Origin of the sequence: Sphingobacterium sp. JB170 (genome assembly GCF_900163865.1) — a bacterium.
Lineage (GTDB): Bacteria > Bacteroidota > Bacteroidia > Sphingobacteriales > Sphingobacteriaceae > Sphingobacterium.
In genome coordinates, this window is the sequence record NZ_FUKU01000057.1 from 115,344 (window position 1) to 230,686 (window position 115,343).

General features: G+C 44.4%; 83 protein-coding genes (2 of these 83 cut by a window edge). 31 read left to right on the forward strand and 52 right to left on the reverse strand.

Features of this window, described 5'->3' with window-relative positions:
• From FM107_RS14810 to FM107_RS14835, 6 genes are all read right to left on the reverse strand, one after another.
• Nucleotides 1-1,349: the 5' portion of a TonB-dependent receptor gene (locus tag FM107_RS14810; RefSeq protein WP_256959562.1), read on the reverse strand. 1,846 nt of this gene lie to the left of the window's left edge; 1,349 of the gene's 3,195 nt are visible here — the first part of the coding sequence; the start codon lies at nt 1,347-1,349; its stop codon lies beyond the left edge, outside the window.
• Nucleotides 1,350-1,728: 379 nt separating this feature from the next.
• Complete coding sequence (bioA, locus tag FM107_RS14815) at nt 1,729-3,003, reverse strand: adenosylmethionine--8-amino-7-oxononanoate transaminase (protein WP_086949259.1); 1,275 nt, start codon at nt 3,001-3,003, stop codon at nt 1,729-1,731.
• The gene (gene bioB, locus FM107_RS14820; protein WP_086949260.1) at nt 2,985-3,989 is read right to left on the reverse strand and encodes a biotin synthase BioB; all 1,005 of its coding nucleotides are present in this window, start codon (nt 3,987-3,989) and stop codon (nt 2,985-2,987) included. The genes bioA and bioB overlap by 19 nt, the downstream gene beginning before the upstream one ends.
• Nucleotides 3,990-3,993: 4 nt before the next feature.
• The gene (bioD, locus tag FM107_RS14825) at nt 3,994-4,611 is read right to left on the reverse strand and encodes a dethiobiotin synthase (protein ID WP_086949261.1); all 618 of its coding nucleotides are present in this window, start codon (nt 4,609-4,611) and stop codon (nt 3,994-3,996) included.
• Nucleotides 4,604-5,719, reverse strand: coding sequence for a pyridoxal phosphate-dependent aminotransferase family protein (locus FM107_RS14830; protein WP_086949262.1), 1,116 nt, complete (start codon nt 5,717-5,719; stop codon nt 4,604-4,606). Before FM107_RS14830 ends, bioD begins: the two co-directional genes overlap by 8 nt.
• On the reverse strand, nt 5,691-6,323 hold the full coding sequence (locus FM107_RS14835) for a hypothetical protein (RefSeq protein WP_086949263.1): 633 nt from the start codon (nt 6,321-6,323) through the stop codon (nt 5,691-5,693). Before FM107_RS14835 ends, FM107_RS14830 begins: the two co-directional genes overlap by 29 nt.
• A gap of 65 nt (nt 6,324-6,388) precedes the next feature.
• On the opposite strand from FM107_RS14835, the gene FM107_RS14840 reads away from it, so the two are divergent.
• Nucleotides 6,389-7,876, forward strand: a complete 1,488-nt coding sequence (locus tag FM107_RS14840) for a PLP-dependent aminotransferase family protein (RefSeq protein ID WP_086949264.1) — start codon at nt 6,389-6,391, stop codon at nt 7,874-7,876.
• 49 nt (nt 7,877-7,925) lie between these two features.
• Here FM107_RS14840 and FM107_RS14845 read toward each other — a convergent pair whose 3' ends face one another.
• The 4 genes from FM107_RS14845 to FM107_RS14860 form a co-directional block, all read right to left on the reverse strand.
• Complete coding sequence (locus FM107_RS14845) at nt 7,926-8,837, reverse strand: EamA family transporter (RefSeq protein ID WP_086949265.1); 912 nt, start codon at nt 8,835-8,837, stop codon at nt 7,926-7,928.
• Between the two features lie 75 nt (nt 8,838-8,912).
• Nucleotides 8,913-9,446 (reverse strand): isopentenyl-diphosphate Delta-isomerase, encoded by a 534-nt coding sequence (gene idi, locus FM107_RS14850; RefSeq protein ID WP_086949266.1) that lies wholly within the window; start codon nt 9,444-9,446, stop codon nt 8,913-8,915.
• 344 nt (nt 9,447-9,790) lie between these two features.
• Nucleotides 9,791-11,161 carry a RagB/SusD family nutrient uptake outer membrane protein gene (locus tag FM107_RS14855; protein WP_086949267.1) on the reverse strand — a complete coding sequence of 457 codons (1,371 nt, stop codon included), beginning with the start codon at nt 11,159-11,161 and terminating at the stop codon, nt 9,791-9,793.
• 18 nt (nt 11,162-11,179) lie between these two features.
• On the reverse strand, nt 11,180-14,692 hold the full coding sequence (locus FM107_RS14860) for a SusC/RagA family TonB-linked outer membrane protein (RefSeq protein ID WP_256959563.1): 3,513 nt from the start codon (nt 14,690-14,692) through the stop codon (nt 11,180-11,182).
• 1,005 nt (nt 14,693-15,697) lie between these two features.
• On the opposite strand from FM107_RS14860, the gene FM107_RS14865 reads away from it, so the two are divergent.
• Nucleotides 15,698-16,720 (forward strand): LacI family DNA-binding transcriptional regulator, encoded by a 1,023-nt coding sequence (locus FM107_RS14865; RefSeq protein WP_086949268.1) that lies wholly within the window; start codon nt 15,698-15,700, stop codon nt 16,718-16,720.
• Here FM107_RS14865 and nagA read toward each other — a convergent pair.
• Genes nagA through FM107_RS14900 form a run of 7 tightly spaced genes read right to left on the reverse strand, consistent with a single transcriptional unit; the run spans nt 16,705 to nt 27,991 of the window.
• Nucleotides 16,705-17,886 (reverse strand): N-acetylglucosamine-6-phosphate deacetylase, encoded by a 1,182-nt coding sequence (nagA, locus tag FM107_RS14870; RefSeq protein WP_086949269.1) that lies wholly within the window; start codon nt 17,884-17,886, stop codon nt 16,705-16,707. The two genes, FM107_RS14865 and nagA, sit on opposite strands and share 16 nt — an antisense overlap.
• Nucleotides 17,887-17,892: 6 nt before the next feature.
• The gene (locus FM107_RS14875; protein ID WP_086949270.1) at nt 17,893-19,200 is read right to left on the reverse strand and encodes a sugar MFS transporter; all 1,308 of its coding nucleotides are present in this window, start codon (nt 19,198-19,200) and stop codon (nt 17,893-17,895) included.
• A gap of 6 nt (nt 19,201-19,206) precedes the next feature.
• Nucleotides 19,207-19,938: a glucosamine-6-phosphate deaminase gene (locus FM107_RS14880; protein WP_086949271.1), complete on the reverse strand. Its 732-nt coding sequence runs from the start codon at nt 19,936-19,938 to the stop codon at nt 19,207-19,209.
• 23 nt (nt 19,939-19,961) lie between these two features.
• Nucleotides 19,962-21,395: a Gfo/Idh/MocA family protein gene (locus FM107_RS14885; RefSeq protein WP_086949272.1), complete on the reverse strand. Its 1,434-nt coding sequence runs from the start codon at nt 21,393-21,395 to the stop codon at nt 19,962-19,964.
• A 26-nt stretch (nt 21,396-21,421) separates the two neighbouring features.
• Nucleotides 21,422-23,326 (reverse strand): S9 family peptidase, encoded by a 1,905-nt coding sequence (locus tag FM107_RS14890; protein WP_086949273.1) that lies wholly within the window; start codon nt 23,324-23,326, stop codon nt 21,422-21,424.
• A 19-nt stretch (nt 23,327-23,345) separates the two neighbouring features.
• Nucleotides 23,346-24,893 (reverse strand): SusD/RagB family nutrient-binding outer membrane lipoprotein, encoded by a 1,548-nt coding sequence (locus FM107_RS14895; protein ID WP_086949274.1) that lies wholly within the window; start codon nt 24,891-24,893, stop codon nt 23,346-23,348.
• 11 nt (nt 24,894-24,904) lie between these two features.
• Nucleotides 24,905-27,991: a SusC/RagA family TonB-linked outer membrane protein gene (locus FM107_RS14900; RefSeq protein ID WP_086949275.1), complete on the reverse strand. Its 3,087-nt coding sequence runs from the start codon at nt 27,989-27,991 to the stop codon at nt 24,905-24,907.
• 1,093 nt (nt 27,992-29,084) lie between these two features.
• Between FM107_RS14900 and FM107_RS14905 the strand changes: the two genes are divergently transcribed.
• Nucleotides 29,085-29,333, forward strand: coding sequence for a hypothetical protein (locus FM107_RS14905; protein ID WP_086949276.1), 249 nt, complete (start codon nt 29,085-29,087; stop codon nt 29,331-29,333).
• 147 nt (nt 29,334-29,480) lie between these two features.
• On the opposite strand, the gene FM107_RS14910 is transcribed toward FM107_RS14905, so the two are convergent.
• The 4 genes from FM107_RS14910 to FM107_RS14925 form a co-directional block, all read right to left on the reverse strand.
• Complete coding sequence (locus tag FM107_RS14910) at nt 29,481-30,425, reverse strand: glycerophosphodiester phosphodiesterase family protein (protein ID WP_086949277.1); 945 nt, start codon at nt 30,423-30,425, stop codon at nt 29,481-29,483.
• A gap of 80 nt (nt 30,426-30,505) precedes the next feature.
• A complete protein-coding gene (locus FM107_RS14915) occupies nt 30,506-31,621 on the reverse strand; it encodes a metallophosphoesterase (protein ID WP_086949278.1) in 1,116 nt (371 codons plus the stop codon).
• A gap of 76 nt (nt 31,622-31,697) precedes the next feature.
• Nucleotides 31,698-33,398 carry a RagB/SusD family nutrient uptake outer membrane protein gene (locus FM107_RS14920; RefSeq protein WP_086949279.1) on the reverse strand — a complete coding sequence of 567 codons (1,701 nt, stop codon included), beginning with the start codon at nt 33,396-33,398 and terminating at the stop codon, nt 31,698-31,700.
• Nucleotides 33,399-33,404: 6 nt separating this feature from the next.
• A complete protein-coding gene (locus FM107_RS14925) occupies nt 33,405-36,446 on the reverse strand; it encodes a TonB-dependent receptor (protein ID WP_086949280.1) in 3,042 nt (1,013 codons plus the stop codon).
• Nucleotides 36,447-36,754: 308 nt separating this feature from the next.
• On the opposite strand from FM107_RS14925, the gene FM107_RS14930 reads away from it, so the two are divergent.
• The 4 genes from FM107_RS14930 (at nt 36,755) to FM107_RS14945 (ending at nt 41,034) form a co-directional block, all read left to right on the forward strand.
• Nucleotides 36,755-37,942, forward strand: coding sequence for an MFS transporter (locus tag FM107_RS14930; RefSeq protein ID WP_086949281.1), 1,188 nt, complete (start codon nt 36,755-36,757; stop codon nt 37,940-37,942).
• 266 nt (nt 37,943-38,208) lie between these two features.
• Nucleotides 38,209-39,066, forward strand: a complete 858-nt coding sequence (locus FM107_RS14935) for an AraC family transcriptional regulator (protein WP_086949282.1) — start codon at nt 38,209-38,211, stop codon at nt 39,064-39,066.
• Between the two features lie 117 nt (nt 39,067-39,183).
• Nucleotides 39,184-40,518, forward strand: a complete 1,335-nt coding sequence (locus FM107_RS14940; RefSeq protein ID WP_086949283.1) for an amidohydrolase — start codon at nt 39,184-39,186, stop codon at nt 40,516-40,518.
• Between the two features lie 78 nt (nt 40,519-40,596).
• Nucleotides 40,597-41,034: a carboxymuconolactone decarboxylase family protein gene (locus FM107_RS14945; RefSeq protein ID WP_086949284.1), complete on the forward strand. Its 438-nt coding sequence runs from the start codon at nt 40,597-40,599 to the stop codon at nt 41,032-41,034.
• A gap of 28 nt (nt 41,035-41,062) precedes the next feature.
• Here the strand turns inward: FM107_RS14945 and FM107_RS14950 are convergent, their stop codons facing one another.
• The 8 genes from FM107_RS14950 to FM107_RS14985 all read right to left on the reverse strand — a co-directional run bounded on the left by FM107_RS14950 (nt 41,063) and on the right by FM107_RS14985 (nt 51,186).
• Entirely contained in the window at nt 41,063-44,161 is a 3,099-nt protein-coding gene (locus FM107_RS14950; protein WP_086949285.1) for an efflux RND transporter permease subunit, read from the reverse strand.
• 5 nt (nt 44,162-44,166) lie between these two features.
• Complete coding sequence (locus FM107_RS14955; protein WP_086949286.1) at nt 44,167-45,291, reverse strand: efflux RND transporter periplasmic adaptor subunit; 1,125 nt, start codon at nt 45,289-45,291, stop codon at nt 44,167-44,169.
• Nucleotides 45,281-46,540 carry a TolC family protein gene (locus tag FM107_RS14960; protein ID WP_086949287.1) on the reverse strand — a complete coding sequence of 420 codons (1,260 nt, stop codon included), beginning with the start codon at nt 46,538-46,540 and terminating at the stop codon, nt 45,281-45,283. The genes FM107_RS14955 and FM107_RS14960 overlap by 11 nt, the downstream gene beginning before the upstream one ends.
• Before the next feature lie 69 nt (nt 46,541-46,609).
• Nucleotides 46,610-47,944 (reverse strand): HAMP domain-containing sensor histidine kinase, encoded by a 1,335-nt coding sequence (locus FM107_RS14965; protein ID WP_179204506.1) that lies wholly within the window; start codon nt 47,942-47,944, stop codon nt 46,610-46,612.
• A gap of 2 nt (nt 47,945-47,946) precedes the next feature.
• Nucleotides 47,947-48,627, reverse strand: a complete 681-nt coding sequence (locus FM107_RS14970; protein ID WP_086949288.1) for a response regulator transcription factor — start codon at nt 48,625-48,627, stop codon at nt 47,947-47,949.
• A 167-nt stretch (nt 48,628-48,794) separates the two neighbouring features.
• A complete protein-coding gene (locus tag FM107_RS14975; protein WP_143559505.1) occupies nt 48,795-49,493 on the reverse strand; it encodes a hypothetical protein in 699 nt (232 codons plus the stop codon).
• A 116-nt stretch (nt 49,494-49,609) separates the two neighbouring features.
• On the reverse strand, nt 49,610-50,395 hold the full coding sequence (locus tag FM107_RS14980; protein ID WP_086949290.1) for a ZIP family metal transporter: 786 nt from the start codon (nt 50,393-50,395) through the stop codon (nt 49,610-49,612).
• Nucleotides 50,396-50,472: 77 nt separating this feature from the next.
• Complete coding sequence (locus FM107_RS14985) at nt 50,473-51,186, reverse strand: hypothetical protein (protein WP_086949291.1); 714 nt, start codon at nt 51,184-51,186, stop codon at nt 50,473-50,475.
• 866 nt (nt 51,187-52,052) lie between these two features.
• On the opposite strand from FM107_RS14985, the gene FM107_RS14990 reads away from it, so the two are divergent.
• Nucleotides 52,053-53,408, forward strand: a complete 1,356-nt coding sequence (locus tag FM107_RS14990) for a Gfo/Idh/MocA family protein (RefSeq protein ID WP_179204507.1) — start codon at nt 52,053-52,055, stop codon at nt 53,406-53,408.
• A 34-nt stretch (nt 53,409-53,442) separates the two neighbouring features.
• Nucleotides 53,443-54,510 (forward strand): PmoA family protein, encoded by a 1,068-nt coding sequence (locus FM107_RS14995; RefSeq protein ID WP_256959565.1) that lies wholly within the window; start codon nt 53,443-53,445, stop codon nt 54,508-54,510.
• Nucleotides 54,511-54,626: 116 nt separating this feature from the next.
• Here the strand turns inward: FM107_RS14995 and FM107_RS15000 are convergent, their stop codons facing one another.
• Entirely contained in the window at nt 54,627-54,815 is a 189-nt protein-coding gene (locus tag FM107_RS15000) for a hypothetical protein (protein ID WP_086949292.1), read from the reverse strand.
• A 368-nt stretch (nt 54,816-55,183) separates the two neighbouring features.
• Between FM107_RS15000 and FM107_RS15005 the strand changes: the two genes are divergently transcribed.
• Both FM107_RS15005 and FM107_RS15010 read left to right on the forward strand, forming a co-directional pair.
• Complete coding sequence (locus tag FM107_RS15005) at nt 55,184-55,441, forward strand: DUF1456 family protein (protein ID WP_086949293.1); 258 nt, start codon at nt 55,184-55,186, stop codon at nt 55,439-55,441.
• A 66-nt stretch (nt 55,442-55,507) separates the two neighbouring features.
• Nucleotides 55,508-55,972, forward strand: coding sequence for an OsmC family protein (locus tag FM107_RS15010; RefSeq protein ID WP_086949294.1), 465 nt, complete (start codon nt 55,508-55,510; stop codon nt 55,970-55,972).
• 5 nt (nt 55,973-55,977) lie between these two features.
• On the opposite strand, the gene FM107_RS15015 is transcribed toward FM107_RS15010, so the two are convergent.
• From FM107_RS15015 to FM107_RS15025, 3 genes are all read right to left on the reverse strand, one after another.
• The gene (locus FM107_RS15015; RefSeq protein ID WP_086949295.1) at nt 55,978-57,840 is read right to left on the reverse strand and encodes an acyltransferase family protein; all 1,863 of its coding nucleotides are present in this window, start codon (nt 57,838-57,840) and stop codon (nt 55,978-55,980) included.
• A 252-nt stretch (nt 57,841-58,092) separates the two neighbouring features.
• Complete coding sequence (locus FM107_RS15020; RefSeq protein ID WP_086949296.1) at nt 58,093-59,208, reverse strand: aldo/keto reductase; 1,116 nt, start codon at nt 59,206-59,208, stop codon at nt 58,093-58,095.
• 136 nt (nt 59,209-59,344) lie between these two features.
• Nucleotides 59,345-60,463, reverse strand: a complete 1,119-nt coding sequence (locus FM107_RS15025) for an acyltransferase family protein (protein ID WP_218779012.1) — start codon at nt 60,461-60,463, stop codon at nt 59,345-59,347.
• Nucleotides 60,464-60,744: 281 nt separating this feature from the next.
• Between FM107_RS15025 and FM107_RS15030 the strand changes: the two genes are divergently transcribed.
• From FM107_RS15030 to FM107_RS15070, 9 genes are all read left to right on the forward strand, one after another.
• Complete coding sequence (locus FM107_RS15030) at nt 60,745-62,052, forward strand: acetylxylan esterase (protein WP_086949297.1); 1,308 nt, start codon at nt 60,745-60,747, stop codon at nt 62,050-62,052.
• Nucleotides 62,053-62,302: 250 nt separating this feature from the next.
• Entirely contained in the window at nt 62,303-62,803 is a 501-nt protein-coding gene (locus FM107_RS15035; protein ID WP_086949298.1) for a DUF1016 N-terminal domain-containing protein, read from the forward strand.
• 176 nt (nt 62,804-62,979) lie between these two features.
• A complete protein-coding gene (locus FM107_RS20275) occupies nt 62,980-63,309 on the forward strand; it encodes a PDDEXK nuclease domain-containing protein (RefSeq protein ID WP_086949299.1) in 330 nt (109 codons plus the stop codon).
• The gene (locus FM107_RS15045; protein ID WP_143559506.1) at nt 63,197-63,508 is read left to right on the forward strand and encodes a hypothetical protein; all 312 of its coding nucleotides are present in this window, start codon (nt 63,197-63,199) and stop codon (nt 63,506-63,508) included. The genes FM107_RS20275 and FM107_RS15045 overlap by 113 nt, the downstream gene beginning before the upstream one ends.
• A 36-nt stretch (nt 63,509-63,544) precedes the next feature.
• Nucleotides 63,545-64,024: a hypothetical protein gene (locus tag FM107_RS15050; RefSeq protein WP_086949301.1), complete on the forward strand. Its 480-nt coding sequence runs from the start codon at nt 63,545-63,547 to the stop codon at nt 64,022-64,024.
• 534 nt (nt 64,025-64,558) lie between these two features.
• A complete protein-coding gene (locus tag FM107_RS15055; protein WP_086949302.1) occupies nt 64,559-64,972 on the forward strand; it encodes a DUF2721 domain-containing protein in 414 nt (137 codons plus the stop codon).
• Between the two features lie 651 nt (nt 64,973-65,623).
• Entirely contained in the window at nt 65,624-67,756 is a 2,133-nt protein-coding gene (locus FM107_RS15060) for a TonB-dependent receptor (protein ID WP_179204509.1), read from the forward strand.
• A 23-nt stretch (nt 67,757-67,779) separates the two neighbouring features.
• Complete coding sequence (locus FM107_RS15065; RefSeq protein ID WP_086949304.1) at nt 67,780-69,015, forward strand: DUF4374 domain-containing protein; 1,236 nt, start codon at nt 67,780-67,782, stop codon at nt 69,013-69,015.
• 66 nt (nt 69,016-69,081) lie between these two features.
• A complete protein-coding gene (locus tag FM107_RS15070) occupies nt 69,082-70,260 on the forward strand; it encodes a PepSY domain-containing protein (RefSeq protein WP_086949305.1) in 1,179 nt (392 codons plus the stop codon).
• Nucleotides 70,261-70,427: 167 nt separating this feature from the next.
• Here FM107_RS15070 and FM107_RS15075 read toward each other — a convergent pair whose 3' ends face one another.
• The 4 genes from FM107_RS15075 to FM107_RS15090 form a co-directional block, all read right to left on the reverse strand.
• Nucleotides 70,428-71,858, reverse strand: coding sequence for an arylsulfatase (locus FM107_RS15075; RefSeq protein WP_086949306.1), 1,431 nt, complete (start codon nt 71,856-71,858; stop codon nt 70,428-70,430).
• 716 nt (nt 71,859-72,574) lie between these two features.
• The gene (locus FM107_RS15080) at nt 72,575-74,008 is read right to left on the reverse strand and encodes an arabinose isomerase (protein WP_086949307.1); all 1,434 of its coding nucleotides are present in this window, start codon (nt 74,006-74,008) and stop codon (nt 72,575-72,577) included.
• A 106-nt stretch (nt 74,009-74,114) separates the two neighbouring features.
• Nucleotides 74,115-75,014: an AraC family transcriptional regulator gene (locus tag FM107_RS15085; RefSeq protein WP_086949308.1), complete on the reverse strand. Its 900-nt coding sequence runs from the start codon at nt 75,012-75,014 to the stop codon at nt 74,115-74,117.
• Nucleotides 75,015-75,047: 33 nt separating this feature from the next.
• Nucleotides 75,048-77,198, reverse strand: coding sequence for a glycosyl hydrolase (locus FM107_RS15090; RefSeq protein ID WP_086949309.1), 2,151 nt, complete (start codon nt 77,196-77,198; stop codon nt 75,048-75,050).
• Between the two features lie 363 nt (nt 77,199-77,561).
• On the opposite strand from FM107_RS15090, the gene FM107_RS15095 reads away from it, so the two are divergent.
• The 3 genes from FM107_RS15095 to FM107_RS15105 all read left to right on the forward strand — a co-directional run bounded on the left by FM107_RS15095 (nt 77,562) and on the right by FM107_RS15105 (nt 81,884).
• Nucleotides 77,562-77,747 carry a hypothetical protein gene (locus FM107_RS15095; protein WP_086949310.1) on the forward strand — a complete coding sequence of 62 codons (186 nt, stop codon included), beginning with the start codon at nt 77,562-77,564 and terminating at the stop codon, nt 77,745-77,747.
• Nucleotides 77,748-78,030: 283 nt separating this feature from the next.
• Nucleotides 78,031-80,817: a TonB-dependent receptor gene (locus FM107_RS15100; RefSeq protein ID WP_086949311.1), complete on the forward strand. Its 2,787-nt coding sequence runs from the start codon at nt 78,031-78,033 to the stop codon at nt 80,815-80,817.
• A gap of 11 nt (nt 80,818-80,828) precedes the next feature.
• Nucleotides 80,829-81,884: a phytase gene (locus FM107_RS15105; protein ID WP_086949312.1), complete on the forward strand. Its 1,056-nt coding sequence runs from the start codon at nt 80,829-80,831 to the stop codon at nt 81,882-81,884.
• A gap of 250 nt (nt 81,885-82,134) precedes the next feature.
• Here the strand turns inward: FM107_RS15105 and FM107_RS15110 are convergent, their stop codons facing one another.
• Nucleotides 82,135-82,326, reverse strand: coding sequence for a cold-shock protein (locus tag FM107_RS15110; RefSeq protein ID WP_086949313.1), 192 nt, complete (start codon nt 82,324-82,326; stop codon nt 82,135-82,137).
• 281 nt (nt 82,327-82,607) lie between these two features.
• On the reverse strand, nt 82,608-83,552 hold the full coding sequence (locus FM107_RS15115) for an acyl-CoA desaturase (protein ID WP_256959568.1): 945 nt from the start codon (nt 83,550-83,552) through the stop codon (nt 82,608-82,610).
• 482 nt (nt 83,553-84,034) lie between these two features.
• On the opposite strand from FM107_RS15115, the gene FM107_RS19560 reads away from it, so the two are divergent.
• The 4 genes from FM107_RS19560 to FM107_RS15130 all read left to right on the forward strand — a co-directional run bounded on the left by FM107_RS19560 (nt 84,035) and on the right by FM107_RS15130 (nt 88,290).
• Nucleotides 84,035-84,205, forward strand: coding sequence for a hypothetical protein (locus FM107_RS19560; RefSeq protein WP_179204510.1), 171 nt, complete (start codon nt 84,035-84,037; stop codon nt 84,203-84,205).
• A 379-nt stretch (nt 84,206-84,584) separates the two neighbouring features.
• Entirely contained in the window at nt 84,585-86,840 is a 2,256-nt protein-coding gene (locus FM107_RS15120; protein WP_086949315.1) for an alpha-N-acetylglucosaminidase, read from the forward strand.
• Between the two features lie 608 nt (nt 86,841-87,448).
• Nucleotides 87,449-87,607, forward strand: a complete 159-nt coding sequence (locus FM107_RS19565; RefSeq protein WP_179204511.1) for a hypothetical protein — start codon at nt 87,449-87,451, stop codon at nt 87,605-87,607.
• Between the two features lie 29 nt (nt 87,608-87,636).
• Nucleotides 87,637-88,290: a hydrolase gene (locus FM107_RS15130; protein ID WP_086949317.1), complete on the forward strand. Its 654-nt coding sequence runs from the start codon at nt 87,637-87,639 to the stop codon at nt 88,288-88,290.
• Nucleotides 88,291-88,342: 52 nt separating this feature from the next.
• Here the strand turns inward: FM107_RS15130 and FM107_RS19570 are convergent, their stop codons facing one another.
• From FM107_RS19570 to FM107_RS15160, 7 genes are all read right to left on the reverse strand, one after another.
• Nucleotides 88,343-88,483: a hypothetical protein gene (locus tag FM107_RS19570; protein ID WP_179204512.1), complete on the reverse strand. Its 141-nt coding sequence runs from the start codon at nt 88,481-88,483 to the stop codon at nt 88,343-88,345.
• A 120-nt stretch (nt 88,484-88,603) separates the two neighbouring features.
• Entirely contained in the window at nt 88,604-89,545 is a 942-nt protein-coding gene (locus FM107_RS15135; protein WP_086949318.1) for a DUF4625 domain-containing protein, read from the reverse strand.
• Nucleotides 89,546-89,610: 65 nt separating this feature from the next.
• Complete coding sequence (locus FM107_RS15140) at nt 89,611-90,084, reverse strand: DUF4625 domain-containing protein (protein WP_086949319.1); 474 nt, start codon at nt 90,082-90,084, stop codon at nt 89,611-89,613.
• Nucleotides 90,085-90,224: 140 nt separating this feature from the next.
• Nucleotides 90,225-91,193, reverse strand: a complete 969-nt coding sequence (locus FM107_RS15145) for a DUF4625 domain-containing protein (protein ID WP_086949320.1) — start codon at nt 91,191-91,193, stop codon at nt 90,225-90,227.
• A gap of 4 nt (nt 91,194-91,197) precedes the next feature.
• Nucleotides 91,198-93,570, reverse strand: coding sequence for a TonB-dependent receptor (locus tag FM107_RS15150; protein ID WP_086949406.1), 2,373 nt, complete (start codon nt 93,568-93,570; stop codon nt 91,198-91,200).
• Nucleotides 93,571-93,726: 156 nt separating this feature from the next.
• On the reverse strand, nt 93,727-94,080 hold the full coding sequence (locus FM107_RS15155; protein ID WP_086949321.1) for a hypothetical protein: 354 nt from the start codon (nt 94,078-94,080) through the stop codon (nt 93,727-93,729).
• A 437-nt stretch (nt 94,081-94,517) separates the two neighbouring features.
• The gene (locus FM107_RS15160) at nt 94,518-95,126 is read right to left on the reverse strand and encodes a hypothetical protein (RefSeq protein WP_086949322.1); all 609 of its coding nucleotides are present in this window, start codon (nt 95,124-95,126) and stop codon (nt 94,518-94,520) included.
• A gap of 311 nt (nt 95,127-95,437) precedes the next feature.
• Between FM107_RS15160 and FM107_RS15165 the strand changes: the two genes are divergently transcribed.
• The 3 genes from FM107_RS15165 (at nt 95,438) to FM107_RS15175 (ending at nt 98,546) form a co-directional block, all read left to right on the forward strand.
• Complete coding sequence (locus FM107_RS15165) at nt 95,438-96,019, forward strand: Crp/Fnr family transcriptional regulator (protein ID WP_086949323.1); 582 nt, start codon at nt 95,438-95,440, stop codon at nt 96,017-96,019.
• Between the two features lie 99 nt (nt 96,020-96,118).
• Nucleotides 96,119-97,186 (forward strand): SDR family oxidoreductase, encoded by a 1,068-nt coding sequence (locus FM107_RS15170; RefSeq protein ID WP_086949324.1) that lies wholly within the window; start codon nt 96,119-96,121, stop codon nt 97,184-97,186.
• A 469-nt stretch (nt 97,187-97,655) separates the two neighbouring features.
• Complete coding sequence (locus FM107_RS15175) at nt 97,656-98,546, forward strand: hypothetical protein (protein ID WP_086949325.1); 891 nt, start codon at nt 97,656-97,658, stop codon at nt 98,544-98,546.
• A 403-nt stretch (nt 98,547-98,949) separates the two neighbouring features.
• Here FM107_RS15175 and FM107_RS15180 read toward each other — a convergent pair whose 3' ends face one another.
• A complete protein-coding gene (locus FM107_RS15180) occupies nt 98,950-100,485 on the reverse strand; it encodes a SulP family inorganic anion transporter (protein ID WP_086949326.1) in 1,536 nt (511 codons plus the stop codon).
• A 1,247-nt stretch (nt 100,486-101,732) separates the two neighbouring features.
• Nucleotides 101,733-102,806: an endonuclease/exonuclease/phosphatase family protein gene (locus tag FM107_RS15185; RefSeq protein ID WP_086949327.1), complete on the reverse strand. Its 1,074-nt coding sequence runs from the start codon at nt 102,804-102,806 to the stop codon at nt 101,733-101,735.
• A gap of 441 nt (nt 102,807-103,247) precedes the next feature.
• Here FM107_RS15185 and FM107_RS15190 point away from each other — a divergent pair, with 441 nt between their 5' ends.
• Entirely contained in the window at nt 103,248-107,252 is a 4,005-nt protein-coding gene (locus FM107_RS15190) for a hybrid sensor histidine kinase/response regulator transcription factor (RefSeq protein WP_179204513.1), read from the forward strand.
• Between the two features lie 54 nt (nt 107,253-107,306).
• On the opposite strand, the gene FM107_RS15195 is transcribed toward FM107_RS15190, so the two are convergent.
• The 4 genes in view from FM107_RS15195 to FM107_RS15210 are tightly spaced (at most 24 nt apart) and all read right to left on the reverse strand, a layout consistent with a single transcriptional unit that may run on beyond the window.
• Nucleotides 107,307-108,554 carry a glycoside hydrolase family 88 protein gene (locus tag FM107_RS15195; RefSeq protein WP_256959569.1) on the reverse strand — a complete coding sequence of 416 codons (1,248 nt, stop codon included), beginning with the start codon at nt 108,552-108,554 and terminating at the stop codon, nt 107,307-107,309.
• Nucleotides 108,555-108,578: 24 nt separating this feature from the next.
• Nucleotides 108,579-110,501, reverse strand: coding sequence for a heparinase II/III-family protein (locus FM107_RS15200; protein ID WP_218779014.1), 1,923 nt, complete (start codon nt 110,499-110,501; stop codon nt 108,579-108,581).
• Complete coding sequence (locus FM107_RS15205) at nt 110,495-112,201, reverse strand: RagB/SusD family nutrient uptake outer membrane protein (RefSeq protein WP_086949409.1); 1,707 nt, start codon at nt 112,199-112,201, stop codon at nt 110,495-110,497. Before FM107_RS15205 ends, FM107_RS15200 begins: the two co-directional genes overlap by 7 nt.
• Before the next feature lie 24 nt (nt 112,202-112,225).
• On the reverse strand, nt 112,226-115,343 hold the 3' portion of the coding sequence (locus FM107_RS15210; RefSeq protein WP_086949329.1) for a TonB-dependent receptor. The gene runs 92 nt beyond the window's last position; the window shows 3,118 of its 3,210 coding nt (coding positions 93-3,210); its start codon lies off the right edge, out of view — the gene reads right to left on this strand; it ends in the stop codon at nt 112,226-112,228.

Genomic DNA, 115,343 nt, shown 5'->3' on the forward strand with positions numbered 1-115,343 from the left:
AGCGGGTTTTCAGGATTCTGAATACCGTAGTTATTTGCACTTAAATCACCCATCAAATATTGCGCATAAGAACCATCTGGATTGTATGCAGGAAGGGTAGGTAGATAGATCAGCGCTGACATCGAGGGGCTACGATCGTAGCGTCCGGTGGTCACCTCATCGTTGACATTGTAGGTGTACGAGACATTGGCGCCGAATGTCAACCAGTCGGTCACTTTAGAGTCTATGTTGGAACGGAAGTTAAATACCTGCTGCCCAGTACCGCGCATAATTCCTTGTTGATCTTGGTACGATCCGCTCACAAAATAACGGTTCTTTTCATTACCGCCCGAGACGGAAAGGTTGTGGCGTTGAAATGGCGCATTACGGTACAATTCGTCCTGCCAGTCTGTATCATATTGAGCGGCTTTGGCCTTTCCCGTTGCGAAGTCGTAGTAATCTTCGGGGATCGTTACGGAGCCTGCATTTCCGACTTTGGCAACACGATCGCCGTTGGAATCCAGGCGCATATCATCTGTCCAGGTTTCGCCCTTTCCGGTCACCAGGTCCCTGTAGGAGTTGTTACGGCCATCGATCAATAGATCGATAAACTCTTCGGAATTTAAAAGGTCGACTTTTTTAGAAAGCTGACCAAATCCGGCAAGCACTTCGTAATCGATATTATTCTTTCCTTGCTTACCACGTTTTGTGGTGATCAGCACGACACCTCCGGCTGCGCGTGAACCGTAGATTGCTGCCGATGCAGCATCTTTTAGTACGTCGATCGACTCGATATCATTCGGGTTGATGTTTAGGTTGTTTCCTGCTGGATAACCATCGATAACGTAAAGCGGATCGGAACCCGCATTCACCGAACCCATACCACGTACGCGAATTTTCGTTCCATCGTACGGAGCGCCACTAGTCTGTGAAATTTGCACACCAGCTACTTTACCTACTAGCGCTTGAGAAAGTTTAGGCGAGGTGATATTCAGTTCGTCCGCCTTCACACTGGCGATAGCGCCGGTAAGGTCAGATTTACGAATCTTCTGATACCCAATAGAAATCTGTATCTCTTCAATTGCATTTTGCAGCCCGGAGAGGGTAATAAGATTTCCCGAGTCATTGGTGATGCGCTGGGTTTGGGTTTCAAAACCTACGTAGCTAATCTGCAACTGATTGCCAATCACGGCGGCAATTTTGAAATTTCCATACTCGTCGGTTTGAACGGCAGCGTTACTGCTGAGATTGGTGACTGATGCACCCGCGACGGGGTTGCCATCGAGATCGACGACGCGGCCCGTTACCTCGGTTTGATTCATCTGCTCTGTTGGAATAGGGGCAGTTTTAGCGCTCGCTTGACCCAACATTGGGGTTACTGTTAAAGCACTAAGAAGCCAAAAAAGCTTCGTAAAGTTCGGTTGCATATATTTTTCCTTTTATTGAGACGTGAAAAACTAATGCGCAATATTAGCAGTATAGTGTTACGTTAATATTAAGGAAGTGTTATCAAAAAACAATCTACCGAACAATGATGCAAAATCTAAAAATCTAATAATTAGATACATATATAATAAAAATGAAATAACTATTGTTATTTATCTGCGAACTCTTGCTTAGATACGCAAAAACATGCAGGCAGTTAGTGGGCTAAACAACTAGCTACGAACGCCCTATAAATTAAGTGAATTAATTTTCTGACCTCCGGAAATCAGCAATCCGAACGTCAGAAAAATCAACAGCATTTTATTAAAGGTTACCTGTATCGAGTAACTCCAAAATCGTTTCATAGGTATACTGTAAGTCGGCTTGTTCCACGCAGTATGGCGGGAGGATATACAGCACGTTACCCAGGGGTCGAAGGATAATTCCCTTTTCTAAAAAAGCCTGATAAAGCTTGCTTTGTATCTGATTAAAATAATCCGCGCCGCCGCCGGTATCCCAGTCAAAAGCGATTATTGTTCCGTGCTGACGCACATTCCGCACTCCTTTTCGGCCAGTCAGTGCGCGCGCAAACTCCTGATGGCTGCGCGAAATCTGTTGAATCTTATTGCGGGTGAGAGGATCAAGCAGCAGATCCAAACTCGCCAGTGAGGCGGCGCATGCGATGGGGCTCGCGGTGAAGGAGTGCCCGTGGAACAAGGCCCTTGTTTTATCCTCCGAGTAGAACATCTGATAAACCGAATCACTACAGCTGGTCATCCCCATCGGCATCGTCCCGCCGGTGAGCCCTTTGGAAAAACACATCAAATCGGGCTGGGCATCCAGTTGATCGGCCGCAAAAAGAGTCCCCGTCCTTCCGAAGCCGACAAATACTTCATCTTGAATCAACAGTATACCCTGGGCGCTGCAGTAGTCCATAAGCTGGGATAGGTGCTGCGGCTCATGCATCAGCATTCCGCCCGCTCCCTGTACGAGCGGCTCGTAGATAAAGCATGCGAGCTCATCGGCGTGCTGGACTATCTGTTGCTTGAGCGCGGGTAGATTCTGGGCCGTCGGCGGATCAATAAATAACACCTCAAAAAGCATATCGGCGAATGGCGCCGTCCACTGACCGCGCTCACTTACCGACATCGCGCCGAAAGTATCACCGTGGTACCCGCCGGTAAACGCCATGATCTTGGTTTTCTTTTTCCCTTTATTTACCCAGTACTGAATACACATTTTCAGAGCCACTTCGACCGCCGTAGAACCGTTATCGGTATAAAACATTTTATTTTGATTATCCGGCAGCAGCGCAAGCAGCCTCTCGGACAAAGTTATCGCCGGCTCATGGGTAAACCCGGCGAATATCACTTGTTCTAGGCAAAGCAGCTGCTCGTATACTTTTTCAGCGATATAAGTGTTTGCATGTCCGTGCAAAGTCACCCACCAGGAGCTCACCATATCCAGGTAAGCCTTGCCGTCAGTATCGTATAAATAGGCGTCCTTGCCTCTAGCAATCGGCAGGTGAAAGCTGGTTTTCATTTGTGAATATGGATGCCAGTTGACCGCTACATCGCGCTTTACCCATTGCTCGCGCATGCGGTCTCCTTTCTTTGCGTCATGGGCTTGAGCCCTAGGTTTTGCAGCATCTGCATATCTTCATCCACCCCCGGATTGGGTGTGACCAAAAGCGTCTGCTGCTCGCCAGTGAACAGCGAGTTCGCCCCCGCCATAAAGCACCATGCCTGTTCTTGCTCAGTCATTTCAATCCGCCCTGCGCTGAGCCGCACCATGGAACTGGGCATCGTTATGCGCGCGGTGGCAATCGTTCGAACCATGTCCCAAACCGCCACTTTGGGCATGTCCGCTAGTGGCGTTCCCGCCACGCGTGCTAGGGCATTGATCGGCACCGACTCTGGGTGTATGGGCATATTTGCAAGCGTTGCGAGCATGGAAATGCGGTCTGAAACAGTCTCCCCGAGCCCGATGATTCCGCCCGAGCAGACCGTGATACCGGCTTTACGTACATGCTCGATGGTCTGTATACGGTTATCGAATTTCCGGGTCGAAATGATCTCATCATAAAACTCCTCGGAAGTATCTAGGTTATGGTTATAAGCGTATAAACCTGCCTCTTGCAGACGCTCCGCCTGCTCTTTGCTGAGCATGCCGAGCGTGCAGCATACCTCTAGCCCCATTGCATTAACACCTTTTACCATATCGATAATCCGATCAAAGTCGCTGTTGTTTCTCACCTCGCGCCATGCTGCCGCCATACAAAACCGTGTCGAGCCGCTCTCCTTGGCTTTGCTAGCGTGTGCCAGCACCGTCTGGGTTGGCAGCAGCGACTGCACTTTAATATCTGTGTGGTACCGCGCAGCCTGCCCGCAGTACGAGCAATCTTCAGGACATCCGCCGGTTTTCACCGACAATAGCGTCGAGATCTGCACCTGATCGGCGTCGTGCCATTCACGGTGTACGCTCGCCGCTTGATATACGAGCTCGAGCAGCGGCTGATTGTAAATATCTAGCAGCTGCTGCTTGGTCCAGTCGTGTCTTGTTGTTTGTTTTTTTGTCTGTTCCATTATTTTACTGTTCAATTTTTAGTTCTTCTAGGGCCTTTTCAAGCCCCTGTTGGTTTATGGCTGCTAATTTTGGAAGCGTTATAATTTTGCTTTCTACGGGTTTATTCTCGCGCAGTATAGCGCGCGTGGATGCATTAGCTTCTCCGTTAAGTAGCAGGTAGGCTACAGGGATCCCTCGCGCTTTTAAGCTCTCGATGCTCAAAAGGCTATGATTGATACTGCCTAAGTAATCCGAGCAGACAAGTATCACGGCAAGCCCGAGGTGTGCGATTAAATCAATGATAAACTCCCTTTCATTAATCGGTACCAACAGCCCGCCTGCTCCCTCGACGATTAAATCTCCATTCGTTTGGGGTAACTGGAAGTCCGCTAAGGTTATGGCTACCCCTTCTAGACGGGCGGAATAATGTGGCGAGGCAGGCACGCTGAACCGGTGCACCTCGGGGTAGATATGTACCCCGGGGCCTGCCAGCTCAGCGACCAGCATGCTGTCAGAGCTATCCAGGTCGCCAGACTGGATAGGCTTCCAGTAATTAGCGCCCCAATACTTGGCTAGCGCCGCGGCCGCTATGGTCTTACCTACACCCGTGCCGATACCTGTAAGAAAATACTGTTTATCCATAAATATGTTTTTTTAATATTGTACTGAGCGCCATTGTTTCTTTGCGGAGGTTGAATGCGTGCAAGGATATCCGCAAGCAGACCCGCCCCGAGGGAACGGTCGGTGGCCGCACGCCGTAGCAGACGATATCCTGCTGCTTGAGATCTCTGCTGGCGCGCTCCATGGCAGCCACATCGCTAAAGAGAATCGGCTTAATAGGACTTTCTGGCGCAGCCAGGCAGGGTAGATCTAACGTATTAAAGTGATCGGTGATCGCTTTGAGCTCTGCCCTGCTATTTTTACCCTCTTGATCCAAAAACCGGTATGCCTGCTCGATGGCTAGGGCATGGAAGTCCGGTATGCCCGTGCTATAGATCAGCGGTCCTGCGTAATTAATCAGGTAATTCGCTAGCGTGCGGGATCCTAAAATAGTGGCGCCCCACAGCCCCATAGCCTTGCCGTAGGTGACCACGCTCGCAAACACGCGTTCTTGCAAATTTTGTTCATCAAGCAGCCCTAATCCAAATACGCCGATGGCATGCGCCTCATCGACAATTAGCGCCGCACCGTACTTTTCGGCGAGCGCCACTAGCCCTTCGAGCGGCGCAAAATCGCCATCCATCGAATACAGGCTCTCCACGCCGATCCATACCTGCCCGCTGCTACGAGCAAGCAGATCGCTCAGGTGCTGAAGATCGTTGTGGGCGAATTTCCAGCGCTTGGCATGTGAAAGGCGGCAGCCCTGGTACACCGAATGGTGCACCCGTTCATCAAGAATAATCGTGTCGCCGCGCTGGGGAAGCGTGCTAAAGAGCGATAGGTTCGCTGCGAAGCCCGAGGGCAGCAGCAGCGCGCGCTGCACGCGGTGCTGATGGGCGATAAATTCTTCGACTTGGGTAATTATGGGCGAGTCACCGGCAATCAACCGGGCCCCTCCGGCGCCCATCAAATGTGAACATTCCTCTACCCGAGTTGCCAACTGCCCTGCCAATGCGGTACTACGCGCAAACCCCAAATAATCGTTGGAATAGAAATCAATACCGGTCGTTTGGTCGTGCAGCTCCCGAAGGTTACCCCTTTGCGCCCGAAGGTGCAGCTTACTAGTTAACCGCTGGTGTATGTGCTTCATCGCTGGCGAGCTGTTTTTCTATTGCTTTTTCCCACTGCACGTACAAGTCCTTTTCTAACGTAATTATCTTTTCACTATGCGTTTCCCAGTCGGCGCTAAACTGCTTAAGGGCGGTAATCATCTCCTGCAGGTGACCTTCTTCTTCGAGGATGATTGACTTCACGCTCACCTTGGCGTCCCATTTGGTCAATAGCTCTTGGTATATTGGGTAGAGCACATCGGCGCGCATCTCGATGGCGTAGGTCACAAAAAGATACGCAGCATACCGAAGCGCGCCGCCCGACAAGCCAAAGTGCGTCTTCAGATACCGGCAACTCAGAACGTCAAGCCGGTGTAAATATTGCATAGAAGCACTACCGCCAAGCATCGACTGGGGGTCATAAAATTCAAAATTATGCTGGCCGAGCTTAGCAAGTTGCTTTTTTAAATAATAGGCATGGCGGTGCTCCTCAGCAGCATGCTTAAGTTGCATGATCCCCGTTTTAGTGATATCCTCACAAGCCGAAATCTTGCGTGCACCGGCATTTTCCATAAACGAAAGGGTATTCAACCATTTGCCATGCAACAGGTCATTTTGCACAATTTTATCTAAAATAGATTTCATATTTGTATTAATTTATCCAAAAGTACTATCTTACCGGACGGTACGATGGTGCCAGTTTGAAGAATATGAATAGTCCGGATAACATTCCATACAAAACTTATGTAGCAATAGATCGTCAACTTTCCGTTCCGATCTATTTGCAAATCGCCAACCAGCTTATCGGCGCTATCGCAAAGGGGTGGCTCCCGGCAGGTATCAGGCTCCCCGGAAGCCGGCGCTTGAGCGCGCTGCTCGAGGTTCACCGCAACACCATTACGGCCGCTTATGACGAACTTTACACGCAGGGCTGGATAGAAATCTTCGCCAACAGGGGCGCATTTGTGGCCTCCATCCTGCCCCAGATGAGCACGAAGGATTCCAGTAAAATCCCCTACGTACAGCGCTCGGGCTTTGAATTCAACAGGTCTATTTTACTTGACAACCCCTTCGAGCGGACCAGCTGCACTTACATACTTAATGATGGAAGCCCCGATATTCGCCTCACGCAGATTGAGGACTTTTCGAAAATCTATAGCGCCAACATGAAGCGAAAAAGCAACCGCTCGAAGATGGACTACTACAATCAAGAGGGAAGTGAATATTTTAAAGAGCAACTAGCTGCTTACCTTCAAAGTTCACGTGGCTTACAAATTGGCACCGGCAACCTGCTTATCACGCGCAGCATTGAGATGAGCCTATTTATCATTTCGGAAATCCTCCTACAGCCGGGCGATATTGTTGCCGTGGGTGAGCTATCCTACTTTTCAGCAAATATGATCTTTCAGAAATCGGGCAGCACGATATGCACCCTTCCCGTGCAGGACGACGGGATCGACATCGATGCCCTTGAGCAGCTTTGTGAAACTCAAAAGGTACGGATGATCTACGTCAGTGCCCAGCATCATTACCCCACCACAGTGAGCCTAAGCGTGCTCAAGCGCATGAAACTCCTGCAGTTGGCGCGCCACTACGGAATGATTATCGTCGAGGAAGACCATGATTACGATTTCCAGTACGACAACAAACCGTTGCTGCCGCTTGCCAGCAATGATCAACACGGCATGGTGATCTATGTCGGGTCGTTTGGAAAAGCCCTCGCTCCAGGATTCAGAGCGGGCTTCGTCGTAGCACCGCAAGACCTGATGGTCGAGATGCGTAAATACCTGGGTATTATTGACCGGCAGGGCGACGTACTAATGGAGCATGCGCTCGGAGAAATGATCGAAGAAGGCGCTATACATAGGCATCTCAAAAAGTCACTCAAGGTATACCGCGAGCGGCGCGATCATATGGCATTCCTACTCAGCAGCGAATTGGGGCACTTGGTAGATTTTGAAATCCCTACCGGCGGACTTGCTTACTGGGTGAAGTGGAAAAACCGGACCAACTTGCTAAAGTTGAGTCAGCAGGCCCAGAAAAACAACCTGTTTATCCCCAGAACCTTACTCTATGAGCACAAACACGTGAACGCGATGCGGATCGGATTTGGCAACTTAGACATGCAGGAAATGACCCTAGCCATTATTACCTTAAAACGATCCGTCCAGGAGATTCAAGAACACAGCTCCGATTAAATATTAAATCTGAAATAAAGACACCAAGCCTCAAAAGCACGAATGCCTTTCAGGCATCCGGATGGGTATAAATTCTTACGCTATTTCTCCGTTTACCAAACAGATAAGCAACGTTAAAAATCACTACGGCTATAAAAACAAGTCCGAAACCGGCAATCTGGAATATGTTAATAGGCTCTTTGTAATAGCACACAGCGAGCAAAAAACTTATAATCGGATTCAGATTCAGCAAAGTCGCCACGATAGACGAATCAAGACCTTTTAACGCGTAAATATTAAGAAACAACGGAACAATCGTATACCCCACGGCAATCACCGCTACCAAAACGTAAAATGTATTTGTTCGCGGAAGGGCCGGGTCAATAACAGCCAGTATGGGTAACAGCAGCAAGGTACTGACAACAATATGAATGGTTAAGGCAAAGAACCCATCGATCTTAAAACTGTTTTTCTGCAGCACCAAATAAATAGCATAGGTTAAGGCAATCGTCATGCTGTATATTAAATCCAGGAAATGTCCATAGGCGAGTATCACGCAGCTCACCCCACTTAATACAACAGCGGTCCACTGCCCTTTATTGAGCTTTTCGTGCAAAAAAACACGGGCAAGTACGGTTGTTAAAATTGGACAAATAAGATATGCTAATGAGGTAGCATTAACACTGACAGCATTCATAACGTATATAAATATATACCAGTTAAGCCCGAGCATCACAGCGCTCAACAATAAATTTACCAGCAATCTCCACCTCTGCTCTCGGGTAGCGTTTCTTATATAATCGATACTCGCAAGGGTCTGCCGCTTTCGGAAAATAAAGCACGCAAATACAATGCTTACCGAAGCAATAATCACCCGGTGAATCAGTATATCGAGCGCCGGGTAGCCGGCCAAAGGCCTTAAAACAAGAGCAAATGTTCCCCAGATCGTAAATCCGATTAAGGCAGATAAATAGTGTTTCATTTTTTAGTATCGCTAACTAAGCACTTACCGCTCCTTACAATCTGTAAATGTATACAAATCTTCGTTCTCAATACGCTATAAATTATCGCCGCCCTCCTTAAGGTCTGCAATCACCAGAGGTAATGCAACTTTAAACCAGTAGGTGTAAATATCTGGTTTTTTACGAATATCCAGTAGAAGCTCATCGATAGGCATCCATTTAAAATCCTGAACTTCCATGGGATTAATCACAGGGTCTTCATTGGCATCTCCTACATACACGTAATCATACTCGTTCTCAATTAAGCCATTCTCGACAGGTGTTTGATAGATAAATGAATGTGAAAATTTCAATTCACAACACATCCCCATCTCGTACTTCAATCTCTCGAGCGCACTGAGCGCAACGTCTTCTCCCCATTGCGGATGTGAACAACATGTATTCGTCCACAATCCTGCACCATGATATTTATGATCGGCACGCTGCTGCAACAGTAACCTACCTCTGTTATCAAAAACAAAAACGGAAAATGCCCTATGAAGCTGTCCCTGTTGATGCGCAAGCAATTTTTCCATCTCGCCGAGCGGGTTATCGTTATTATCTACAAGTACAACTTTTGTTCTGTCCATTTATTTCCAATTCGAGCGTTATTTGAAGACCTGTATTTTGTGGCGCTATGTATCAATTCCCTCGCCTTTAACCAGCCGTCCCGGAAGACCACGTATGAAGTTTTGCATTCATAATTTTCAATCGAAGGTCTTCATCCAAAAATGGCAAAATTTTATTGATTTTTGAAACAAAGTCATCGAATAGGTTGATGATGCATGTTCGACACATGAGAGTCATTTGAGCCCAACCAGCGTATAACGAAATCAGCGGCGTTCTCGTAATTGAAAACACCGCTGATTTTGCTCTATTAATCGGGCACCGCAATCTTGTATTTTAAAGCACTGCGGCGCTGCAACTCCTGTTATCAGTAGCCTGGATTCTGGGTAAGGCCTGTTCCTAAATCTATCTGACCCGAAGGTATCGGATATAGTAGGAAATTCTCATCTGTCAAGTTATCATATTTTTTTAATGCAAGACCCGTACGCTTGAAGTCAAACCAAGTCTCTCCCTCGAACATCAATTCGCGTTCCTTTTCTTCCTGGACGGCAGTGATAAATGTTTCGAGATCACTATATTCTGCTATCGGAGCGGTAGTTCCAGCCCTGTCTTGCACAGTCTTCAAAGAGCTATATGCTGCTTGGCTCACTCCGTTATCAACCCGCGCCTGTGCTTCGGCATGTATGAGGAGAAGCTCCGCTAAGCGAATGACCGTCAAATTTTGACTTGCGGGAGAAAAGTTCGGAAATTTGCCCATAAAATAGTTACCGTTACTCCCTTTGGCCACGGTGAAGTCCTTACGCTTATCTTGCTCCTGATAAAGATCAAGTATCGTCGAATCTTTAGCAAAAAACAAAACGCTGGAATTGTCATTAGCAACTCCGGCAAGCGGGTTGGTTGCCTGATCGTCAAACTGCAGTTCGAAAATTGCTTCATTTGTATTTTGTGTTGTCCAGATCGTGCTATAGTCCGATACCAAAGCATACTGGCCACTGGATATGACTTCGCTTGCTAAGTCCGCCACTTTGTTATAATCCCCCGTCATTTCGGCTTGATACAATAAAACCTTTGCGAGCAGCGCCTTCGCTGCCCAGTGTGATGCGCGTCCCCTGGAAGCGTCTCCCGTATTCGGATTTTCTTCCGGAAGGCCCGCGATTGCTTCTGTCAAATCCTTTACGATTTGCGCATAGAGTTCCTCCTTGCTCGATTCAGGGACATCGATATCGTCACCTTCTTTGGTATAATTAAGCTTTAAGGGAGCCTTATTAAATGCCCTTACTAGAAAAAAGTAATTTAACGCGCGTATAAACTTAGCCTCTCCAACAAAGCTGTTCTTCTTTTCTTCAGGTATCAACGTTTCATCCATTAAGGGCACTTCTTCTATTACTTGATTTGCTGCATTTACCGTGGTGTAGATAGCCTGCCACATATTGGAAATCCAAGGATTAACGGCCTGAATTTTATGCGTTGTAAAGTTTTCGTATTCGGGAAAAACGGCTGAATGCCGCACATGCATAGCGGAAAACTCGGGTACAATGACCAGCGATTGCCCAAATGAGTAAGAATTCATCATCGTTCTGTATATGCCGATGACCGCAGCGTTGGCGTTGGTTTCCGAATTAAAAAATTCATCTTGGGCAATTTGACCTAAAGGGTCCTTTTCCAAGAATTTCTCACACGAGCTAGTGAGTAGTGAAACGATTGTAAGGACGTATAAGATATATAGTTTATTTTTCATTATAATAAGCTTAAGAAATTAGAGAGTCAAATTAATTCCGGTGGTGAAAATTCGTGGTTGCGGGTAACTTCCGTAATCGTAACCGTAAATAAGCCCGGTATTTGCTCCACCATGGCTGGAGCTTACTTCCGGATCGTACCCTCTATATCCAGTAAACACATACGCATTTTGGACCGATACGTACCATCGTAGTTTTTGTATTTTAATTCGGTCAGTAATTGCCTCTGGCAACGTGTATCCCAGGGTGATGTTTCGCAATCTAAAAAATGAGCCGTCTTGAATAAACCTCGATGAAACCGCTCCATTGCTGAGGTCACCCGGCGCTGGCCGTGGCATGTCGGCAATGTCACCTGGCTTTTTCCACCGGTCTACAAAGTCAACGAATGGATTCGAACTAGGGTTGAACCCTTCTAGACCAGAAGCTAGGTTATAGTTAAATATTTCGTTGCCATAAGTAAATTGCCCGGCCACGCTCAAATCAAAATTCTTGTATGCGAAAGTATTGGTAATGCCTCCAAAAAAATCAGGATTCGGATCGCCAATCTGATGATGGTCTTTATAGTCTGTTGGCGTCACGGCTGATCCATCGGCCCCTAGGTAATCAATCATACCTGTCTGTGGGTTAACACCCATCGCTTGCCAGCCATAGAAAACACCAAGGGGCTGCCCTTCGATCGCACGGTTCAAATCGCCGACACCACCACGCATATCCATCAAGCCCTCGGGTAGTGCGAGCACCTTATTTCTGTTAAAGGTCATGTTCAATGATGTTGTCCACTTGAATTCGCCGACTAGGTTTCGAGTCGTTAGTTCAAATTCAAAACCTTTGTTCTCGATATCGCCGGAATTCGTGAATCGATTCATATACCCCGAGCTCGTCAGGATCGGTAGCCCGATCAACAAGTCACTTGTCTTCTTATGGTAGTAATCGGCTAATACTGAAATCCGGTCATCGAAGAATCCGGCATCAAATCCGATATTCCATTGGCGTGTTGTTTCCCATTTTAAACCCTTATCGCCTAAAACGTTGGGTACAAACCCAGCTACACCCATGTAATTATTCCCACCGGAGTACAGGGAGCGACTGGCGTAGTTTCCAATATTCTGATTCCCTGTTACTCCCCAGCTAGCTCGTAGCTTCAAGTCACTTACGAACTTTGAATCTTGAAGGAAGTCCTCTTGAGACAGTCGCCACGCACCTGCTAATGATGGAAATACCGCCCAGCGATTATCTGCTCCAAACCGCGAAGAACCATCGCTACGAATATTTCCATTTATAATATACTTATCCTTATATACATAGGTCGCACGCGCAAACCCGGAAGCTATCGCCCACTCCTCGGGATAAGAATTTGCACCGGTTATGACACCTCCAGCGGAAATATATGGAATATCGTTATTTGGGAAATTCGACCGCTGTGCATGCACGAACTCTAACTGAGATTCTTGAACGGAGAAACCCGCAAGGGCGTTAAAACTGTGGTCTCCAAATGTTTTATCGTAGGTAAGTGTTGTCTCATTGATCCAAAGTTGATCCCGTGTATTACGGCGGGCACCTATACCACCCCTCGCTGCGTACGAACGGAGCCCGTTAGGCGGCATAAAGAAGGTCTCATCAATGAAACTAATATCAGTTCCGAAGCTAGTTTTCAAAAGTAGTTCGGGCATGATATTATATTCGGCGCTTGCATTTGCTAGAATACGAAATGTTTCCGCTTCATTCGTTGGAAGCTCGAGCATCGCGACCGGATTTTCGCGCGTTGCCCGGACCTGATCGTACACGTAGTTTCCGTTGGCATCATAAACGGTCAAATTCGGTGGAGAGAATATCCCGCTCTTGGTAGCTCCTTCTTTCGAGTTTTCTTCTTGAACCCGATGATTGATTGCCCGGGTAAGGTTTATCGAGGTGGAGAACCGTAGTTTATCACTATGTTGATGATCTAAATTCAAGCGGCCACTGATTCTACTGTAATCCGACCCCCGCAGCACCCCTCCTTGTTTCATATATCCTACAGAGGTATAGTACTGTGTTTTCTCGCCTCCACCACTTGCCGAGAGCTCATAATTTCTAGTTGCTGCATTCCTAAAAATAGCGTCCTGCCAATCGGTATTCACGTTAGGATTTGCAAAAATCTGTTCGGGTACCGTCGCATTGGGATCTTGCTGTTGAACGATCGCATAATAATCCTTCATATAGTCTTGGTATTGCTCGGTATTCATAAAATCATAATACCTTTCACGAGGAACCTGCGAAAAACCTTCATACATATTGAAATTAAATTTACTTTCGCCGGCAGTACCTTTTTTTGTTGTAATTAGGACTACGCCGTTAGCCGCGCGAGATCCATAAATGGAGGACGAAGCAGCATCTTTCAACACTTCCACCGACTGCACGTCGGATGGGTTTATCGAAGAAAGCACGTTAATACCCTGCGTACCACCTCCGAAATCGAATGTCGAACCACCTGTAAAATTTGTCGTACTATTTACCGGAATTCCATCCACCACATATAAGGGGTCTGAACTGGCATTGATCGACGTTGTCCCGCGCACGCGAATACTGATCCCTCCACCTGGCGAGCCTGATTTCTGCGTAACCTGCACCCCGCCAGCTTTTCCCTGTATCGCTTGGGTGATACTCGGTAAGACTTCATCTTCAATCTCACTTGCCCCAATGCTGGAGACGGCTGTGGGCAGTGTCGCCCGGTTCATTGTGCCATATCCAACGGCCACTACCTGTACCGACTCAATAGTCTTCGACTCGGGCGCAAGAACTGCCTGTACGTCAGTCCGATTGCCTACCTTTTGCGTAACGGTCGTATACCCTACAGATGAAAAGCTTAACGTATTATTGGCGCCCGCCGCAATTTGAAATTTACCGGCCGCATCCGTGCTTACCGATTCGTTGGTTTCCAGCACGGTTACGGTCACTTGCGACAATGGCCCAGAAGGACCACTCACCACGCCAGATATCGCATTTTGCTCCTGTGTATTACCGGCGGTGCTGTCCTGAGTGACATTCGTACCTATGGAATCTGTTACCGCTGGAGCTGGTATCGAGTCAGTAGTATTTGCCGTTATAGATGAATCGGGCACAGCTGCACTGCTACCGGGAACGGCCACTGTCTCTTGGGTACTCACCTGCACGCTGTCTGAGGCTACGGGGAGACTTAAGGCGACTTCCATTGTTTTTTGGTTGTTTATCGGCACTTCTTTCTCTGCAAAATCAGATTTTAAGAAGACCAGCACCCCGTTTGGATCGGCTGAAATTTTAAATGTGCCATCCTGCTCGGATAAAACGCCATTTGTTGTCCCCTTCTCAGTGATCACGACGCCTTGAATCGCCGCTCCCTGCGGACCGACAACCTTTCCACTGATCGCGATGGAGTCAATTTGCGTTAAGGAACGTGCTGCGGGATTTAAAATAAAAGGGGGATGTGTTTTATATTCTGTTTCGTTGGCTTTAGCAGGCTCGTAGGAAAGGCTAAGCGTCAAGAGTAATGAAATTGGCAAAAAATAATCGTGCTTCATAGATCAAGTTATTAAGAATCATGCTGAAAAAATCGACTTGTTAAGACACATTAGTGTAGGTTGTTTTCATTCAACAAATCTTTTATATCATTTTTGTTACATAGTGATATCTAATAAGAACGAGATCATTGTAAAATTGTTGTGATAATTATGTTTTTTTTTAAAACTAAGTAAGAATTTGAAAACACAAAAGAAGAAAATAAGAGAAAAAGATAAATAGCGATTGTCTGACAATATGTTATCTGCGGATAAGCAAGAAAACAAACGCTTCACTAATCATTAAAACGTTGTCCTCCTAAATCATAGAATTGTTAAAGTATCTTCCCACGTATTAAATTGAATACCTCCTTTGAGGTGGAGTCATTAACTGTAATTGCAAAAAACAATCAAGAATTACCTGGTTATTCCAAGTTAAAATTTCATAGTAAAATGTGTGTTTTCAAAACGACGCACGTTACGCAGTAGAAGTGGAAGAAAGTTTAGGAAGGGCACGCGTGAAAACTGCTTTCCACTTTCAAAAATGGACAAGAATCGTTTTCTAGCATACACTCCCCTCATAAGTAAACGCTGAGAGGGTTTTGTTCGGGAATTGAGGCGCCATATATACCGATAAACGCTTACCAATTCACAGGCAACGAACATACTATCTAAGTATATTTCAACAACATTTGTTAAACATTACGTTCAATTTTTACAAAACAAAATAAAGCGGACAGATGTTGTTATAGCGAAGTAATTTCTGCCAAGACAAAATAATGGTCGCTAGGAAGTGTGCCCTTGATAGACCACAGCTACGGAGTATATAATGCCCGATCCGAATCTTCCAAAAATAGCAAGAGAAACATCTTATGTTCCTTGAAAAACCGTTGTCCAAAAAATGGGTAATAAGACAATCGGAGTCGTAGTAGATTCCCCATATAAAATAACATCGGGTGCAGGAAAAGGTTAAGAATGTTCGTTTAACACTAACCTTTTTTTGTTAAACTTGTAGATAGACCAACGATAATGAGAAAGCAATTTGGGATCAAGGATATTGCAAAACAGTTAGGGCTTTCAGTTTCTACGGTATCGCGGGCCCTGCGAGACGCACATGATGTGAGTCAGGAAACAAGAAAAAAGGTACTCACATTAACCGATAAACTGAAGTTTAAACGTAATTCGAATGCTGCCGCTCTTGCGTCCGGATCGACCAAAAACATTGGTGTCATACTCCCATTTATAACCAATTATTATTTTTCCACCGTTATATCTGGCATTCAAGAAGAAGCATACGAGCAGGGGTATACTGCAATTATATATATCACAAACGACGACGTGGAAAGGGAACGAAAACTTCTCGAGAGTATTTCGGCAACCAACATCGATGGATTGTTAATTTCCATTTCCTCCAATTCTAGTATTAATGATCACTTCCAAAATCTAATCGACGAGGGATTGCCGATTGTTTTCTTTGACCGCGTCCCACACGATATTACCGCTTCAAAAGTTATGCAAAGCGACTATGACGGCGCATACTTAGCAACAAAACATCTTCTAAATCAAGGATACAATAGAATTGCACATATTGCAGGACCAAAGGAACTTACCTTTACCCAAGAACGCCTTAGAGGATATATTGCGGCATTAAAAGATCATAAAATTGATCCTGAGGAGACTCATATCATCTTTTCAGGATTCGATCAGATACACGGGCTTCATGACACCGAAAAATTACTCGAGCTGTCGAACTCGCCGAATGCAATATTTGCTGTCAATGACCGTAAAGCCGTTGGTGCTATCCAGGCAATAAAAAATGCAGGAATCAAGGTTGGAAAACAAATTGGTGTAATAGGTTTTACCAATGACCCGATATCGACCGTGATCGAACCCAATTTAACAACGGTGGAAGAACCTGCTTTCGAGATCGGGCGTCAGAGTTGCAAATTGCTTATTCGACATATCAAAAATGAAGATTTTGAGACACAAGAGCTATTATTGCCCTGTAAGCTTATACTACGCGAATCAGCTTTAAATTACAATGTCGAGTAGACAGTCCGACCGGCGACTATCGTCTGTTTGATATTAATAGCATCATCGAATAGTAGTAAATCCGCACGCATACCTTGAGCGATAATACCACGTTCATGTTCTAGGCTTAACAGACGCGCCGGGTTCAATGTGAGCATCCGTACGGCATCCATTAAGGTCTGGCCAGCAACATTCATCATAACACGAACTAATTGATCGGCAGTGGCCACACTACCAGCGAACGAGCTACGATCTGGTAACTTTGCTACTCCATTTTCAATAATCACTTCAAGACCATCGTCTTTACTTCCTAATATACTTTTCCCTTCTGGCATTCCAGCTCCTCGCATAGCATCGGTGATCAAGATGACACGCTCTATACCCTTTGTTTTACAAATGAGTTTCAAAAATGGTTCCGGTAAATGAACGCCATCAGCAATAATTTCTGCATCAATTTCATCGAGCAGTAAACAGGACTCAATCGCGCCAGCATATCGATACGCATTTTTTCTTGTCATTCCTGACATGCCCGAATATAGGTGTGTCGCAAGCCGAAAACCGCTTTCGACACCTTTCAAAATATCTTCATAAACCGCATCAGTATGGGCTAATGCAGCAAGAATTCCTCGCGAGCGGAGCTCTCTCCCAAATTCCAGTGCACCGGGAAGCTCAGGAGCGGCGCTCCAACGACGAATAAGATGACCGTATCTATCCAACAAGGGAATATATTCTTCTGGATTTGGGTTTCGAATGAACCGAGGATCCTGCGCGCCTCGTTGATTCATGGCAAAGTACGGACCTTCAAGATGCAATCCCAAAAAGTCTGCTCCGCTATAGTCCAAGCTTAACGCTTCTTGGTATACTGCGAATACCTCCAATAACTTCGCCGGTTCACCTGTTAATGTCGTTGGCAACATCGCTGTCGTGCCAAACTTAGCATGGGTTTGGGCAATCTGCACAAAGCCCTCAAGTTCATTATCCATAAAATCAGCACCTCCTCCACCGTGAATATGTATATCGATAAACCCCGGCGAAAGGTATAATCCTTGCGCATCTATAACTTCACCATTAAGTTTCGAACTCGAGGTGTCACGCACCTGTGTTATTCGCCCTCCCTCTAGCGTGAGGGACCCTCCTGGGATGATACGCATCGGCGTAATGATATTCGCGTTTATTATCGTTAGCATGTTAAGTTATTTTATTTTCCATGACCTTAGTTTCGATCCCCAAAAAGCATAGTACACGATATACAAAAAGCAAGGTACCATTATCCAATACGCGGTCTTTTCGTCGGAAACATCAGCAATCCAACCATAAATTAGTGGAATAATTGCATTTCCACAAAGCCCCATTATCAACAATGCAGACCCTTGTTTGGAATAATCTCCTAGCCCTGCAAGTGCTAAAGGCCAAATTCCAGCCCAAATTAGCGCATTTGGAAGTCCTATGAAGATTAAAAACCAAATGGAGATATCCAGATGCCTGCTCATCCAGGTCACCTCTCCGTAAGCTAAACAAACCAGCAACGACAGTATGAGCCCAATCAGCGAACAAATGCGTAACATGTATGTTTGCTTAAGCACTCTTGGTATCAATATTATCCCTAAAATATAACCGACAATAGTAGCCGTAAGGGTATAGGAGGGTAAATTCTTTGCTTCAAGAAGTGTAAGCCCCATCGTACCTGCGTAACCGATGACCGTATCAATCGCTACAACCTGCGTTCCTACGTGAAGAAATATCGCTATTGCACCTAACACCAGGTGTGGATAGTGTAACAAACCACCCCGTTTCAATGGCTGCCTACCGGCAGACCGGTGAACGGTAATCTCTACAAGTGGAGAGAACTTAATCGCAAGACCTATAAAAAAAAGCACTAATCCAAGAACTGCATATGGGTGAACAACACGCAGTATCAATTCATCCAGTATCAACGCACGTTCAATATCCCCAAGGGAGGGTAACTTCAGAAACAGGTCTTGATCTGTTGGTCGAAGGACTGCCCAGGAGAACGCAATAGGAGCAAGAATTCCAGCCCCCTTATTACAGATCCCCATCATACTAATACGTTGTGCCGCCCTCTCCTTATCACCAATCAAAGTAATATATAAATTGGCGACCGTCTGAAGTATTGCCAGGCCGGTACCCAGGGTAAAAAGACCTATCAGAAATATGCCATACGTTCGCCCATATGCCGCGGGTATGAAAATCAAAGCACCTAATGCCAGAATCCAAAAACCGATAACAATACCGTTTTTATACCCGACCTTATTAAGTAAATATGAGGATGGCATAGACATTACCAAATACGAAATATAAAAGGCGAACGCGACTAAATAGGACTGAAAATTAGTTAATTCACACGCTATTTTAAAGTAAGGAATCAAAATAGCATTGACCCAAGAGATGAAACCAAAAGTGAAAAACATCAAACCCAATATAATGATCGAGATGATTGTAGATCTTGATTGCTGTTTAGGCGCGGGTTTGATGTTTTCCATATAACTTTACAATAATTGTGCAGATTCGTTATCTAAAAAAAAGTAACAAGCGGCATGTTCTTGTAAAATACTGGCAGGGTATAAATTCGTTACTTCACCCGTCAAGCAGTCCTTCACGGCTTGTGCCTTTCTACGATCGGGGACCGAACAGATAATTACTTTTGATTTCATAATTTGCTTAATAGACATAGATATAGCTTGAGGCGGCACTTCGTCTAGGGTATTAAACCAACCTTCGCCGAGTTGTTGCATCCGACATTGCTTATCCAGATTTACAACGACATAAGGATCTTCATTTTCAAAATCTGCAGGAGGGTCATTGAATGCTAAGTGTCCATTCTCGCCAATTCCAACAAGAGCCACGTCGATCGGAAACTGCCTGATCTTACGGCCAATACGCTCGCACTCTTCTTCAGGATCGTTCTCGCCATTAATAAGAACGACATCGAGTAAGGGATCAATTTTATCTACAAAGCGTTCGTTCAAATATTTACGGAAGCTCGCTTTATGCTTGATGGACAAACCTATATATTCATCAAGATGAAACATGCGCACCTTAGACCAATCAATTTCTTTATCGGCAATTAACGCGTCAATAGTTTCAAATTGGCTTGACCCGGTTGCTAAAATGATATTAGCTTCACCTTTTTCTGAAATTGTATCCTTAATTTGTTGACGCGCTAATTTGGCCGCCGCCTTACCGAGTTCTAATCTTGTTTCGCTTTTTTGAATTTCCACAGTTATAATGTTTTTTGTTTATACTAATTGTTAATTATGTTCGTATTCCCGCCAGTTTGTAGGTTAATATCGTGCACTTTATTTTCTTGCCATCTTCCCATCGTAAAGTCTGGCACCTGTATTGGTTTGGAACCATTCGCTACGGACCATTCGCTTAAGGGGCCAATTACGCTCCAACTTGCCGCATCGTAAACGTCCATATCCACTGGCAGACCATTGCGCAAGCAGTCGATCAAACGCCAGTCCATCATCATATCCATGCCACCATGACCTCCGATACGCTTCGCGATTTCTCCTATTTTTTTAACGATTTCAGGCGTATACTTTTCCTCCAGTTCTTTTAGCTGACTCTCGCTGAGGAAGTCCTCGTGGCCAACAGCAATTCGTCCGGGTAGCGGATATTTTTGTGCAAAAGCTTTTGTGCCACTGACCAGGTGAATCCTCGAGTACGGGCGCGGCGTACTAACATCATGTTGCAACATGATCGTGCTGCCACTAGCGGTGTAGATGCTTGAGGTATTCATATTGCCTCTAAATTTCTTACTGTCATATGTTTTGAATCGGTCATCGGTCTTCGCAAGTTCGTTCGCTTTTGGTCCTAATGAGAAATCTTTCGAAGCCATCGAGGTAAGATGCTCTAGACGGTTTCCGCGATTGATATTGAGAATCTGACAAATAGGTCCCAAACCATGCGTAGGATATAGATTACCGTTTCGAACCGCATTTTCCTTTAAACGCCAGAAATCAAAACGTGCATCTTGTTCAAAAAAACTATCTAAAATATCATGTAAATAAGCCCCCTCGCAGTGTACAATTTCCCCAAAATAGCCTTGCCTTGCTAGGTTTAAGGTTAATAGTTCAAAAAAATCGTAGCAGCAGTTCTCTAAAATAACACAATGCTTTTTTGTCTTTTCGGAAGTCATCACTAGTTGCCAACAGTCTTCTACGGTCGTTGCCGCAGGGATCTCAAGAGCCACGTGTTTACCATGTTCCATCGCGTATACAGCAATCTCAGCATGTAGTGCCCAGTGTGTCGCCACGTATACGAGGTCAATGTCATCTCGTTCGCAAAGTTCTTTCCACGCATCAGGTTCATCGGCATAAATCTTCGCTTGGTGTCCTTTGGAGACAATTCTCGCTTTTGCTGCATCGGCTTTCTCCCTGCGCACATCACAAACAGCTTGTATTTTCACCCCTTCTATCCTACTCATACGCTCCACTGCGGCACTTCCTCGATTTCCTGTTCCCACAAATGCAATTCGAACCTCCGCTAAGGCGGGCGCAGCATACCCTGACATGTTAAAGACCGGTTCATATTTCGTATTGGCCTGCTCTAAAATCTCACTTAAAGCAGACTCTTCTTCAGGCGCGCTCTGACTTTTGCAGGCAGCCGGCGCTACCATGCCCAGTCCTGCAAGTGCAGAAAGCTTCAAGAAGGATCTTCTATTTGTATCCATAAACTATGTTTTAAATTATTAACTAATTACTTGACAATCCTTTTACGCAATACTTGGATTTGCCGATTAAATGTCTTTATTGCTGTATCATCCATTTTACCCCCTCCTATATCCACGGGGGCGATGTAATCGACGGGAATATCAGCAAGCGCACCGACGAGTACTAATGTTCCCCATTCTAAGATCCCTGGGACATGTATAGCCATACTTTGGGACGGTGTACAATCCAAATCCATCGGCAGGTAGTGGCTCAAAACAACTGCATTTAGCACCAACTGTTGTACATCACTATAGAGTGAGCCGTAAAATAAAGCAACGAGTGCGAGATCGCGATGCCCAATTATTGTGATTTGGCCGGGCTGGAAATTTTTTCTCACGAAAACAACAACCGCCCGCAGTTCCGACACCCATCGCCCCATTAAACTTTCTCCAAGCCACATAAAGCTTCTTGTCAGTGTATGAAACTGAGGGAGTCCGATATCTTGCCGGTCAATTGTATCGATGCCTCGCTCACCAACGCCTAATAAGTCGACATATATCGTATCGGTCAGGTGATCGCTCCGTTCCGCTGCGTCCATGGTTAAGGATATGGTGATTTTTTCTTTCGCACTCGCAGAAAGATTATATCGGAGCGGTATTGTTTGCCCGTCGTTTGTTTTTAACCTGCTCGTTTGCCAGCTTGAATCTATGGTTAGCGGATGACTACTTTCTACGCGAATTCCTTCGTTTGTTTTCAACAGGTTTTTAAGCGCCTTTCGACGCTCCGATTTCGATATTTCGTTTCTTAAATTCAACTTTACTACAGCCTCATTTTCGCGCTGCTTAAACAGGTCTCGCGTTGTCATCAAGCGCGTTGGTCCTTGATTTGGGCCGCCAACTCTTAACTTGTCCACTTCCAGTGGTGTAAATTCGTGTTCCGTTATTGCTTGCTCTGCGGGAATCGTCTGTTTAAAAAAGCGAAGCACGGACTGCTGCATTTCTATGGTGAAGTCGTGAGCCGATTCAAAAATCTCAAAGCTAATTTTCTCGGCTACGTCCAAATCGTTAAAATGGGGTACCGCATCACGATATGCTTTACGCATGCGATCAACCTTAAACGCAGCAATTTGTTCCTCTGCTGCGGAGATAATTTTAACAGCTCGTGGGGCGATAGCCCCAATCACATCGCATGCTTCGATTTGCTGTAGACCTGCAGGTAACAACTCACACATACAGTTGCTCTGCAATAAATATCCCGAAAATGTACCCACGCTTACCACCAAAGCAGCCGCCCTTATACGTTGGTCAAACGCGCTGATCCACATCGTTTGATTCCCTCCCCCACTAGCTCCCACAGCCCCAATTCTCGCACTATCCACAAAATCTAGCGCACACAACAGGTTGATGCTTTGCAAATTATCGAGTAACTGCAAGCCAAGTAAAGTCTCACTCGCCTGCAACAATGCACCTGCTAAGTGACCACCGTGATATTCGTGGTTGTTACCGGTTCCCCGCTCTCCGCTACCCCAAGCATCAATACACAAAACGACGTAACCGGCGCTGACCAAAAGGTTCGCCGTCTGCTGTACTATGGCGCCGCCTTTACCGCCTTCCCAATGGCCATGGCTATTTAAAATAGCAGGGAATGGGCCGATACCTTCGGGGACGTACAAGTTCGCGGAAATATCAACACCATGCTGGGACTGAAATAATATTTTATGTAATGTGTATCCTTTAAATTCAAGAATATCGAGGGTACGCATATTTAATTGACCAAGCTTCTGTGGATCTACGCCTGCCAGTCGTGCGATGACAGCAGACACAGCGACCGAACCCGACGCAGCTTCGCGCACTGACGCTGCTTGTTCCAATTTCGATTTCATCCAATTCTGGAGCTCAATCTGGCTTGAAAAATCACCTATCATTTGAGATTCTTGATTGTTAGCATTCATGAATTAACTCAAAATAAGATTAATCAACATCCCACCATACGCGGGTTGCAGCGTTGTCGGGTCCCCCTAACAATGCACGCCCCTTCTCAAGTTGTTCAAAATTACTGGTCTCCTCGGTCAGTGGATATGGCATCCTATTTATGAAAGAACCGCTAGGAAGATCCGGGTTTTCTGAAACGAGCACGTTGTACATGATCGGATATCCCGATCTACGGTACTCCGTCCATGCCTCCATGCCATCAGGAAAAATCGCCAGCCACTTTTGTACGCCAATCTGCTCACGTTGCATGTTTTCGTTTGGGCCCCAAGCAACCGGTGTAGAGGCCACTGCCGCCGATTTATGATAATCCTGAGGAGCAGCAGGGGTATTCGTTGCTGCAATATACTGAGCGATCTGTTCCGTATTATCGACACCCCATTGCTCCATGCTTGTCTGTATCCCTTGGTTATATAATTCCTCCGCAGTTGCCCCCATATTCCATCCGTTCAACGCGCCTTCGGCACGTAAAAAGTAAGATTCTGCCGCCCCCATAATATGGGCGCGGTTCGTCAGGTTTCCTTCAATTGTATTCCCGTTATAATTTACCCAATAAGCACCGACGTTCGAGTTTGCTGGTGATTGATTGCGCACAACACCCAGATCCGTAGCACTCATACCATTACGCACGCTATTAAATTCACCTGTCGCGATGCTCGGTTGGAAATAAATATTGAGCCGAGGGTCGTCGTAACCCTTTAGATAAGACGCTATGGTTGAGCTCATCGCAAACTCATTCCAAACAGCAACCTGAGACAACCCGTTGGTGTCGTTTCCATCCAACGATTTCTCTAAAGAGGCGTTCTGCGCATTGCTTTCCATTACACCCTCTGCTACGGCAGACTCGCCTTCGGTCTTTGCTTTTGCAGGATCGATATTAGAGATGCGCAGCGCTAGTCGCAGACGGAGGGAATTGGCAAATGCTATCCAGTTTTGCGTATCACCGTTGTACATTAAGTCATAACCATCATACACCTTGGTTCCCGCAGGCTGTGCTTTTAGAATCTCAACAGCGCTTTCCAAGCGTATAAAAAAGTCTGCATATATTTCGTCTACTGGATCATACGGAATAACTTCATTCGCTGTTGCTGCTTCAAAATAAGGTATAGGTCCAAATTGATCCACCAATCGGTGAAATGCGTAAACCCAAAGGATATTAGCTAAAGCAGCCTCAGGGGATGTGTCTTCAACATTTTCCAAAATACTTTTTAACTGAGGCGCGGTGTCGACATAGATAACGCTCCAAAACCGGCGCTGCCAGTCTGGAGTTAGCATATACCGGTCGGTACGAAACGAGGTTGTAGTCAATGCAAAATACTGGGCATAAATATCCGGTCCTAGGTTTTGTACCGTCTGATAGAATGAACGATTCATCGCCGAGGAAGACTGTGCCTTGGCGAACATAAACGGACGCTCGCGTGCACCGACCTCGGTTAAATTATTTGGGTCTGTGTTATATTCTTCGAAATCCTTTGTACACGAGACGAGGGACAGGCCCATTATTGCGGTATATAGAAATATCTTTTTCATGGCTTTTTGGTTTAAAATGATAGTTTTACGTTCAACCCGTAGGTACGTACCGCTGGAGGAAGACCTACCTCCACGCCTTGATAGTTTCCTGCACCTAATGCCCCTTCGGGGTCAATTGGGTTATCAATTTTCCCCAGACCGGGTATATCTAACTTTGATTTTCCTCGATAAAAGAAAAACAAATTCCGCGCAGTTAAAGAAACCTGAGCACCTTTTATTGCATGCTGCTCGGGAAGATTGAATTTATAACTAAGGGCGAGTTCGCGCAGGCGAACGTTAGTCATATCGTAAGTAAAAAATTCGCCCCAGGCGTCTCTTCCATTTTGGGAGACTTTAGTCCATAACTGCTGTGCGGTAATTTCTGTCGTATTACTTTGCCCGTCCGCCGTAACCGCGTCCAAAACAAGTCCTCCCTCACGGTATTGTTCGGTAAAATCTGCTACTCCGAATGCGGCCTGGTATGCGGCTGTTCCAGATACTATCTCGCCACCAATTCTTGCATCGATCAAAGCGCGAAGACTAAAGTTTTTGTACTCAAACGAGTTACTCCAACCAAGCAGTGCGTTTGGATTAAAATTACCTAACTTTTTATTCGCCTCCACCACAGGAAGTCCTTCAGCATCGACGATGAATTTTCCCGTTGTCTGATCCTTCATCCATTTGTGCCCGTACAAATCACCGTACTTTTCACCTTCGTTGACTACTACCGTCGCATACTTAGTATTATCACTGATATTTGCGCGTTTTGTACTCTCGTGCAACTCAATAATCTTATTGGTATTCGTCGAGAAGTTGACCGCTGTCGACCAATGAAAATTTTCCTTTTGTATTGGACTAGCAGAAAGCTGGATTTCAAAGCCTCTGTTCTCTACGTTACCCGCGTTGATGTATTCTCTGTTAAAGCCGCTAGCTATAGGCAGGGACAAAAAAAGCAACTGATTAATGGTATTGCTTTTGTAGTAGGTTGCATCGAACGACAGTCGATCTCCAAAAAATTTCATATCCAGACCTGCTTCAAATGATTTGGTTTTCTCTGGTTTTAAATCTGGAATGGCTTTAGTGGGGTTTCGAGAAACAAACCCACTACCGGCTCCCAGACCAAACTGATAAAGTTGATTTAATAGATAAGGTTGTGGATCGTTACCAACCTGTGTGTACGACCCTCTAATCTTCCCAAACTGAATCCAATCGGGCATGTTTAGCCATTCATGAAATACCACGGATAAGCCCGCCGAAGGGTAAAAATAGCTGTGGGGCGCTTCGAGCGTGGAGGACCAATCATTTCGTGCGGTAAGGTCTAAAAAGATGTTTTCATAAAAACCTAACTGCGCACTAGCGTATACCGAATTTAGTTGTCTGGTATAACTATTCACGAGCAAAAACTCGGGCGTTGTCGCCATCATTAATGAAAACTGATTAGGAATTGACAGCCCGTTGGCCATATTCTGAAACGTTTCATAATTGCGCTTTAGAAAACTTGTACCGACATTATAATTGAGCTGTATGTCATCGCTAAGTTTATTCTCACCGGTGATTAAAAAATCTAAATTATGCTCCCAATAGCGCGTATGTGTCTGATAATACATCCCTCCCGGCCTCACGCTACCCAGCGATACTGTGCCATCATAAAATGATCCGTCCACCTTGTCCATATACTTGTCAAAACTATAACGTCCCATGATACTGAGCCCATCCATCAACTCGTAACTCACGCTACCTAAAGCTGTAATGCGGTCACGAACTTCATTAACTTCAGTACGGTTTAAACTCCACAATGGATTGTCGTAGATGGAGGATCCTGACCAATATTTCCGTTGCGGCTCCCCATTGGTTGAATTAATCTCTTCAAAATCGTCGAGTTCCGCCAAACTCAAATCGCGTGGCATTATATAAGCCTCAATTGGAATTCCCATATCACCTAAACGCGGACGATCATTCACTTTCTGGTTCATATAATTGAGTTTCACGTCGGTTTTCAGTTTCGGAATAATTTCCGTGTTCACGCGCAAGTTCAGGCTATTGCGATCCAACTTATTCCCCGGAAAAATACCGCCTATATTGTTATTGGAGTAGGACATATAGCCTTGTACCTTTTCGGTTCCTCCATATGTACTGATACTGTTGTTAACGGTTGCGGCATTTTGAAATACACTTTCAACGTTCCCCGGTACCGTTTCACCTTTTGCTCCCCAACTTTCGGCGACATTAGCACCGGTTTCACCACCATTTCCTCGTCCATAGCTATTTTGAAACTCTCCTAAGATGTTAACTTGATCGAGCGAAACGCCTCCGTTATAATCTATCTGGTATCGACCATCATGACCTTGTTTAGTCGTAATAACAATCGCTCCATTTGCAGCTCTGCTACCATATAGTGCCGCAGCAGATGGGCCTTTCAAAACATTTATCGATTCGATATCATCTGGGTTTATATTCGCCGCGCCATCACTCGTTCCATAGTTTGGCGTTGTACCGGATGCCTGCGGACCTGCAGAATTATCATACGGTACGCCATCGACTACAACTAATGCGTTATTATTGCCCGAGATAGATTTGTTCCCACGAAGTACCACCCGAACTGCCGCTCCAGGGCCTGAAGATGATGTAGTCACAACCGCTCCGGCAACTTTACCAGTCAAACCACTCATGATATTACCACTATTGTCTCGAACATCATTCACGGCATCTCCAGATAATTGTTGTGTTGCAAAGGTTAAACCTCTTGTTTCACGCTTTATTCCTAGGGCTGTCACCACGACTTCGCTTATAGCCTCACGTGTAGGATTAAGCTGGACATTAAGTGAAGCGGTTGCCGCTAATACTACTCGCTGATCGAAACCAAGCATCGTAACTTGTAAAGAATCACCGTCCGATGCTTCAATTTTCACAACACCATTTGCGGCACTACTCCCGGAAGATTTGGAATTAAGATTGGTGACGGTTGCTCCCGCCAGTGGTGCCTGAGTCGACTTGTCGACTACCGTCACTGTTCGGGGTGAGCTTTGGGCTTGGGCGTGTAGATAACCGGAATAAGTTATAAACAGTAGACTCAAAAGCCCAATCAATCCGAACTGCTTGTTTAAACATTTTCGTATCATAATCGTATCGGTTTATTTTATTTTGACCTATGAGTATCAAAATTGATATACCCAAAGAAAAAATATAAACACCATAGTTCCAACGAAATGACCGATAAAAGTAGCGGTAGCGTTATCGGAAAAAACACGTCATATACATTTATTTTTCAGCCCGATGGCCGAACTAATTTCACGTTGCATATAACGAGAAATAGTCCGCTTTACGGAAATAAACAGGTTTAACGTTAATTCAGCATAGTGTTGAAATTCAATATAAAAATAATCCCTTTCCAATATATTCGTATTAATTTTCATAATCTACGGTCACGGGAACTAGCGACTTTTAGTTGCCAACAACGACTTGGTCGACGTACAAATTTCTCGTTATGCATACCCCAGCTAGCAAAATTGCTCGTCCATGGGACAAAATAGCCATAAACACACCTACGGAAACGGCAATGATATTTTAAATTCGAGTCATAACTCTTCTTTTTGGTTTTCAACACAAAAACAGCCCTTTTGATTTTAGAGGAATTTACCAGAACAGAAATTTGGTATGTGGGATTCGAATAGGCTGTGAAGAATACGGTCTAGAAAAAAGATTTGTGATACGTATAACTTTTGTTATTTTTTTCTGACGTTATAGGTAGAGAAATCCCACAAAATTATATAAACCAACAGACAGGCGGAAGAGAATTTGGGTCCTTAAAAAAACAAAAAATAATTACCTAAAAATAACGGTAAAAATAGATTCTTTTTGAGGGGCATATGACCAATGGAATTAAGGCGACAGAATATCACATTTTCTGACAACTTCTGGGCGAAAAAAGTCGAGTAAAAGGCGGGCAAATAGCACCTTTTCGTATCTATTCAATTTCGTAAAAACCATCCGTTTTTCTGATTATCTCTTTACAATCGAAAAAAAAGTGACACTTTTTTAACGCAGTCAATTAAAACCCTTACAAAATAGACATAACTAAATGTATATCAATAATTTGAACCACAAAAACCACATCTTCAAGAGATAACTATTAGTTAAAATTCAATGCAATATTAACCATTCATTAATACTAAAATCAGTTTGTTTACATTTTTTTTGTATTTTAGTATCACTATGATATTTGTAGAGATAACAAAAGACAAGCTCATATCTGCGAAAGCAAATGGCTTTAATGCAATTGTGACGTCTTTAAATTCAGACCCAATTAACCCTATTTGGTTTTTTGAAAAAGTACCAACTGGGAAGTTCCAAAAGTATCAAGATGAGATAGCGAATAGATATCAGATTTGCTACCCACTTTCGGAAGCTATTGAAACGATTGACGAATTACCTTTCATAGGTAAATTGAAGATAGAAAACTAGGGAGCGAAAGCTCCCTTTTTTGTAACCTATCGTTTTAAATTTCTTTTAATGATTGCTGACCTGTCTATCTAATTTCTATGACAGGTCGGGAATCATTTTATGCTTCCTGCGGAGGGATCTTATACATTTGGGCGGAAAAACACATCGTTAATTCACGGGATCTTTAATTTCGTACAGGCCTTTAGATTTCAAATAATCGATCAATAAGGCTGGACGATCTGTTTGTATAATCCGGGCACCAAGCTTATCAATGAGGTATCCGTAAATCTTAGCTGGGTTCCCTACGGCACGATCATCCTCTAACCCTCCCGAAAGTGATGCCCATAACGAGTTGTACCATATTAAGCTTTTATTAGCTAGCAGGGGCCTTACTTTAAGGGCAGCGGCATGCGTTGTATCTTTATAGGTAAGTTCGAAAGCAACGGGCGCAAGCTGCTCGTCCAAACTAAGTATTTCATCAAAAGCACCTTGCTTATCAATATTTACAATCGGCATGTAAAGCACGTCCTTTAAATATCGACCGAATTTTTCTGATACGGTTTTAGCATCCCCATTACCTTTCATGATGATATGATCGAGCGTACCTGTGCGTTGTAGCATCGGATATATTTCATCGAAATACCGATCTGCTTTGTCTAAGTTAACCAGAACCTTTCCTTTAATTTCAAGCAATGTTTCCTCAAGGGTAGGAATATGCTCACTTGTGACCCTTCCTGCACCATTTTTTAAGCGCAACATTTCAAGCGCGGCATAGTCCATATCAGCCACTTTACCATTTCCCGAAGTCGTTCTATTTACGGTCGCATCGTGCATGAGTAAGAGTACCCCATCCTTGCTTCGTTGCACGTCAAGTTCAAGCACATCGACTCCCATGGCAATAGCGCTACGAATGGCGCCGATAGAATTCTCTGGGAAATTTCGCCAATCTGCCCGGTGGGCAACAACGAAAACTTTGTTACTATTCTCGTTAAACAATTCGGCCCGCACGATTTGTGCATGACTCCTCTTCGCATCGAGCTGCGAAAATGCTGGCGTGCATACCCCCAAGAAAAAGACAAAGAGCAGACTACAGACCGTTGAGTTTTTTTTCATATTATGGTTTTCCTTAAAAATACGGATTAATATTGTTTGCTTCAACCATCAGGTCACCACAAACGCGTACGTGACATCTATTAGTCAAGCTCGACTGTGTACGCGTTACGTGAATCTGTCTTCCAAGCATGTTCCTGTGTCGTCGGTGAGGCGCCAAACAATGGTGAAAAAGTACGTACTTTGACGGTTTTATCGTCAGGAAAGAACTCTAAAATACGTAGCCAACCGTCTCCTCCGTTGCCACTACGACCACCGCCACCCATCGCCTGCGCGTCGAATAGGATTTGATGCACCGCATCTCCGTTATCGTTGACATCTTTTTTATAACCTTCACCCGAGAAGTGGCCGCTGAGTACCATGTCTATGTTACTTGCAGGCTTAACAAGCTTTTCCCAGATCTGTTGGCCGTTATTTGCATCAGGAAGTACAACGGGTGACTTCAAAATTTTACCATCGACTTGATACGGTTCCCATAGCAACCATTTGCTCTGCCCGGCGCCCAACTCGTCTTTAGGATTGAGGTAACTGTGCGTTACCAGTACGATACGATGGTCTTTATATTCTGGCATCTGTGCCACCTTTTTCGCCCAGCTTACTACCGTATCACGCGGAGCGAACTCCATGGCCATAAACAAATAATCACGCCCGCTGAGGCCTTTGATCTCATATGCCGCATTTGCCAGGGTTTGTTGCTGCTGTTCGTCGCGCGAATTTTGAACTAAATGTTTACCGTTTAAAAAGTTGTCATCGATCTTAAAGAATTCGTTATACCGAGATGTTCTATTTCCTTGCCGGTCGACGCTATAATCGTGATTTCCCGTTGCGGCAATATAAGGCACTTTCCCGTTTAACCTTTTAAATGCTCCGGAGGCTGCTTCCCACTGGCGCTGCGTAGATTGATCGCCATCGTAGTCGCGTGTTATTTTCTCATTGTTTTGCACAAGGTCTCCCACACAAACGACCATGCGTATGTTCAGCGTATCGATATTTTCTTCTATCCATGCTGTCATGAGCTCCAAGATGGGTTGATTCCGCCCCCATTTCACGTAGTTCTGAATATCTGGAATCATCACCATCGACCATGATTCCTTATTTTCTAATGCGGGTTTGCTGTAGGTTGTTTGTCCATATACGCTGGAAAGCATAGTTGTAGCCACACAAAGTACGAGCGCTATACGGCAGGTTATTTTTTTCATTATTTCTCTATTTGGTTAGTTCCTCTTTTTTTCTCAAAGCTATTATAAAGTTCATTCAAAAGACATTATGCACTTATCAATAACCCGGATTTTGCTTCAAGTTAGCATTTATTAAGATTTCTTTGTTGGGTATTGGCCACAAATACTGTTTTGTACTGAAGCTTCTATCGCCTAATTTAGCGCAGTACCCTTTGTTGTAGAGTTCATCTAAATTTGGATACCCGTTCTCATCAATAGTAGGCGTGATTGGCCAGAACCACAGGTCTGTCTCAATCAGTTTTTTATTCATTTCCGTGATAGGCAATAACCCGTAATAGGGACGCTTCAGCGCATTTTCAAATTCTCCCCAACGGTGTAAATCCCAAAAGCGTCTATGCTCCCATGCAAATTCGATACGTCGTTCGGTGCGCAATGTTTTACGCAGCTCATCGGTGTCGGTGCTGGTTACCGCAGGATAGCTCTCCTGCTGGGCAGCTTTGACATGATAAGCACGCGCGCGCACTTGGTTGATGGCATCGAGCACGCTAGCATCAATCTCGCCGAGTTCAATTTTTGCCTCGGCATACATCAGCAACACGTCGGCGTACCGCATGATGATTATCGGATTATCGGCTTGATTAGCGATCCAGTTATCATCCGCGTATTTACGCAGCTGCAGCCCGTTGTACGATGCGTGTTGGGTATAACCTTTAGTATCTTTATTTTCGACCAACTGCCCGGTATTCACGTTCAATACTTTTTCCGCCCTTGGATCGGGCTCATAGATATATCCTAAAAATTCTGAACCAAATTCAACAATTGTCGCGGTTAAACGTGGGTCACGATTCTCAAAAGGACGCTGCGGATTAAAAAGGTCCGACTGATCGATCATTTTACCATCCGTACATGGATAAACTGCGAGAAGCTCCCATGATGGCTGAGCGACAGCACTTCCTCCAACCGTTCGCGGCATAAAGTTTTTCGAACTCCAAACAACGGTCAAGTCGCGCGATCGAGGTAGCGAAAAAATAGTTTCAGATTCCATTTTTTTAGACTGAAAATAGGTTTGGTAATCCGGGTGGAGACTATACAATCCAAGATCAATGAGCTTCTTTGTTTCATCGCGCACGATTTGCCAGTCGGACTGCCACAGTGCGACCCGCGCTTTCATCGCTATTGCAGCGCCTTTGCTAACGCGGGTAACCGAAGAACTGCTATTCTCTTCGGGCAAATTTTCGATAGCGTAATCAAAATCCGCGTACACTTCTTGCAAGATGTCCGTCTCATCAGTGCGTCCTATGGCGAAGGCCTCTTCGATGGTAATGGACTCTTTATAGAAAGGAACGTCGCCATACAAGCTGATCAACCGGCCATAAAAGTTCGCCCGAAAGAACATAGCTTCTGCCCGCAGGCGGTTTACAGTCTCCGTAGGCAGGGCATCCCCGAGAACCTCCAAGCTTTCTACAACCCTATTTGCGCGGCTTATCCCTTTGTAGGTGTTCATCCACGTTGTCTCACTATCGGCCCACTCGCTGGTTACCGCGCCCGCCGAATATTCGTACACGACTAGTCGTTGCGCCCAGTCGTCTGTCCAGCGATCGGTTTGAAAGTTCGTTTCCAAGTTCCATACATAGGTACGATATAAATCGTTTAACGACATCTCTATTTCCGTTTGGTCGGAATACCAATTCTCATTCGATCCTTCCGATGGGGGCACTAAGTCCAACTTCGCGCACGAGAAGAACAGGGCCGTCAGGATCAAACAAATAAAATAGTGTTTTCTGAGTATATGTGTCATGGTTGATTAAAATTTAATGTTGAGTCCAACGCTATAGGTGCTTGAAATGTAGGAGTTGTTCACCGATTCCGGATCGTAGCCCTTAGGGTAGTCGCTAATGGAGAAAAGATCGGTTCCCGACATGTATACGCGCAGGCCTTTCATGTTAATTTTCTGCAAAATACTCTGGGGCAGGTTGTAGCCCACCGTTATGTTCTTTAGGCGGAAGTAGTCACCCTTGAAGAGCCAAAAGTCCGACATCTCATAATTATTATTTGTTGCACTTTGGTGTGATAAACGTGGATAGCGAGCATTGGCATTCTGCTCGTTAGAGTTATATACGCTCCAGTAGTTACCGTCGTACTCGGTAGAAGGACTGGTCCAAGTCGACTCAAAGGGTTGGATCATATTGGGCGCTAAACGCTTCGACTGCTTTGCAACTCCTTGAAACACGGCCGAAATATCAAATGCTTTATAACCTAAGCTGATGTTTCCTCCGTATGTGAAACGCGGCAGCGATCCCCCTAAGAGCACTTTGTCATATTCCGGCGTGATTACACCGTCAGGCGTGCCTTCGGGTCCGGAGATATCGCGGTATTTAATATCGCCTGGCTTAACAGCCGAATGTAAAACCGGACTATTCTCGACCTCCTGGGCATTCTGGAATAAGCCCTCGGATTGGTAACCGAACCACTCGTGGTATTGACCGCCTTCGCGTATAATTTGGTCCCCTGTAAACACCGTTCCGCCTAGGTAACCCATATTGGAAGTGTAGTCCGAGAGATTGAATGATGCGGAATAGCGAAAGTCCTCGCCAATACGATCACTCCAATTGATAACAAATTCCCATCCATTTGTTTTCATTGTCCCGGTGTTCTGATCGGGGTTTTCATACCCCAAGTAATCGGGAACTTCTAGCTCAAGCAGCATGTCCCGGGTGCGCTTTACGTAATAATCTGCCGCCACGCTCAGCCTGTTACCAAAAAAGCCACCGTCTATACCGATATTCCATGATTCTGTCGTCTCCCAACTGATATCTTGTATGGCATAACCTACTTGGCTTGCTGTAGCCTTGGATACGATGTTGTCCCCTTGGTAAAATGGTGTTGAGGAGAAGCCTATTGTCGACTGATAAGGGTAATAGCCTATGCGTTCATTCCCGAGCGTACCGTAGGAAGCGCGCAGCTTGAGCAGCGATACCCCTTGCACATCTTCCATAAAGGACTCCTCGGACAGCGCCCAACCGACAGATACAGAAGGAAAAAGCGCCCAACGATGATCTGGGTGAAACCGTGATGAACCGTCGTAGCGGAAATTCGCCTGTACATAATAGCGGCTATCGTAGTCGTACAACACGCGACCGAATACGGAGCGATAAGCCGACGCCACGGCGTTCCCTGTGTTAAACATGGAGTTTCTGTTGCCTAAATTCAGGTAATGAAAGCTCGAGAGCTCAAAATCTTCGCTCTGTGCATCCAACACTTCTCTATCGTAGGTAAAGTCTTCGTAACCGCCCATCAAGCTCAAATTGTGCAGATCAAATCGTTTCGCGTAATTGACCACAAATTGCTTGGTAAGGGTTGAGTTCTCTGCCCGGCTTTCATAAAGATTTGTTTTATTATGTCCCGAGATGTATCCACCGATGATTGTTGGGTCCTCGGCGGCGTACCAAGGCAATTTCTGAATGAAATTCTTACCTTTCTGAAAATGAAAAGAAGGAGATACTGTTCCGGTAAAGGTTAACCCTACTATTGGTTCATACTCTAGGGAGATCCGTCCGTTCACTTTACTATTTGTATTCTTATCAAACCCACCGTATAAGATGTCTGCATACATATTCGACCCATCCTTACCCCCTGCAATACGTCCATCGTCCCATGTTGCGGCATAGATCGGCGCATACTTGTGTGCCGAATTTATAGGATTGGACGTAGGATTATTGTTTATTGATCTATTTAGGCTGATATCTACATTAGCCTTTAGCTTGTCGTTGATTTTTATCTGGTTATTTGCCCGCACAAGTATGCGCTCGTAATTACTATTTTCATAGAGCGCATCGGTATCCTCATAATTTAACGAAACGCGGCTGTTGATCTTCTCCCCGCCGTGCGAGAAATTAAGAAAATGTCTTTGCCGCGGCGCTGTATCTTTTATCAATAGATCAATCCAGTCCGTCACCGGGTATTTATTGGGGTCTGTTTGATGGTATGTTTCCCAGTTTTCAACATCCTCTTGTGAATATAACGGATATTCAGCCCCCTGAGGATTCCCTGCATCATTCCACATCGCCTCATTTGACATTTGCAGATATCGCATGGCGTTCACGCTTTGTGGAAAGGTAGGAATCGTCTCCATACCCATGTTTACGCCTGCCTCGAGGTTTGTAACCCCCAATGCCGCATTTTTTGTTGTAATCAAGATGACCCCGGCTGCTGCACGGGAGCCGTAGATCGAAGCCGAGGCGGCATCTTTTAACACCGTGATATCTTTTATATCGTTGGACGATATATCGTCAATGTTGGTGTAGGGTACCCCATCAACAATGATTAAAGGGCTTGAATCGCTTATTGTTGTTATTCCGCGAATATGAATATCTGCACTCGCTCCGGGCCTGCTGCTATTTCGGGTGACGCTCACCCCTGGGATCTGCCCCTGAAGCTCTTGGGAGAGCTGCGTGCCGTTGATATTCTCGAGTTTCTCCCCACTAAGGGTGCTCACCGCGCCGGTAAGATCCTTCTTATTCATGGATCCGTAGCCAATCACAACAACCTCATTGAGGCTCACGAAATCTTCCTGGAGAACTACATCGAGAGCCGTTAAGCCGTTCATCTCGACATCTTTCACGACATAACCGATCGCCGAAAAGTTTAATGCTCCTGCGGCCTGTTTTAGTGAAATGTTATAGTTCCCTAGGGAGTCCGATACAACGGCGATTCCCGTGGAGAGGTGGGTCACCGTGACGTGTGCAATGGGTTTTCCGGCCACGCTCGTGATTTTTCCCCCAATCTCTTGGGCGAACGAAGACACGCTCGAGAGTAGGATAAATACAATAATAATTGGGTGTTTCATGATAGCTTTGCTTGGTGCCAAAAGTCGCCCTTTGGTATTACCATAAAATCACCTACACATTATCATAGTATTAAATTACCTTATCATACAATATTATTTTTCTTTTAATTGCCTTTCTTAACACTTATTTATTGTTCAATAAATATTCGCGTTGTTTCAAACAGTGTGACTCGCCTGACTAAAAGATAAGGCGGTTAATCCGACTATATGTTTTAAAAAAAACGATACCTTTGCAAGCGATCGGGATAACCAAAATCTCAAATACTAGATCTGTTTTTAAGTAAAAAATAAACGCGTAAACACTCCTTATGTCAGACAACAATCCGGCAAACATCCCAAAAACGGTCCTTTGGTCGATGTCAATCATTTCGGGGCTTGTGGTTGCCAACAACTATTACAATCAACCTTTGCTAGCGCTCATTGCAACAGACTTAAACGTCCCCGAGAGTGCGGCTGCAAAAATATCGGTTATGACGCAGCTAGGTTACGCGCTGGGGCTACTACTTATCGTCCCACTTGGCGACAAATTTCCACGTAGGAAACTTATTCTTTTTGATCTATTTTTTGTGTTTTTAGCCCTGTTATGGATGACCTTTGCACAGGAATTATGGATGCTGTACACCGCTAGCCTATTTATAGGCGCTACATCGGTCATCCCGCAGCTATTTGTCCCAATGGTCGCCGAATTATCGGGGCCAAAAGAAAAGGCATCGAATATCGGCCTTGTCGTTTCTGGGCTGCTGCTAGGTATATTACTTTCCAGGTTCATAGGCGGTATTGTTGGTGATTTATGGGGCTGGCGTACGATGTTTGGAATCGCGGCAAGCTTAATGGTGTTGGTCTGGCTCTACGTATATAAAAAGATCACGGAGATCCAGCCTAATTTTAAAGGGTCATACTTTGAGCTAATGCGGTCAGTCCTTAAATTGGCACGCGAACAGCCGGTATTACAGCTGGCATCCTTCCGTGGGGCGATGGCTTTCGGATCAATGTGCGCGCTGTTTACAACGCTCGTTTTCCATATGCAGCGACCTCCTTTCGAAGTAGGCGCTTCTGTTGTTGGAAGTTTTGGCTTAGCGGGCGCCGTAGGCGCATTAGCCGCCGCCAAGGTCGGCACCTTAGAAAAACGAATAAGCCTCAACCAGATTATTTTCTACTCCTTAGTCGTGCTGATCGGCAGCTGGGGCTTCACCTATTTCGTGGGAGACACCTACTGGGGATTAATTCTTGGTGTCATTCTGATCGACTTGGGCGTTCAAGCAAGTCACATAATGAACCAGACGAACTACTTTATGATTAAAACTGGTGCCGTAAACCGGCTGAATACCGTCTATATGGTTTCTTATTTTATTGGTGGATCCTTTGGCACTTACGCCGCCTCATTGGCCTGGCAACATGCGCAGTGGGAAGGTGTTTGCATGGTTGGGTTTTCGATGGCGGTTCTGGCCCTCTTTGCCCATATTTTATTCGCTCGAAAGGTTCAGCGAGAAGCGTAATTATAACGACTGTAGTGTAGCACGCGTAATATTTTTATTTCCACTACGATCGAAAAAATCGCGGGAAGATTCCAAAATATAAAATAAAACCAACGCCACTTAACGTCGATGACTTGGTTTGCAACGGTGTTAAATAATTTTGGCGGACTTTATAACTAAAATTTGGTCTTTTTTTTATAAATTCCACAAACGGTTTGTAATCGAACGCTGCTAGTTGACGTATGTTTTAGCTATTCGGTTTTTGGTTACGCAGTCATTTGTATTTCATGCATAAAGACCCTAATAGCAATTCATCGACCCTAATTACTCTGCAGGGGTTCCGCAGTAACCAGATTGCGGGCCGTAAGGAAATATTGTTTAATCTGTTAGCGGGCAAAAAGAAGATAGACAAACCACATAGTCATGATTTCTTCATCGTCATCCTATTTGAGCATGGAACGGGCGTGCACACGATAGACGCAGTCGACTACCCGATCGGCAACCAACAGGTTCATGTTTTGTTTCCAGGGCAGCTCCACAAGTGGGATATGGGATCCGAAACAATTGGCTATCAACTCATGGCCGAACGCGAGTTTTTCGAACAGTTCGCCCCATATTTTAGATTTTCATTCACTAACTACCAAAATCATCCTGTGATACAGCTATCACAAGAAGCATTTGCTCTTCTACGATATGAATTTGAGGCGATCAAGAATGAACTAAAAAGGGATGAATCACTTGTTAATCTAATTAGTGCGCGATCGGCTGTAATTGCCTCTATCATAAGCCGCGAAGCGGAGCAATCCTTTACCGAGTTTAAAGTTTATCAATCGAACCAGCGTCTTGCCACATTCAACATGTTGATCGATCAGCATTACAAGAAAGAAAAGTCTGTTGCATTCTACGCCGAACAACTACATATATCCGCTAACTATTTAAACATCCTTTGTCGCACGCATCTTAAAATACCTGCAACGCGTCTTATTCAGCAACGGGTATCCCTAGAGGCAAAAAGGATGCTTCAGAGCTCTTCCGAATCCATCAAGGAAATAGCTTTTGCGCTTGGCTTTGTCGATCAAGCATATTTCGCAAACTTTTTCAAGAACCAAACAGGCATAACGCCCAGTGAATTTCGAGGAAAATGATAAATTCTACAAATAATAACAGAAATCTTCCAATTCGCGGTGGAGGTAGACTACTACCTTTGATTTTGAAAACGTCGTTACCGACGGGGTAACAAAAAAACGATTAAAGAAAATCATATGAACAAGATTGGTATGTCGAGAAAAGATTTTATTAAAAACTCTGCCATAAGCTTTGCGGGACTGGCGTTATCCCCGGCTGCTGCTGCCTGCCCATCGACCAAGGTGGCGGTCGATGAAAAATATGCACCTTCAACATCTTACACGATAAAAAATGTTCGACTGGAAACCGGGTTTGAATATGATGGTAAAAACGTGATTTCCACTAAAACAGCACTATTTTCCATTGCGATCGACGATGGGAAAATAAAAGGTATCGGTCCCAATGACCCCGGTGCACATGCGATGGATGCCCACGGAATGTTGATGCTTCCTGCATTTAAAGATATGCACATTCATTTGGACAAAACCTTTTATGGCCAGAAGTGGCAAGCGGTAAGGCCGCGATCCGGTGGCGTGAAAGGAATGATTGCCCTCGAGCAACAAACCATGCCGGACCTGCTTAAAAACTCTACTTTCAAAGCTGAAAAAATTATAGAACTGCTTCAATCGAAAGGTTCCGCTTTCGCACGTAGTCATGTGAATATCGAACCCACATCAAAGCTACAGTCTTTGAAAAACCTACAAAAAGCCATCGAAAACAAAAAGAAGGTTTTCGGCGTGGAGCTTGTTGCCTTTCCTCAGCACGGCGTATATTACACCGATAGTATCCCCTATTTGAAGGAAGCGGCAAAAATGGACATCGATTTTATTGGTGGCCTTGACCCTTATTCGATTGATGGAGCTATCGAAAAAACGATAGATTTCACCGTGCAGCTCGCCTTGGACAATAACAAAGGGATTGACATCCATCTACACGAGTCCGGCGAATCGGGAATAAAGACGGTAGAATATCTGATCGAGAAAGTAAACGAAAACCCAACGTTAAAGGGTAAGACATTTCTTAGTCATTGCTTTGTACTGGGTAAATTGGAGCGAAAAAAGGAAGAGGAGATTGCAGAAAAGCTCGCTGGCGCTCAGATTGGTATCATTTCAACTATACCTTTTGGCGGATTGGTCATGCCCATCCCCACGCTGATCAAACGAGGTGTAAATGTCATGAGTGGGAACGACAGCATTGTCGATCATTGGAATACTTTTGGAAGTGGCAGCATGTTACAAAAGGCAAATCTAGCGGCCCAACTGTATGGCTATTCCTCGGAGTTTGGATTATCTAGAATGTTGAAACTAGCAACGGCCGGTCCCCTACCGCTGGACGACAAAGGTGTGCAGCAATGGCCTAAAGTAGGCGACGTGGCCAATCTGGTCTTTCTCGAGGCAAGCTGCTCAGCGGAGGCCGTCTCTCGGATATCGAATGCAAAATCATTGATATATAGGGGCAACGTCGTTTACTAATAGTCTGCACAAAGATTATGTTCCCGGAATGCGCAGAAAACTAAAAAGGATTATTAAATTAGAAAAAACACGGTAACAATGGCACAAAGAAAATTCCTACAGGAAATAGACCCCACCGCATTCGAGGTGATGTTAGGGTTCGAAAAATATTTAGCGAAAAGCGCTCTTGATAAAATTCAAGCTCATCTTATCAAAATCCGGGTATCACAGATCAACGGCTGCTCTTTTTGCATCGACAAACACATCCAAGAAGCATTAAAAATCGGTGAAGAATCACGCCGAATTTTTGCCCTTACCGTATGGCAGGAAACACCGTTCTTTTCCGAGCAGGAGCGTGCTATATTGGCCCTCGTAGAAGAAATGACGCTCATAGCGGACTTTGGTGTTTCCGACGAAGTTTACGAGACAGCAATCGAACTTCTAGGTCAGCAGTATACGACCGAAGTGATGATGGCAATAGTTGCCATGAATGCGTGGAACCGTATAGGGATCGCAACAGGACGAAAACCGGAATAGTCTGCATCAATAGCGACAAGAAAACCAGTTAATTTTCTGGTTTCTTGCTACAATTTGCCCAGTACAACACAATCGGTAACACCGTGAAACTTAAAATCAAACATACGATTAGCCCGCCAACAATCATGATCGCAAGTGGTTTTTGAATTTCCGAACCCATGCCCGTAGACATTGCTGCGGGCAGCAGCCCCATTGAACCCATCAAAGCTATCATTACCACAGGACGAATTCGTGACTTGACCCCCATTCTTATCGCCTTCTCTAACGGTATTCGATGCCGTAAATTATCCCTAATTACGCCAATAAGGACTATTCCATCGATCGTCGCGACACCAAATAGAATGATAAAGCCAATACCCGCAGAGATCCCGAAAATCGTCCCTGTAATCCATAACGATACGAAACCACCAATAAAGGCGAATGCCAAAGTCAACGATGAGACGAGCGTATCTTTTAAATTACCAAAATTAAAATATAGCAGAACTAAGATTAACAGGAGGCTAATCGGAACGACAAGTGCTAACTGTTTGGCGGCACGTTCCTTACTCTCGAACTCACCTGCCCATTCCATACGATGTTGATGAGGTAGACTTACTTGACTAGCAACAACCTGTTTTGCTTCCGCTATTGTACTTCCTAAATCCCTGCCCTGAATACTGAACCCGACACCGATATACCGGCTATTGCCCTCTCGATATATAAAAGCGGGCCCCGTTTGGTAACCTACGGTAGCTATCTCCTGCAACGGGATACGTTGCCCATTACTTGTTGGAATCAAAATATTTTTGATTTTCGCGGGTGTATCTCGGTAGGCTTCATTGAAGCGCAACGTCACATCAAACTGCCGGTCGCCCTCGTAAAATTTTGTCGCTGCCTGCCCACCGATAGTCATCGCAATAACGGCCTGCACGTCGGCAGTTACCACACCATATTTAGCCATTTTTGAATCGTGCAATTGTATTCGTAGTTCAGGCAGACCGATGTTCTTATATACGTTGAGATCTGTAATTCCCTCCACGTTCTTTAAGGCTGAAGCGACCTGGCCAGCGTACTTCTCTAAGTCGTATAGATCTTCGCCAAATATTTTAATCACGAGCGAACTTTTCACGCCGGCCACATATTCTTCGACGTTGTCCTGTATAGGTTGGCTGAACCCGAAATTTATTCCTGGGTAGGCACTTAACAGTTCGCGAAGTTCGTGAACAATATCCTCTTTGGACACGTTCCGTACCCATTGGCTGGATTCGGTTAGCTGCACATTAAACTCAATATTAAAAAAACCAGTAGGATCGGTACCATCATTCGGCCGGCCGGTTTGTGTTAAGATAAAATCTATCTCCTTGCATTTGGACTGCATAGTTTGTTTCATCTCTTTTGTCAATCTTATTGACTCGGCTAGATTTACACTATTAGGCAAGGTTGCACGTATATAAATAGCACCTTCATTGAGTTTTGGCAAGAACTCAGATCCGTAGTGTACAAATTTAATCATGCAAGCCACCAGTAGGAAAACAAAAGCGGCGATAGTGGTCTTTTTATAGGTAAATGTTTGATTGAATAAACCATAGATGACCCGTTGAAAAAAGCGCGTCACCGCGTTCTCTCGTTCATCCATATTTTTCGTAAATAGAAGCTTACACATCGCTGGCACATAGGTTAAACTTAAGATAAGTGAACCAAGCAAGGCATATCCAAGGGTGAAGGCTAACGGCGTAAACATCTTTCCTTCCACCTTTTGAAAAGAGAAAATAGGTAACAAAGCAACGATCAAAATAATGAGCGCAAAGAATATATAAGAAGCGACACTACCAGTACTCTTCTTGATGACGCCCATTTTACTCATCTTAGCAAATCGTTCCGGCCCTACCTTATGCGAGAGGGATGTCATCGCCACGAATACAGTCTCGACAATAACAAGTGTCCCTTCTAGGAGCAACCCAAAATCGAGTGAGCCCATCGAAATCAAATTAGCGGGCACCCCTTGGATCTTGAGCATAATAATCGCAAATAAAAAGGACAGTGGAATCACCGAAGCAACGATTAATGTAGATTTCCAGTTGTATAGAAAAATAAACACGATTAGCGAAACCAGCAGAATCCCTTCAATCAAATTCTTACCTACGGTATGAACGGTATTATCAACTAGTTTCGTTCGATCGATGACGGTTTCTATCTTCGTACCCTCTGGCAGGATTCGATCGTTTAGTTCCTCTATTTTCTCGCGAAGCGAAGCAATCACCTCGGACGGATTTTCTCCACGAAGCATGATCACAATACCTTGAACAAGATCGTCTTGGTCGTTAAGTCCAACCTGCCCAAGCCGCGGTTTACTAGAGACAACCACATCGGCCACATTTTTTATCAACACTGGAGTTGATCCATTCAATTTGATCGTGATATTACCAATATCTTGCTGCTTGTCTAACAAGCCTACCCCGCGCACGACGTACGCTTGATCGCCTTGTTCTATCACATTCCCACCAACATTGATATTGGAGTTAGAAACCGCTTCATACACATCTAGGGGCGAAAGGTCGTAATTCTTAAGTTCAGTGGGATGAATTTGAATTTCGTATATTTTCTCTTCTCCACCGAAACTTACTACATCGGCCACCCCGGCCACCCCTAGCAGCTCTCTTTCGATTGTCCAGTCCTGAATCGCCGACACCTCTTTTATGGGCAAGTCGCTCTTGATGATATAGCGAAAAATCTCCCCTGTAGCACCTGAGGGAGGTTCTACAGAAACCTCAGCACCATCCGGAAGATCAACTCCGGCGAGCTTATTCGCGACATACTGCTGGGCATAAAAATCATCTACGCCGTCCTCAAATTGGACGGTAACTACAGATAAACCGAATAATGATATCGAGCGTACGTTCGTCTTTCTTGGAATGCTATTCACTTCTTTGGAAATGGGCAGCGATATCAATTTCTCCATTTCCTCGGCACCACGCCCGGACCACTGGGTAATGATCCGTGTACGCGTACTGGTCACATCCGGGAAAGCTTCAATAGCGGTATGACGCAACGCATAAATACCGCCAAAAATTAATGCCATCACGGCGAATAAAACGGCGGTGGTATTACGAAGAGAATACGTAACGATCTTTTGTACTAAGTTCTTCATAACGGTTAGTCTTGATTTAACTCTTCAAAAATCAATAGCGCGTTTGTTCCTAAAATACGCTCGCCGGCGGCAAGGGTATCTGCGATAAAGGTATACTGCGCATTGTGTCCAATGCTTGCTATTTCATGTATTTCTAACTGGCAGTCGCTTTTGTAGACAACCATATATTCTTTATTGTTATTAAATACTTTCGCTCGATTTGGAATCGCAAAGGCCGTGTCTGCGCCATTACTCATGTCAATTAAAATATCGGCGCCAAGTCCCGGCATTAGCATCAAATTTTTATTAGAAAGTACCACGCGCGCCTTTAGTACATGCTCATTGTCATCAAAAACATTGTAAATCTTATCGATCTTACCATCATAGAACTGATCAGGATACGCTATGGTGCGCACGCGGACGTGATCGCCAACATGCACATAGCGCAAATTGCTGGCATATATATTTACCATTACCCATACTTCTTCCAAATTTGAGAGTGAAAAAAGCGGTTCACTTTCTGCCGTAATACTCTGGCCGGCACTAATGGATTTTTGAATGATATAACCATCCCGCGGAGCAAGTATGTGGAATGCTCCACCGCCTGTCGCTTTATATAAGGCGAGACTTTGTTTCACTCTATCGAGTTCAATACATGCACTTTCTAATTCATGTTCGCTAGCAAGAACTTCGGTCATTGCCAAAAGACCGTCTGCTGCCATTTCTTTTTTGCTTTTAAGTTGCTTTTCAAGCATGGAAATTTGGCTCTCTTGAGCGCGCTTCTGTTGATAAAGTTCCTGAATTTGACTGGAGGTTATGGTAGCGAGAACCTGTCCTTTATGCACGTGATCGCCCAATTCGAACTTCACATTCTCGACCAGACCATCTAGTAAACTACGAAATACGGTCATGTCATTTTCATTGTATTCAATTTTCCCCGAAAGGCTCAATTGCTCGCTGATGACTTGTTTACTTACCTCCATTATTTCGACGGAGTTTTTCATCTGGGCGTCAAGACAAAAATTTCTTTTTGTGGGTGTCTGTTCCGCATCAACCTGGGCCGCATTGCCTCCACAAGAAGTCACTAAAAATAAAGATGCGGTAAGAGCCGCAAGACACCTTGCGTTAAGTTTGCAATATTTAAAAATCATTTCCTACTAGATATTGTAATTCTTCAAATGTGTTGTTGTAGTTTTCCCAGACGGTGAGTATCGTCAAATTGGCATCCCTGAGCGCTTGTATAAAATCGACAAATTCAATCAACGTAATCTGCTGCCTGAGTAAATGATTTTTGTACTTTTCAACGGTAGCTTGAAGCTCATCGGTGGAGGTGGGCGGAATGCCGGAAAGGATATTTTCATAACTTGATAGCTGCTCTTGGTTTTTCCGCAGATTCGATCGGAGTTCCCACTTGGCGGACGCCTGATTTGCTCTATTCGTGCTGACATTTTGTTTTGCCGACAGGATATTTCCTTTATTCCGATTAAATATCGGCAAGTCCATACTCAGTCCAAGTCCAATGAAATCTTGCATAATACTTCCTCCACGATCGTAACCAAGCTGTAAGGTCACATCGGGTTTCGCATTTGCCTTTTCTAGGGTTAGCTCACCTTCAGCAATTTCTACATCTATTTGACGCTGCAGCAAGCGGATATTCGACTCCAAGGCTTGATTTTCAATTCCATCCGGTAATCGGGCACGAGGACTTTCAAAAACTTTTCCGTCTTCTAGTCCCTCGATTATAATGTCCTCTCGCTGGGTGAGCGTACGCAAGGTGTGTAGCGTGAGGGTAATATCTGCCTCGAGTGTTGCCCTTTCACCTTTTAAGTTTATAAGTTCGGCCTGCACCCGCTGGTAATCGGCGTGCGAGACGTTCTGTAATCTAGCCTGTTCCGCATACTGGCTGGTAAGCTGCTCGAATAATTTAAAGACTTGATCAAGCTGCTTTTGATTGCGCCTAAGAATTAGTGCATGGTAATAAGTTTGACGAAGTTCCTTCTTAAGTTCGCGCACAAGGGCCTCAAACTCGGTAAGAGCCATCTGCTGCTGCAGTTTAGCCACCGTTACACGCTTGCTACGTTTGCCGGCTGTTTCCAGCAGCTGCTCAAGTTCTAACGACACCTGCTGATGGCGGCCATATTTCCCAAGCAGCGGGGGCAAGGACTCGCTATTAGCATTCGCCCAAAGATTCACCTCACCAACGGAAAACGAGGGGTTCGGCCACAGCTTCTTTTGTACCACATTGGCTTGCGCCTCTGCGATATTATATTTTGCGGCAATCAACAAGTAGTTGCTTGAAAGGAAGTCCTGCTCTAGGCGCTCCAGACTCAATGATTGCGCGCATGCATTTCCGCCTAGCGTAAACGCGATAGTCACAAAAAAGATATAGATGTATTTCACTTAATTAACATTTGCCACAAAATTAATACTGGCGTATTAAAGTGAAATTTACGGTAGATTAGAATTTGATTAGAAAGACAATTCTACAGTTGTCCCTGCGGTTGTAGAATTTATGGATATTGTAATCCCATGCAGAGTAAAAACCACCGTGGCCATTGATAATCCGACGCCCTTTCCCTGATAGCCTGCCGTATTATGGCCGCGATAGAAATTATGTTTAATATTGCGCAGATCCTCGGCAGGAATACCTATTCCCCGATCCATAATTAATACAACTAAATGTCCTTGATATTCCTTAAAAATAATTTTAACTACCTGATTTCCGGAATATTTAATAGCATTTTCCAGAATGTTTCCAATGGCTAGTTCGAGAAGTTTCTCATTTCCATCGACTACTAGCGTTGCATTATCTTCAACCTGGATATCCACTTCGATTTGTGCCTGATGATAAAGGATCATGTTTTCAACCAATTGCCACACGATTTCATCGACCCGGGTCTTACTAAACTCAAAAGTCGTTTTTGCCCCGGAGAGAAGCATCATTTTATCCAATGTTTCCTGCAGGTCAGTCGTGTATTGCTCCAACTGCAGGATCACCTGTTCGTACTCCTCTATATTTCTTGTTCTACTTTTGGTAACTTCTAACGTTCCCAGTAGTGCCGCAATAGGTGTACGGAGCTCGTGAGAAACATAATCGATAAAATTCTTCTGTACATTGAAAGTTTCGGCAACACGTGTCACAAAATGGTTGTAAGTTTCCACCAGGTCCTCGACTTCCGCATACGTCTTGGTGAGTGTTAGGGGCTTATTAAAATTCTTAGTATCGCGGTCTTTGATTTGATCAACAATTTTAAGAATTGGCCTATAAGCAATATAGCTCAGATACTGCGAAAATAAAAATATAAACAGCATTCCCACGACAAATACGGCAAGGAGAATATGAAAAAGAGTGCCCATCTGCGCATGAAACTCATTCATTGATGTTCTGGTAATCACGACAAAATCACCTTGATTATCTTTGTAAAGAATACCATTATACAAAAAAGAGCCGGTCGATAAAAATGCACTTTTCGCATTCCGGACTTGCGCGACAAAGCCGTTTGGGATTTCCTCGGCAGCTTCCATATCGCCGCCGTAACGACTATCAAGACTATCAAAGACGATAATATTACGACGAGAAATAGTTTTGTTTAATTGGCTCTGCACATTGCTATGCTCCAAGGATGATAGCTCGTCACGCTCCAAATAATAAATTGCCGCCAGGAGCGATTTATTCTCAAGCGACTGACGCTCCTTCTTTTCCATCTGCGTATAATAAGCGAAATAAATGAGCAACGAGAGCGCAAGCATAACGATACCAAATATAGTGACAGAATAGAGAGACAGTCGATGCTTAAGTTTCATAACTAGTCTGTTTTAAAGATATAGCCAACACCTTTAACCGTATAAATATATTTGGCACCCCCTTTTTCTATTTTATTGCGTAAATAGGAAATGTAAACGTCTACCACGTTGGTGTGGTTATCAAACGTTATACCCCAAACTGCATTGAGTATCTGCACGCGGCTTACCGTTTTATCTGCATTTTCTGCCAGATAGACTAATAGTTTGTACTCCCGGGGGGAAAGTTCAATTTCCGCGCCTCCCAGAAAAACCTTGTACTGTTGAAGGCTGATTGAAAGTTCACCAAACAGTAGCGTATTATCTGCGGAAACCTGCCCTTGATGTTTACTTCTACGCGTTAATGCTTTTATTCGAGACAGTAATTCGTCGAAATGGAACGGCTTGGTCAGGAAGTCATCCGCTCCATAATCTAGTGCAGCGACTTTATCTTGTACGCTATTTAATGCACTTAACATAAGCACCGGCGCATATATTTTCTTATATCGCAAAGTTTGCAACAGTTGAACACCGTCAATTCCAGGAAGCATAATATCTAATATGATGAGATCCCATTGAATGCCGCTATAATGCTTGAGGACGTCCTCCGCATTTTTACAGAGCGTCACCAGATAGCCGCACTCCTCTAATCCTTTGATGAGAAATGCACTTATTCGGTTATCATCTTCTACGACAAGAATTTGCATAAACAAGAATTTTTGCCAAAATACAGATTTTAGCTGACCTATGTGGAGAAAATCAAAATTCTAATCAAGCTCTAATGTCACCACACTAAAAGAGGATCGGATTAAATCTATTGGGCGATACATACTCTCTGCTCGCCGTCTCATAAAGAGACGCCGTGCATGATAGATCATTTTTCAAACCTCCCGCTTACATCGGACTGCTCCCCTGTAAAATCGACCACAGTGAGCGTTACTTGATAGCTACCTTTAGGCATTTGATCCATGTCGATATGTTCGTGAAAAGTATACGTTACGGCCCCTTTTAATGGGGGACTATTAAAATCAAATATTCTTATTTCCCCTCCACTTTGGATCTTTACTTCAACAGATTTAATCCGCCTAGCAGCAGCTAATTCGGCTTCCAAATGAAGGTCCGTTCCTTTCCCATTCAGGCCTACATCTAGTGCAGAAACGTATGGCGCGGAGTTATCAACGCTTAAGCTTAGTTTAGCCTCTTTTGTGTAGATTATCGTATCTGCCGAAATCTGTTTCAACGCAAACTTATATGTACCTACACCTGCATTGATCGGAATCTGCAAGGAATCCTTCATGCTCTTGTTTTGCTGGAAAAATACGCCCTGGTAGACTTTCTCGTACGACCAGCCTTTACCGTTGATGGGCGTAATATTCAAAATAACCGAGTCGTCAGCTTCAATTGAACGGACCGAAAAACCCCAGGGAAGAACTTGTCCTAAATACCCGTGGTTTGAACCACCTGGCCCTACCCTTAGATCATCTATGGGTTCTCCAGAATGCGTACACCCCATAGATAGAACTAGTGAAAATAGGAGACATTTTAAAATCACGGTACGAATAGAAAACTTCATATTGAATATTTTTATGGTGTGCTTGTCGAATAAAGATCAATAATCGGCATGTATAAGCTCCGCATCAGAAAGACATAGACAAACACTAGCTTGATCAAATGGTGAGGATGCTTTTACTAGTGCATATGTATATCCTGGTGATTGTGGTCCTGGTGATGTCCATGATCATGATCTCCAAAAAGTAGGCCGGTTAGCGATAGTAGAATCCCAACCACAACGGCAATAATTTTTTTCCTATTGAAGATATGATGATCAGGTGAACCGGATTCAAATAATATCGTAGTTGATACGTGAAGAAAAATACCAACCACCACAGCCATCATCTTATTATAATACGGAGCCAAATCGCCTACTGCGTTTTCACTGATCTCGATGCTGGTTAAATATCCGAGCGGAGTCGCCAGTGCAAAGCCGGCGATACAAAGTAATAATTTTGTTTTTGAAACACCTGCTGCAATCAACAGACTCGCCAGCGCAAATGCGGCAGGTATGTGGTGCAGTGCAATTCCAAAGACCAGTTGCCCCTGCTTCTGTCCGGCGAGCGGCATCCCCTCCAGGAACCCGTGAAGGCATAGACTTATTAAAATAGCGTAAGGAAATGCCGTTAACTTCACCTTATCTGTATGTATATGCCCATGTTCCACCCCTTGCGAGAAATACTCCAAAACAAGCTGAAACAGAAACCCTCCCAATATATAGAGGCCTATCGTGGAAATATTTTGCCCTGCACCATGGTAAACATGTGGCAGAAGATGTAGAATGGTCAAACCAAAAAGGTAAGCGCCGCTAAAGGATAGTATAAGCTTTAGAAATGTTGAGCTATCTCTTTTGATAAAAAGTACAGCAATGCCACTGACAAATACCGAAATAAATAAAATACTGACAATGGTTATAGAATTCATTATATATGTATATAGGAAAAAAATCTGTTAAATAAGCCGCCGTATCGAAATGCAACACGTGCGGCCTATTGTGTCAATTAATGAATATGTCCTGCCTCGGCATGGATTTCAAAAGTAAGCTCCAGCACGTTTTCTCCCGAAAAGGTTGCCTCATAATCATCGCGATTCCAATCCGTACGCTCGATTTTTCCTTTAATATCACCGTTTAATTTACGCAGTACATAAGTAACTTGCTTTGTTGCGCCCTGGTTATCCTGTCCAACTGTGAAATACGAAAGAATACCCGTTACTTCATACTTCCCATCAACAGCAGTACCATCGCCGTAAGTACTTTCTCGCGGTTGGAAGATTGCGCCACTTTGCGTCTGCGAGTCCGGATTCAACACGAAGTCGCCGCCGATTAAAAACGCCTTATATTGATCGGCATTAGTTTTACTAGCCGTAATTTCATTTTGCATTTCTTTATCATTGTAATCCCAATATTTGAGCTCGACTTTATAAGCTGCATCAGCCTCTAAATGGAGGTGTCCATTTTCTACCGCGTCCCCCTTTTCGTTAAAAGAAATTACGACTGGATCTCCCTCTGTACCAGCGTCAAGACCATGGAAATGGTCACCATGCGCTTCCACCGATTCACCCGTAATTTCGGTCAAGATGAGCTCTGAACGTTTGATCCCTTCCCTTACCGGTTCGACGGCATCCTCATCGTTACTACACGATGAGATGGTGGTCGCTAGGAGACCAAAAAAGGCGCATGCCAAAAATAAACGATAGTGTCTTTTCATTTTCATTTGTTAATTATTTAATTGTTCCACATTGCTAACTTGATAATCAGTATGCATGCTGATTTAGTTAAAATACTGCCGCGATCAGTGATGCAAATATAACAATAAAAACATCAAATGCAACATAGTTGCTTTTGATGTTTTATCTGAATTAATAGCTCTCTGAGGTCCCCGATGAAATAAATCAAAACAGTTTAAGAAACCACGATTACAAAACAAAAGGCCTTCTAGTGGTACAAAGTGTGTGTGTTTTAACATATTTCATGTCCTAAGAAAACTAGGTATCACCTAATCAGACGATTTTCAATATTTACGACTGGGTTGAAGGCGCAAGTCGTTAGTGTTTGATTATTAAATCAGGTACTGTTAGTTAAATATTTGTTATTGTAACGATTTAATGATAGAGAAAAAAAGATGAAAAAATATTACCAGAACGAAAACGTTTGCGCAACTTTACGCAAACGCTTGTCCTGTAATATGAATAATTATGTATTACAATACACAATAAAACCACTTCCAATACACCACAGCGCATACTTATCTTGTGAGGCTGCAGCAAACTAGGTCAATCAAGCGCACTTAACTATTACAATAAACAATAACTCGGAAGCGCTAAAAGGCTTTATTCTTTAGTTAAGTCCATAACACTACGGCACTCGAATCTTACACCAGCGGGCATCGCGCGATGGAAAATCATTAATTAATACGTATATTTAAGACACTGATTTACACAGCGCTCGTGGGCTACGGCCCGTCGAGCATGTGCAGCAAAGACGACCTACTAAAACCGGAAAGCAACAGATTGTGGTTTGATTAATTTAGCAGACTATTTTTAGCGCAACAATACAATTATAAATTTTAAACAATTACTTATGATGGGAAAAGACAAAATTGAAAATTCACGTAGAGACTTTATAAAGAAAGCATCGGTGGGCGTGGGTGTGCTCGGATTATCGGCTATGGGCGTAAGCGCCAAGAGCTATAGCCGAATTATGGGTGCTAATGACCGCGTTCAGGTCGGTATCGTAGGTTTTTCTAATCGATTTAAGGACACTTTGTGCCCTTCGTTTATGAATCATGCCAAAGAACTTAACTTCGAATTCGTCGGGGTTTCGGATATTTGGAACCGCCGGCGCGATGAAGCGGAAGCCTATATCAAAGAGAAAACAGGTAACACGATAAAAAAATATCGTAATAACGATGAGCTGCATGCGGCCAAAGGCATCGATGCGGTGATTATTAGTACGGCTGATTTTCAGCACGCATTGATGGCTGCCCAATCGGTGCGCAGTGGCAAAGATGTGTATGTCGAGAAACCAATGGCCGAGACTATGGAAGATGCGAAGATCTTGCTCAAAGCCGTTGAAGAAACAGGAAAAATATTGCAAGTGGGCTCTCAGCGCCGCAGTGCACCCAATTATATTGCGGCTAATGAATACATCAAGTCGGGTAAGTTTGGTGATATCAACATGGTCGAGATGACCTGGAATGTAAACCAGCCGGGGCGCTGGCGCTTACCCAAACTCGTCAGCGAGATCCGCGAGCAAGATACCGACTGGGACCGATTTTTAATGAACCGGCCGAAGGTCGCCTGGGATCCGCGCAAATACCTCGAGTACCGGTTATTTTGGCCCTACTCTTCGGGCATCTGGGGGCAGTGGATGGCTCACCAAATTGACACGGTACATTGGTTCTCGGATTTAGATCACCCGCGCAGCGTGGTGGCTAACGGCGGTATATATATGTGGAAAGATGGTAGGGAGAACCCCGACACAGCAACAGCGGTCATGGACTACGGGCCGACCGATGACATGTCCCAGGGGTTCCAAGTGCTCTACTCATCGCGGTTCACCAACTCGGCGGGCGCGATCAAGGAACTCTATTACTCCAACGGGGGGATGCTGAACCTAGATACCAACAAAGTGTCGCCCGAAGGTGGACTCACCCAGGACTATGCTGCAGCCATGGGCATGCAGCCCAACCTCCTAGAGCCGTTCACCCTTTCTGAGTCGGTTAAGATCGCGACTTCAGCCAATACGGGCGGCGACCCGATGACTTCGCTCCATATGCGCAACTGGATGGACTGTGTGCGCAACCGCAAGACGCCGAACGCTTCAGTGAAGGCGGGCTATAACCATTCGGTGGCAAATATTATGGCAAGAACAGCGATGCAAACCGGAAAGAAGGTCACCTTTGATGATGCCAAACAAGAGGTTGTTACCAGTTAATCAATTAGAGCACATATTATACTAAAGAAGAAAAATGATCAAAAATATTCAACTGTCCACTACTGCTATGCTAGGAGGACTTACCCTATTTATGGGCTGTGCGGGGCAGTCCGCTGAAGAACAAACACATTTTCAGATCGTGGAGAACGCCGCCGAAAAGCGCGTGGACATCACTGTTGACGGCGAGCCCTTTACTTCCTATATCTATCCCCAAGAGCTCATGAAGCCCGTATTATACCCCTTACGCACGACCAAAGGAACGCTTGTCACGCGAGGATGGCCTTTAGACCCACGGCCGGGAGAGCGCATAGATCACCCGCACCATGTTGGCATGTGGTTTAATTACGGCGACGTGAACGGATTAGACTTTTGGAATAATTCGACGGCTATTCCGGAAGAAAAAAAAGATGGTTACGGCACAATCAAGCATGTTTCAGTCGATGAGATACATGCAGAAGATGATAAAGCGACCCTATCGGTAAGCATGGACTGGCAAGGGCCAGATGGTACGAGCCTGCTTAGTGAAAAGACTACCTATGTTTTCAGCCAAGAAGGTGATCAACGTGCTATAGCCCTAAACACCACATTAACGGCTTTAGACCAGGACGTTTCTTTTCGCGATAACAAAGAAGGGTTAATAGGAATTCGCGTGGCCCGCGAGCTGGAGCACCCGTCCGATACGCCAGAAAAGTTCACGGATGCCAACGGCATTGCGACCGAGGTTGCTCAGCTCAACAACGAAGGCGTGAACGGAAAATACATTAGCAGCGAGGGCCTTCAGGGCGATAGCGTCTGGGGCAAGCGTGCAAAGTGGGTTAATTTAACGGGACAGATAGGTGAGGAACCCATTTCACTTGTTATTCTCGACCATACGGCCAACACCGGTTACCCAACGTATTGGCACGCGCGTGGTTATGGGTTATTTGCAGCAAACCCGCTGGGTCAAAAGGAGTTTAGCGAAGGCAAAGAAACATTAGATTTTAAGCTAGGGGCCGGCGAGTCGGTGACATTTAAGTATAAAGTCCTTATTAATTCAGGAAACCTACTTTCGGACCAGGAAGTAAACACAGCCTTTGACACCTTCGCGTCCAGCACCAACTAGCCTGCGGCCCGGTCTGATAGTTATTTAAGCAGATCGTTCACAATAAAAAACATGACCAAAAAAAGTCCGAGCTCACTGGTAGTTCGGACTTTTCTATTTTGTACATTTCTAGCACACTAGGAAGAAATATCGGTATCCAAATCTTCTAAAATAGCAACGATGGTGTCATCCTCGATTGAAATTTTCTGAAGAAGAGTTTGAATTTTTAGCGAATCTTTAAGCTTAACAGCCTCTTCATACGCGGCAAATAAACCTTCTGCTTTTAAACGTTCTTGCACGTCTTTTTCTGAATAATCTTTTTCCATAACTATAACCTAAAGTCAAATTCATTCGGATAGAACCATTAATCGATTTAAGTTTTACCACTGTGGAGATAACAAGCGGCTCCAAGAAAAGTTTACCGCGCGCGCAATTGTGCATTTTAAAAACCTTTCCTAGCCGCTGTAATAGTCAACATTCACTGATCAGCTGCATTCGTGGTATCACCAGCTGATCTTTTTCAAAATTGTAGGGATTCTCTCAGTCCGTATAAATATCTTCACCCAGGCTGAAGCCCCTACGCGCGCCGATGGACGATCACCCTTTCTGAACTCAGGCAGTTTTTGCTATCTTTGGGCGCACTAGGGTGCTAAAACAAACAAATTAGAAATTTCCAGCTAAACACATTTATGCCATGAGCAACAATGATATCATGAAAAAGCTACGGGTGGCTTTAAAGTTCACCGACGAGGATATTATCGAAGTCTTAACCTTGGTCGATTTCCGCGTGACAAAAACCGAACTGGGCGCGATATTTCGCAAAGACGACCATCCCAATTTCAAGCCTTGTGGCGATCAGTTGCTTCGGAATTTCCTAAACGGACTTATCATCTACAAACGCGGTGTACGCCCAAAACCTACTCCTAAAAATGGTGGTGAAGCACCTCAATAGCATTTTTAACGGCAGCGGCTTTTCATTTTCCATTTAGGCGCGATTAATAATTCATATATTAGGCTTATGAGTCTCAAACATGTTTTTAGCGCAGCATTACAATGGCCTACGCCCCCTGCCTCCACATCGGGGGATAAGTCTTCAAAAACGCACCAAGTTTCGATCCACGGGAAACAGGATTTGAACATTTCGGCGGCGAAGGCTTTTAAGGGTGATGGCAGTCTATATAATCCCGAAGACCTATTACTGACGAGTTTAATGTCCTGCCACATGATGTCCTACTTGTACGTTTGTGGCAAGCATAATATTGAGGTGTTTTCCTATGTCGATAACGCTACGGCGCTGCTTGAAACTTACCCCGATGGAAGCGGAAAGATTATCGAGGTCCGCTTAGAACCCCATACGATCATTTCGGACAGCGCGCACATCGACCTAGCCTTATCATTCCACGAACAGGCAAATAAACTTTGCTTCATCGCTAACTCCTGTAATTTTACAATTATTCACACTCCGAGCTGCGCGGCTAGGTAGGGCTTTTAATGTTCCCTAAATATATTGTCTTTAAAAAGCGTACGGTACTGTTCTGTTCCAAATGTCGAGAAGTGATCGGCATCATACATATAGGTCTGCCTATTACCTGACTGGATAATATCTGTTGGGTGGTACACATCGACATATTTATCGGCAATCGAGGAACCCTTTAAAAAATTATTAGCATTCTCCCGGAAACTAGCGAGATACCTTTCGGGTGAAATTCCGAATCTGCTCTGCATCACATGAACGACGGGATACTCGATCCGATAGCTCTCTGTTTGCCCGATATACACGGTGGGAATACCCATCGTCTTAAAATAGGTTTCAATTTGCGTAAAGTATTTTATCAAGTCGGTTTTGGAATAGCCTGAATAATTGGCCGATAGAATGACTTTATCGATCTTTTCCCCGTGGGCAGGAAAATAACTGTCGTATAAATAATTTGTAAGCTCACTCGGCCCTTTATATAGCGAGTGAACGCCCGGTACCGGAAATGTTTCATCGCCGGTTGCTTGGAGTAAATTAACATTATTTTCCGCGGCTAACTTTCCGATCGTATGATAAAACATAGCTGCATGGCAATCCCCAATAAGCAAGTAATTCTTTTTAGCTTCTGAAAAGGCGAGCAGGCGCGTGGTATCAAACGAGGAGAACGGGCTTTTAGAAAGCAGATGCCCCCGATCAAAGCTAAATTGCTCTGCGGCGAGCGCTCTAGGGTACTGATGTGCAAACTGCGCTAATGAAGCCTCCTGATCCTTCCATAAGATATGCTGCGCGGGAAGCTGCCTTCCAAGAAAGGATGTCATGATAACTATCCCCGATAAATACAACACGTATTTAACGTTTCGCATCCAGGTACCGCGCTCTACAAATTTATAGGAGAGCACGCTAAGGGCGAGCGAGACAAAAAACACGGCGTACCGCCATCCAGGCTGGCTATCGAATGTGAAATAGGCTGAAAGCACAATAAGCGGCCAATGCCATAGATACCATGAATAGGAAATATCGGCAATAAATATGGTGACCCTATTGGCGTATAGCTTATAATCACTATGCACTAAAAGTATACCGGCCGTTGCGATCACCGGCACAAGCGTGATTAGGGAAGGCCACCCTCCACTATGCGGAATAATTCCAATTATGAAACAAAAAAGCACGAGGAAACATACCACGGCAATAGCGTTTCGCGCTACGACCGATAAGCCGCGCTTTATATCTTGTTGATGGATAAACACTACTCCACCAACGAGCAACTCCCATGCCCTTGTAGGAAACATATAAAAGGCAAAAGAAGAGTCACGCTGGGCATAGTATAACATCGAGGCAAGCGACAATGCCGTTAGACCGTAAAGGAAGTAGCCTAACATTCGTTTACCCTTTACGCCCGCGCTATAGAGCCCAGATAAAATAAGCGGATAAACAAAATAAAATTGCCATTCAATCGATAAGGACCACGTATGCAGCAAGAAGTTCAGCCTAGCGTCGGGTTGAAAATATCCCGAATTCAAGTAATAATAAATATTCGAGACAAATAGGCTACTGGAAAAAGCAAATCTGCTATAGTCGTATAACTTTATGCCGAGCACCAGGTAAATCAGCAGTAGAAATACTAAAATAAGTACCATCAGCGCAGGAAGGATACGCCGAATGCGCCTTCGATAAAAGTCAACTAAACGAAATTTACCGATGGAAAGATCGCCCAGGATGATATCTGTCATCAAATACCCCGAAAGCACAAAGAAAATATCCACTCCAACGAACCCTGCGCTAAAATAAGGTACGCGCAGATGATACAGGAGGACCGCTAGAATGGCGAGAGCGCGTAAAAAAGCGATATCAAAACGAAATTCTTTTTGTGCAAACATATTGGTTAACAGCAGTGCAAAGCAAGTATACGGATTTTAGTTAAAAATTCGCGCGAAAAAGATGGCAATAACGCTCCCATACCCGTTTCTGCAATCAAGCAAAATAAGCAACAAATTAAACGTACACCGGGCCTAATAACACCGAGCGTGCGCCTACTGAAACAATACAAAGTGCGCTAAGATTCACCGCCCTGATATTGGCACATCAGCAAATGCGCTTTTCCGTTTCCAAAAGTACAAGCCCCTCTCACACTATTTAGGCGTCGGCGCATTTTCTTCGATTAGCTTTTTAAGCTTTAGCTCCTCCCAAAACGCCGCAGGAATCTTGGTTTTAAATGAAGCTGCATTTTCTGCCGCTTGTTGAACGGTATGTGCGCCTGGGATAACGGCTGAGACCACATCCGGCGCGGCAGAGAAACGCAATGCCGCGGTTCGCAGGTCAACCGAATGTCGATCAGCGACCTGTTTTAACGCCGCTAGCTTATCTTTTACCCCCGCTGGAAAGCCGCTGCCATACAAGTAACGGTCTTTACCCGACAAAAAGCCACCGCATAAAGGAGCGCCGACAACAATGGACATATCCCGCTGAGCGAGCTTAGGGAAAACTTGATTCAAATCATCTTTATGATGAATAAGCGAATATTGACAAGCCGAGAGAAAAATATCCGGGTCAGCCACTTCTATCGTCTTTAAGATCGGTTCGGTTGTGTTCACACCTAAGCCCCAACCTTTTATCAAACCTTCTTCCCGCATTTTGGTGAGCTCGGGCATCGCTCCTTTAACGGCGATATCAAAATATTCAAGCCAGTTGTCTTTCATGTCGCCATTATCGGGCGAAAGATCATGGATAAACACAATATCTAAAGAACCGATTCCAAGGCGTTGCAGACTATCTTCTACGCTTCTTCTTGCACCCTCAGCAGTGAAATCGTATACGTAGGAAGCATTCAACTTCCCTTTCCATAACCCTTGGAGCTCGAAGTCATCGTGTGGTTGTAATAGGCGTCCAATTTTAGTGGAGATTTGATATTCCTGACGCGCTTTATCCTTTAAGAACATGCCCATCCTGCGCTCGCTAATCCCCAGGCCATACCAGGGTGAAGTATCATAATATCGAACACCTTCATCCCAAGCTGATTCCACTGCCTGTAGACATTCTATATCAGGATTCGCGTTGAAGCCATTTCCAAGGGCTACGCCACCAAAACCAACTTTGCTTGCCGGTCTAAACCGGTTATTTGAATTTTGAGATTCCGTCATTACTTTTCTTTTGTTGTTGTTTGCGCTGGCGGCATTTAATGACTCCACGCCAAATGCGGTGCCCAATACTGCTGCGCCCGTACCTTTTATAAATGTTCGCCGTCGCATGAAATAATATTCCGTAATTAAAAAATTATTCTGTCTGTTTTTAGAGAACAAAAATAATATGATGTTGTTTTAATTCCTTAGCGCAAAGCGGGCCTCCCGCCGTTTTATACGAACGCTGCAAATAATCAGAAAACGACTAAAGCTTAAAAAATATCTTTTTGCGGTAAAGAAAGAGACATAAAAGCCACTCTAAAGCGAACACGCAGACTGATGCTAACAGTAGTATAACAGCGGGGCTAATCCCCACACTAGCAAATACCGGCTGAACAACCATGAGCACATATTCATTCAGCCAATTCTGTCCTACAATAGCGAAAAACAGATAGATGAAAATCGAGTTCATCCCAATTACTTGGAAGAAAAGTAATCCTTTGCGATTTTTACGCATATCAATCCACCAATATAATCCAGCGACGATCAATAAACAGTAACCTAAGGAAGTGACCATAAACGAGCTGGTGGCAATTGGTTTTACTATAGGAGTTATACCTAGGGCATCCATGGCATAGCCTACCACGAGAAGAGCTCCCCCAGTACCCACGAGCCGATAAATCGGATTATAGGACGCCATAAACAACTTACCCACGACAACACCGGCTATGGTATGCACCGCTGTAGGCAACCAATTAATAAAAACATAAGTATTGTCCTTTTGCCCAAACAGAATCCAGTCGATCCAATTGCCAAAGTTCCCAATTCCTGCATAACCTTGATCGAACCCGGGCACTGCCCAAATCCGATAAAAAAATTCTGTTAGCGCTAGTATCGCAACACAAGCTGCTATTTGGTACCGCAACTTTAAATTAAACAGTAGAAAGGCGATCATTGTACAAAATGCTAGCTGAGTCAAAATATCGGTCACATCAAGCGCATCCCAAGCAAACCACTCGGGGCTGCTGATGCGCTTAAAGATGCCCCAAAACAATAGCCAGCCACACCGCCGCAAGGTTTTTAAAAATCGATCTCTCCAGGACAATCCGCTTCTGGTTTGCTTTGTCAATGAGTAGGCCATCGCGATACCGGCCATGAACATGAAGGCCGGCTGAATAAGATCCCAAAAATGAAGGCCATGCCAACCATTATGAAAAAATTGGCCGATAAATATCTGTCCAAAGGTGTGCTCGTTGGTTGCGCTGCGTAGATGGTTATAAAGCTCGCTGGCTTCTAGCGCTAGTAAAAACATAATAAGACCGCGCATAAAATCTAGTGACAGCAGGCGATCCGATGGTTTTCTGTTTGAAATAGAGTTTTCCAAGGTACGTAGGTTTCAAAATGTTTACAATAGCGGTCAGTGTGCAGGATAAAATATAGCTGGAATCGCGCTTAAAAATGGGCACGGTTAACAGGGGAAAATTCAATGCTGCCTCTCAAAGATACATTTCCTATGCTTTAAATTAAAACGGATTGACTTTTCCGTTGCAAGGACGCTACGCCCGATCATCGCTGCCAAATATTATTGCAAAATCACTCTAAAAATTCCTATTTTTAAATATTATATGTGATTTCTAACCAGAATCTTCAACTAAAGCTATAGTAATGAAAAAATTATCTTCTCTTTTGTGCGTGTTGTACCTCACGCTCCTGAGTGGGACCTTATTCGCCCAATCCAGAACCTTTGATCCGGTCCAGGTACTAATCAGCCCAAACAAAGCAGACTGGACCTATCAGGTAGGGGAAAAGGCCAGCTTTACCGTGACGGTTTTAGCGCATCAAGTTCCGATCGAAGGTGCCGAAGTGCACTATGAGATTGGCTTAGAGAAAATGTTGCCCACCCAACAAGGGACAATTAAATCAAACGGCACTTCAACCATGCTGGGCAAAGATGCTACACTTGAAGAACCCGGTTTTTTACGCTGTCAGGCATGGGTAAAGGTTGATGGAAAAGAATACCGTGGCATAGCGACTGCAGCATTTTCCCCGTTGAATATCAAACCGACGCAAACCTTACCCCATGACTTCCAGGAATTCTGGACTAACGCGAAAGAGGAAGCGGCAAAGATTCCGATGGATACCAAGCTTACCTTCTTGCCCGAGCGCAGCAACGAGAAAGTCGATGTCTACCAGGTTAGCATTCAAAACTACGAGCTTGGTGCCCGGGTATACGGGATCCTAGCAAAACCAAAAACAGAAGGAAAGTATCCTGCACTCTTGCAAGTCCCGGGCGCAGGTATCCGTCCATACCAAGGAAATATTGCTCTCGCAGAACAGGGGGTGATCACCTTGGAGATTGGCATCCACGGCATCCCGGTCACCTATGAGAAGGAGCTCTACAATAACCTGAGTGGTGGGGCGCTAAGAGGATACAATTATTTCAACCTTGACGACAGGGACAAATATTATTACAAGCGCGTGTATCTAGGTTGCGTTCGTGCAATCGACTATATTTTCTCGCTCGAGGAATTCGATGGATCCAATTTAGCGGTTTACGGCGGTAGTCAGGGTGGAGCGCTATCTATCGTCACCGCAGCCCTTGACAGCCGGGTCAAACACTTAGCCAGCTTCTACCCTGCCCTTAGCGACTTGACGGGTTACCTCCACGGTAGAGCTGGTGGGTGGCCGCATATGTTTACACAAGGGAATGCTTCGTATTTAAAAAAGGAAGACAAAATTAACGTATCTGCTTATTATGATGTTGTCAATTTCGCCCGTTCGGTGAAAGTTCCTGGATTCTATTCCTGGGGCTATAACGACGAAACCTGTCCACCAACGTCCATCTACGCGGCATACAATCTAATCCAAGCACCCAAAGATTTATATCTCGTGCAAGAAACGGGGCATTGGACTTACCCGCTGCAAAGAGAGAAAGTCAATGAATGGTTATTAAAGCAGTTAAAAGGCAATTAGCGGCATTTCACGTGAATCGAGGCGTTTAGAGCATCTGCGAAATTGATGCTCTAAATTATACTCGCTTGCTAACTGCGCCGGGGTGCAGATTAAACCGACTGGTCAGTCTCCAGCCAAACTTCTATTCCTCATAGCAGGCCAAGCTGAATCCTTTATAGCCTTATTCGTTCTAAGGAATGAATGGCATTATACTAGCAGCAAAAACGCAAAGTACGTTTGGCTATATTTACAATCAATTAAGAGGTGAAAAATGAATTTTAAAAAATTAACTTTTCGCATACAGCGGACTAACGAGTTTTTACAGCAAAATGCCGTGAAAGCTGTAAACATACATATTACACTCAGAAATTGGCTTTCTGGATTTTACATTGTAAAGTTTGAGCAAAACGGAAGTGACCGTGCTGAATATGGAGTTAAATTGCTTGAGAACTTAGCGAAAAATATCAGTATCAAAGGACTGTCAGCTCCAGAACTGTCCCGCTGCCGACAGTTTTACGACACCTATCCACAGATTCTTGGGTTGGTAACCCAAGAATTCAAAAAACTGGTCCCTACGGATTTCTTTGAAGATTTCACGCTTTCAAATATCCAAAAACCAATTCTTGGATCGACAACCCAAAAATTGCAAAAAGATAATAAAAATAACGATTTAGTTCACTTTTCTAGTATTTTTCAATCTATTTCTTACACCCACTTTACTGAACTCATCAAAATAGATGATGTCATGAAAAGGCATTTTACGAGTTGCTAATTTTAAAAACACAGCCCAGTGTAAAAGAACTCAAACGACAGATCAACACGCTCGCTTATGAAAGGGCTGGATTATCCGATAATCACAAAGGAGCTTTTGACGAGGTAATGAAAAAGGTAAAACCTCAACAAACTACGGATTTAATAAAATCTCATTACTTTTTCTAATTTCTCAATATCAATCAACCTCATGTAATTGAAGAGAACGAGTTAGAACAAGCTCTAATTGTGCATTTGCAACAATTTATTATTGAACTTGGAAACGGATTTTGCTTTGAAGCCCGACAAAAACGATTGTTAATGGGTGATGAATATTACTTTGTTGATTTGGTTTTTTATCATCGTATTTTGAAATGTCATATATTGGTAGAATTGAAACGTATAAAAAGTTTGGATGAAAACAATGAAAAATTCGATCGAAGAATTATCTGCAGTTTCGGTTTCATTTATAAACACAAAGTATCCTTCATTGTTCAACGATCTAGAAGCAGCAATGTACTCAGGTAATCTCTTCGAAATTGAAAACAAGATGAATTTTGGCACTAAATTAATTGAGCAATCGATGCTTTCATCTGATAAGTATTCCAAAATGTTTGCAATTAGCGAAATGGTTCAAGAAAATACAGAAATAATAAGAATAATTCATAATTTGGATCTATCCGATGTATTTATTCAGGCTGGATCAAAATATCGATACAAATTTTAAGAACTTAAAAAAGTTAATTATTCAATTAATACAAAAATGTCGGATCAATTTAAAGAAGAAACGGGTTTACCCAAGTTCATTTTAGCATTATTTGTTATTCAATTTGCTTTTTTTATTTTTTATGGATTGTCTAAGAGCAATGATAAATCCATTATATATTTTTCTATAGGATTTTTTGCGCTGGGGATATTTTTAGCTTTTGTGAGATTAAGAGTTGAAATAAATGAAGAGAGAATTAAATATAGGTTCTTTCCATTCTTCAATAAAAGTATTGACTGGAATGAGATAAAGGATGTTGAAATTGTCAAGATTTCAGCATTATCTGACTTTTTGGGATGGGGTATACGGTTTTCTAGAAAGTATGGTTGGAGTTATATTACCAATTCCGAATATGGTCTGTCCATAAAAAAAAATAATGAAAGGAGAATTATATTGTCTATAAGAAATAAAGACAAGTTGATAAAGTTTTTTAATAAAAACAATTGTAGAAATTTACCAGCATTAAAACAATCTTAATTCATTTTTAATCAGTAGTCTGTGTTCAGTGCTGCGTTGATTGTCTAATCAAACTATCGTAGTCGGGAATATTAATATACGAATAATACCTGTAAGATCTTTTTAGGACTAATGGTTACTTGTTGGAAAGTTTTTCTACGACGAGACATGAATGAGCACGGATCAGATTTTATTGGACACCCAAAATAATCCAGCTCATTACACAGTTTGGTTCAAATAAGATTTTCCACAATTACTTTCAAAAATAAACATATGACAAAAATCGCTGTTGGGAATAAGTTTGTAAAAAGAAATGTTCCCCTATTCGGGTTCTAGAACGACATGGTCGGCTTTTGTCACCAACAATGAAATACTTCACTTGTTACTTCGTAGTATTCCTCTGATAGTTGGGGGTAATCATTATACCGCGGTAATATGACGGGAACGGCAAAGATTAGTACAACCAAAACACGCCGGAAGTCGCGCATAACTAATACATTATCATTTTGTTTATTATCTTAGTGACGAGTGAAGAACTTAAATCAAATTTTACCCATGATAACTTACAGCACTGCGGCTTTGCTATTTCCCGCTATTAGTCTAATTATGCTCGCCTATACGAATCGATTTCTGGCCTTAGCAGCCCTTGTACGAAGCCTTCATGCTAAATATTTGGCACACGAGAAAAGGGCTGTCTTGAAAGGTCAAATTGGCAATCTTCGTTTCCGTCTTAAATTGCTAAAACACATGCAAGGGCTTGGTATAGTAAGTTTTATCGCGTGCATCTTATGTGTGTATGGGATTTATGCGGACAGTATCGTCTTTGCCGAAATCTCGTTTGCACTAAGTCTTTTATTTTTCACGATGTCCTTAGTCCTCTCCTTCGTTGAAGTACAACTAAGCAACAAGGCATTAGAACTTGAGTTAAGCGATATGGAGGGACCTCCAAGTTCTACTATAGATCAATAGACTAACAAAATTGACGAAATTAACTCTGCTCTTCCGCATGATAAAACAGGTTACCGCAAGTTTCAAAAAGCGGTGACAGTCAACATATCTCGCATAGCGTTCTTTTAAAAAACTTGCATTCCAGATGCGCCTAATCGAGTTTCAAGCATTGATAGATGCGCAATGGGATCAAAAATCCCACTTGTTTTCATAAGTTGATCCGTATGTTCGCAGTTATTCATCGAACTGCCTGTTACTAATATATAGGAATAGAACGCTGACCCGTGTTGAATTTTACCAGCGCACTACTGGATTATCCGTCTCCGACTTTGTAGTTCCGACTTCTGATGTCTTTTTATATTGCTTCTAGAGCCTTGCGTCTGACCGAATACAGCACGACAAAGAATTAGTTATCAGAATACAATTGGATATTACACCGCAAAAGTCCAAGTTTTAATTCCACAAAAAAAATACGTTTTTGAAAACCTATAGAACGACAAAAAAGTATCAATCGATCTCACCGTTAAGAATCCTCTATTTTGATTTTTCGCAAAATTATCCTATCATTGCTTTTAATTTAATCTGATTCTAAATAGAAGGCTAAAAATGTTTTGTAATTTGAAATCTTTGGGATTCAAAAACTGTTTATGGGCAATTGTAACACCTTTTTTAATGCTCACCACAACAAATTTGGCCGCCCAATCTCTTGTCGACACCATACCAGTCGATACCCTAAAACACGTGCGAGTTGGCGAAGTGCTTGTTACGGGAAAAACAGCAATCAGAAAGGTAAAAGAACAAGCCTTCAACGTGAATGTCATTGACGCCAAGCAGCTTTATAACTCCTCGGTAGATATTAATCAGGCATTAAATCGAACGACCGGCGTGCGCATCCGTGAGGACGGAGGTTTAGGGTCAACATTCAACTTCTCTTTAAACGGATTCAGTGGGAAACAGGTGAAGTTTTTTCTTGATGGGCTTCCGATGGATAATTTCGGTTCCTCGCTAACACTGAACAATTTACCCGCTACCATGGCGGAACGGATTGAAATTTATAAGGGCGTGCTCCCGGTGAGTCTTGGGGCCGATGCGCTGGGAGGAGCAGTTAATATTGTTACTCGTCCGGATGCTAATTATCTTGACGCTTCTTATGGTTACGGATCTTTCAATACCCATAAAGCGAGCGTTAATGGTGCTTTTACAGACGCCAGTAATGGATTTACCGTGCGCGCAAACGCCTTTTACAACTATTCGGATAATAACTATAAAATCAACGTACAACCGATCGACTTAGTCAGCGGCCAAGACATGCCAGCACAGGAAGTCGAGCGATTCCATGATAATTACCGCTCTATTGGTGCGCAAGTCGATGTTGGTATCACGGGCCGATCCTATGCGGATCACCTGCTTTTCGGTGCCGTTGTATCGGGCAATGACAAAGATATTCAAACGGGGGTAACCATGGAACAAGTATTCGGTGCCCGAACGTCTAAAAGTAGCTCCATTATTCCGACATTAAAGTATAAAAAATCCGATATGTTTTTGGAAGGCCTGGATTTCACACTTTATAGCGCTTATAACCTTACGACGAACAATTTCACCGACACCACGCGATTACGTTATAATTGGTTAGGGGAATCCGTCCCTACCACAACGGCAGAACTTTCCCGTACGCAGCTCAAAAATAAAGATAACGAATTCCTTACCTCCGCAAATCTAGCTTACTCGGTCAATAATAACCACGCAATTTCGCTAAACTACGCGCTGACGGACTTTAAACGAAAATCGAGCGATGTAGAGAATCCAAACAACCCCACGTTCCTGTTGCCACAGGGACTCCGCAAACAGACTATGGGGCTAGCTTGGCAAGCAACATACGACCGTTTCACCTCAACGGTATTCGGTAAACTATTTAATCTTCAAGCTGAATCGTTTGAAAATGTATCAACAAATACCGTGGCTGATTACGTGGAAACAAAAATGGACCAAACACATTTCGGCTACGGTGCCGCCGCCGCGTACTTCGTTACACCTCAATTGCAGGCAAAAGCATCTTACGAACATACTTATCGCCTACCCGAAGCAACTGAACTATTGGGTGATGGATTGTATGTCCGTCGTAACGCCAACCTTAAACCGGAGAAAAGTGACAACCTAAACTTAGGCGTATTATACACCATTTTGTCCGACGGATCACACCGTCTTAACATGGAAGGGAATTTTATCTTTCGGAACGCTAAAGACTATATTCGGCAAGACCAACAACAGGTACAACCAATCGACAGACAGTATATAAATGTGGGGAACGTGCGAACAACCGGAGCCGAGGCATCGGTTAGTTATGTTTGGAACAATCAGTTATTTGCTAGCGTGAATGCGACCTACCAAGATATCAATGACCGTACAAAATTTCTTACAAGTGAAAATCTGAACGGTACCCAACAAAACCCAAATCTAAACTACGGCTTCCGTCTACCGAATATGCCCTATCTTTTCGGTAATGCGAACCTAGGCGCGCGGTTTCACCCTTCCCCAAATAATGATAACGCTTTAAATTTGAACTACGGTGTTAGTTATGTAGAAAAATATTATTTGACACCTAATCAGATTGGCCGAGATAATAAAGATCGTATTCCGCGCCAAATTTCACACGATATCTTCGCCGACTATACCCTAGGGGGTGGAAAATATGTGATCGCTTTCGAGTGTCGCAATGTGGCTAATGGTAAGTTGTACGACAACTATTTACTGCAGAAACCCGGGCGTTCGTTTTTTCTCAAACTTCGATATTTTATAAAAAAATAGATTTTTCCATTAGATAAACAGAAATGTATACCTTAAAACTAAAACAATTTTTCAAAAGCAGTTTATACGCAGCTCTAGCGGTAAGCTTAGCTTCCTGCAGCAACGACGATGACACGTCACCGACACCTATCGAAGGCGATAATATCTACACATTAGGTTTAGGTGTTACTACCACTGAAGGGACAACAAATTATGTGCTTCATACGAACGATATCATGAGCGGTAAGCTTTCCCTTATTAATAACGGCATACTACAAGATGGGTACCGCGATTATTTAAATATAGGCAGTTACTTCTTTAGTATTGGTGGATTAGGCCTAACTGATATTAATACGTATTATCTCGATGCATCCAATCAGGTGGCTCTAAAAACCGGCTTGAACCTAAACGCTAGACCTGTAGACGCGCAAGACCTCGACGGAAGTGGCAAAACGGCATTGGCCGTCACCCTACCCTCAAGCCCTGCTGATGGCACCGATATGTCATTTTTGACAATAGACGTCGCATCTAACGCAATAACCCGTACGGAGAAAATTAAGGTAGACAAAGCGACTTTCCCTATCGGTGATGAGTGGATGTTACATTCGGGTATTGCGGTCCGTGGTAATCAGGCCTTCCAAACATTGATACCTTTCGATGATGTAGATTGGGTAACATCTAAAACGGATAAAGCCTATGTAGCCATTTACAGTTATCCGGAATTTGAATTGGAGAAAATTATTGAAGACGATCGTACTGGGCCCGCCGGTGCATTTAACACGCGATCGGGTATCTTTGCAACAGAATCAGGCGATATCTATACCATATCACACTCCGGTTTTGGTTACACGCAACGAACAAAAGAGCCGGCCGTGTTAAAGATCGCCTCTGGATCGGACGAATTTGACAAAGACTATTATTTCAACACTGAAGAGGCAGACAACGGCGGACGAATTATACACGCTATTTATATAGGCAATAATAAACTGTTTGCATCCATAACCACGGGCGCTCAGGCGACGCAGTGGGCAGATGACAACTTGAAATTTGCTATTGTAGATCTTGCCGAACAATCAATCACCACTGTAAAAGATACGCCGACATTCAGCGGCGAAGGCGGTAGAAGTTTCGCTGCTTTCCATAGAGATGGTAAGGCTTATGCTGCCGCAAAAGTAAACGGCATAATTAATATCTACGAAATTGATCTTGCCCAAGCAACCGCACGCAAAGGAGCGGAAGTTGAGGCCTCGTTCGTCGGGGGGCTAGGTCAGATAAAGTAAAAACTTAATAATTGATAAATACAATCCAATGTCTTTTTCACGAAGGACATTGGATTATTCATTGGAATGAGCGGGAAAACTAAAAAAAAGAATAAAGGTCTATTTAGACGAATAAGCGACTGGCTACACCTGTGGTTAGGGTTGAGTTCGGGGGCAATTGTCTTCATTGTGAGCATCACAGGTTGTTTCTATGCATTTCAGCAGGAAATTAAAGATGCATTAGAGCCATGGCGCTTCGTGCAGGTGCAATCGGGCGGTTTTGTTCCACCAAGCCTTTTGTTAGACACCGCTTCTAAATATATGCCTGATGCCCGTCCTACGGGATTAACTTACAGCAATGAGCAGGGGGCAGCAGCGATCGGCTATTCAGGAATGGAAAACGGAAAACGCACATTCTCTGTCGTATTTATGGATCCTTATACGGGTAGCTTCCTTAAGAAGCAGCAAACGATCGGTACCGGTGAGTTTGATTTTTTTCGCTTTATTATTGATGGACACAGAGCTCTTTGGCTTCCTTATGAGATAGGTAGACCCATTGTAGGGGTTGCAACACTCATTTTTTTGGCACTGCTAATAACCGGGATGATCATGTGGTGGCCCAAGAAATGGAATCGTACCGCGCGAGGCAAAAGCTTTAAAATAAAATGGAGCGGACGTTTTAAACGGTTGAATTATGACCTTCATAACGTACTAGGTTTTTACAGTTTGCTATTTGCGCTCGCTTTAGCGGTGACGGGCTTGGTGTGGAGTTTTGCTTGGTTTGATAAAGGCCTGTATTTCATCGCTTCGATGGGCGAGCATAAGCAGGAACATCACCACCCACATTCGGATATCTCCCAAAAAGACCGATTGTGGAGCGGCCCGATGACTCCGCTTGACAGCGCTTGGTATGCTACCATAAAGCAGGTAGATAAGATCGGCGGGATGTACATGACACCAATCTTGCAGGATGAGGACGATTCCTATGAGATCCTGATTTATCACAACGAGGGTTCTTACTACAATCAAAGCGCTTACTTCTATGATCGATATACATTAGAGCCGCTCGAGATGAACGGGAGCAAGTTTAATGAATCAAAATTCGCAGATCGATTAACGATGATGAACTACGATATCCATGTCGGTTCCATTTTGGGTCTGCCAGGTAAAGTATTTGCTTTTTTGATTAGCTTGATCTGTGCAAGCTTACCCATAACTGGTTTTTTGGTTTGGTGGAACAAAAGGAAAAAGGCAAAAATTAATTAATAATACAGACTGGTAAGTCGAATTTAGCAACACATTCCAATGTATTCTTCACAGATTTCACCAGTCTATAGGCTGACTATGTGCAACGTATAGACCGGTGAAAACGTATGTGCATACCGTAGTATTGAAATCAGGAAACCTTACCAATTAATAATATTGGATACGGTTTAATTCTCCATATTGGACCAATCAAACGTGGGGTTTTCTGGTTTTTTATTTTCCTTTTTCAGCTGGGCTGAAAGTTCCTTCACGATTCTCGGATTTTGCGCAGCAACATTGTTTTTCTCCCCGATATCGCTTGATAGATTATAGAGCTCAAGGCGTTCGGGTTTACCTTCTTTTTTAAAGCGAATGAGCTTCCACTCCGCACCAGAAACGGCTTGTTTTAAAAGGCCCTGTTCATTGAACTGCCAGTATAAGCTTGAATGTTTGGCATGCGGTTCTACACCAGTTAAAGATGCCTGAAAGGAAAGGCCGTTGATATCTTTTGGGGCTTGCAGATTAGCGATATCGGTAAAGGTAGGCAACAAATCCCAAAATGCCCATGGGTCATCCACTTGCGAACCTGCATGAGCATTTCCAGGTACCTTTGCTATGAATGGCACGCGAATCCCACCTTCATATAAATCTCTTTTTATTCCTCGTAAAGGGCCACCGCTGTTAAAAAATTCCGGATCGGCCCCTCCTTCTTTATGCGGCCCATTGTCGCTGCTAAAAAAGATGTAGGTATCGTCCTCCAGTCCTAGGCTTTTTATCAAATCCACCACTCTTCCCACATCGGTATCCAACTTATTGACCATAGCAGCAAATGCCGCGTGAGGCTGCGCTTGGTTATTATAATTTCCTTTCTTTACATAAGGTGTTTCGGGCTCAAGCTTACTTGATCCATCTTCTTTTTGGAATGCTTTCAGCAGGCTATCAGGCACGATGAGTTCAGCATGCGGCAGGGTAAATGGCAAGTATAAAAAAAATGGATTGTCTTTATTCTCCTTAATGAAGGTAAGCGCTTTATTTGAAATTAAATCCTGCGTGTAGTCCGCATGGCTTACCTTCACAACTTGCGTTTTACCTGAACTAATTTCATAGAGACTATCCGTATAATAATTATGCGCATGGGATTGATCCAAGTAGCCGTAAAAATTATCAAACCCTTTCAGGTGGGGTGCGCCTTTGCTCTCCACATCACCTAATCCCCATTTACCAAACATACCTGTTTTGTAGCCGTCATCCTGTAAAATTTCAGCGATGGTGATGTCTTGCTCGCGCAGCGCACCCGTACCATCTTTGCCTTTTGCGTTTCCTCGTACATAAGCGCTGCCCATATGCCGTCCGGTCATCAGCGCGCAACGAGACGGGGCGCAGACCGTACTGCCCGAATAGAACCGGGTGTACTTAATTCCGTCGGCCGCCAATTGATCGATATTTGGCGTAACAAGCGGTGAGTTTGGGTTATATGCGCTAACGTCTCCATACCCCAAGTCATCGGCGAGGATAAATATGATATTCGGTTTACGCACTTTCTGCGTTTGCGCGTGCAGACTTTGGGTCAGTAAAATACTACTAACGATAAGGGTAAAAATGTGAATTTGCTTTTTCATCTTTAATTTTTATTTCCCGTAATTGGGATTTTGCGTCAATTGATTATTATACTGAATTGCAAGCGAAGGAACGAGCCAAAGGTTATCGCGTGCAAAACTGAATTTTCGGTTATCTATTCTGCTGCCGTTTAGGTGAAATACATCCGTATTAAGAAATTTATCGGCAATATTCAACATTTAGCAAGAATGCGTATACTGTTTCTTCCAAAACAGATTCCTTTGCGAGCCGGAAGTTCGGCGGTGTACGCGCACAAGATCATCGGTTATGGGGTTCCACAGTTGATGTACTGCAACAAAAGTAGATCAGTAATATAAGCAAAGTTTTACCAAACTGTTTTCATAATTTTTTAAAAAACGTTCTCAGACTCATCCGGCCACTAGTTTTACGTACGCTGATAATTTGAAAACACAAGGAACTTTACGTGAAACATCGGTGGGATATTTGTTCATTTATATTGAAATATGACAATGTACCTTCGCTTCAAATAACTATACGCACGAAAAGATCAGAATTTACAACCTAGTGAAACATCATTTCATACTACGCTAATTATTAAGAAAATAGGGTTTTTAGCAAGTTATATAGCCTTATGTCCCACCAAAACCTCCTTTTGAACCACAGTTTTGGTGAGATATAACTTCATCAAAAGTCAAAAGTAGTTCTATAAAAATCAATAATCATACGGTTACTTCTGCTAAAAGAACGTTAAAGGCTGCTAGCACACTTTTACCGATCGAATACCCAACAGCTTTGCAATCTTTTCTATTTTTGAACCCTGCAGCCCCAATCCCACTGCGCAGTGATGCGCAGGGCCGTGACTATTCCACTGTTGTGCAAAATTACGCGCGCCTATTGCAAACCGATAGCGGCTGTTGGTGTTTCCGATTTCAAGTATCGGACCTTTGACCGACTCACCCTGGGCGAATAATAACATCAGCTCACCTCCGGCGTTCTCTACAACAGAAAGCAGGGTTACGGGACCAATTTTCACCTGCATCTCCACGGCTAACCCTTTACCAACTTTACCGTGGTAAACCTCAAGCGGCCGTACTTTTGTTTTTCCATTGGCAATTTTGATATGGCCCGGACCGTCGTGCCCCATTAATACAACGTCGTCTTGATAGTCAAGGGCATAATATTCGGTGAACGATCCACCAGCGCCCAGGGCGTCCATAATTTTCATGGCCTGTGCATTTTTAATCTCGTACTCTCCGGCCACCGGAATACCGCGCGCGGTAAGCAGCGATGTACCGAGTATGATGGATGTTATGGTGTCTTCGTTCTCTGTTTGAGGGACACCTTTGTGGTAGTAAGCGATAGACCCAAGCTGATAGGTCTCCACCAGCTGGTCTAGCGCAATTGAAGTATATGCCGCGCGGGTTAATTCATCCTTTTCACAATCGGGCCGAATATCAAATTGCCGGTAAAACTCTTCTACGCGAGCCTGGGCCAGCTCAGGGGTTATCTGCTTTCGTATCGCTGTCAATTCGTCGATCGGGAGTATCTCGATGTGACCGCCAAATGTTCCGAGCTGTTTTGTCAGATCTGTATAGATATCTAACATCCCCGAATAGTAGGTACCAATAGCGCCCATACGGTTAGAGGCCATCGTTTTTACGACTATGGCCGCAGCGATCCACTCGCTAACCTGCTGCCAACAGGGATCATTTTCATCCAACAGCCCGGTCACTTCATAGAAAGGCATGCCTAGACGGCTCATGAGATTGGCAATCTCGGGAACGGGGCAGGCGCCACAAAAGCGCAACCATTGCCCAGTCATCGCGCGGCGACTAGAGAGCTTATTAAAGTTTTGGTAATCGATCGCCCCCTGCGGGGAAAGGTTTAAGATTATAACGGGCACCTTAGCACGCTGCAAGATCGGCAGAAGTGTAGCCGAGAGCGAATAGGTCGAGCAGTGGACAAACACCAGGTCGATCTCTTTGCTGCGACAGAGGCTACCGACTTGAAAAGCGCGGTCGACATTATCAACGAGCCCGAAATTTAAGCAGTTTGCGCTAAATCCTCCAATCCGTGCCGACACGACTTCTAAATCCGTTTCTAGCAGGGCCTTTAACCCGTCGAATTGTTCCCAATATGCTTCTAGACCAATACCTAAAATGCCCACATGAAGTTGCTGCTTATATGCCATAAAGAAGATAATTTAATTCACGATTTATAAATGCTACTACGAATATAGGGGCGGGCGGGAGACTATAGCCTAACTAAAATGACATATATACGGTATATTTTGGCATTTACGCATTTGCGTGAGTCACGCAGTAGGCTTGCTTGAATGCGAGTGGTGATAGTCCCGTTTTTTGTCTAAAAAATTTAGAGAAATAGTTTTCCGACTCAAAATTTAGCTCATAGGCTATCTCTTTAACCCGCTTATCGGAATATAAAAGAAGACTTTTAGCACGCTCGATCTTTAACTGATTCAGGTATTGTCCGGGCGCAAGGCCCGTATGTTTTTTGAATATCTTGCGAAAGTGCGAATAACCCGTTTGCAGCTTCGCGGCTACCTCTTGGATAGCCGTTTTGCTCTGCGCCAGTTCCCGAATCAGAACCTTAGCCTTTTGCACCAGCTGCTGCTGGTCACCTCGCTCATCAGTCAAGGTACGCTGCCTGCTCAAGGCAAACACGAGCCCAAGAAGATGCACAACCATCCCTGCGACCAATGGCTGATAGCCGGGTAACTCCGAGCGCGTATGAGCCATGATTCCCTCATACAAACTAATGATGTCCGGATGCGCGCCTGTAACGATCAACGGCGCCCGTCTATCAAACAGAGAACTGCCCACAACGGAATCGGCAAGATGTCCTTTAAATCCCGCCCAGTATTCTACCCATCCGGTACTCGGGTCTGGCCGGTAACGGTGCCATTCACCAGGAAATAGTAATATAATGGTACCGCCCTCTATATTTTGGGGGCCGGAGCTGCCCGATTCAAAAATGCCCTTTCCTTGCGAAATATAGATCAATTGGTATTCTCGCAATATACGTCCGTTTTGCCACTTAAATTCATAGGCCTCGGGATGCTTGGCAGCAGGATAAACATCGGTACTATAAATCTGTCCGCACCCGACATTTAGCAATGTCATACCCCATTTATTATCCAGCTCGCTAGTGGGTAAATATTTGTTATAATTCTCCATTTTATCTACTGATCCGTAAATCGGGTTTTTTCGTTATTTTTCAATTAAAAACAGGGATTTAAAGGGCGCTAGCTCAACCTGCACGCGGGTCGTTTTCCCGCCCCAGGAGATGCCGCGAGGTTCCTGGATAATCTCGCCGGTATGCGGGTCCCAGCTCGAAAGCGCAAACTCCCCCTGCAAGACAAAAGTAGCCGTTTTGTTTTCCGCTGTAGGATTGGCTAGAAACAGCTGGCGCTTGCCTCCAAATTCCTTTTGAATTACGGGCAGCGGGTCGTGCTCAAATTTCAATAGAAAAGGGCTATGGACTTGACCCATCACCATTTTCAGCTGCGCCACACTTGCGCTGGAGACGAAGTGTACCGTATTAAGTGTCAACATTTTATCTACCAGGGCTACTAGTCGCTCATTATCCGTGCGCAGCGTTGCCTTTTTGGGCAGGCGGCTGGAGAATATCACCGTTCCTCCGGCCTGCGCAAAGTGGTAGAGCTTGTTTAAGTTACTCCAGCTGATTGTCGTTGTAGCAGGAACAATTACAACGGTAAAATCATTGTGCTGCCTTTTATTGTTGAGCCGTAAACGGCCATGATCTACTTGGCACTGCTGCTCGAGCACCTCGGGGTGTAGAAACATATGATCGTACCCCAAGCTATCGAATAGATTAACGCTAATATCGATATAATCTAGGTACGGAAGTTCAACTCCCCCTTGGTAGAAATCCAGTGGTCCATCGAAGCGATGATCTGCCTGCATGCTCTCGATGGGGTACACAATGGCTATATCGCCTAACCATCGACCATCGTTTTGTAGCACTGTATTAAGCCGCGTGAGGTAGTCATTAAATCCGCGCAGACTATCCGCGTATACAGGATTGCGCAAGGACAGCTCAGGAAGGAAAACAACATCTTGATCATCATACCAAACAGCGTGTGGAATTAATGTATTGATGCCTTTAGCGTACTGTTCCATCGCTATAGCGTATATCTGGTTCCAGCTTATGTTACCCATGGCGCCATATGTCTCGGACATTACGCGATATTTGTCCCAATTGTATGCGGCCGAGCTAATTAGTTTATAGAATCGTTCTGCCGGCCGATCGCCCCCAATTTTATCAATCCCTGGTGCATCAAGGTATTTAAAGGCTTTCATAAAATCTCCAGAGGTACCCACGGCGTTTAAAACCTCTTCGTTGTCCAGGTGCCCCGTCGCGTAAAGACCGTGCTCGTTACTCCAGTCGTTAACCTTCTTGATATATCCACTGGCGAACAGTTCGGATCGAAAGGCGAATAAGTAATTTCTAGCCTCGGCGGTCTGGGGCCCGATATCGTACCATAACGCCGGATATAGCAGCGCGGGGCTAAAGCCGTGCCTTTTCTCGAATTTCTCATTGAATGCTGGTGTCCAGGTACGCCCTTCTCCGTAATACATTGTCGGCTCATCGAAAAATGTAGCGTCCACCACCTCCCCAAAGTAAGGCTCAAACCGCTTAAAATACTGCTCATGGGTCATCTCGATGTACAGCTCGGCGGCCGTGGGGTCGAGGTAATCTACGATCGAATTACCCGCATCAACGCAGTGGAAAGCCATTACCTTCCAATCTCCTTTAGGTACCGTCCAGTGTAGGACTCCGTCGCTAACGTTTTTTATCAAATCCAGACGCTGCAAAGTAAGGGTATCCATCGCTACAATCGCCATAAGGCCTTTTTGTTCAAGACTCACGCTATAGCTTCCTGCCATCTTCGGGATAAATTCTGTTTTGTCCAGCCTCTTATTGGTTAGCTCCGGGTAGCGCAGCTTAAAGCGGCCTACACCATCCCCATTAATATCGCCAGCTGTGCCGCTGGGAAACCCATATTCATCGTATATATGCAGCTTAGCGCCCAGCTGCCGCGCCTGCTCCAGGCTCGCTCGGTACGCCTGAAAATAACCCTCACTCAGGTATTCGGGCATAAAATCTTTACCGAACGGCAAAATGCTTACCCCACCATATCCGGCCTCCTGTATCTGCTTTAATTGTGATCTGATTTCTGCGGGAACCACAGTTGTATTGTTCCAGAACCAAAGCGGAATAGGGCGGTACTGGTTAGGCAAAGCTTTGAAAGCGCTTTCCATTTTATTTAAAACCTGCGCTGATATAGTCCAGTTGAAGCCAGCAAACAGCGCAATAAAAAGTAACAAATATTTCATACTATTTTCCTGGTAGCGGGTTATAATTCGATTCGTGGTAACACAAATTTAATACTCTCGAAAAATAACGGTTAACCTTAATTGGCATTTTTCATGTCCTTTTTGACATTAACGCAGTCCGTTAACTATTCTGTTCACGCAATCCACCGCTGTTTTTCAAGATGCATCCTAATATAAGAAAACCAAAGTTCGATCGGGCTACCGCTAAAAAAACATTACCTGGATTGCGCAAATAAACTTATATTTACCTAAGACCAATAACATTTGCGGCGGCAGATTTATTTCTTGCGTGCAGGAGAGGGTTTCCTTCTGGCGCAGCAAGAGGCATAAAAATTGCAACTGGAAATAGAAAGCTAAATATATATGAACGTAAAACGCACATTCGGAACGGTTCTCACTGTGCTGGGGATTGTTGGACTTATTTACACAGGATACGAGCTAATTAACAAAAGCACCGACTATACGATGCTGATCGTGGTAGGTATTATTGGCCTTATATTCTTTTCTTCAGGTATTTCGCTGGTAAAAAACACCAAGGACGAAGCTTAAAAATACGCAAATCCCTTTTGTGGCTTGCCCCTCCCCTTGCTATGGGGATTAGCTAAACACGGTTGCCCGGCTGCGGCAGCGCTTGACTTCCACGCTATTCGGTATAGACGAACAACCACATAATTTCTAGCCGCATGGAGTCAATACAGTCAGAAAAAGTCTTTCCGAGCTTTTCTTCTAGAGAAGCCATCAGGGTGTATCTTTTGTTAATAAATTGATAATACCGGGTTAATAAACTTGTAAATTCCAATATATACTTTTGGGGCAAACAACTATTAACCCCATGAGAATATATTTACTATTAATATTCTATTTTATTTCCTACGTCTCTCTTGCGCAAACGACCGTATTAAAGGGCAAAATTATAGATAGCAATGACAGCTTTTCCTTGCCGGGAGCATCGCTACGACTCCAGGAAGGCAATAGGCATACTGTCTCGGATGCTAACGGAAACTTTGAGTTTCTAAACCTACCGGATGGCACCTACACCCTGAATGTTGATTATATGGGGTACAACCACTTCGAGCAAAAAATCACCACCAGCGACAAAGGAATTGAAGTTCGTCTTGTTCCTGCGAGCAGCGCGATTGACGAAGTTCAAGTAATTGGCGATATCGCCAAAGGGCAAGCGCGCGCCTTGAACCAGCAGAAAAGCAACAACAATATATCCAATATCATTTCCTCAGATCAAGTAGGGCGCTTCCCGGATCAAAATATTGGCGATGCATTAAAACGTATCCCCGGGATCACGATGCAGAACGATCAGGGCGAAGCTAGAAACATCATCGTTCGCGGTCTCTCGCCCGAGCTGAACTCGGTCACGCTGAACGGAGACCGTATTCCCTCGGCAGAAGGAGACAACAGAAATGTACAGATGGACTTGATCCCCTCAGATATGATCTCTTCAATCGAAGTGAACAAAACATTAACACCGGATATGGATGCCGACGCCATTGGAGGTAGCGTTAACCTTATTACGCGGGCCGCCCCAAATAAGCAGCGTATCTCCGCTACATTGAGTGGCGGCTATGCGCCGATCCGTGAAAAGGCAATCTATAACGCTTCATTAATTTACGGAAATCGATTTATGGATAACAAAATGGGGCTGGTCTTGAGTGGAACGATCCAGACCAATGATTTCGGATCGAATAATATTGAGGCTGAATGGGACGAAGATGAAGGTGATGTTTTCCTAAAAGAATTGCAGATTCGTAAATACGATGTTACCCGTGTCCGGCGCAGCGTATCGGCGGCGTGGGATTATGATATTGACGCTAAAAACAGGTTGGCTTTGAATGCGATGTATAACTGGCGCGATGACCGCGAGAACCGCTTTGCAACGACCTTTTCGGACATAGAATATGATGCCGAGGCCGACACCTATATTGGCGAGATAGAACACGAAACCAAAGGGGGTGTCGATAACAGCCGAAACAAAGGACGCCGCTTGGAGCGTCAATCGGTTATGAACTTCTCGCTACAGGGGGAGCATATATTATTGCCGACGCTAGATATGGACTGGGCAGCTTCCTATTCGCGCGCCTCGGAATGGCGCCCTAATGAGCGGTACATATCGTACGTTCAAGAAGGCGCTATGCTAAACACTGATTTTAGCGACCCGTACCTACCTTTTGCTAGCGACCAGGCTAACGATCTTTCGAGTTTTGAGCTAAATGAGCTTACGGAGAACGAGAACAATACGCATGAAGATGAGTTTGGTGCTAAGCTAAATTTCCGTGTACCGTTATCGGTGATCGACGGCCAAAAAGGAAGAATACGCTTCGGTGTACGCCTGCGGATGAAGACCAAAGAGCGTGACAATAACTTCTTTGAATATAGCCCCTTATCGGGGTTTGATAACATGGCGGAATTGCCGATCCAAACTTGGAACGCTAAAGGTTGGGATCAGGGAGAGCGCTATGCTGCAGGGTCTTTTGTGGATAAAAACTTCTTGGGCGGCTTAAACCTAGCGGACCGCTCACAATTCGAGCGGGAGTCAAATCCCAAAGAGTTCCTATCGCAGAACTACCGCGCGAAAGAGCAGATCTACGCCGGTTATGTCCGCTGGGATCAAAACATTACCGAAAGCACGGCTTTAATATTAGGTGCCCGTTTAGAGCATACCCGAATTGACTACACGGGTAACAACGTGGTCGATGAAGAGGAATTGGCCGGCGAGATCAACAATAAAAACGACTACACGCAGATCCTTCCTGGAATTACTTTAAAACATAATTTTTCCAAAAACCTCGTTTTACGCGCCGCGGTTACCACCAGCTTAGCCCGCCCGAATTATTACGCACTCGCTCCCTACGTAAACTCAAACTTAGGTGATAAAGAGCTTTTTGCGGGAAATCCAAATTTGGAGGCTACCTACTCGACAAACTATGACCTTATGCTGGAGCGCTACTTTCAAAACGTAGGGATCATTTCGGGAGGTGCTTTCTATAAGCGCTTAAAGAATTTCATCTACATGTATAACGATCGAAGCTTCACGGCCGATCGTTTCGATCAGGTCTTCCCAACACTAGAAAACCCAATTGATGGGGGTGATACGTGGGATTTCGCACAATACCGCAATGGTGAGAAGGTCGATGTATATGGCTTTGAGGTTGCCATCCAGCGGCAACTGGACTTCCTTCCAGGCCCCTTCCTGCAAGGTTTCGCCGTGTATGCCAACTACACCTATACTAAATCTAAAGCCGAAGGTATCGCCGGCGAGGATGGTGTGCTACGTGAAGGACTTGGTCTTCCACAAACAGCCCCGCATATGGTGAACGGTTCGCTGTCGTGGGAAAACAGCAAATTTTCTGCACGTGTTTCGGCAAACTACACAGCAGCCTATCTCGATGAAATCGGCGATGACGCGTTCACGGATGCTTTTTACGACAAGCAGTTCTTTTTAGATGCAAACGCATCCTATAAAATCAGAAAATCACTTCGTATCTTTGCCGAGGCCAACAACTTAACCAATCAGCCACTCCGTTACTACCAAGGAGAAGTGGAGCGGATGCGTCAATTAGAATATTATAAACCACGTTATACCTTAGGTCTTAAATTTGACCTTTAAGCAAACAAACTATGAGAAAACAGTTCATCATACTAACTTTAGCAACCGCCCTACTTTCAGCCTGTGGCGACAATTACGCTCCTGTTGCTGAGAATGCACTAAAGCCTACTGTTACTACCGAGCAGGTGCCAAATGACACGGATGACCCGGCAATCTGGGTGAATCCAAATGACAGCACCGATATGTTGGTGATCGGTACTGATAAGCATGAAAAGACAGGTGGTCTTTATGCTTTTGATGCGCAAGGGAAAATCATCAATAAAGTAACTCCATTAGACCGTCCGAACAATGTCGATATCGCTTACGGCTTTAATTTAGGCGGAGAAAAGGTTGATATAGCCGTTGTTACCGAGCGTGGCACCGATAAAATTCGGGTATTCAGTTTGCCTGACTTAACGCCTCTTGATAATGGCGGTATTCCCGTCTTTGACGGACAGGAAGAAAAGTCGCCAATGGGCGTCGCTTTATATACACAGAGCGATAGCATATCTACTAAAATTTTTGCTGTGGTGGGCCGCAAAACGGGACCTACAGGCAGCTATCTTTATCAATATGAGCTTAAAGATAACAGCGGCGTGATCACCGGGGAAAAAGTTCGCGAATTTGGAGCATTCAATGGTGGCAAAGAAATCGAGGCCATTGTTGTAGACAATGAGCTGGGCTATATCTATTATTCGGACGAAGGATTCGGTATCCATAAATACTACGCCGACCCGTCTAAAGGAAACCAAGAGCTCGCGTTGTTTGGACAAGAGGATTTTAAAGACGATCATGAAGGTCTAGCAATCTATAAAACCTCGGACAGCACCGGTTACCTGGTCGCCTCCAATCAGCAAAACAACTCTTTTAACATATATCCTAGAGAGGGCGATGCAGGAAATACCAATCAGTATACGCTTATTGCCGAAGTTCCGGTCTCAGCGATTGAGTGCGATGGCCTCGAGGCGATCTCCATGCCGATCGGCTCGCAGTTCCCGCAAGGGATGATCGTAGCGATGAGTAATGGCATGGTATTTCATTATTACGACTGGCAGATGATCCAAGACCTTATCGAGGCAAGCCATTAAAAAATTTTGAGCCATCAAAGGCTTTATCGAAACACCGCTCGGCGCCCCAAAAGTGATAGTGATCTTTGGGGCGTCCCTGTTTCGAAGTACTTTTGGCAGACCTTAACCTACCTTTTGTATATAAAAGAAACTATCACTAGCTAATTTTATTTCCCGCGGCAAGAATGCGGGAAAATTGAGCGCAAAAAAAATGTGGCTTAAAGCAAAAAGCTATAGCCACATTTCCCAATAACAATTATTGAAGGAGTAATTATGCGATGCGAACGTTTGTCGCATTAAGTCCTTTTTGACCTCTTTCAACGTCATAAGTAACTTCATCGTTTTCTCTTATCTCGTCTCTAAGACCTGTTGTGTGTACAAATAGATCATCACCACCGTCGTTAGGTGTAATAAATCCGAAACCTTTTGTACTGTTGAAAAATTTCACTTTTCCTTGTTGCATTGTGTAATGTATTAAATTAAATTATTTTTGTTAAGGCATAACGCCATTCCTAATTAGAACGCGAGCGTCCTAAATAATCATTATGTTAAACAGAAAAGATGTGTAGTCAAAGAGTATGAAAGTACATTCTCCAAAAGTTACTGCATCGATTAGATGATAACAACTAGCAACTGATAATGCAAAAACTAAAAGAGAAAAGTAAACTGATCGATTTCAGAAAAGCGTAGGCAGGGCCTGATTATATAGCAAAGATATGTATAATAAATTGAATATCAAAGAATTTATCTTGACATCAATTTAATAACCATAAAATGCGATCTCAAAGCGCCAAAAAAAGTCTTATACTCGTTGTACTTTATATTGAATTCCTTTGAAGTTTCTTTAACGATCCGATTCAGTGCCGGGTAATGGACATGGCTAATTTTCGGAAATAAGTGATGCTCGACTTGAAAATTCAACCCGCCCAGCAACCAGGTTAATACTTTACTGCCAGTGGCAAAATTTGCCGTCGATCGTAGCTGATGAATCATCCATTCATCTTCAATCTTACAGTTCTCCACGGTGTTAAACTCGGTCTCAGACACGACATGCGCAAGCTGAAAGACTGTCGCTAAGCATATTCCGCATACAATGCTACTTATCAACAGCCCGATAAGCGTGGGAACAAACCCCACCACAAGTATGGGAATAGTAATAAATATCTGAAAGTGTATAAATTTACTCACCCAGAAAATAATATGCTCTTGTCTTGGAAAATTGAACTTATCGGATGTAGGGCTCAAACGCCGACGGAAATACTTTTCGTAATCTTGAAAGAAGATCCACGCGAGGTAGGAAATCGCGTACAGCAACATAAAGTATATATGCTGGAAGCGGTGATGCTTTTTCAAGGGCTGGTCATGGTGAATACGCATGAACTTAATTTCAATATCATGATCTTCCCCATCGATGTTCGTATAGGTGTGATGTGCAATATTATGCTTGAGCTTCCATAAATAGATATTCCCTCCTAAAAGGTTTAAGGAGTACGATAGCACCGAATTGAGTTTTTTATTATCCGAGAAAGAGTTGTGCCCCGCGTCGTGCATGATATTAAAACCAATTGCTGCGAAGTTGACCCCAAGAATGGCACATAGAATGACACCGATAATCCAGTGCGGCTGCACAAATACCAAGGTAACGTATAACACAGCTAAAGATAACAGCAGTATTATAGCTTTGAGCATCAACCTTCTATTGCCGAATTTCTTTTTAGATTCCTGTTCGAAATAAAGATTTATCTTTTGTTTTAAAGATTTAGAAAACAATGTGTTGACATTGCTGAATTTTAAGGAGGGTTGCATCGTGCGCGCGTGGATTGTATTGATATGACTAAAGTTAACTATTCGAACTTTTCTGTGTGTGTGTGTATAATTACAAATTAACACTAATTTCTCTATTATAAAAATATTGTTCAATTAAAATGCCAGATTTAAATTGCTAATTTACGACTACCTTTAAAAAGAGCGTAATAAAATCGTGCTGAACGCAAAAGTACGAATAAATATCGTCGTTAGATATTTTATTCAACAAAGCCAAAGTAACAAAGAAATAGAAGAAAAGAAGGTATTATGGTGCATTTCCATTACCCTACTTCCGATTTTACTGGCAGAAAAGCCGCACACGTCCACCCTCACTTACTCCGAGCCGAAATTTACTCAATACTGGGATGCAAATCAATGCTGTATCCGGCACGTTACCCGCATACAGCCTCAAAAATAAAGGTAATGACGATCCATTTAAGGAAAAAGTAGCGGACGGTAACATGGAACTTCAAGTTCCCGGCGATCGGGAAATCAGCATCTGCTGGAAGAAGTCTAAAAATGATAAACACAATTAACCTAGGAGCGAGCAGAAACCAGATAAACTGATATGAAAATTTGAGCTCATCACAGGCGGCACCACAGCGATTGAGGGCGTGGAGCCATATTGTAATTTCAATACTTTATATCTATATTGATTTTGTAGTTTTACAACTGCAAAATACCCGTATGTGTGTAATATAAATACAATAAAATGGACGCTGTAGTAAATTTTCAAGATTTGCTATTACCGCGTGTTAATAGCATCTTTCGAAAAACCTTTCACGCTCGAATTAACTGGCGATATAGCTGATTCCCTGCGGGGTTAACCTTCTTTGTGAACAGGCAGGCTCGTTACACGCATATAATTTTATTTAATGGTTAAAACATAGACCTTTGGGCTTTGTTAGCATAACAATGATCGATATACAAATACAACAACAGCAGGCCGCGCAGGCGCTTCTCAAAAGAATATTGCCCGAAAGGGCCGCGGAGTTTCTAGTACGTATTGAGACTGCCGAGAAGAGCGATGAAGACTTCTTTAGCGTCCATGCTGCAGATGGTAAAATCGTCCTGTCCGGGAACAATCCTGTAGCGGTCGCCTCGGGGTTACACTGGTACCTTAAACACATCTGCAACTGCCATATCTCGTGGAACAGCGACCAGCTGAACCTTCCGCAGGTGCTGCCGACGGATTTTCAGGGCATCCGAAAAAACACGGAGTTTAATATTCGTGCCTACCTGAACTTCTGCACCTTCAGCTATACGATGGCCTGGTGGAACTGGGAGCGTTGGGAGCGCGAAATTGATTGGATGGCCCTACACGGCATCAATATGCCTTTAGCTATCACGGGGCTAGAGGCTGTATGGCAAAACACGCTACGCCGTTTAGGTATGGACGACAACTCGATACGGAACTTTTTGGTGGGGCCGACCTACTTCGCCTGGCAGTGGATGGACAATCTGGAGAGTTGGATGGGACCCCTCTCGCAAGATTGGATAGATCGTCACGCGGAGCTCGGCCAGCGAATCATTGCCAGAGAGCGCGAACTGGGCATGAAAACCATCCTCAAAGGATTCACCGGTTACGTTCCTACGGCTCTTGCGAAATTCTACCCCGACGCGAAGATCTATAAATCGGACTGGATATCCACTTTCGAGACCGCGCTGATCGACCCACTGGATCCGCTGTTTGCTCAGATAGCCAAAATATTTCTTGAAGAGCAGTATAAGCTCTTCGGCACGGACCACTATTATTCGGTCGATCCGTTTCACGAAAGTCAGCCTCCTGTTAAAACTGCCGAATACCTTGAGCAGGCCGGCGGCGCCATTTTTTCGGCGATCCAAAATATCGACTCACAAGCTGTGCTGGCCATCCAGACCTGGTCACTCCGCCCCGGCTTATTACGCGCCGTTCCCAAAGATAAAACGCTGATGCTGGCACTGACAGGCACCAACTGGAAAAAGCACGAAAGCTACTGGGGGCGCCCCTGGATCGTGGGCATGATGCATAATTTCGGGGGGCGGAACTATATCGGGGGTAACCTGGCGCACTTTTTAAGCCACGCGCTCCGTTTAAAGCGGATGCCCGAGGCGCTAAATGTGCAAGGTCTAGGAATCTTCCCCGAGGCCATCGAACATAACCCTGTGGTTTACCAGGCAGCAACTGAGATCGCCTGGCATGCGGATATTCAAACCGACGTGTCAGCGTGGACCCAAAAATATGCCCAAGCGCGCTACGGACAGCTACCCAAGGCTGCTGGGCGCGCCTGGGAGATACTCCTTTCTACCGTCTATCAGCAAAAGAAAGTGAAAATCATTTCTATGGAGTCACCCATTTGTGCCCGCCCGGCACTATTCATGCCTCGGGTATCGATGAACGGCAATATGGTAAGAGACTATGACTTAATCGCGCTGTGGCCAGCTTGGCAACAGATGATTAACGCGTCAGGCGAACTGGGTAAGATCGCTACATTTGAATATGACTTGGTGGATATTGCCCGTCAATGTTTAGCGGATCTATCGCTTTTATTGCATCAAACGCTGGGCGCCGCGTATACCACACGGGACACGAACAGCCTGCGCGCGGCGGGGAAGCAATATATTGAGCTGATGCGAGATATGGACGAATTGCTCGCCACCAGAGAAGAGTTCTTGTTAGGTAAGTGGCTGGCGGACGCCCGAAGATGGGGTAATCACCAGGAGGAGAAGGACCGCTACGAGCAGGCCGCACGCACGCTGATAACGATATGGGGGCCGGTTACACCCAACGCCCTATTTTATGATTATTCCAACCGGCAGTGGTCGGGCTTGATTAGCGGATTTTATGTTCCGCGCTGGCAGATGTACATCGACTATTTACTTGGACAGTCCGAGGAAGAGAACAAACGGTACCACTCGCGAAAGCTTAAAAAGTCTTACGGAAGGCCGGCTAATAATGCCAACCCATTTTTTGAAATGCTCTCTGTTTGGGAGAAATCGTGGACGGAAATGCATGAGCGCTACCCCGCTGAGCCTTCAGGTGATGCACTGGAGATCGCCTCGCGATTATATGATAAATGGTGGCCCGTTATGCTGCATCAGTCTCAGCAGGTCACCCCTGCCGTGCAAAAAACCGAAAATGTGGAAGAAGCGACGCGTCAAGCCGAAGATGCCGATAATTTCGGTTTATAGAGGCGCCAAAATACGGGGTCTATCGTTGTGCTATTCGAGAATAGCCTTTTTGCGAATAAACAAGCTTAAAGGCTATCTATTAATTTGACGCTGCTTTGGTTAGGCCAATTTTTCGCCCGCCACCCGTGATGGACAATAGGAAAGCATAATTATACACCCTATCGTTAAGCAGCGGCTCGTTAGCGAATACCAATCTCTTGAATGCAAAGAGCGAGAACTTATCGGAGAAGGCCTCATAAAAGAACGTTATTACTAAGCAACGTCGTCTATTATATGTTCAAAGTATTTTTCCCTCATAGGTAATGTTCAAAAATGGCAAGTCTTTAGGGTTCTACCTTGTCAAATATAAATTACCTTCAGTATCTTAATCTCGTACGATATCTGTTTCGACAATCGTCTAACAATATAAGGAGCGAGATCTCTATCTGGTTTTATAGAATAAAGCTCAATATCAATTATATAGCTCGAGCTGCCCAAGTGCGAAGCCACCACTTCTCTATATTTTCACAAGATTTTCATAGACAATTGTCTACGTTATTTTACGACATATGTCATCGTTTAGATCTGTCAGGATCATGAAATTTGTGTTATCACAAACAAAAACTATCATGAAATCCAAGCCCAGTATTTCTTTCCATGACCCACGCCACAAAAATTATTTTGGATATGCGACATGGCCGGCCGCAGAAGAAGGACGGGCAAAAGACAACGGAGACAACAGTACGGATTTGATGAATTTATTTCTTGAACGCGTCGCAATTCTTTAATTATTCATTTATAATAAAACTATCAAAAAATGTCAAAAAATTTAAAAAGAGGCCTTGAAGCCCTCCTTCGTCCCGAAGACAGTATTGTCGTACTGATCGATCACCAGCCTTTCCAGTTCGCGAACCTGCACAGCCATGATCCTCAGGGAATAATCAATGCGGTCACCGGACTTTCGAAGGCGGCGAAATTGTTTAACGTACCGACTATTTTGACCACCGTTATTGAACAACAAGGCGGACTCATCATCAAACAAATTCAGGATGTATTTCCGGAGCAAAAGCCTATTAACCGTACTTTTATCAATACTTGGGAGGATTCAAATGTTACTGATGTAGTAGCCAAAACCGGTCGTAAACAACTAATCATAGCGGGCCTCTACACAGAGATCTGTGTGGCTATGCCCGCGATCCAAGCGGCAGCAGAAGGTTATGATGTATTTGTTGTTACAGATGCCTGCGGAGCGCTATCTGTGGAAGCCCACGATATGGCCATACGTCGTATGGAGGCACATGGTATTACGCCGATCAACTGGATCGCCGTAATTTCTGAATGGCAGCGTGACCATGCTCGCGGTGAAACGGGACTTGGATTTGCAGATATTCTGGTAGAACATGGTGGCGCCAGCGGTGTTGCTTTTCTGTGGGAACAACAGCTATTGAATACGCCAGTACCGGCACAATAACGAAGTCTCTGACAAAGCAACATTCTGACCGATCTCAGGATGTTGCTTTTGTTTATCCTGTCACCACGACCCACTCTACTTTTAACATAACCGACCAAGCAGTCATCATTATGGGTGATACCCTAAATCGGTCTTTTTCTTTTAATGGACTACGACTCGCCGGTGATACAGGGACGGTTATTGCTATAATCATGATTGCAAAACAGGAACATTGCTCATTATCTATGAAAGCATAACGATTGATTCATAATGCGCTAGTCCTATCTTCCATGCAATTGGCCGCTTAAGATCGCAGCTTCGTGCAATTTAAAAGTTAAAACCCTGTTAAGTTTACCTCCACATAATAAAACGCACTCATATTATGCGTTTTATTGGTGTATACCACTCCGAAATAATAGTTGTCATTTTCCCATGCATTGCTGCCCTGAATAGCGACTGGTGATTCGGGGTTATTATCAAAATCTGCTCCAACGAGAAACTCCCTAGGGCTATTATCTGGCAGCCCGAGATAGTTCGTAAAATAGTCGATCTCGTTCATTTCTAAATGCGCACGGTGGTCAGTAACGATAACTTTTGAGAAATCTATGTCCATAACCGTTTCGGGTAAATGGTTAGCATTTTTCTTAATAAGCAGCGTGTAAATTTCTCCATCATCTTTAACTTTCGAGATATCCACATATGCCTTTAGCTTCTCTCCTTTTTTAAACCCCTTGTCATCTCCAAGCATATACCCCCTATTGAGTATGTATATATATCCCTTGCCCACCTTTTCCAGCATAAAAGAATAAATCTCCGGATCGGCCGGTAAGTTTTGCGCGTTAACGAGATTGATTGGATGTACCTCTTCCAGCATACTACCATTTTCGTCGTTAACTCGTATAACGAAATCGTACATGCCCTCTGGCGCCTCCTTATCAATATCAAAATGTTTGTGTACGTTCGTGTTTTTCACGCCCTTAAATTCATTCCAAGTAACCTCAAATGACCATTCTCGGGCATAACTTTCGCTAGTTCGCTGCCGAATCAAGATTTGTACATCGCTAATGCGGTCCCCCGCAACAACATCCATATCAAGATGAAAATCCCGACCGATGATTCCTTGTTGGTTATTTCCGTACCCGATCTCCAGATTTTCGATGGTGGGTGGTAGCACCTCGACAGCCGTCTGGTCGTCCTTAGTACAGGAAGAAAATTGAATAAAAATTAGGGCTACGGCCGTAAAAAAACTACACTTTTTATGTATACTATTTTTCATTTTTTTATACTGTTGATTTATGTTCCAGATGCCTAATTTATAGCACTGGCCTGTTCAAGTAATAACTATATAATTTTAATGCTTAACCCTTTGATTGTCTGCCAACCCTCCTTATCCGTTAAACGGATCATAAAGTGATAGTCGCCAGTGTCGATATCTGCGGGTATAGTTATTTCCTGTTGCAAGGAATAGGTTTTTAAACCTGCCGCAATGTCGTAGCTCCGAATCAGCGTAAACGGCTTAAGAGGTGTTTTGATAGGGTTCAGTCCGCAGTTCGCCACTTCAGTACTATGCGTATGATGATCGAAATTATGGTGGATATCAATGCTTACAGATCCCAGTTCAGCGTTGTCCTTGAGCTCTGCAATAAATGTAAATTTATCGCCACGGTGCACGGTATCACACTGTTTGGGAAAGGCATTCACAGCGCCAATATCTATTACAGGGTACTCCGTATCGATTTCCTGTTGGTTTTCCTTCTTACAACCTGCTAATACTATAACGGAGAACAGGAGTAAGCCTATTAATTGAGTTTTCATATTTTCTGTATTTACGATAAGCAATTGCCCAGCTGACTCTAGCTCAGCATTAGTTATCGTCCTATTTACACTATAGTTAGTTATTTGTTATTGGTACATATTGAAAACAGCGAAATGGCTTTACCATGACCTGTTGATTACTAATTGTAAACTATATTAAAAGGAACACTTTTGGAAACAGTCTTGTTATACGTTGTATTCTTATAGATTACCACTAGATTATACTCCCCCGAACCCCATGCTTTGTCACCTGATATAGCACCAGCGACTGGTATCCTATTGTCCTTTTCTGTGCCTATTCCGAATCCAGGAATACGCTTAATAACTGTAAAGGGATTTGTAGTCAGATCAATGAGGAAATTCGAAAAATTAAACACGCTGGTCTGATTTTTATGTTCATACATGTCATAAACAATCGCTTTGCTAAAGTCGATTTCCTCGATGGTGGTTGGGTTGTGATTCGCAGACTTTTTAATCAGCAATAAGTACACGATTCCGTCACCCTTTACAAAGGAAATATCCACATGGCTGGTCAAGGTATCGCCTTTGGAAAAATTTTCAGTGGGATTCTCGTTCATACCATGCAAATCAAAAATGGATTGCCCATTTTTCTTGAGGCTAAGCTGTGTTATCTTGGGCTCCACAGGAATGTTGGCAGCTGAATAGATGGCAATATCTCGTTTACGTTCTAACTTCGAACCGTTCTGATCATATACGGTAATAATGAAATCATATTTTCCTTCAATTGCATTTTCAGGAATAGTAAAATGTTTATGCACGGTGGCATTTTTAAGATCTTTGTACTCATCCCAAATAATTTCGTGTTCCCAAATTTCACTGTAGGTTTCTTCTTCTTTTTGTAAAATTTTGATCTCTACCTTTTCGATCTTACCGGCCGCAACAATGCTCGCGTTAAAATGAAAATCCTGTGCGATAATTCCAACACCGGCATCCCCTAGTCCGAGTTCTATATTGTCCATCGTGGGAATGGGTAACTCCGGTAATGGATTTTCATCCTCCTTACAAGCAGTAATTGAGGAGACCAACAGCAGGAATGCGGTGAACATTTTAATTGCTTTATTTGCGTTTGACTTGTGTTGTGTTTGCATTGCTTTATTTTTGATTAGTAATTTTAAAAGGTACTTTAATAGAAAGAACGATGTTACGCCCCATCTCGGGCAGTTCAATCAGACGGTAAAAACTTGTGTGATTCATATAACGGGTGTTGAAGAGGTTTTGCCCCTGGATGCTCACCGAAATAGGCTGACCATAAAAATTTAGCTTAGTGCCAGCTTGGATATTAAAAATCTGATATCCTGGAGTCTTTTTCTCCGGCGGAACGATATTATCCTGCTTGCCAGTAATCCGGTAATCGACGGACACATAGCTGTTAGTAACCCTTTCTCCTGTATTAGGCATCCAGGTCAGGTTAAACAGTACAGAGGTCGGCGGAGAAAATGGTAAGGTATACCCCTTTTTATCTCCCGATAGCTGCTCAGCGTACAAATATTCTCCTAGCAATTCAGCATTCAGTGTTTTCAATGGACTGAATTTTACATTAAGCTCGCCTCCATAGCGCACTACTCGGCTTTGTGCGTACTGAAAAATCTGATTCCCCGCCCCATAATTGGTGTCATGCTGGGCAGTGGGATTCAGATAGATGTAATTCGGGAAATAGTTATAAAAAGGACTTAACTGCACAGACAATTTCTCTATTGTCCATGCCAAGCCTAGATCCAATTGATAGGATTGTTCAGGCGACAGCGATGGATCTCCACGCTCATAACTAAAATAGTGATAGTTCACACCATTTGCACCAAGCTCTTTAGCGATGGGCATCCGAAAGCTTTTACCAATATTGCTTTTTAGACTGAAGTTTCCTCTATTGTAATTGAGTCCTAGCGACCAAACCATGCTATGGAACGTGCGCTTTAAATTATCTGCTCTAACCGCATGCTTCGAACTTGTGGTGGCACCATCCGACAATTCGGAAGGAAACCAGTCCACATATTCAGACATAGCCATACGCCCATAGTCATAACGCAACGCGCCGTGCATCAGAATGCGCTCATTTAACTTGAACTTATCGTACACAAAGATGCCAGCACTGGTTTGCTTAAAAGCTGGAACTAGAAATGTCCAGCCACTGATCGTATTGTTCTGATATTCACTATTTATGCCAAGGGTAAGGGAATGCCTATCCACTGCGATTTGGTCTCGCAGGTTCACGGAATAAACTCTTTTATCAAATTGTCTTTCCAGATTCTCGGGTATAGTCATGCTATCAGGATATAGGGCAGGCATATATCCATGGCTGACATACGGACTGTATTCCTGACGAAAGTTTCGTTGAAAACCAAGCTCCATTTCTATGCTGTGTCCCCCTGTTTCATACCCAGTTTTATTTATCACCTTGAAGTGGTTTACCTTTTGGCTTGGCATCAGAATATCCCTTGCCGACCGATCATGCATCTTTGCGTCTACCCGTCTGGGTTCAAGCCCGTGAGCATTAGCAAAAAATCCACTATGACTATGGACATTACTAAAGTAAATAAGGCTACGAAAATGGTCGCTTAGATATCCTGTATTGAAATGTATATCTGTTTCGCGCCCTGCAGTATTTCGAAGGTGATTTCTATCCAGCGGAACTGCGTAATCATAAACATATACCGTGTCTGTAGGCACTCGGTAGTCGCCATAGCTTTGATAGGTCAACCTGCCATCAAAGAACATACGCTCTTTCCTTCCGTAGAGATTAACCGAACTTCCGTACTGAGTATTGTTTGTCTTACCAAGTATATCGATCGATCCACCTAATGTATTAATCTCCGGTACGGTCGGCGGCTTGACATTAATGACGCCTCCGATAGCATCTGATCCATAAAGAAATGACGCGGCACCTTTTATCAGTTCCACTTCTCCGGCGGCAAATTGATCAATCTCGAGGCCATGATCAGCGCCCCACTCTTGCCCCTGGTGCTTCACACCTTTATCAACGACAACTACGCGATTAAAACCAAGTCCGCGAATAAGCGGTTTAGACTGTCCTGAACCGATGCCTATGGTTTTGATTCCCGGTAGGCGGGATAGTGTTGACATTAAACTCCCGCCCAGATTGCGCCGAATAAAATCGCGGTTCACCACATCCATATTTAAAGGCTCTTCTTGCCGGCTTGTTCGAAGGTGATCATTCATTACAATCACCTCTTTTAGCCACCGGCTCTTAAAAGGCAGAACAACGGTTATGACATTATCTCCAGGTATCGATACCTTTCGAATGGACTGCTCATACCCTTCTCGTTGTATCACGATTTCATACGATTTACTTGACAGCTCCGTGAGACGAATGCTTCCCATTGAGTCTGTTAAAAAATAACTAGGAACACCTGAAACCTCGACATTGGCACCACTAACGGGCACGTTATTCGTATCAATAACGTTGATCAATAATTCGTACGTCTGGCCATAGGTACACCCAAGCGACATAGCCAGGAAAAAAAAGACAATAAATATCTTCATAAGAGGATAAAAGCATCACAGCAGGAGCAAAAATGCGACTGATCGATGTTTGAGTAAAATAAAAAGAGGTGCTTGCTCTGCGTGTAGGCAGAAGCCAGACAGACAGCAATACATAGTATACCGTTAGCTCAAAGAGGAAGGTGGACCTTTGTTGGAAAGAACCTTAATAGGGATAACATAGATAGGAACGGCGGTATACATCGTCAATTCGCTAATCTCAAAATTATGGACTATCAGCGTAACATACCCAGATACCAAGAAGCCCGCTTTGCTGAGGTGTCCGACATAGTTACATATTTTACAATCGTGATCAGTGTCCTGAGCGTGCTTGTCCTGGTTACTTTCGCAATCTTGATGATGAACTTTATGATTATGATCGTGAAAAACTTGCGTCAGTTGAATCGCGATCAATAAGAACACCAAGACGGCCGAAATTAGCCGATATATGCAAGAAGAGATATGTTTTTTGTTGCCCATTATTAATTGCAACAAAGTTGCGATTATATTTTGGAATTTCAAACGCCTTTGGTAGAAATCCGCAAAATAGTTACAAACAATAGGAATTTGCACTAACTAATGGCTCAAAAATAGGCTTACTCTAAGTTTTCACTGGCTTAAAATAGCGAATCGTCTCCACTTAGTGCGCCGGTATTTACACTAGGCAATGCACCCCATAGATTCACGTTTAAAAAGGTATTTTAGCGCTATCTAATCACGAACATCTGCAGGGAGATTTAGGCTATTTAGGATTAACCTGGGGTAAATCGCCTGGCGGTCGATTAGTCACAACCTACAGTACATCATTAAGATCGTTAATAGCACTCAAATTCAAAACATGATGCGCGTTATTAACCCTAAAATGAGCCCCAAATCAATTAACGAATAGGTTGCCACGTCTATTAAACGGGCGCATCTTAATTATTCGTATCCATTTTTTGGATAACTTCTCCCGCACTATTAACCATTTTAAAAAGTGGTGTACCCAAACTGTCTACCGATAAGATGATCCGCGGTTTTTCATCCGGACCGTTCAGCACCAGGCTCGAATTGCCATTCTCAGTCATTAAGCTGATCCGATTTATGTTACTACCGACTTTTCCTGTAGTGTCTTTATCATTGACGATAAGCCCAGAACGGTATCCGTTAGTTTTAGTATTTTGCTGCGTTAGGATACCAATAGCATCTGCATTGTCGTAGTCGAGAGCCAGCGCGTAAGTTTGCGTTTCTGGATTTCTCGATATCGCAATCCCGCCACATTCATCCCCTTTTTCGTTGTAAAATATTATACCTGCAGGATTGAGAGCTCGCTTATATTTCTTCCCTTTAATGATGGGAGGTTCCATTCTTTCTTCGTTCGATATTACCATCCTATTTACGCCATTATCGTCTACGATATTAATCCGTTTCACGGTAATTTCATCAAAGTTTTCCTTTAGCGATCTAAAGGAATAAAAAAGCATCAAAAAGGCTACTGTTACTGCCCCGGCATAAAAGCCAAGAATCAATTGTGTTTTGTTTTTCATCTGTAGATAAATTTATCGGTGGTTAGATTTCCGAGCGTTGTTCGTACTTTTAATATACACGATAAAGTTAATCGAATTTATCAAAAAATCGATCAAAGTTGTATGACATTATATCGAATAATTGACACCAGAGACAGTAGAAACGAGGGCATTAATAATTTTCATCGCAACCTTCTCCCCTTAGTAGTCTGCCAAAAAAAGTCCTTAACATCAGATTCCATTTGCTCAATTTGATCTATCGAAGAGAAACGGAACTGCCTTGCGATTGCTTTAGAAGTTCTTGGTATATTTGTATCTTAAAGAAGCAGCCAATGTTCGAAGTATTGTTCGCCCATATAGAAGAAAAAGTAACGTTGACGGATAAAGAAAAACTAGCTATATCTGAATTTTTTACATTCAAAAAGATTAGGCGGAAACAATATATCCTTCAGGAAGGCGATATATGTAAAAACATGGTCTTTATTAACAAAGGTCTTTTAAAATCCTACAGATTAGACGAGAAAGGTGGTGAGCATATTACTGTGTTTGGCTGGGAAGGATGGTGGATATCCGATCTCAAGAGCTTTCTTCAACAAATACCAGCCACGCTATTTATAGATGCCGTTAAAGACACTGAGTTGCTCGTTATCTCGCGAGAAGATTACGAGGAGTTGACCTTAGCTGTGCCGGTCATGAACCGTTATTTTCGAATTCTTTACGAGAATAGTCTGGTCACCAAAGATGAGCGGCTGATCAGTTTAAACAGGTATACAGCTGAGGAAAAATTCCAACGTTTGATTGATTATAATCCCGAGATGATTCAACGTGTTCCCCAGCATTTAATCGCATCGTATCTTGGTCTGGCTCCCGCAACCTTAAGTCGAATCCGAAAAAGATTGGGATCCGGCAAATAAAAATACTAGACGCAGGTCAACGGAATTTCTTGTCCGTGGTCAACATTCCTAGCATTCAAATGGGATACCTTTGCAGTACACATTTAAAGATTACATAAAATGGATAAAATTGCATTGGTAGTAGGTGTCACCGGCTTAACCGGAGCTAATTTAGCACAAGAACTTGTTGCTAACGGATGGCAAACATATGGGTTAGCGCGAACTCCCAAAGCCGGTATCAACAGCGTTAGTATGGTAAAAGCAGATCTTTTAGATAAGGATACCTTGAAAGAGGCGTTGGTTAATATCAGCCCCACGCATGTATTTATTACAACCTGGATGCGCAAAGACACGGAAGCGGAAAACGTTTTGGTTAACGGTACCATGGTTCGTAATTTGTTGGAAGTCCTTTCGGAGAAAAAATCAGTTGAACACGTTGCTCTAGTGACCGGACTAAAACACTATTTAGGCCCATTTGAAGCATTTGCTTCAAAAGAAAACATGACAGAGACTCCTCTGCGAGAAGAACAGCCTAGACTCAACCTTCCTAATTTCTATTACGCCCAAGAAGATGAGGTTTATCATGCTGCGCAGCGTGACGGCTTTAGCTGGAGTGTCCATAGGCCACATACGGTAATCGGCAAAGCGATTGGTAATCTCATGAACATGGGCACAACCCTTGCCGTTTATGCGAGTATTTGTAAATATAAAGGACAGAAGTTTATCTGGCCTGGTTCAGAGGCGCAATGGGAAGGTCTATCGGATGTTACTGATGCAGGTATATTGGCAAAACAACTCATCTGGGCATCAACAACCGCAGAAGCGAAAAACACGGCTTATAATATTGTCAATGGTGATATATTCAGATGGAAGTGGCTGTGGGAGCGCATTGCGAACCACTTCGGACTAGAATATGAAGGATTTAATGGGTCGGTCAGATCACTTGACGAGCAAATGCGGAATGATAGTGCAGCTTGGGATGCTATTGTAAAACGGAATGGATTAGAAGAGAATGAATTATACCGGTTGACATCTCCATGGCATACAGATCTTGATTTGGGAAGGCCGATCGAAGTGATGACAGATATGTCAAATAGCAGGAGATTAGGATTCAAAGAATACCAGAACACAGAAGAATCGTTTATTAATCTATTTGAGAAACTTCGTGTCGATAAAATTATTCCATAGGAACTTACAACGTAATGACCAATAAATAGCATTTAAATAAATATAGAAAATATTGTTTTGAGGGGTATTAGCATATAAGCGAATACCCCTTAATAAATTAGTTACCTTCCATCTGAATCAATTTCTTTGTCCTTTTATCTGTCACTTCGCAAAGCCTTGGATCCTTCGAATGCAATCTAACGGACAACACAGCAAAAATAATCAAGCGACGAAATGGAAAATGAAACCCACAAAAAAACGACATAACATTTGCTAAAGTAATTTCAGAAGATGATCTTGTAAAGAGTACATAGGAACGCAATCTGGTGTTATTAATTCGGATGGTATATACAATGCCAAAGGGAGGGGGAGGAGAATTCTATATTCGAACAGATATGACAGAAGATCAGTTTGACGAACCTTACGTCGATAAACCAGTGGACCTAGTGACCCTAACCAAATCGTATATTATAAAAGAAAATAACATATTATGAAGGTATATATTTTAGCGACATTTTTATTGTTCGCATTTAAGCAAGCTCCAGCCCAACGTTATCAGGAAGATAACAAAGTAGCTGAAAGTGATTTATTTCGGGTGACTATTCCAATCAAAAATGATTTTAAAGATCAACACATAAAGAGCATTTCGTTGCTTTTTGGATCTGATACTCTTCGTTTGGCAACTGTTAGACCTGATTCGACAGATAGCTCCTATATCCAAAATAATTTCTTACAAAGTGCCTTTGCGTCAAAAAATAGATTTTATGATTTAGGGTTTGAAGCAGATTACTATGTATTTAAAAATAACTATCCTCAAATTCAAGTTCCTAAAACTCCTGATGCTCGGAGAATGAAATTTGCAGTTAATGGTAATATAGAAACGATAAAACACTATTCTATCTCTGAAATACGGATGTATACTGATAGTACAACTTTCATTTATACGCACGGATACAAATGGAATGAGAAATCCTATTTTGGATTTCCAGCAAAATACAAAGAAAATTTAGAGGACGTTGAAGATCAGATCAGTCGAGATATGAAATCCTCACACAGCGATGTGTCGATCGATTCCGTCCTGGTGTATGAAGCAGTGATTTCCCTTACTGAAACCGAAATCGGCCGCACTAGAGAAGAAGAATTTGAATTAAAGCGTTTGCTGTTTGGTAGAGAATCCGCTTTCTCAACAGTAGTAGAAAAAAATCTAAAAGCTAGAAAAATTAATTATTACAACGACGGAAAATCTAAATGGACCGCTGCAATACTAGCTACTAGCGGACGACCTTTCGAATCTAAAATTAAAGTATATGTGCGGCTAAATAAGGACAGAAGCGTTACGATTAAGCTACCTAGGATGCTAGGTAATTTTACCGGAGATTAAGCCTCGTTAAACCATTAATTCCTTTCGAGAGCAAAGAACACTGACGCCAGTAATTAGTGCGGCGAGAGGACAAGCGAATGATGAAGATACAACAATCGAATTATGGATTTAAATTCAAAACATAATATTTAAATATACATCACTTAAAATTTATGATTAATCTTTATGTAATCGATTATTTTAACAAAAAAAGTAGCGGCTTGAAGACTTACGTCGATCAACTTCGCAATAATATGGTCAAAGACAAAAAATGTTCATTTTATTTTCGTAAAGGCAACTTGCTATAACTCTGTTCATAACGCGAAAAATGGAAATATAAATAACTACTATGTCCACATGATAAAGGGGTTTCCACAAATCCAGAACAAGATCTCCAAATTATATCTTGTTTGCGAAAAGACATTTACTTATTGGTCATTACGTTATAGGTAGGATCTTCAATAATATTCACATCAATAACCGTTTCAGCATTTTTTAACAGCCGCCTACAGTCTTCACTTAAATGCCGTAATTGCAATTTCTTCCCTGCTTTATTATACTTTTCTGTTATTTTATTTAAAGCTTCTACTGCAGACATGTCGACAACCTTACTTTCTTTAAAGTCTACGATCACTTCATCTGGGTCATTTACCACATTAAATTTTTCTAAGAATGTTGTCGTAGAACCAAAAAAAAGTGGACCAAAGATTTCATAATGCTTTACTCCATTTTCATCGATGTATTTTCGTGCTCGTATCCTTTTGGCACTTTCCCAAGCAAATACCAAAGCCGAGATCACCACACCAATCAATACTGCCAACGCTAAATTGTGTAATAGCACGGTAACGACTGCTACCAGCATACCTATGAAAATATCGTGTCGGGGCATTTTATTAATTATTCGGAAGCTTACCCATTCAAATGTGCCGATAGCGACCATCATCATGACACCTACCAAAGCGGCCATTGGAATCTGCTCGATTACCGAACCAGCAACTAAGATTATAAATAATATCGCTACTGATGCGACAATTGCGGACAGTCTCGCTCTCCCTCCAGCTCCGATGTTCACTAGCGTCTGAGCAACCATTGCGCATCCACCCATCCCACCAAAGAAACCATTGGCAATATTAGCGATACCCTGCGCGGCAGCCTCGCGGTTAGATTGTCCTTTTGTGTTGGTTATTTCATCAACCATATTCAGCGTTAAAAGACTTTCAATTAGTCCAACACCTGCCATTACCAAGGCATATGGGAAAATAATTTTCAATGTTTCCAGACTAAAAGGAATAACTGGGATATGAAACGAAGGTAACGAACCTCCTACAGAGGCTATATCGATTACTTTTTTAGTATCGATGTTGAAAAAATAGACAATACCGAAGACAACCATTATCGCCACTAAAGATGCAGGAACCGCCTTTGTGAATTTTGGCAATAAAAATACGATTGCTATGGTTAACAAGGTTAATCCAGCCATAACATAAAGCGCTGAACCCTGCATCCAACTTGCAACTCCATTTTCCATAACTTTAAATTGAGCCACTTGAGCCATGAAAATAATGACGGCAAGACCGTTTAAAAAACCATACATTACTGGTTGTGGAATCAAACGGACAAATTTACCGAGCTTAAAGATCCCTACCGAAAATTGCAGAAAACCTGCTAATATAACGGCAGCAAAAAGATATTCCACGCCGTGTGATGCAGCCAATGCAATAAGCACAACAACCGTCGCGCCAGCACCCCCAGAAACCATTCCTGGTCTTCCACCAAGAACTGCAGTCACGATGCCCATTAAAAATGCGGCATAAAGACCCGTTAACGGGGAAAGCCCGGCCAAAATAGCAAAAGATAAAGACTCTGGTATCATGGTCATGGCAACAGCAAGACCAGCAAGAATTTCGTTTTTATAATTAATTTTCTGCTTGAAATCAAACAAATTGATCATTTTCTGCATAAAAGATTATATTTAAATATATGAAGTATGAATAAAATTGAGTGGTCTACGAAAGTAAAAACTTCGGGTCACAACAAAGGCGCCAAAACAAATTTGAATTGGAAAATGCAACAGTCTAGCCTAAAAATTAAGGCGGAGTAACTTGGGATGATATTTGTGCTGTTCTTTTCATAAAGTAGCCCAAAAGTACACTTTTTGATTTTTATATAAAAAATATTAGGATAAGAAAATCAAAAAAAGACTGAGGGAATTGTGGAGCAAAGGATTTCCACATAGGAGTTGTATCAAAGGTAATGGAATTGTCAATAATCTATTACTGTCCAATCCCATTACTTCATACTGAGCGACATTTCAGCTCTTATTTCGTCCAACGGACTTACTAAATTTGTTGGCTCTTGAAGTTTCTTGAACAACTCGATAGTGAGTATAAAACATTGTTGATAAGCATCAAGCTTCGCTTTTCTAAGTTTGCCGTACTTTGTGGTATTTATTATACCCATATGCAGGCAGGTGAGACAAATTTTATTCGTCCAGATGCGTTAATAAATGTACTATTGTTTTTCAGACATTTTATATTTTTGAAGGCACAGAATTAAAAAAAACACCTTACCCAAGAGCATTCTCGGTAAGGTGTTTTCAATTTCACTAAAAAATTAACTGGATCGACCTATTATTGGCGGACTCAATCCGTACGGCATTGATATAGAGAAATCCAGTACTATTTGTGTCCTTCCAAAAAAAAGATCTTACAAGCAGGGCAAACACATAATTTTAATTTATAGTTCAACGAACTGATGGCGGTAATTAGCGCGCTCCTGTTATTCAGCACCAGAGGCTGGAAATAATTGGCTTTTTTTATTAAGCGCAAAAGCAACATAAATTGTTTTATACAGTCAACAAAAATCACCTTTTTGCTGTATACAGAAAGCAAATAGGTGCCCTAGAAAAAGTATACGCCGGCGAGGACGGATCGAAATATGTTTTGCAGATGTCATTCGAGTAAGGTTTAGCTTTTATGTATGCACACTAATTGCAATCTATCAAGGACATAAAAGTGTTGCTAGCTAGAGGTTTCAAGGCCCGATTTAAGTCGACGCGGATCCTCTTGCAAACCTATCTATTTTATATTTTATTTTCGGCTTCCTCGCAATCATTAACTACACATCAGCAGCTATAGCCATATCCCTAGATGAGGTGCGCCCTAAAATTGGTTTATTTAAACGTCAATCGCTTCTGGTAGCATTCGGCTAATCATTCCTATTATCACTCTGTTCGTCGATACCCTCTTCAATAAGCTCGTTCACTTCCTTCATCTCACCGCGCTCAAGCTCATCCACTTCTTCTTCTTGCCTCTTGTCGTGTTCATTGATATGGAAGCTACAGCCCATAGGAAAATGATCAGATCCTACCGAGGGGTAGATCACCAGGTTGTCGATAAAAATATCGGGACTATGGAATACCAAATCTAATGGCACTCTGAAAAACCAGTATTTAGCATGAAAAGTGGCTAATATTCCACGCCCAATCCGCGCGTCAATCAACTCACTGGTCTTCTTAAAAAGTATCGAGGATCGGGCCCAAGCGACATTATTGAAATCCCCGGTCACTAAGACCGGCAACTCATAATCTTTAACCTTTTTAGCGATGCACATTAGATCGCCATCACGCTCCTTCGAGGTCTCCTCTTCGGTAGGACTAGGTGGCGGGGGGTGCACGCCAAAGAATACAAATCGGAAACCATCCTCGGTTTCCAGTTCTGCTTCAATGCTCGGCAAATCATCGGCTACAAAAAAGTGGGTTTGTACTTTTTTTACTTTAAGCTTGCTGTAAAAGTGCATGCCATAGGTATTATCCAGGGTTACTTTTTGCTGGTATGGATATTCTTTTTCAAGTACCCGCAGCGCGGCTTCCCACTTGCTATCGCTTTCCATTGTTAGAACGATATCTGGCTTCTGCTCCTTTACTAAATCTAAAAATCTATCGTACTCTTTGTTGAATTGATAAATATTACACGATAAAATCTTCACTAGCGCGGAGTTCGCCGCGCGAGTACTTCTTTTTCGTGCTTTCCAAAACTTGGTATAACGAATAAAAATATAGCCGTGGTAAATCAGCAGGGCGATCTGCACTGCGTCAATTATCCACAATGTCACAGCATCTTGGATGAACAAAAACGATCCCACAAGCGCGAGTACCTGCAAGATTAAAATCTGCAGCTTGGCAAACTCTGGTACCCTGAAAACCCAGTGCTGATTTTGCACAAAAGGAAGGAGACTTAGTGCGATTAAGATGCACGAAAAGACAATTATAACTATTTCCATGAGCGGCCAAATTAAGAAATTTTGGCGAAAGAAACTTAAATCCGAAGTAAGCTAAAAGTTACAAAAACGCTCAGCTCCTCCCGTCTCTGCTCGCTCAGTTGCTTACAGTCTAATTCCAAAAGGAAAAATGGATTAATTTTCTGGCGGCAAGGCAACTCCTTAACATAAATATACCGAGTAAGGCGGTATGTTTACGACAATCCTGATCAGCAAGTTAACAGCGTGAGATTCTTTGCAATCAGTCGATTTATTACTGCCCTACCATCTCTTATCAGAAAGGATGTTCGATCAATATAGGATTGTGAACCATGATACCGCTCACTAATCAACGGAATAAATTACCTCTTAAAAACGTGCATGAATGAGGATATACTTTTGATGAATGTTTGTTTATATTTACGGTCTATAGCCTTTAGAAATCGCCTCGAAACACGAACAATTATGACACTAAGGCCTTTTTTTTTATGCATCATCCTGCTAATTGGGATAGAACAGAATCAAGCGCAGCCCTTTTCGTTCAAGCGTATCAACGTAAAGGATGGACTCTCGCAAAGCAGTGTCCTTGATATTGCTAAAGACAAACAAGGTTTCATGTGGTTTGCCACCCGCTACGGACTGAATCGTTACGATGGCGTGCGGTTTAAAGTATACGAAAATCAGCCGAGCGATACGACCTCTTTATGCAACAACTACATCAACCAGCTTTATTATGATGCTAACGACCGGCTTTGGATCGGATCGCAAGGGGGACTCGATGTATATGAACAAGATAGGGACAGCTTTAAGCATTTCTATTTTTACCAGAAAGGCAAAAAGGTTCACGGCATATCGGTGCTGAAAATTCGTCAAGATAACGGCGGTAATATTTGGACCGGCACCAACCGCGGGTTGTTTTTTCTTGCCAAGGGATCTAATAGATGTGTAAAACTCCCATCGACTCCCGGCGAGCTCTATACAGACCTGATTCATGAACTTTATATCGATAGCCGTAATAACCTGTGGGCTACCTCTAACCGAGGAATTACTAAGCTGAAATTTCAAAACGATACCCTTATCTCCCTAAGTGTTCCGCCGGTTTTTCTTTCTGTTAAAGGACCTATTAAGAGTATTGTTGAAGATCAAGAGCAAAACCTATGGCTGGGATCCGCTACGCATGGACTCTACCGCATAGATTTCCGAGAGAACCAAATACGCCATTTTACAAGCCCGGTAAAGCAGCGGTTACTGCACCCATCGATACGCGAGCTGATGCTCGACGGTGATCATCGTCTTTTTATTGCTACCCAGGACGGAGTGAGCATACTGGACTTGAAAACTTTTAACTTTACAAGTAGCCATAACAACCCCGAGGACCCGACCAGCCTTAGTCAAAACTCCGTTTATGCGCTCTATCAAGATGACCAGCGCTCGTTGTGGGTAGGCACCTATTTTGGTGGCGTGAACTTAGCTTATGGAGTTGACACAAAGTTTAAACAGCTTCATGTGAACTCCGCACATAAGATCCCGCATAACGTCATCCGCCCGATAGCCGAAGATCAGCAGCAAAACTTATGGTTTGGCACCGAGGGTGGTGGCGTATTTTCGACCGACAGGGAACTTAACAACGTTAGGGGATATTACAATGATGAGCTCGGTGTGCTACAGTCTCGCGCGAATTTTGTTAAATCCATATTCGTCGACTGCGCGGACAGCGTATGGGTGGGTGCTAGTGGAGGGGGAGTCTATCACTTAGACCCCAAAACAGGGAAATACACCCTAGCGAGCATCCCCGGCGATATGGATATTCTGCGCGGGGCGGACATCCTGAGCATGTACCAAGATCGCGCCGGTCGTTACTGGTTCTTTGGTGAGGGCTTCAACAAGATCCTCAGCCGGCAGGGGTTTACGTTTAAAGATGTCACACCAAAAAACATCGAAAAGGCTTTTGCTCGTCAAAAGACGATTAGCATTCAAGAGTCTAGCGACAAAAAGCTCTGGATATTAACGGCCACGAGCTTATTTCAATACGATCCCGCCTCGGGCAAACTAACGCGAATGCTAGCCCGCCGCGAGCCGCCCGTTCATGCTTACAACTGCCTGCTCGAAGATCACCGCGGCCGCTTGTGGATCGGCGTCGATTACGAGGGGTTAATGCTTATTGATGTGCAGGCGGACGCGGTCCTTCGGCGCTACACAGATAAAGACGGCCTAGCGAGCAATAATGTCGTCGGTCTACTTGAAGACGCCCAGGGCAGCTTATGGATCACAACCACGCGCGGATTATCACGCCTGACCAGCGACAGAAAGCGAATACAAAACTACACTAGCCAGGACGGTATTGCTTATGATGAGTTCAATTACAACTCCACCTTTCTCTCGAGCGAGGGAAAGGTGCTACTGGGTAGCCTGGGCGGGCTCACCTGGTTTTCTCCGGCCAGCGTGCAGGTCAACGATAAGCGGCCCCAAGTTATCTTTACGGGCCTGCGCTTATTCGGCGGTCAGCCGGCTAGCCCGACAAATCATTCAAAAATTTTAAGCACAAACATCACCCAGCGGCCGCACCTTACTTTCGCGAACTCGCAACGGGTATTCACCATCCAATTTGCTTTAGACAATTATATCAAGCCCGCTCAAAACCGATTTATGTACCGCCTGGAAGGAAAAAATGCATCGTGGAGCACGCTCGATGAAGCCGAGGTGAGTTTTTCGAACCTCGCATCCGGATCATATGTCCTTGCCGTTAAAGGAGCCAATAGCGACGGGATATGGTCCCAGGAAAACAAAATCAGCTTTACGGTTGATCCGCCCTTATACCTCTGCTGGTGGGCCCTTTTAATTTACGCCTTTATTTTATGCTCGCTGGTCTTCTTTGTCCTTCGTTATTTCTTCTTGCGGGAAATCTTTGTCAAAGAGGAACAGCTACACCAAACCAAGCTGAATTTCTTCAGCATGATATCGCACGAAATACGCTCTCACCTCTCGCTGATCATCATCCCTATCGACAATGCGCTCGAAAAAGTAGAAGACAGCTACATACGCACGCAACTGGATAATGCCTCGAAAAATAGCAAGCGCCTACTTCGGTTATCCTCGGAGCTCATCGACTTTCGCAAGGCGGAGACAGTCGTTCGCCCCCTGTGTTTGAGCGAAATGGACATCACTCCTTTTATTACCAATATTATGGACTGCTTTCAACAAGTCTACGGGGCACAAGGAATCAACTTGCGCTATAGTTCCGATTTTACGACTTGCATGGCGGAATTTGATCCCTTGCAGCTCGAAAAAGTACTCTTCAACTTGCTTAGCAATGCGATGAAACACCGTAAAGACGGTACGGAAATCGAAATTCAAAGTACGGTCGACAACGGGCATCTTATGCTCCATGTTAGTAATCAAGGAATAGAAATCCCGAGTGGATATTTGGAAAAAATATTCGATCATTTCTTTCAAGTGAATCCTTCGGACAGCTCGATGGGCTTTGGCCTGGGGCTAGCGCTTAGCAAACAGATCATGGTTATGCACGCTGGGGATACCTACGCAAAAAGTGCTTCTGGACGCACCACCTTTACGATCGTGCTTCCATTAAAACAGCGTGAGTCAGTACCCGTTTCTGCTAGTAAACTGCGCTGCGCAGCAGATGCGAGCCTCGTGCCGCCCGTCCAACGTGCTGCCGATCGGATTGCTAAAAACATAAACCCCGATAAAAGTCCCGTTATTCTCATCATTGAAGACAACGCTGATTTACGCGCTATGATTCAGGATTTACTATCTTCTTATTACGCAACGCTCATGGCATGCAACGGCGCGCAAGGGTTAGATATCGCTAAAGAACATCTCCCCGATCTTATTATTACGGACGTGATGATGCCCTTTAAAAATGGAATTGAGGTCTGCAGCGAACTAAAAACGGACGTTGCCACAAGCCATATCCCCATCATCTTGCTAACGGCGCGCAGCGAAGAAGGCGACGTGCTCGAGGGTCTTGCGCATCACGCTGATTGTTACTTAACCAAGCCTTTTAGCAAACAGGTTTTATTGTTGCAGATACGAAACCTGTTGCGTGCGAGCCGGCTGCAGCAGCAAAAATACAGGCAGCAGTATATTTTAGAGCCGACCGGAAAAGTGATCGACAATACGGACGAGCGGTTCTTGTGTCAGCTGGTGGCGGTCATCGAAAAGGGTATCGAATCCTCCCAGTATGGTGTTGACTTTCTAGCCAGCGAAGTAGGCATGAGCAGCTCGGTGCTCTACAAAAAGGTAAAATCGCTCACCGGAATGACGGTCAACGATTTCTCAAAAAGTATCCGACTGAAAAAGGCGGCGCAAATGCTAACGCACGCCAACAACACGGTGAGCCATGTCGCTAGTTACGTCGGTTTTATGGATAGCAAATACTTCAGCCGCGAATTCAAAAAACAATTCGGCAGCAGCCCCAGTCGGTATGCGCCAGCGAACTCGGATTTATAAACCATAGGGCCGCTCCCACTCGCCAACAACGAGGAGCGGCCCTAGAACAAACAACTAGTTGAGCGTTTTCAACCTACTGAGCGCCTCAAGGTAGTAGTAGTCTGCATAGATCAGTGGAACGTCCACCTCCGAATCGTGCGGAAGGCTTCCGGTGGAATGCATCAAGATAAAGCCGCCATTCTCCCCCAGCGGAGCGGTGTAAGCGGGGCTGGATAACGTTTTTAGCGAGGCTTTGGCAAAGTTCAAAAATATTTCACTCTCGTTGGCCGAACAGAAGCCCGAGAGCTCTATGAGCGCCGAGGCAGTTATTGCTGCGGCCGACGCATCGCGTGGCTGCTCGGTGAGTCCGCGTCCGCTAAAATCGACATCCGAGGCATAGCCTTGCTGTCCTACATTAAAGTCCCACCATGGTATTTTATCCTCCGGCAAGTTTTTTTGATTAACATAATATTCAGCAGCCTTTTTAGCAGTCTGCAAGTATTTAGGGTCTTTTGTTTCCCGGTACATCATCGTAAAGCCGTAGATTGCCCATGCCTGCCCACGAGCCCAGGTGGAATTGTCGGCATAACCCTGGTTTGTTTGCTGGTGGATAGCGGTGCCTGTTGAGTCGTAATCCACGACGTGGTAGGTGCTATAATCCGCTCGAAAGTGGTTCTCCATCGTTTTATTGGCGTGACTGATCGCGACCTCTCTGTATTTAGGGTCCCCCGAGATATCCGAAGCGTAACATAACATCTCCAGGTTCATCATATTGTCGATGATCACCGGATACTGCCAGACAGTGGTGCCGTCCCACGCTTTTTTGCGGTTCCACGATTTTATAAGCCCAACTTTGCTATCGTAGCGTTTTAAGGCCGTGTTCGCCGAGTGAAGGATTATCGCTTTGTACGCCTGGATCTTGGCCGGGTCGTCCAGGTATTTGATGGCATTGCCGTAGGAACAGTACATCACAAAGCCGATATCGTGGTGCTGATCGAGATCCTTGGCGGCCTCGAGTTTTTCGGTCCATTTTATTGCTTCCGATTTGGTCTGCTCGTTGCGCGTTTGATTGTAGATAAACCATAGTGATCCAGGGAAGAACCCACCTGTCCAGTCCCATTCATTGGTGCCGGTGAGCTGCCCTTGCGCGTCAATCGTTCGAGGAAACTTTTGTAGGGAGTCTGCCTGTTCGCTCAGGTGACGGTATTGCTGCTGCGCCGCCGCAAAGGTGTCCTGCAACGCGGGCTGATCGCTCCTGCTACAGCCCTGCATTAAACAGCCTAGGGATAGCAGCAGGAGCCAATTTTTTATCATTTCTTTCATACTGATCATTGTATTTGGTCGTCGTTATTTGATATGAAACGCGTAGGTTCCTTTGTCTTTTACGTTTTTTGCTGTTAGCGACACGCGGTAAAGCGCTGCACCCCAGACGCTACTCAGGCGGTTATCATCTTGGGGGATCTCTTGCACGGAAGCCTCAAATTCTTTGGCATCAAAGTGAAGATTGTACGTCCCTCCATTGAGCGCGATCACGCCCCCGTGTATGTCTGGCTTGCTGGCTAACAAAAAATGAATAACATTGGCCGAGCGCGCGCCGCTAATTTCAAACTCATCTGTAATCGATAGCTCATTTTCCTGAAGGGTATAGCTGCGCTTCCAGCTTTTCACACCTGCCTGCTTCGGGTAGGCTCCGGAGATATCCAGGGAGAAGGTATTTTTATTTTTGTCGAATTCAACCGCTGCCGACTTGTACTGCCGGCCGTATGCCTGGTCCAGGCCATTAATCTGCGGAAGATTATGGTAGCCACTTTGCATGGTCCATATATCGTAGCGCTCGCTGCTGAAAGTTTTCTTGTTGTAGGTTCCTACACCCGCATCCACAAAAACAGGCTTTTGATCCTTGAAATAAATAAACGTACCGATATCGTTGTGGTTATGGCTCTCGTTATTGTAACCTCCTTTGGCCGCAAAAAAAGCATCACCGGATTTTAGATATAGAAACTCGGTCTGCTCGTACCATTTAAAGGCGCCCGGCGGTAGAGCGGCCTGCACGTCAACGATCTGCGGGGCGCTCACTAAATCTTCGAGCCCGCGAAACACATCGCGGCTGATTTTTAACGTTGGGTCTTTCGCCCCCAGAAGGTACTTACCAAACTGCATCATCTGCTCGCTGGCGACGGCTTTACCGTAGCGGTAGATCAGCAGCGGGTTGCCCCCACCCTTGGCCGAGGCGTCTGCGAAGTTCACTACCCAGTGGTCGCCACCGATGTAGGATTCGCCGATATACTCCCCCATGTGGCGCACCATGGGGTTATCAAATATCGATATTTCCCCTCCTGTAGCCAGCGCGAGTACCTTGAGGTAATCGTACAGCTTACCTGCGGCATGCCCCCAGTAGGACGGACCTTCTTCACAGGCCCCATCTTGCTTAACGTAGTTTAGGAATTTATCCACCGAGCGCATGCTCTTATAGACACCCTGCAACTTACGCTCGGGGTCCTCTTCGATCAAAAGGAAGGTGGTGAGCACATTAAAGTTACACCAAGGGTTCCAGTTGTTGACCAGCTGATTTTCATTAAGCTTGAAGCCCAGCCACCACATGTCATCACGCTGAAGGTAAGGCTCGATAATACGCGATCGTAGGTTCGCTTTTAATCGGCGGCTGATCTCGGGGTTCACTTGATCCATCGCCGGACGGAAATAATAATATATCCAGGACAACATGGATCCCAAATCGCCGGCCATCAGGTCGATCACCTGGGTATCGCCTTGGGGCAGAGTGCGCTTGGAAGACTGAAAAGCCGGCACATGCGCCGATAGCGACCAGGTGCTCATCTCGGTGAAGTACCATACGCCGTTTATTATCTGATCAAGGTAACGCCCTTTGCCTTCTGCAAGCTCCGCAAAAAATAGGGCGCTCAAGGCGTTGGCGTTGGCATTAATTGGCTTTTCCATTATCGTGCGCGAGCCGTTACGCTCATAGGCTAGATAATCGGTTGCTTTGACCACCTGCCACTGGTAGTCGAGGTTCTTCTGCCCCGTTTGGAGCACCTGCTCGAGCACGGGGGCAAAAAGCTTATCCCACTCCCGGCGATCGGTATAGCTGGGAAAGGGCACCCACTGCTCTGCAGGCAGCAACCCAGCAGCTAGCTGCTGTGCCGTAAAGTGTCCAGACAGAAGGTCGCGCTGCTGCTGGCCGAGCGCCGCAGCGCTAAAAAATAAGCATATGATGCTTAGAAATAAGGCTATATTATTCTTCATGCTTACCATCCTGCATTTTGTGTTAGTTCGGGATTCATTTCACGCTCTTGCCCTGGCACGGGCCACAATTTGTGGCGCTCTTGGTAGCCACGCGTAACTAGGTTATCGCCCACTACACCTTGCTCGATAAAACCGGTGGACACCTCGCTCAGCATCCCCCAGCGTTTTAAGTCGAAATAGCGCTGCCCTTCGGCCGCCAGCTCGACGGCCCGCTCGTGGCGAATACGTTGCTGCATCTGCACTTTATCACTTACGGCCAGAAATGCCGGACCGCTGTTAAGTCCAGGCATGGTCGAACGCTGGCGCACTTTGTTGAGTTCAAGGATTGCGTTGCTCAGCTGGCCACTTTCATTATAAGCTTCCGAGAGCATCAAAAGCACATCTGCTAAACGGATAAGCGGGAAGTTGATCGGCGTGTGTTCCCTATTCGTTAGCGCGCCATTCATGTCCCCTTCGGGCACAAATTTACGCCACAGATACGTTAGCCAGCCCCTGTTATTACGAATCTGCCCGAAGTTCTCGTTCACCCCGGTTGCTAACACCAGCTGCATAGAGCGCTCTTTATTGGCGTTCCAGCCGATGTAGTGCGAATAAGGGACGATGAGCGTTTGGTTCATCCGCGGATCGCGGCCCTGGTATATCTCTCTTATCTTTGCCGTATCGGGCACCTGGGTCAAGGTTCCCGCATTCTGGGTAGCCATCAAGGCCTGTTTCTTCACAGCGTTATCGGTGTTGAAATTCGCGTAGTGCGTCTCCCAGTCAAAGGGCGACCCATCGAGGTTCTCATAGCTATCCGCCAGGCGGGTGCTGGGCATGACGCTGTTCCAACAGCTGCCGAAGGTCGAGCGCGTACCCATATAAAATGCCATCGGCATACCGTTAGGGAAGCCTGTGCCGCCCATATTTTGTATGGCGAATATCATCTCGGCCTGCTGATCCCCCTCCATGGTAAACAAAGAGGCATAGTCATCCGACAGGCTGTAGCCGTAGTCTTCTGTTTTATTGTAAACGATCTCCTGAAAATCGGCTATCGCGTCTGTCCATTTTTGCTCAAACAGGTTCACTTTCCCGCGTAGGGCGTAGGCAGCACCTTTTGTTACCCTTCCATAGTGACTCGCTTGATGCACCACGGGCAAACTTTGGACAGCGAAGTCCAGGTCGGCGTGTATAAAGGCGTATATCTCTTCCTGCGGGGCACGCGGTTTTTTCAAAGTGGCGAAATCCGTGTTGAGGTCAACAGATTCGTCGTACAGCGGCACCTGCCCGAAAAGGTTCGTAAGGCGGAAATACATCAGCGCGCGCAGGAAACGCAGCTCGCCTAAAAACGTATTTTTCACCGGCTCCTCGAGCTCCATTTGCTGTATCTGGCCTATAGCGTGGTTCGCACGCTGAATAAGGTCGTACCCCGACTGCCAGCGGCTAACTACGAGTGAGGTTCTGTCGGTGAACGTTCCAGCGATAATCTCGCCCAATCCCGCCCCGTCGTAGCCCACACCGATATCGGTAAGCGCATCGTAATTGAACTGCATACCAAAGGTATTATCATTCTGCAGGTCACTATATACGCCCAGCACGCCGGCGAGCGCTTGATCTTCATTTTGCCAGAAAGTAGAAGCACTCACCTGGCTATAGGGCACCGTGTCGAGCTTATAGCAGGACGATAGCCCAAGTAAGCTAGCTAAACATAGAAGTGTTATTATCTTTTTCATCATTCTTTTCTTTAGATCGATCATTTAAAAAGTAAGGCTCAGGCCAAACACGGCCTGTTTCATCGTCGGGTAATTGGTGCCGCTCACCTCGGGGTCAAACCCTTCATAGCTGGTGAGTGTCCAGAAGTTTTCCAGCGAGCCGAATATACGCAGGTTCTGCACGGCGATGCGCTCGGTAATAGCATTCGGGATGGTGTATCCCAGCTGCACGTTCTTCACGCGCAGGAATGCTTTATTTTGTAGCCAAAAGTCGCTGTTGCGTGTATTTATAGTGTTGGTGTAGGGCAGCAGACGCGGAAAACGGGCGTCAGTTTTACCATCTACCCAGCGGCCGTCGGCAAGCTCCTGGTTGATCTGGTACCCCCAGCGCACGGTCGGCGTATAGTAGCCGTCGCGATAGAACACCTTATTCCCTGCATTCCCTTGCAACAGTGCGGAGAAGTCGAAGCCCTTGTAGTCGAAGCCTAGGCTAAACCCATAGGTGATCCGTGGGGCCGTCCCATGGCCGATCGCCACGCGGTCCTCATCGTTCACCAGGCCATCTTGATTGGCATCCTTGTAGAGAAGGTCTCCTTTGGTTGGTGTGCCGTACGATGCAAAAGGATTGAGCTTCTGGCCACTCTGGGGATCCAGCGGCGCGTTGTCGATCATCTGCTGAACGATCGCCAGGTCGGCATCGGTTTGTATAATCCGATCGGCCAGCAGCAGGTACTGCGTGTTGATGGCGTAGCCCTCTTGCAGTAAGTTCGTCCCGGATATGGACTGCTCATCCCCTTTGAATTTAGTAACCTTGTTATCAATAAAAGTAAAGTTCCCAGTCACATTGAAACTAAAGTCTTCGCCGATTTTATCGCGGTACGCCAGACTAAACTCTACCCCATTGTTGCGCACGGTTGCGGCATTTGTCCTTGGTATCGAGGCATTCCCAACGACTAAAGGGGCGGGGAGATTGATTAATATATTCTTGGTGTTTTTGTTGAACACATCGATTGTACCACTAAGCTTATAATCCAGTAGATCAAAATCGAGCCCTAAATTAAGGATATTGGTACTCTCCCACGTTAAAAGGCTGTTGCTAAGCACCGTTTGTGCAAAACCGACGAATAGTTCGTTATTCAGCACGTAGTTACTCGCATTGTATAATGTTTGGTACTCGTAGTTGTTGATACCGCTGTTGTAACGGTATGCGCCATCTACGGTACCGTTGTTGCCGAGCGACCCGTAGGATGCTCGGAACTTCAGGGTAGGCATCCAGCTGGCGGAATAGAAGTCCTCCTGGGATATTTTCCATCCAAAGGACGCAGAAGGGAATGTCCCCCAGCGGCTCTTTCCGGCCATGAAGCGCGATGAACCGTCAGTACGCAGGTTCGCCTCGAGCAGGTACTTGTCGTCCCAGGCCAAGTTAATGCGCCCAAAGAAAGAACGCATGGCCCAGTCGGTCCTGTTCCCGGAGGCGGCGGCATCCATCGTTGCGGCATTGAGCACGCTGAGCGAGGGATCAATCAGATCGAGCTTGGAGGCCGCAAACCAGCTGTCATCCATATACTCCTGACTCGCACCGACCATTACCTCATACTTCAAGCGGTCTTGCGCGGCCGTTCCTTTGTAGCGGGCGATACCGTCCATGTAGTAGCGGTAGGTACGCACCGACTCGTTTGTTACCGAGGTGCGCCCGGTGCCGGCCGAGGCGATGCTTTCGGTGAGAAAATTCCAGCGGTCCAAAAACACGGGCTGGGAATAGATAAAGTCATCGTTGTAGGTATAACTATAGGATCCCTCGAAGCTCAGCCCTTTCATGGGGCTTACCTTCGCAAAAAAGCGCGATACGAGCTGGTTTTTGTTGATGTTGCCCTTGCGGATGTTGAGCCTATGCAGCACGTTGTTCGCCTGGGGATCGTCCTCGGGATTGTTGGCCGAGCCATAGCGCCCGTCGGGCGAGCGCAGCACCATACCGGGCGTACTTGCCGCGGCATAGGTGAACACGTCGCCAATCAGGTTCGTGCCGATGTCGGTCTTGGATACCAGGCCACTAATGTTTGTACCCACGGTAAGCCAAGGCTTAAGATCGGCCTCCAGGTTCACGCGCGCCGTGTGGCGCTTATAGTTCGCTTTTTCGATTACACCCGGATTATCAAGCAGGCCGTAGGAACCAAAAAACTTTATCTTCTCCGACCCTCCGGTAAAAGAGACATTATGGTTCTGGCTGAGCTGCCTTTCAAAGACGTCGTCCACCCAGTCTGAATTGGGATATTTAAGGGGATCGCCTCCTTGGTTTTCTCGCCAGAGGTCAATATTCTCTTGCGAGAAAATGGGTGTAGCATTCGGATCACCGTTGTAATACCCTTCGTTCACCAGCTCCATGTAGTCTGCATAGTTAGACACCATGCTAAAAACGTTCGAGGGCTGCTGGGTGGAGAAGTAGTTGCTGTAACTGAGTTTAAAGTCATCTGCGGTTCCGCGCTTTGTTGTTATTAGAATAACCCCATTTGCTGCGCGTGAGCCATAGATGGAGGCAGACGCGGCGTCTTTTAACACCGATATGCTCTGAACATCTTGGGGGTTAATCAGGTTCATATCCCCCACTACGCCGTCGATCACCACCAGGGGATTGGCGTTGTTTAGCGTCCCCTGCCCGCGCACACGCAGCGTACCGCCATCGCCGCCTGGCTTTCCGGATCCTTGATTAACATATAGGCCGGGCGCCTGTCCCGATAGTCCCGCCGATAAGGAAGTCACCGGCCGGCTTTCCACAACCTCGGACATGGTGATCGAGGTCACCGATCCGGTGAGGTTTTCTTTCTTTTGCGAGCCAAAGCCCACTACGACTACTTCGTCGATGCCAGTAGTGGAAGACCTCAGGGTGATGCTCACCGATGCGGCACCTGTTACGGTTACCTCGCTGCTGGCGTAGCCTACGCGCGAGGCGGTTAAGGTCACCGGTAGCTGGGCGGCGTTGATAGTAAAGCCTCCGCCAGAATCAGTGGAGGTGCTGCTGGTCGTCCCTTTTATCGTGATCGTAACGCCTTCTAGAGGAGCACCCGTCGCATCAACAACATGACCAGTTATGGCTGTTTGCGCGAGGGAACTTACGCCGGTGGCTGGGGGCAGCATATCGCCGCTAGCCAGGGAGCAATTTGGAATT

Excerpts from the sequence above, each read along its gene's own strand:
- bioA (WP_086949259.1), bottom strand. The coding sequence starts at position 3,003 with ATGCGCGAGCAATGGGTAAAGCGCGATGTAGCGGTCAACTGGCATCCA.
- bioB (WP_086949260.1), bottom strand. The coding sequence starts at position 3,989 with ATGGAACAGACAAAAAAACAAACAACAAGACACGACTGGACCAAGCAG.
- bioD (WP_086949261.1), bottom strand. The coding sequence starts at position 4,611 with ATGGATAAACAGTATTTTCTTACAGGTATCGGCACGGGTGTAGGTAAG.
- FM107_RS14830 (WP_086949262.1), bottom strand. The coding sequence starts at position 5,719 with ATGAAGCACATACACCAGCGGTTAACTAGTAAGCTGCACCTTCGGGCG.
- FM107_RS14835 (WP_086949263.1), bottom strand. The coding sequence starts at position 6,323 with ATGAAATCTATTTTAGATAAAATTGTGCAAAATGACCTGTTGCATGGC.
- FM107_RS14840 (WP_086949264.1), top strand. The coding sequence starts at position 6,389 with ATGAATAGTCCGGATAACATTCCATACAAAACTTATGTAGCAATAGAT.
- FM107_RS14845 (WP_086949265.1), bottom strand. The coding sequence starts at position 8,837 with ATGAAACACTATTTATCTGCCTTAATCGGATTTACGATCTGGGGAACA.
- idi (WP_086949266.1), bottom strand. The coding sequence starts at position 9,446 with ATGGACAGAACAAAAGTTGTACTTGTAGATAATAACGATAACCCGCTC.
- FM107_RS14855 (WP_086949267.1), bottom strand. The coding sequence starts at position 11,161 with ATGAAAAATAAACTATATATCTTATACGTCCTTACAATCGTTTCACTA.
- FM107_RS14860 (WP_256959563.1), bottom strand. The coding sequence starts at position 14,692 with ATGAAGCACGATTATTTTTTGCCAATTTCATTACTCTTGACGCTTAGC.
- FM107_RS14865 (WP_086949268.1), top strand. The coding sequence starts at position 15,698 with ATGAGAAAGCAATTTGGGATCAAGGATATTGCAAAACAGTTAGGGCTT.
- nagA (WP_086949269.1), bottom strand. The coding sequence starts at position 17,886 with ATGCTAACGATAATAAACGCGAATATCATTACGCCGATGCGTATCATC.
- FM107_RS14875 (WP_086949270.1), bottom strand. The coding sequence starts at position 19,200 with ATGGAAAACATCAAACCCGCGCCTAAACAGCAATCAAGATCTACAATC.
- FM107_RS14885 (WP_086949272.1), bottom strand. The coding sequence starts at position 21,395 with ATGGATACAAATAGAAGATCCTTCTTGAAGCTTTCTGCACTTGCAGGA.
- FM107_RS14890 (WP_086949273.1), bottom strand. The coding sequence starts at position 23,326 with ATGAATGCTAACAATCAAGAATCTCAAATGATAGGTGATTTTTCAAGC.
- FM107_RS14895 (WP_086949274.1), bottom strand. The coding sequence starts at position 24,893 with ATGAAAAAGATATTTCTATATACCGCAATAATGGGCCTGTCCCTCGTC.
- FM107_RS14900 (WP_086949275.1), bottom strand. The coding sequence starts at position 27,991 with ATGATACGAAAATGTTTAAACAAGCAGTTCGGATTGATTGGGCTTTTG.
- FM107_RS14905 (WP_086949276.1), top strand. The coding sequence starts at position 29,085 with ATGATATTTGTAGAGATAACAAAAGACAAGCTCATATCTGCGAAAGCA.
- FM107_RS14910 (WP_086949277.1), bottom strand. The coding sequence starts at position 30,425 with ATGAAAAAAAACTCAACGGTCTGTAGTCTGCTCTTTGTCTTTTTCTTG.
- FM107_RS14915 (WP_086949278.1), bottom strand. The coding sequence starts at position 31,621 with ATGAAAAAAATAACCTGCCGTATAGCGCTCGTACTTTGTGTGGCTACA.
- FM107_RS14920 (WP_086949279.1), bottom strand. The coding sequence starts at position 33,398 with ATGACACATATACTCAGAAAACACTATTTTATTTGTTTGATCCTGACG.
- FM107_RS14925 (WP_086949280.1), bottom strand. The coding sequence starts at position 36,446 with ATGAAACACCCAATTATTATTGTATTTATCCTACTCTCGAGCGTGTCT.
- FM107_RS14930 (WP_086949281.1), top strand. The coding sequence starts at position 36,755 with ATGTCAGACAACAATCCGGCAAACATCCCAAAAACGGTCCTTTGGTCG.
- FM107_RS14935 (WP_086949282.1), top strand. The coding sequence starts at position 38,209 with ATGCATAAAGACCCTAATAGCAATTCATCGACCCTAATTACTCTGCAG.
- FM107_RS14940 (WP_086949283.1), top strand. The coding sequence starts at position 39,184 with ATGAACAAGATTGGTATGTCGAGAAAAGATTTTATTAAAAACTCTGCC.
- FM107_RS14945 (WP_086949284.1), top strand. The coding sequence starts at position 40,597 with ATGGCACAAAGAAAATTCCTACAGGAAATAGACCCCACCGCATTCGAG.
- FM107_RS14950 (WP_086949285.1), bottom strand. The coding sequence starts at position 44,161 with ATGAAGAACTTAGTACAAAAGATCGTTACGTATTCTCTTCGTAATACC.
- FM107_RS14955 (WP_086949286.1), bottom strand. The coding sequence starts at position 45,291 with ATGATTTTTAAATATTGCAAACTTAACGCAAGGTGTCTTGCGGCTCTT.
- FM107_RS14965 (WP_179204506.1), bottom strand. The coding sequence starts at position 47,944 with ATGAAACTTAAGCATCGACTGTCTCTCTATTCTGTCACTATATTTGGT.
- FM107_RS14970 (WP_086949288.1), bottom strand. The coding sequence starts at position 48,627 with ATGCAAATTCTTGTCGTAGAAGATGATAACCGAATAAGTGCATTTCTC.
- FM107_RS14975 (WP_143559505.1), bottom strand. The coding sequence starts at position 49,493 with ATGAAGTTTTCTATTCGTACCGTGATTTTAAAATGTCTCCTATTTTCA.
- FM107_RS14980 (WP_086949290.1), bottom strand. The coding sequence starts at position 50,395 with ATGAATTCTATAACCATTGTCAGTATTTTATTTATTTCGGTATTTGTC.
- FM107_RS14985 (WP_086949291.1), bottom strand. The coding sequence starts at position 51,186 with ATGAAAATGAAAAGACACTATCGTTTATTTTTGGCATGCGCCTTTTTT.
- FM107_RS14990 (WP_179204507.1), top strand. The coding sequence starts at position 52,053 with ATGATGGGAAAAGACAAAATTGAAAATTCACGTAGAGACTTTATAAAG.
- FM107_RS14995 (WP_256959565.1), top strand. The coding sequence starts at position 53,443 with ATGATCAAAAATATTCAACTGTCCACTACTGCTATGCTAGGAGGACTT.
- FM107_RS15000 (WP_086949292.1), bottom strand. The coding sequence starts at position 54,815 with ATGGAAAAAGATTATTCAGAAAAAGACGTGCAAGAACGTTTAAAAGCA.
- FM107_RS15005 (WP_086949293.1), top strand. The coding sequence starts at position 55,184 with ATGAGCAACAATGATATCATGAAAAAGCTACGGGTGGCTTTAAAGTTC.
- FM107_RS15010 (WP_086949294.1), top strand. The coding sequence starts at position 55,508 with ATGAGTCTCAAACATGTTTTTAGCGCAGCATTACAATGGCCTACGCCC.
- FM107_RS15015 (WP_086949295.1), bottom strand. The coding sequence starts at position 57,840 with ATGTTTGCACAAAAAGAATTTCGTTTTGATATCGCTTTTTTACGCGCT.
- FM107_RS15020 (WP_086949296.1), bottom strand. The coding sequence starts at position 59,208 with ATGCGACGGCGAACATTTATAAAAGGTACGGGCGCAGCAGTATTGGGC.
- FM107_RS15030 (WP_086949297.1), top strand. The coding sequence starts at position 60,745 with ATGAAAAAATTATCTTCTCTTTTGTGCGTGTTGTACCTCACGCTCCTG.
- FM107_RS15035 (WP_086949298.1), top strand. The coding sequence starts at position 62,303 with ATGAATTTTAAAAAATTAACTTTTCGCATACAGCGGACTAACGAGTTT.
- FM107_RS15045 (WP_143559506.1), top strand. The coding sequence starts at position 63,197 with ATGAAAACAATGAAAAATTCGATCGAAGAATTATCTGCAGTTTCGGTT.
- FM107_RS15050 (WP_086949301.1), top strand. The coding sequence starts at position 63,545 with ATGTCGGATCAATTTAAAGAAGAAACGGGTTTACCCAAGTTCATTTTA.
- FM107_RS15055 (WP_086949302.1), top strand. The coding sequence starts at position 64,559 with ATGATAACTTACAGCACTGCGGCTTTGCTATTTCCCGCTATTAGTCTA.
- FM107_RS15060 (WP_179204509.1), top strand. The coding sequence starts at position 65,624 with ATGCTCACCACAACAAATTTGGCCGCCCAATCTCTTGTCGACACCATA.
- FM107_RS15065 (WP_086949304.1), top strand. The coding sequence starts at position 67,780 with ATGTATACCTTAAAACTAAAACAATTTTTCAAAAGCAGTTTATACGCA.
- FM107_RS15070 (WP_086949305.1), top strand. The coding sequence starts at position 69,082 with ATGAGCGGGAAAACTAAAAAAAAGAATAAAGGTCTATTTAGACGAATA.
- FM107_RS15075 (WP_086949306.1), bottom strand. The coding sequence starts at position 71,858 with ATGAAAAAGCAAATTCACATTTTTACCCTTATCGTTAGTAGTATTTTA.
- FM107_RS15080 (WP_086949307.1), bottom strand. The coding sequence starts at position 74,008 with ATGGCATATAAGCAGCAACTTCATGTGGGCATTTTAGGTATTGGTCTA.
- FM107_RS15085 (WP_086949308.1), bottom strand. The coding sequence starts at position 75,014 with ATGGAGAATTATAACAAATATTTACCCACTAGCGAGCTGGATAATAAA.
- FM107_RS15090 (WP_086949309.1), bottom strand. The coding sequence starts at position 77,198 with ATGAAATATTTGTTACTTTTTATTGCGCTGTTTGCTGGCTTCAACTGG.
- FM107_RS15095 (WP_086949310.1), top strand. The coding sequence starts at position 77,562 with ATGAACGTAAAACGCACATTCGGAACGGTTCTCACTGTGCTGGGGATT.
- FM107_RS15100 (WP_086949311.1), top strand. The coding sequence starts at position 78,031 with ATGAGAATATATTTACTATTAATATTCTATTTTATTTCCTACGTCTCT.
- FM107_RS15105 (WP_086949312.1), top strand. The coding sequence starts at position 80,829 with ATGAGAAAACAGTTCATCATACTAACTTTAGCAACCGCCCTACTTTCA.
- FM107_RS15110 (WP_086949313.1), bottom strand. The coding sequence starts at position 82,326 with ATGCAACAAGGAAAAGTGAAATTTTTCAACAGTACAAAAGGTTTCGGA.
- FM107_RS15115 (WP_256959568.1), bottom strand. The coding sequence starts at position 83,552 with ATGCTCAAAGCTATAATACTGCTGTTATCTTTAGCTGTGTTATACGTT.
- FM107_RS19560 (WP_179204510.1), top strand. The coding sequence starts at position 84,035 with ATGCAAATCAATGCTGTATCCGGCACGTTACCCGCATACAGCCTCAAA.
- FM107_RS15120 (WP_086949315.1), top strand. The coding sequence starts at position 84,585 with ATGATCGATATACAAATACAACAACAGCAGGCCGCGCAGGCGCTTCTC.
- FM107_RS19565 (WP_179204511.1), top strand. The coding sequence starts at position 87,449 with ATGAAATCCAAGCCCAGTATTTCTTTCCATGACCCACGCCACAAAAAT.
- FM107_RS15130 (WP_086949317.1), top strand. The coding sequence starts at position 87,637 with ATGTCAAAAAATTTAAAAAGAGGCCTTGAAGCCCTCCTTCGTCCCGAA.
- FM107_RS19570 (WP_179204512.1), bottom strand. The coding sequence starts at position 88,483 with ATGATTATAGCAATAACCGTCCCTGTATCACCGGCGAGTCGTAGTCCA.
- FM107_RS15135 (WP_086949318.1), bottom strand. The coding sequence starts at position 89,545 with ATGAAAAATAGTATACATAAAAAGTGTAGTTTTTTTACGGCCGTAGCC.
- FM107_RS15140 (WP_086949319.1), bottom strand. The coding sequence starts at position 90,084 with ATGAAAACTCAATTAATAGGCTTACTCCTGTTCTCCGTTATAGTATTA.
- FM107_RS15145 (WP_086949320.1), bottom strand. The coding sequence starts at position 91,193 with ATGCAAACACAACACAAGTCAAACGCAAATAAAGCAATTAAAATGTTC.
- FM107_RS15150 (WP_086949406.1), bottom strand. The coding sequence starts at position 93,570 with ATGTCGCTTGGGTGTACCTATGGCCAGACGTACGAATTATTGATCAAC.
- FM107_RS15155 (WP_086949321.1), bottom strand. The coding sequence starts at position 94,080 with ATGGGCAACAAAAAACATATCTCTTCTTGCATATATCGGCTAATTTCG.
- FM107_RS15160 (WP_086949322.1), bottom strand. The coding sequence starts at position 95,126 with ATGAAAAACAAAACACAATTGATTCTTGGCTTTTATGCCGGGGCAGTA.
- FM107_RS15165 (WP_086949323.1), top strand. The coding sequence starts at position 95,438 with ATGTTCGAAGTATTGTTCGCCCATATAGAAGAAAAAGTAACGTTGACG.
- FM107_RS15170 (WP_086949324.1), top strand. The coding sequence starts at position 96,119 with ATGGATAAAATTGCATTGGTAGTAGGTGTCACCGGCTTAACCGGAGCT.
- FM107_RS15175 (WP_086949325.1), top strand. The coding sequence starts at position 97,656 with ATGAAGGTATATATTTTAGCGACATTTTTATTGTTCGCATTTAAGCAA.
- FM107_RS15180 (WP_086949326.1), bottom strand. The coding sequence starts at position 100,485 with ATGCAGAAAATGATCAATTTGTTTGATTTCAAGCAGAAAATTAATTAT.
- FM107_RS15185 (WP_086949327.1), bottom strand. The coding sequence starts at position 102,806 with ATGGAAATAGTTATAATTGTCTTTTCGTGCATCTTAATCGCACTAAGT.
- FM107_RS15190 (WP_179204513.1), top strand. The coding sequence starts at position 103,248 with ATGACACTAAGGCCTTTTTTTTTATGCATCATCCTGCTAATTGGGATA.
- FM107_RS15195 (WP_256959569.1), bottom strand. The coding sequence starts at position 108,554 with ATGAAAGAAATGATAAAAAATTGGCTCCTGCTGCTATCCCTAGGCTGT.
- FM107_RS15200 (WP_218779014.1), bottom strand. The coding sequence starts at position 110,501 with ATGGTAAGCATGAAGAATAATATAGCCTTATTTCTAAGCATCATATGC.
- FM107_RS15205 (WP_086949409.1), bottom strand. The coding sequence starts at position 112,201 with ATGAAAAAGATAATAACACTTCTATGTTTAGCTAGCTTACTTGGGCTA.